Source organism: Streptomyces sp. NPDC053432 (assembly GCF_055585365.1).
On record NZ_JBVJKF010000001.1, the window covers coordinates 275,639 to 389,781 of the forward strand.

General features: G+C 72.1%; 92 protein-coding genes, 1 pseudogene and 1 riboswitch (2 of these 94 running past the window's edge). Of the genes and pseudogenes, 51 read left to right on the plus strand and 42 right to left on the minus strand.

Going from position 1 to position 114,143, the window contains the following annotated elements:
- Together ACZ6Y1_RS01285 and ACZ6Y1_RS01290 are read left to right on the plus strand one after the other, a co-directional pair.
- Positions 1-162, plus strand: the end of a protein-coding gene (locus tag ACZ6Y1_RS01285) for a hypothetical protein (RefSeq protein ID WP_469620652.1). Its footprint begins 237 nt before the window's first position; only the last 162 of its 399 coding nucleotides appear in the window; its start codon lies off the left edge, out of view; it ends in the stop codon at positions 160-162.
- A gap of 194 nt (positions 163-356) precedes the next feature.
- Positions 357-1,445, plus strand: coding sequence for a LacI family DNA-binding transcriptional regulator (locus ACZ6Y1_RS01290; RefSeq protein ID WP_469620656.1), 1,089 nt, complete (start codon positions 357-359; stop codon positions 1,443-1,445).
- Here ACZ6Y1_RS01290 and ACZ6Y1_RS01295 read toward each other — a convergent pair.
- The 4 genes from ACZ6Y1_RS01295 to ACZ6Y1_RS01310 all read right to left on the minus strand — a co-directional run bounded on the left by ACZ6Y1_RS01295 (position 1,429) and on the right by ACZ6Y1_RS01310 (position 6,407).
- Complete coding sequence (locus tag ACZ6Y1_RS01295; protein ID WP_469620659.1) at positions 1,429-2,139, minus strand: sulfite exporter TauE/SafE family protein; 711 nt, start codon at positions 2,137-2,139, stop codon at positions 1,429-1,431. The genes ACZ6Y1_RS01290 and ACZ6Y1_RS01295 overlap by 17 nt on opposite strands.
- Positions 2,136-3,482 (minus strand): amidohydrolase family protein, encoded by a 1,347-nt coding sequence (locus tag ACZ6Y1_RS01300; RefSeq protein ID WP_469621697.1) that lies wholly within the window; start codon positions 3,480-3,482, stop codon positions 2,136-2,138. Before ACZ6Y1_RS01300 ends, ACZ6Y1_RS01295 begins: the two co-directional genes overlap by 4 nt.
- Positions 3,483-3,613: 131 nt before the next feature.
- Complete coding sequence (locus ACZ6Y1_RS01305; protein WP_469620662.1) at positions 3,614-4,996, minus strand: uracil-xanthine permease family protein; 1,383 nt, start codon at positions 4,994-4,996, stop codon at positions 3,614-3,616.
- Positions 4,997-5,189: 193 nt separating this feature from the next.
- Positions 5,190-6,407 (minus strand): PP2C family protein-serine/threonine phosphatase, encoded by a 1,218-nt coding sequence (locus tag ACZ6Y1_RS01310; protein ID WP_469620665.1) that lies wholly within the window; start codon positions 6,405-6,407, stop codon positions 5,190-5,192.
- A 290-nt stretch (positions 6,408-6,697) separates the two neighbouring features.
- Here ACZ6Y1_RS01310 and ACZ6Y1_RS01315 point away from each other — a divergent pair, with 290 nt between their 5' ends.
- From ACZ6Y1_RS01315 to ACZ6Y1_RS01365, 11 genes are all read left to right on the plus strand, one after another.
- Positions 6,698-7,639, plus strand: coding sequence for an SGNH/GDSL hydrolase family protein (locus ACZ6Y1_RS01315; RefSeq protein WP_469620670.1), 942 nt, complete (start codon positions 6,698-6,700; stop codon positions 7,637-7,639).
- Between the two features lie 726 nt (positions 7,640-8,365).
- On the plus strand, positions 8,366-9,847 hold the full coding sequence (locus ACZ6Y1_RS01320) for a xanthine dehydrogenase small subunit (RefSeq protein WP_469620673.1): 1,482 nt from the start codon (positions 8,366-8,368) through the stop codon (positions 9,845-9,847).
- Positions 9,844-12,234 (plus strand): xanthine dehydrogenase molybdopterin binding subunit, encoded by a 2,391-nt coding sequence (gene xdhB / locus ACZ6Y1_RS01325; protein ID WP_469620678.1) that lies wholly within the window; start codon positions 9,844-9,846, stop codon positions 12,232-12,234. Before ACZ6Y1_RS01320 ends, xdhB begins: the two co-directional genes overlap by 4 nt.
- Position 12,235: 1 nt before the next feature.
- The gene (xdhC, locus tag ACZ6Y1_RS01330; protein ID WP_469621699.1) at positions 12,236-13,105 is read left to right on the plus strand and encodes a xanthine dehydrogenase accessory protein XdhC; all 870 of its coding nucleotides are present in this window, start codon (positions 12,236-12,238) and stop codon (positions 13,103-13,105) included.
- 224 nt (positions 13,106-13,329) lie between these two features.
- Positions 13,330-14,727 (plus strand): chloride channel protein, encoded by a 1,398-nt coding sequence (locus ACZ6Y1_RS01335; protein WP_469620681.1) that lies wholly within the window; start codon positions 13,330-13,332, stop codon positions 14,725-14,727.
- Positions 14,728-14,767: 40 nt separating this feature from the next.
- Positions 14,768-15,694 (plus strand): aldose 1-epimerase family protein, encoded by a 927-nt coding sequence (locus ACZ6Y1_RS01340; protein WP_469620685.1) that lies wholly within the window; start codon positions 14,768-14,770, stop codon positions 15,692-15,694.
- Between the two features lie 32 nt (positions 15,695-15,726).
- Positions 15,727-16,650, plus strand: coding sequence for a cyclase family protein (locus ACZ6Y1_RS01345; protein ID WP_469621702.1), 924 nt, complete (start codon positions 15,727-15,729; stop codon positions 16,648-16,650).
- A 174-nt stretch (positions 16,651-16,824) separates the two neighbouring features.
- A complete protein-coding gene (locus tag ACZ6Y1_RS01350) occupies positions 16,825-18,405 on the plus strand; it encodes a GMC oxidoreductase (RefSeq protein WP_469620688.1) in 1,581 nt (526 codons plus the stop codon).
- 195 nt (positions 18,406-18,600) lie between these two features.
- Positions 18,601-19,407, plus strand: coding sequence for an SDR family oxidoreductase (locus tag ACZ6Y1_RS01355; RefSeq protein WP_469621705.1), 807 nt, complete (start codon positions 18,601-18,603; stop codon positions 19,405-19,407).
- Positions 19,408-19,459: 52 nt separating this feature from the next.
- Positions 19,460-20,908, plus strand: a complete 1,449-nt coding sequence (locus ACZ6Y1_RS01360) for a cytochrome ubiquinol oxidase subunit I (protein ID WP_469620692.1) — start codon at positions 19,460-19,462, stop codon at positions 20,906-20,908.
- Positions 20,908-21,948, plus strand: coding sequence for a cytochrome d ubiquinol oxidase subunit II (locus tag ACZ6Y1_RS01365; RefSeq protein ID WP_469620694.1), 1,041 nt, complete (start codon positions 20,908-20,910; stop codon positions 21,946-21,948). Before ACZ6Y1_RS01360 ends, ACZ6Y1_RS01365 begins: the two co-directional genes overlap by 1 nt.
- 47 nt (positions 21,949-21,995) lie before the next feature.
- Here ACZ6Y1_RS01365 and ACZ6Y1_RS01370 read toward each other — a convergent pair whose 3' ends face one another.
- A complete protein-coding gene (locus tag ACZ6Y1_RS01370) occupies positions 21,996-24,089 on the minus strand; it encodes a discoidin domain-containing protein (RefSeq protein WP_469620697.1) in 2,094 nt (697 codons plus the stop codon).
- Positions 24,090-24,293: 204 nt separating this feature from the next.
- On the opposite strand from ACZ6Y1_RS01370, the gene ACZ6Y1_RS01375 reads away from it, so the two are divergent.
- From ACZ6Y1_RS01375 to ACZ6Y1_RS01385, 3 genes are all read left to right on the plus strand, one after another.
- A complete protein-coding gene (locus ACZ6Y1_RS01375) occupies positions 24,294-25,214 on the plus strand; it encodes an AraC family transcriptional regulator (RefSeq protein ID WP_469620701.1) in 921 nt (306 codons plus the stop codon).
- A gap of 53 nt (positions 25,215-25,267) precedes the next feature.
- Positions 25,268-25,329: riboswitch (guanidine-III (ykkC-III) riboswitch) on the plus strand.
- 76 nt (positions 25,330-25,405) lie between these two features.
- Positions 25,406-25,849, plus strand: coding sequence for an Ohr family peroxiredoxin (locus tag ACZ6Y1_RS01380; RefSeq protein WP_469620704.1), 444 nt, complete (start codon positions 25,406-25,408; stop codon positions 25,847-25,849).
- 94 nt (positions 25,850-25,943) lie between these two features.
- Positions 25,944-28,304, plus strand: a complete 2,361-nt coding sequence (locus tag ACZ6Y1_RS01385; protein ID WP_469620709.1) for an ADP-ribosyltransferase domain-containing protein — start codon at positions 25,944-25,946, stop codon at positions 28,302-28,304.
- A 68-nt stretch (positions 28,305-28,372) separates the two neighbouring features.
- On the opposite strand, the gene ACZ6Y1_RS01390 is transcribed toward ACZ6Y1_RS01385, so the two are convergent.
- Positions 28,373-29,662: a lipase family protein gene (locus ACZ6Y1_RS01390; protein WP_469621708.1), complete on the minus strand. Its 1,290-nt coding sequence runs from the start codon at positions 29,660-29,662 to the stop codon at positions 28,373-28,375.
- A 238-nt stretch (positions 29,663-29,900) separates the two neighbouring features.
- Between ACZ6Y1_RS01390 and ACZ6Y1_RS01395 the strand changes: the two genes are divergently transcribed.
- From ACZ6Y1_RS01395 to ACZ6Y1_RS01410, 4 genes are all read left to right on the plus strand, one after another.
- Positions 29,901-31,175 carry a PucR family transcriptional regulator gene (locus tag ACZ6Y1_RS01395; RefSeq protein ID WP_469620711.1) on the plus strand — a complete coding sequence of 425 codons (1,275 nt, stop codon included), beginning with the start codon at positions 29,901-29,903 and terminating at the stop codon, positions 31,173-31,175.
- Positions 31,176-31,300: 125 nt separating this feature from the next.
- On the plus strand, positions 31,301-32,716 hold the full coding sequence (locus ACZ6Y1_RS01400) for an amidase (RefSeq protein ID WP_469620714.1): 1,416 nt from the start codon (positions 31,301-31,303) through the stop codon (positions 32,714-32,716).
- Positions 32,717-32,882: 166 nt separating this feature from the next.
- A complete protein-coding gene (locus tag ACZ6Y1_RS01405) occupies positions 32,883-34,430 on the plus strand; it encodes an alpha/beta fold hydrolase (RefSeq protein WP_469620717.1) in 1,548 nt (515 codons plus the stop codon).
- 12 nt (positions 34,431-34,442) lie between these two features.
- On the plus strand, positions 34,443-36,035 hold the full coding sequence (locus ACZ6Y1_RS01410) for an alpha/beta fold hydrolase (protein ID WP_469620720.1): 1,593 nt from the start codon (positions 34,443-34,445) through the stop codon (positions 36,033-36,035).
- 13 nt (positions 36,036-36,048) lie between these two features.
- Here the strand turns inward: ACZ6Y1_RS01410 and ACZ6Y1_RS01415 are convergent, their stop codons facing one another.
- Positions 36,049-36,483, minus strand: coding sequence for a VOC family protein (locus ACZ6Y1_RS01415; protein ID WP_469620724.1), 435 nt, complete (start codon positions 36,481-36,483; stop codon positions 36,049-36,051).
- Positions 36,484-36,606: 123 nt separating this feature from the next.
- On the opposite strand from ACZ6Y1_RS01415, the gene ACZ6Y1_RS01420 reads away from it, so the two are divergent.
- Positions 36,607-37,443, plus strand: coding sequence for a hypothetical protein (locus ACZ6Y1_RS01420; protein ID WP_469620727.1), 837 nt, complete (start codon positions 36,607-36,609; stop codon positions 37,441-37,443).
- Positions 37,444-37,479: 36 nt separating this feature from the next.
- On the opposite strand, the gene ACZ6Y1_RS01425 is transcribed toward ACZ6Y1_RS01420, so the two are convergent.
- The 7 genes from ACZ6Y1_RS01425 to ACZ6Y1_RS01455 form a co-directional block, all read right to left on the minus strand.
- Positions 37,480-37,821 carry a HopJ type III effector protein gene (locus tag ACZ6Y1_RS01425; RefSeq protein ID WP_469620730.1) on the minus strand — a complete coding sequence of 114 codons (342 nt, stop codon included), beginning with the start codon at positions 37,819-37,821 and terminating at the stop codon, positions 37,480-37,482.
- A gap of 109 nt (positions 37,822-37,930) precedes the next feature.
- The gene (locus ACZ6Y1_RS01430) at positions 37,931-38,470 is read right to left on the minus strand and encodes a hypothetical protein (RefSeq protein WP_469620733.1); all 540 of its coding nucleotides are present in this window, start codon (positions 38,468-38,470) and stop codon (positions 37,931-37,933) included.
- Positions 38,467-39,783, minus strand: coding sequence for a molybdopterin-dependent oxidoreductase (locus ACZ6Y1_RS01435; RefSeq protein ID WP_469620738.1), 1,317 nt, complete (start codon positions 39,781-39,783; stop codon positions 38,467-38,469). The genes ACZ6Y1_RS01430 and ACZ6Y1_RS01435 overlap by 4 nt, the downstream gene beginning before the upstream one ends.
- A 32-nt stretch (positions 39,784-39,815) precedes the next feature.
- Complete coding sequence (locus tag ACZ6Y1_RS01440) at positions 39,816-41,231, minus strand: glycosyltransferase 87 family protein (RefSeq protein ID WP_469620741.1); 1,416 nt, start codon at positions 41,229-41,231, stop codon at positions 39,816-39,818.
- Positions 41,228-41,989 carry a class I SAM-dependent methyltransferase gene (locus ACZ6Y1_RS01445; protein WP_469620745.1) on the minus strand — a complete coding sequence of 254 codons (762 nt, stop codon included), beginning with the start codon at positions 41,987-41,989 and terminating at the stop codon, positions 41,228-41,230. Before ACZ6Y1_RS01445 ends, ACZ6Y1_RS01440 begins: the two co-directional genes overlap by 4 nt.
- Positions 41,986-42,615: a TIGR04282 family arsenosugar biosynthesis glycosyltransferase gene (locus ACZ6Y1_RS01450; protein ID WP_469620747.1), complete on the minus strand. Its 630-nt coding sequence runs from the start codon at positions 42,613-42,615 to the stop codon at positions 41,986-41,988. The genes ACZ6Y1_RS01445 and ACZ6Y1_RS01450 overlap by 4 nt, the downstream gene beginning before the upstream one ends.
- Complete coding sequence (locus ACZ6Y1_RS01455; protein ID WP_469620751.1) at positions 42,612-43,334, minus strand: glycosyltransferase family 2 protein; 723 nt, start codon at positions 43,332-43,334, stop codon at positions 42,612-42,614. The genes ACZ6Y1_RS01450 and ACZ6Y1_RS01455 overlap by 4 nt, the downstream gene beginning before the upstream one ends.
- A 116-nt stretch (positions 43,335-43,450) precedes the next feature.
- Between ACZ6Y1_RS01455 and ACZ6Y1_RS01460 the strand changes: the two genes are divergently transcribed.
- Together ACZ6Y1_RS01460 and ACZ6Y1_RS01465 are read left to right on the plus strand one after the other, a co-directional pair.
- A complete protein-coding gene (locus ACZ6Y1_RS01460) occupies positions 43,451-44,203 on the plus strand; it encodes a response regulator transcription factor (protein WP_469620754.1) in 753 nt (250 codons plus the stop codon).
- The gene (locus tag ACZ6Y1_RS01465) at positions 44,200-45,318 is read left to right on the plus strand and encodes a sensor histidine kinase (protein WP_469620758.1); all 1,119 of its coding nucleotides are present in this window, start codon (positions 44,200-44,202) and stop codon (positions 45,316-45,318) included. The genes ACZ6Y1_RS01460 and ACZ6Y1_RS01465 overlap by 4 nt, the downstream gene beginning before the upstream one ends.
- 254 nt (positions 45,319-45,572) lie before the next feature.
- Here the strand turns inward: ACZ6Y1_RS01465 and ACZ6Y1_RS01470 are convergent, their stop codons facing one another.
- On the minus strand, positions 45,573-46,643 hold the full coding sequence (locus ACZ6Y1_RS01470) for an NAD-dependent epimerase/dehydratase family protein (protein ID WP_469620761.1): 1,071 nt from the start codon (positions 46,641-46,643) through the stop codon (positions 45,573-45,575).
- A 291-nt stretch (positions 46,644-46,934) separates the two neighbouring features.
- Here ACZ6Y1_RS01470 and ACZ6Y1_RS01475 point away from each other — a divergent pair, with 291 nt between their 5' ends.
- A complete protein-coding gene (locus tag ACZ6Y1_RS01475; protein ID WP_469620764.1) occupies positions 46,935-47,303 on the plus strand; it encodes an SAV_915 family protein in 369 nt (122 codons plus the stop codon).
- A 17-nt stretch (positions 47,304-47,320) separates the two neighbouring features.
- The gene (gene lysA / locus ACZ6Y1_RS01480; RefSeq protein WP_469620767.1) at positions 47,321-48,655 is read left to right on the plus strand and encodes a diaminopimelate decarboxylase; all 1,335 of its coding nucleotides are present in this window, start codon (positions 47,321-47,323) and stop codon (positions 48,653-48,655) included.
- A gap of 66 nt (positions 48,656-48,721) precedes the next feature.
- Here lysA and ACZ6Y1_RS01485 read toward each other — a convergent pair whose 3' ends face one another.
- Positions 48,722-50,659, minus strand: a complete 1,938-nt coding sequence (locus ACZ6Y1_RS01485; protein WP_469620770.1) for an APC family permease — start codon at positions 50,657-50,659, stop codon at positions 48,722-48,724.
- A 292-nt stretch (positions 50,660-50,951) separates the two neighbouring features.
- Positions 50,952-53,576: an RICIN domain-containing protein gene (locus ACZ6Y1_RS01490; RefSeq protein WP_469620774.1), complete on the minus strand. Its 2,625-nt coding sequence runs from the start codon at positions 53,574-53,576 to the stop codon at positions 50,952-50,954.
- Between the two features lie 301 nt (positions 53,577-53,877).
- Here ACZ6Y1_RS01490 and ACZ6Y1_RS01495 point away from each other — a divergent pair, with 301 nt between their 5' ends.
- On the plus strand, positions 53,878-55,419 hold the full coding sequence (locus tag ACZ6Y1_RS01495; protein ID WP_469620776.1) for a sigma-70 family RNA polymerase sigma factor: 1,542 nt from the start codon (positions 53,878-53,880) through the stop codon (positions 55,417-55,419).
- Between the two features lie 222 nt (positions 55,420-55,641).
- Positions 55,642-58,089: a non-reducing end alpha-L-arabinofuranosidase family hydrolase gene (locus ACZ6Y1_RS01500; RefSeq protein ID WP_469620781.1), complete on the plus strand. Its 2,448-nt coding sequence runs from the start codon at positions 55,642-55,644 to the stop codon at positions 58,087-58,089.
- A 63-nt stretch (positions 58,090-58,152) separates the two neighbouring features.
- Here the strand turns inward: ACZ6Y1_RS01500 and ACZ6Y1_RS01505 are convergent, their stop codons facing one another.
- The 4 genes from ACZ6Y1_RS01505 to ACZ6Y1_RS01520 all read right to left on the minus strand — a co-directional run bounded on the left by ACZ6Y1_RS01505 (position 58,153) and on the right by ACZ6Y1_RS01520 (position 62,959).
- Positions 58,153-59,628: a non-reducing end alpha-L-arabinofuranosidase family hydrolase gene (locus tag ACZ6Y1_RS01505; protein ID WP_469620784.1), complete on the minus strand. Its 1,476-nt coding sequence runs from the start codon at positions 59,626-59,628 to the stop codon at positions 58,153-58,155.
- A 226-nt stretch (positions 59,629-59,854) separates the two neighbouring features.
- Positions 59,855-60,685 carry a carbohydrate ABC transporter permease gene (locus ACZ6Y1_RS01510; protein ID WP_469620787.1) on the minus strand — a complete coding sequence of 277 codons (831 nt, stop codon included), beginning with the start codon at positions 60,683-60,685 and terminating at the stop codon, positions 59,855-59,857.
- Entirely contained in the window at positions 60,682-61,662 is a 981-nt protein-coding gene (locus ACZ6Y1_RS01515) for a carbohydrate ABC transporter permease (protein WP_469620790.1), read from the minus strand. Before ACZ6Y1_RS01515 ends, ACZ6Y1_RS01510 begins: the two co-directional genes overlap by 4 nt.
- 4 nt (positions 61,663-61,666) lie before the next feature.
- Positions 61,667-62,959, minus strand: coding sequence for an extracellular solute-binding protein (locus tag ACZ6Y1_RS01520; protein WP_469620793.1), 1,293 nt, complete (start codon positions 62,957-62,959; stop codon positions 61,667-61,669).
- Positions 62,960-63,190: 231 nt separating this feature from the next.
- Between ACZ6Y1_RS01520 and ACZ6Y1_RS01525 the strand changes: the two genes are divergently transcribed.
- The 3 genes from ACZ6Y1_RS01525 to ACZ6Y1_RS01535 are packed head-to-tail and all read left to right on the plus strand — an operon-like array spanning position 63,191 to position 67,928.
- Entirely contained in the window at positions 63,191-64,219 is a 1,029-nt protein-coding gene (locus ACZ6Y1_RS01525; protein WP_469620796.1) for a LacI family DNA-binding transcriptional regulator, read from the plus strand.
- A complete protein-coding gene (locus ACZ6Y1_RS01530) occupies positions 64,216-66,435 on the plus strand; it encodes a glycoside hydrolase family 3 N-terminal domain-containing protein (protein ID WP_469620799.1) in 2,220 nt (739 codons plus the stop codon). The genes ACZ6Y1_RS01525 and ACZ6Y1_RS01530 overlap by 4 nt, the downstream gene beginning before the upstream one ends.
- Positions 66,432-67,928 carry a glycoside hydrolase family 43 protein gene (locus ACZ6Y1_RS01535; protein ID WP_469620801.1) on the plus strand — a complete coding sequence of 499 codons (1,497 nt, stop codon included), beginning with the start codon at positions 66,432-66,434 and terminating at the stop codon, positions 67,926-67,928. Before ACZ6Y1_RS01530 ends, ACZ6Y1_RS01535 begins: the two co-directional genes overlap by 4 nt.
- 33 nt (positions 67,929-67,961) lie before the next feature.
- On the opposite strand, the gene ACZ6Y1_RS01540 is transcribed toward ACZ6Y1_RS01535, so the two are convergent.
- Positions 67,962-68,993 (minus strand): LacI family DNA-binding transcriptional regulator, encoded by a 1,032-nt coding sequence (locus ACZ6Y1_RS01540; protein WP_469620803.1) that lies wholly within the window; start codon positions 68,991-68,993, stop codon positions 67,962-67,964.
- A 272-nt stretch (positions 68,994-69,265) separates the two neighbouring features.
- On the opposite strand from ACZ6Y1_RS01540, the gene ACZ6Y1_RS01545 reads away from it, so the two are divergent.
- The 3 genes from ACZ6Y1_RS01545 (at position 69,266) to ACZ6Y1_RS01555 (ending at position 73,327) form a co-directional block, all read left to right on the plus strand.
- The gene (locus ACZ6Y1_RS01545; RefSeq protein WP_469620806.1) at positions 69,266-70,240 is read left to right on the plus strand and encodes a glycoside hydrolase family 6 protein; all 975 of its coding nucleotides are present in this window, start codon (positions 69,266-69,268) and stop codon (positions 70,238-70,240) included.
- 46 nt (positions 70,241-70,286) lie between these two features.
- The gene (locus ACZ6Y1_RS01550) at positions 70,287-71,585 is read left to right on the plus strand and encodes a glycoside hydrolase family 6 protein (RefSeq protein WP_469620809.1); all 1,299 of its coding nucleotides are present in this window, start codon (positions 70,287-70,289) and stop codon (positions 71,583-71,585) included.
- Between the two features lie 299 nt (positions 71,586-71,884).
- Positions 71,885-73,327 carry an endo-1,4-beta-xylanase gene (locus ACZ6Y1_RS01555; RefSeq protein WP_469620812.1) on the plus strand — a complete coding sequence of 481 codons (1,443 nt, stop codon included), beginning with the start codon at positions 71,885-71,887 and terminating at the stop codon, positions 73,325-73,327.
- Between the two features lie 172 nt (positions 73,328-73,499).
- Here the strand turns inward: ACZ6Y1_RS01555 and araD are convergent, their stop codons facing one another.
- A complete protein-coding gene (gene araD, locus ACZ6Y1_RS01560) occupies positions 73,500-74,237 on the minus strand; it encodes an L-ribulose-5-phosphate 4-epimerase AraD (protein WP_469620816.1) in 738 nt (245 codons plus the stop codon).
- A 376-nt stretch (positions 74,238-74,613) separates the two neighbouring features.
- Between araD and ACZ6Y1_RS01565 the strand changes: the two genes are divergently transcribed.
- A complete protein-coding gene (locus ACZ6Y1_RS01565) occupies positions 74,614-75,636 on the plus strand; it encodes a LacI family DNA-binding transcriptional regulator (RefSeq protein WP_469621711.1) in 1,023 nt (340 codons plus the stop codon).
- Between the two features lie 51 nt (positions 75,637-75,687).
- Here ACZ6Y1_RS01565 and yjfF read toward each other — a convergent pair whose 3' ends face one another.
- From yjfF to ACZ6Y1_RS01585, 4 genes are all read right to left on the minus strand, one after another.
- Positions 75,688-76,710, minus strand: a complete 1,023-nt coding sequence (yjfF, locus tag ACZ6Y1_RS01570) for a galactofuranose ABC transporter, permease protein YjfF (RefSeq protein ID WP_469620820.1) — start codon at positions 76,708-76,710, stop codon at positions 75,688-75,690.
- Positions 76,707-77,807, minus strand: a complete 1,101-nt coding sequence (locus ACZ6Y1_RS01575; protein ID WP_469620823.1) for an ABC transporter permease — start codon at positions 77,805-77,807, stop codon at positions 76,707-76,709. The genes yjfF and ACZ6Y1_RS01575 overlap by 4 nt, the downstream gene beginning before the upstream one ends.
- Positions 77,804-79,363: a sugar ABC transporter ATP-binding protein gene (locus tag ACZ6Y1_RS01580; RefSeq protein ID WP_469620827.1), complete on the minus strand. Its 1,560-nt coding sequence runs from the start codon at positions 79,361-79,363 to the stop codon at positions 77,804-77,806. Before ACZ6Y1_RS01580 ends, ACZ6Y1_RS01575 begins: the two co-directional genes overlap by 4 nt.
- A gap of 117 nt (positions 79,364-79,480) precedes the next feature.
- Positions 79,481-80,479, minus strand: a complete 999-nt coding sequence (locus tag ACZ6Y1_RS01585; protein WP_469620831.1) for an ABC transporter substrate-binding protein — start codon at positions 80,477-80,479, stop codon at positions 79,481-79,483.
- A 590-nt stretch (positions 80,480-81,069) separates the two neighbouring features.
- On the opposite strand from ACZ6Y1_RS01585, the gene araB reads away from it, so the two are divergent.
- Both araB and araA read left to right on the plus strand, forming a co-directional pair.
- Complete coding sequence (gene araB / locus ACZ6Y1_RS01590) at positions 81,070-82,764, plus strand: ribulokinase (RefSeq protein ID WP_469620833.1); 1,695 nt, start codon at positions 81,070-81,072, stop codon at positions 82,762-82,764.
- A 65-nt stretch (positions 82,765-82,829) separates the two neighbouring features.
- Positions 82,830-84,341 carry an L-arabinose isomerase gene (gene araA, locus ACZ6Y1_RS01595; protein WP_469620836.1) on the plus strand — a complete coding sequence of 504 codons (1,512 nt, stop codon included), beginning with the start codon at positions 82,830-82,832 and terminating at the stop codon, positions 84,339-84,341.
- On the opposite strand, the gene ACZ6Y1_RS01600 is transcribed toward araA, so the two are convergent.
- Together ACZ6Y1_RS01600 and xylB are read right to left on the minus strand one after the other, a co-directional pair.
- On the minus strand, positions 84,317-85,579 hold the full coding sequence (locus ACZ6Y1_RS01600) for an ROK family protein (protein WP_469620840.1): 1,263 nt from the start codon (positions 85,577-85,579) through the stop codon (positions 84,317-84,319). The two genes, araA and ACZ6Y1_RS01600, sit on opposite strands and share 25 nt — an antisense overlap.
- 14 nt (positions 85,580-85,593) lie before the next feature.
- Positions 85,594-87,024, minus strand: a complete 1,431-nt coding sequence (gene xylB / locus ACZ6Y1_RS01605) for a xylulokinase (RefSeq protein WP_469620843.1) — start codon at positions 87,022-87,024, stop codon at positions 85,594-85,596.
- 93 nt (positions 87,025-87,117) lie between these two features.
- Between xylB and xylA the strand changes: the two genes are divergently transcribed.
- Entirely contained in the window at positions 87,118-88,290 is a 1,173-nt protein-coding gene (xylA, locus tag ACZ6Y1_RS01610) for a xylose isomerase (RefSeq protein ID WP_469620847.1), read from the plus strand.
- A 223-nt stretch (positions 88,291-88,513) separates the two neighbouring features.
- Here the strand turns inward: xylA and ACZ6Y1_RS01615 are convergent, their stop codons facing one another.
- Positions 88,514-89,563, minus strand: a complete 1,050-nt coding sequence (locus ACZ6Y1_RS01615) for an aldose epimerase family protein (protein WP_469620849.1) — start codon at positions 89,561-89,563, stop codon at positions 88,514-88,516.
- A gap of 12 nt (positions 89,564-89,575) precedes the next feature.
- Here ACZ6Y1_RS01615 and ACZ6Y1_RS01620 point away from each other — a divergent pair, with 12 nt between their 5' ends.
- Positions 89,576-89,782, plus strand: a complete 207-nt coding sequence (locus ACZ6Y1_RS01620; protein ID WP_469620852.1) for a hypothetical protein — start codon at positions 89,576-89,578, stop codon at positions 89,780-89,782.
- A 118-nt stretch (positions 89,783-89,900) separates the two neighbouring features.
- Here the strand turns inward: ACZ6Y1_RS01620 and ACZ6Y1_RS01625 are convergent, their stop codons facing one another.
- Positions 89,901-90,890 (minus strand): LacI family DNA-binding transcriptional regulator, encoded by a 990-nt coding sequence (locus ACZ6Y1_RS01625; RefSeq protein WP_469621713.1) that lies wholly within the window; start codon positions 90,888-90,890, stop codon positions 89,901-89,903.
- A 515-nt stretch (positions 90,891-91,405) separates the two neighbouring features.
- On the opposite strand from ACZ6Y1_RS01625, the gene chvE reads away from it, so the two are divergent.
- The 8 genes from chvE (at position 91,406) to ACZ6Y1_RS01665 (ending at position 100,024) form a co-directional block, all read left to right on the plus strand.
- Positions 91,406-92,500, plus strand: a complete 1,095-nt coding sequence (gene chvE / locus ACZ6Y1_RS01630) for a multiple monosaccharide ABC transporter substrate-binding protein (protein WP_469620857.1) — start codon at positions 91,406-91,408, stop codon at positions 92,498-92,500.
- A gap of 101 nt (positions 92,501-92,601) precedes the next feature.
- Entirely contained in the window at positions 92,602-94,149 is a 1,548-nt protein-coding gene (gene mmsA / locus ACZ6Y1_RS01635; RefSeq protein WP_469620860.1) for a multiple monosaccharide ABC transporter ATP-binding protein, read from the plus strand.
- Between the two features lie 3 nt (positions 94,150-94,152).
- The gene (mmsB, locus tag ACZ6Y1_RS01640) at positions 94,153-95,388 is read left to right on the plus strand and encodes a multiple monosaccharide ABC transporter permease (protein ID WP_469620863.1); all 1,236 of its coding nucleotides are present in this window, start codon (positions 94,153-94,155) and stop codon (positions 95,386-95,388) included.
- Positions 95,389-95,634: 246 nt separating this feature from the next.
- The gene (locus ACZ6Y1_RS01645) at positions 95,635-96,534 is read left to right on the plus strand and encodes an expansin EXLX1 family cellulose-binding protein (RefSeq protein ID WP_469620866.1); all 900 of its coding nucleotides are present in this window, start codon (positions 95,635-95,637) and stop codon (positions 96,532-96,534) included.
- A 126-nt stretch (positions 96,535-96,660) separates the two neighbouring features.
- The gene (locus ACZ6Y1_RS01650) at positions 96,661-97,194 is read left to right on the plus strand and encodes a SigE family RNA polymerase sigma factor (protein ID WP_469620869.1); all 534 of its coding nucleotides are present in this window, start codon (positions 96,661-96,663) and stop codon (positions 97,192-97,194) included.
- Complete coding sequence (locus tag ACZ6Y1_RS01655) at positions 97,191-98,015, plus strand: hypothetical protein (protein ID WP_469620872.1); 825 nt, start codon at positions 97,191-97,193, stop codon at positions 98,013-98,015. Before ACZ6Y1_RS01650 ends, ACZ6Y1_RS01655 begins: the two co-directional genes overlap by 4 nt.
- 246 nt (positions 98,016-98,261) lie before the next feature.
- On the plus strand, positions 98,262-99,518 hold the full coding sequence (locus tag ACZ6Y1_RS01660) for an SLC13 family permease (protein WP_469621717.1): 1,257 nt from the start codon (positions 98,262-98,264) through the stop codon (positions 99,516-99,518).
- Positions 99,519-99,523: 5 nt separating this feature from the next.
- Entirely contained in the window at positions 99,524-100,024 is a 501-nt protein-coding gene (locus ACZ6Y1_RS01665; protein WP_469620875.1) for a universal stress protein, read from the plus strand.
- A gap of 37 nt (positions 100,025-100,061) precedes the next feature.
- Here the strand turns inward: ACZ6Y1_RS01665 and aspA are convergent, their stop codons facing one another.
- The 4 genes from aspA to ACZ6Y1_RS01685 form a co-directional block, all read right to left on the minus strand.
- The gene (gene aspA, locus ACZ6Y1_RS01670; RefSeq protein WP_469620880.1) at positions 100,062-101,471 is read right to left on the minus strand and encodes an aspartate ammonia-lyase; all 1,410 of its coding nucleotides are present in this window, start codon (positions 101,469-101,471) and stop codon (positions 100,062-100,064) included.
- Positions 101,472-101,525: 54 nt separating this feature from the next.
- The gene (locus ACZ6Y1_RS01675) at positions 101,526-102,542 is read right to left on the minus strand and encodes an asparaginase (protein ID WP_469620883.1); all 1,017 of its coding nucleotides are present in this window, start codon (positions 102,540-102,542) and stop codon (positions 101,526-101,528) included.
- A gap of 84 nt (positions 102,543-102,626) precedes the next feature.
- On the minus strand, positions 102,627-104,066 hold the full coding sequence (locus ACZ6Y1_RS01680) for an amino acid permease (RefSeq protein WP_469620886.1): 1,440 nt from the start codon (positions 104,064-104,066) through the stop codon (positions 102,627-102,629).
- On the minus strand, positions 104,063-104,740 hold the full coding sequence (locus ACZ6Y1_RS01685) for a FadR/GntR family transcriptional regulator (RefSeq protein ID WP_469621720.1): 678 nt from the start codon (positions 104,738-104,740) through the stop codon (positions 104,063-104,065). Before ACZ6Y1_RS01685 ends, ACZ6Y1_RS01680 begins: the two co-directional genes overlap by 4 nt.
- A 469-nt stretch (positions 104,741-105,209) precedes the next feature.
- On the opposite strand from ACZ6Y1_RS01685, the gene ACZ6Y1_RS01690 reads away from it, so the two are divergent.
- Positions 105,210-106,475 carry a hypothetical protein gene (locus tag ACZ6Y1_RS01690; RefSeq protein ID WP_469620889.1) on the plus strand — a complete coding sequence of 422 codons (1,266 nt, stop codon included), beginning with the start codon at positions 105,210-105,212 and terminating at the stop codon, positions 106,473-106,475.
- 30 nt (positions 106,476-106,505) lie between these two features.
- Here ACZ6Y1_RS01690 and ACZ6Y1_RS01695 read toward each other — a convergent pair.
- Positions 106,506-106,689, minus strand: a pseudogene (locus tag ACZ6Y1_RS01695) (ATP-binding protein); the annotation flags it as partial.
- Positions 106,690-106,874: 185 nt separating this feature from the next.
- Positions 106,875-107,294, minus strand: a complete 420-nt coding sequence (locus ACZ6Y1_RS01700) for a CBS domain-containing protein (RefSeq protein WP_469620892.1) — start codon at positions 107,292-107,294, stop codon at positions 106,875-106,877.
- A 387-nt stretch (positions 107,295-107,681) separates the two neighbouring features.
- Here ACZ6Y1_RS01700 and ACZ6Y1_RS01705 point away from each other — a divergent pair, with 387 nt between their 5' ends.
- The 3 genes from ACZ6Y1_RS01705 (at position 107,682) to ACZ6Y1_RS01715 (ending at position 110,025) form a co-directional block, all read left to right on the plus strand.
- Positions 107,682-108,326: a CBS domain-containing protein gene (locus ACZ6Y1_RS01705; protein WP_469620894.1), complete on the plus strand. Its 645-nt coding sequence runs from the start codon at positions 107,682-107,684 to the stop codon at positions 108,324-108,326.
- 129 nt (positions 108,327-108,455) lie between these two features.
- Positions 108,456-109,166: a response regulator gene (locus tag ACZ6Y1_RS01710; RefSeq protein ID WP_469620897.1), complete on the plus strand. Its 711-nt coding sequence runs from the start codon at positions 108,456-108,458 to the stop codon at positions 109,164-109,166.
- A 199-nt stretch (positions 109,167-109,365) separates the two neighbouring features.
- Positions 109,366-110,025: a CBS domain-containing protein gene (locus tag ACZ6Y1_RS01715; RefSeq protein ID WP_469620900.1), complete on the plus strand. Its 660-nt coding sequence runs from the start codon at positions 109,366-109,368 to the stop codon at positions 110,023-110,025.
- A 41-nt stretch (positions 110,026-110,066) separates the two neighbouring features.
- On the opposite strand, the gene ACZ6Y1_RS01720 is transcribed toward ACZ6Y1_RS01715, so the two are convergent.
- Positions 110,067-110,399, minus strand: a complete 333-nt coding sequence (locus ACZ6Y1_RS01720) for a hypothetical protein (RefSeq protein ID WP_469620902.1) — start codon at positions 110,397-110,399, stop codon at positions 110,067-110,069.
- A 176-nt stretch (positions 110,400-110,575) separates the two neighbouring features.
- Between ACZ6Y1_RS01720 and ACZ6Y1_RS01725 the strand changes: the two genes are divergently transcribed.
- On the plus strand, positions 110,576-111,067 hold the full coding sequence (locus ACZ6Y1_RS01725; RefSeq protein WP_469620904.1) for a CBS domain-containing protein: 492 nt from the start codon (positions 110,576-110,578) through the stop codon (positions 111,065-111,067).
- Positions 111,068-111,226: 159 nt separating this feature from the next.
- Here ACZ6Y1_RS01725 and ACZ6Y1_RS01730 read toward each other — a convergent pair whose 3' ends face one another.
- From ACZ6Y1_RS01730 to ACZ6Y1_RS01745, 4 genes are all read right to left on the minus strand, one after another.
- Entirely contained in the window at positions 111,227-111,730 is a 504-nt protein-coding gene (locus ACZ6Y1_RS01730) for a flavodoxin domain-containing protein (protein ID WP_469620907.1), read from the minus strand.
- Complete coding sequence (locus ACZ6Y1_RS01735) at positions 111,727-112,185, minus strand: Hsp20/alpha crystallin family protein (RefSeq protein WP_469620910.1); 459 nt, start codon at positions 112,183-112,185, stop codon at positions 111,727-111,729. The genes ACZ6Y1_RS01730 and ACZ6Y1_RS01735 overlap by 4 nt, the downstream gene beginning before the upstream one ends.
- A gap of 237 nt (positions 112,186-112,422) precedes the next feature.
- The gene (locus ACZ6Y1_RS01740) at positions 112,423-113,067 is read right to left on the minus strand and encodes a helix-turn-helix domain-containing protein (RefSeq protein WP_469620913.1); all 645 of its coding nucleotides are present in this window, start codon (positions 113,065-113,067) and stop codon (positions 112,423-112,425) included.
- Between the two features lie 183 nt (positions 113,068-113,250).
- Positions 113,251-114,143: the 3' portion of a sensor histidine kinase gene (locus tag ACZ6Y1_RS01745; protein WP_469620916.1), read on the minus strand. The gene runs 835 nt beyond the window's last position; the window shows 893 of its 1,728 coding nt (coding positions 836-1,728); its start codon lies off the right edge, out of view — the gene reads right to left on this strand; it ends in the stop codon at positions 113,251-113,253.

Here is a 114,143-nt window from a genome sequence, read left to right on the forward strand (position 1 = left end):
ATGCCGCCGGCGAGCAGGGCGCAACTAGAGGAGAACGTGGCCTCGTTGGAGGCCGAGTGGATCGCCCACCGGGCACAGGGGCTCGGTGTGACGGTGCGGGTCCGGCTCGACAACGGTTTCGTCCTGGACGGGGCCCGGCAGGACCTCTTCGCCGGCGCGTGACGGGCCTCCCCTGCCGCCCGGCACCGGCCCCGGGGGCGGGTGAGACGGGCGGGGCTGGAGGACGGCGGGCTTGTCGGCGAAGATGGCAGCGTCACCCGGACCCGTCACACATCACCCCGCCCGGACCGACACCCGTCAACCGTCACCCGTCGAACGGCGCGCGAGCCGTCGACCGATCGAGGAGCGTCCTGCCGATGTCCAGCCCCGGATCCGGATCCGGTTCCCGCAGGCGGCCGCCGACGATCGCCGATGTCGCCCTGGCCGCCTCGGTGTCGCGGACGACCGTGTCCCATGCCCTCAACGGGCTGGGCAAGGTCGACCCCCGGACCCGCGAACGCATCAAGCAGGTGGCCGCCGAGCTCGGTTACCGGCCCAACCTCCGTGCGCAGCGCCTGCGCCAGGGGCAGGCGAAGGCCATCGCGCTGGCCTCCTCGATGCCCTTCGCGGTGGCCGGCGGCCCCTCCCGGCTGGGGTTCTACATGGAGGTCGCCGCAGCCGCGGCCGAGCGCGCCCTGCTCCACGGGTACGCGCTCGTCCTGGTGCCTCCCGTCCAGTCCGGGTCGGCGCTGCACTCCCTCGACATCGACGGCGCGATCGTCGTCGAGCCCGGCGAGGACGACGCGGCCGTGGCGCAGTTGCGCGAGCGGGGCCTGCCGTACGTGGCGCTCGGCCGCGAGATGCCGTCGGGCACGGACGCGCCGTACGTGGACCTGCGCGGTGGCCTGGTCGCCGAACTGCTCCTGGAACACCTGCGGGCCCAGGGCGCCCGCCATCCGGCGCTCATCATCGGCGCCGGCACCCGCCATTCGGCCGTCGACGCCCGCGCCGCGTACGAACACGCGGCCGCCGAGCAGGGCTGGACGCCGGTCGTCGCCACCGCTCCGGAGGAGGGCGGGGAGGAGGCCGGGTACGAGCGCTGCGCGGCCCTGCTGGCCGAGCACCCGCAGACCGACGCCGTCTGCGCACTGGTGGACGCCTTCGCGGTGGGCGCCGTCCGGGCGATCCAGGACAGCGGCCGCCGGGTCCCGGAGGACGTCATGGTGGTCACCCGGTACGACGGTCCGCGGGCCCGCACCTGTGAGCCCCCGCTGACGGCGGTCGACCTCCAGCTGGACCGGGCGGCCTCCGAGGCGGTGGAGCTGCTCCTGGCCCGGCTGCGCGAGGACGCCGCAGCCGGTACGGAGGCCACCGCCGCCGGGGCGGCCCCCGCGGCGGCGGTTCCGGCGCCCGAGCCCCGCGTGATCGTGCGGGCCTCGTCCCTGCGGGTCACGGCGCGAGGATGAGCACGGCCCCGGAGACGAGGGCGAAGCCGAGGACGAGGGGCCGCATCCTCGCCGCGTCGACGCGGTGGTGCGCCAGCCGGCTCAGCCACGCCCCGACGGCCAGGGCGGGCAGCAGCAGCGCGGCCCAGCCCAGTTGCTCCGGGCTGCCCTGGCCGGTGGCGAGCAGCAGGGCGAGGGAGACGACCTCGCCCACGAGGAAGCACACCGCGACCGTGGACCGCAGCTCCGCCGGCGGGCGGTGCTGGTAGACGAGCGCCAGCGGCGGCCCGCCCACCCCGGTCGCGGTCTCGGTGAGCCCCGTGACCAGCCCCGCGCCGAGGTAGGCGGCGCGGCCCGGCACGAAGGCCGGTGCGGCCAGGCTCACCACCGCGGCCAGCACGGTCGCCACGCCGACGACCAGCCCGAGCCGCTGCTCCGGCACCGCCCAGAGCAGTACGAGTCCCCCCGGGGTCGCCGCCAGCCGGGCCGCCGTGATCCAGCCGGCGCCCCGCAGGTCCAGGGAATGCCGCTCGCGCCAGGCCACGTACACGTTCAACGGGATCATCGACGCGAGGACGAACACCGGGAGCAGGGCGGGCGCGAGCAGTCCGGCGACCGGCGCGACGACGAGCGCGAAGCCGAGCCCGCTGGTCCCCTGGACGAACGCGGCGGCGGCCACCACCAGGGCGAGGACCGCCAGGGTCGAGGCGCTCACGGCGCGGTGCTCCTCTCCCGTGCGTCCGTGGACGTGCGGTGCACGCGTTCGACCCCGGCCCGCCCGACCACCTGCTTCGCCAGCCCGGCCGCCCGGCGTACGAGGGCGGGGCCGTCCCAGCCGACGGGCCGGCCCTGGAACATGCGGAGCCGTCCGGCGACGAACACGGCGGTGATCTGGTCGCGGTTGCCGCGCCGCACCAGTTCCCACGGCAGGTCCCAGGAGGCGCGCATCTCCGGGCCGCTCGCGTCGACGAGCAGGAAGTCGGCCGCGGCGCCCGCTTCGATCCGGCCGGTGAGCGCTCCGAGGCCGACCGCGTCCGCTCCGCCCGGGCCGGCGTGTTCGAGCCAGGTCCAGCCGGCACCGCAGGAGGAGTCCCCGGTGGCCAGGCCGTAGGTGAGGCGCTGGGCGAATTCCGCGGCCTCCACCAGGCGGAAGCCGTCGCCGCGGGTGCCGTCGGTGCCCAGTCCGAAGCGGATCCCGCGTTCGGCCATGGTGGTCGCGGGCGCCACGGCGTTGCCCTTCCAGGCGCTGGCGACGGGGTTGTAGCTGACGGCGGCGCCGGTGTCGGCGAGCAGGGTCAGCTCGGTGGGTGTGACGAGGGTGGCGTGGGCGGCCAGCAACTGCGGTCCCAGGGCGCCGACTTCCCTCAGGTACTCCAGGGGGCGCAGGCCGTGCCGGACCAGGGAGCGCTCCACGCCCGCGAGGTGCTCGTTGACGTGCATCTGGACGACGGTGCCCGCTTCCGCGGCGAGCCGGGCGGTGGCCCGCAGGGTGTGCGCCGTGGCGGCCTCCGGGACGGCGACCGCCAGCGACGGGTGGATGAGTTCCTCCCCCTCGTAGCGGGCGAGGTGCTTCTCGGCGCGGGCCAGGACGTCGGCCGTAGGGGTGGGGCCGCCGGGGTCGCCGGCGTCCTCGGTGTCGTGGCAGACGAGTCCCAGCACGCAGCGGATCCCGGCGTCTCGCGCGGCCGAGGCCACGACGTCGACGTCCACGGAGGCCCGGGTTCCGGCATCCGCGACGGTGGTGAATCCTCCGCGCAGCGATTCGAGCGCCGCCAGTTTCGCCGCCACGTAGGCGGACTCCTCGTCCAGGGCCCCCTCCAGCGGGACCCAGACCCGGCGGAAGATCTCGGAGGGCTCTCCGAAGGCGAGGGCGGAGCCGAAGCTCTGCGTCAGGTGGTGGTGCGCGTCGACGAAGCCGGGCATCAGCACGTGTCCGGGGAGTGCGAGGGGGGCGAGGTGAGGGTGTTCGCGTTCCAGCAGGGCGGCCGGTCCGACCGCGAGGAAGGAGCCGTCGGCCACGACGACCGCGTGGCGCTCCTTCGGGCCGCCGGGGGTCATGACGACGGCGGGTTCCAGGAGCCGGACCTCGCCGGTGAGCTGGTCGGGGCGCAGGGCCTCCGGGCCCGGGCCGCCGCCGGCGTGCGCGTCGTACTGCGTCAGGTCGGTCATCTCATTCTTTCCGTACGGGGTCATGCGTGGGGTACGGCGCGGGACTCGCCCGCGTCGACGAGGGAGGTGAGGGGCTCGCCGGCGCGCGTCCGGGCGAGCCGGGGCCGTACGTGGTGGAAGAGGACGTTGAGGATGGCGGCGGTGAACGCGCCGACGGCGACGCCGCTTTCGAGCAGGATCCGGGCGCCGGACGGCAGGCCCGCGTACACGCCGGGGACCAGGATCGGGAGCAGGCCCAGGGCGATGGCGACGGCGCAGACGAACCCGTTGGAGTGCCGTTCCAGGCCGGCCTTCCCTAGCATCTGGACGCCGAGGACGGTGATCACCGCGAAGACCACCATCGCGGTGCCGCCGACGACGGCGGACGGGATGACGCTGATGGCCCGGATGACGGGGGCGAGGAAGCCGGTGACGATGAGCACGACGCCGGCGGCGGCGGTGACGAAGCGGCTGCGTACGCCCGTGACGCGGACGATCCCGATGTTCTCGCCGCTGGTCACCATCAGCGGAAGTCCCAGGAATCCGCCGAGGAGGGAGACGAGGGCGTCGCCCCGGATCGTGCGGGGGACGGCCGTCCGCTTGTCGATCTCCTTGCCGACCGTCTCCGCGTTGATGACGGTCTGCCCGGTGGCCTCCGCCATGGAGGCCAGTCCGTACAGCATCAGCGGCAGCGCGGCGACCAGGTTGAACTCGGGCGAGCCGAAGGGCATCAGCTGCGGCGCGCTCAGGATCCCGCCGTCGGCGACGCCGGCGAAGTCGAAGCGGCCGAGCGCGAAGGCCAGCGCGGCGCCGGCGATCAGGCCGAGCATGACGGCGAGTTGCCGGACGACGCCGGTGAACAGCCAGTAGAGGGCGACGGTGAAGCCGATGGTGGCCATGCCGAGGCCGAGGTCCACGGGATTCGCGAAGCCCGGGGTGCCCGGGCGGCCGGTGACGAGGAGCGCGCCGACCTTCACCAGGTTGACCCCGACGATGACGATCATCGTGCCGATGACCAGGGTCGGGAAGAACTTCAGCAGGCGGGAGAAGACGGGCAGGACGACGAAGTAGAAGGCGGCGCTGATGATCACCGCCCCGGTGGCGGTGCGTACGCCGTGCTGTTCGGCGATGGCGAGGAAGAGGATCAGCGGCGCCCCGCCGGGCAGCATGACGAACGGCAGCCTGGGCCCGAATTTCCAGGGGCCCAGGGACTGGATGAGGGAACCGACCCCGGAGAGCACGAAGGCCGCCGAGAGCAGGTTCACGGTGAGGCGGGGGTCGAGGTGGAGGGTGGCGCTCATCAGGAAGATCGCCGAGACGGGGGTCGCCGCCATGACGAGGACGTGCTGGATGCCGAACAGCAGGATCCTGCTCAGCGGTCGGGACTGGTCCACGGGGTGGGGGAGAGTGCTGGGACTGGACACGTTCGAGCTCCGTTCGGCTCGCTCCGGCTTCGGCCGCGATCCGGCCCCGGGCAGGGGCCAAATCGATTTGGCCAAATCGATTTGGCCGCCAGTATGTGAGGGCTCCGGAGGCCCGTCAAGGGTTGCGGACGCACTGGTTCCAGGGAGTTTCCGGCGAACGCGCGACGGGCAGGCCGCCGGCGAAGTCACCCCGTCAGGCCGATTCGGGACCGGGCGGAGACCCGGACGACCTCCGGGACGGGGCGGCCGGGCCGTCCCGGAGGTCGTCCGGGTCGATCCGGTCGACGACCACGACCGCCACGTCGTCCGCGAGGGCCCCCTGCGTGTGCCTGATCAGCGCCTGGCGCAGGCCCTCCAGGAACGCGGACCTGCTGTGGTCGCGCATCGACGCCAGGGCCACGGGCAGGTCGAAGAAGGAGTTGGAGTGGTCGCGGGCCTCGATGACGCCGTCGGTGTGCAGCAGCAGCCTGTCCCCCCGCACGAACGGATAGCCGTCCGTCCGCCCCGGCGGGCCGACGATGAACTCCTCCAGACCGAGCGGCGGCAGCGGGGCCGTGGGCACCAGGGGCCGGACCTTGCCGTCGCTCAGCAGCAGCGGCGCCGGATGGCCCCGGTTGACCAGCTCGATGACGGGGGCATCCGGGATCTGGGCCACGACCGCGGTGACGAAGCCCTCCAGCAGGGCTTCCCCGTCGTCCGCCACGGCCGCGCCGACGCCCGCGCCCGCCAGGGCGGCGTCCCGCCGCAGGGCCGCTCCGCAGTGGTTGACCACCTCGACCAGGTCGTCCTCGTAGTGCACGGACTCGCGGAACGCGCCGAGCACGACGGCGGCGGCCCGGACGGCGGGCAGCCCCTTGCCCCGCACGTCGCCGACGATCATCCTGACCCCGTACCGGGTCTGGACCGCGTCGTAGAGGTCGCCGCCGATCTGCGCGCCCGTCTCGGCCGCCAGGTACATGCTGGCCGCCCGCACGGGGCCCAGCCGGTCCGGCACGGGTCTGAGCAGGACCTCCTGGGCGGCCTCCGCGATCCGGCGGACCTGGTTGAGCTCGTTCTCCCGGCGCGTGCGGACGGCGCTGCTCGTGATGAAGCTCGCGACCGTCACCAGGGACAGGGCGACCAGGTTCGTGTAGACCTGCTGACCGCCCCATGCCTGGTTGTGGGTCACGGTGATCACGCTGACCACCAGCGCCACCCCGGCCGCCGTGAGGGTCCCCATGGGGCCCATCGTCACGGCGGCCAGCGCGGGCGTCGCGACCAGCAGCGGACCCGTGTAGACGAAGTGCAGGGGCGTGAGCTCGATGACGAGCACCAGCAGCGCGATCACGAAGGGCACGCACTCCGCGAACGCGAAGAGGACCTGATGACCGCCGGCTCCCGGTTCCGGGGGCGAGCGCAGGGGCGCTCTCATGCCTCCAGCCTGCCCCGCCGGGCCGCACGGCCGCCACTCTCGGGCCCGGCGGGCGGCGGCCGGCGGGCTGTGGGGCTGGCAGGCGGCGGGCTGTGGGGCTGGCGGGCGGCGGGCCGGCGGGCGGCCCCATAGGCGACCCCCACGTGCGGGTCCGGATCGCGACCGGAACGGGGACGGCGCGGTCCCATCATTCGAACCGATCATCGACGGTTCCGCCGTGATGTGTCTAAGCTTCGAACCCGCCCGCCAACCGGCCTGCGGCAGACCGCCGTTCAGAGAGGGAGCACCCCGTGAGGTTAATACGAAACCGGCTGCTCCCCTACCGGAACCGCGTCGTTCCCCACATGGAGAACTACTACTTCCCGGTGCCCGAACAGCCCTATCTGCTGTGGTTCCAGAAGCCCGGTGAGACCAACGAGGCCTTCAGCAACGACCACCTCGGCTTCCGCTTCACCGTCTCGGGCGACCGGCGGACCTCCCCCGGTACGTACCGGGGCGACGGGCCGGTCCGGCTGATCGCGGGCAGCTCCTGCACCTACGGGGTCGGGGCCAGCACGGACGCCGCCACGATCACCTCGCGCCTGTGGAGCTCGTACGCACCGGCCGAACCGTGGTTCAACTTCGGCGGCCAGGCGTTCAACTCCGCCCAGGAGCTGCTCCTCCTCACCCTCTTCCACCACATGCTGCCGCCCGTCTCGGAGATCGTGCTGCTCTCGGGCGTGAACAACCTGGTGGTGAGCCGCCTGCCCGAGGAGTCGCAGGGCGTGCACGGCGCGCACTACATGGGTGAGCCGCCGGCGGAGGACGCCCCGGTGCCCGGGCCCGCCGAGCGGGTACGACGCGCCGCGGACCGCACCGCGGACCACCTGCGGACCTGGCGTGCGCTGGCCGGGGCGATGGGCGCCCGGCTGGTCTTCGCCAACCAGCCCCTGGCGCCGTGGGTGCGCGAGGAGCCGGCCAAGCAGGAGAAGAAGCTCTTCGCGGAGCTGGACAAGGCGTCGAACTTCTCCGGGGTGCACGCCGACATCGTCTCCCCCGAGGTGGGCCGGGAGTACGCCGCCGCGCTGGAGAAGCGGTGCGAGGCGATCGGCGTGCCGTTCCTGGACCTCAACCAGGAGCTCGGCAGGCGGGCGACCCCGCAGGACTGGCTGTTCGTCGACCGGGCGCACATGACCGACGCGGGGTACGACCTGGTGGCCCGGATCCTGGCCGAGGAGCTGGGGCTGCGCTGACGGGGGGTCCCGCGCCGCACACGCGGGACCGCCGCCACCCGTAGCAGTCCTTCACAAGTTTGAGGCGTACCGGTGTGGACGTCCCGGTGAACGGATCCGATCCGGCCATCTGCGCAGCCCCGCGGCGGCGCCACGTCGGCCGCAGCCGCCCCGACCGCCTCCGCGAACGCCGAAAGCCCAGGTCAAGGGGGGTGAGCGGGGCCGGCGGCACCTGGAGGGAGAGCCCTGGGGCGGCGGCCCGGAACCGAGGAATCCGGTCCCCCGTTCGAGGCGCAAGACAGTGAATCCACGGAACGCGGCCAACCGGATTGGGCGGTCATACAAATACCCACGGCACAGGGCTGTTTGCCTTCAGGGAATCAACCGGCACACGCTTGACCGATGGACCCGCGTGCACGTACTTTCGACCGTACCTACTCGTGACGTACCTACTCGTGAGCTGCTGGAAGGAGGCGAAGCCGGATGTCGACCATCTCCGGACTTCTTCGTCTCGCTCACCAGATCGCCTGGGCTCCGGGCCGAGTAGCACACGGCGCTTAGCAGCCGCTTGTCCGGCGTGCCCGTTCCAGGGCCCCGGGACGTTTCCATCTCTGTCACCACCTGCGGCGCGTCCTGCGTGCCGATTCGGCGCTCTCCTGGTTCTGGGGCTGCGCCAACGAAAAAGAAAGCTCCTAAAATGGCGACTAGGGTAGTCCGATCGATCGCGCCCCGAAATGAGGACGTGCCATGGTAGAGGCGCGCATCACGGTTAATGGGAAAGAAACCCCGATTTCCCCTTCCGCACCCCACACCACGGTGCTCGATTTCCTGCGCGAGCGCGGCCTGACCGGTACCAAGGAGGGATGCGCCGAGGGTGAATGCGGTGCGTGTTCCATCCTGGTCGCCCGTCCCGGCGTGGACAAGCCCACCGACTGGGTCGCGGTCAACGCCTGCCTGGTCCCGGCCGCGGCTCTCGACGGCCAGGAGGTCATCACCTCCGAGGGTCTCGCCACCCCCGGCGAGGCCGGCGAGGCCCCCACGCTGCACCCGGTGCAGCAGGAGATGGCCGTCCGCGGTGGCTCGCAGTGCGGTTACTGCACCCCGGGCTTCATCTGCAGCATGGCCTCCGAGTACTACCGTCCGGGCCGCTGCGCCCAGACGTGCGGAGAGCCGGGCGACGACGCGCACGCCGAGGGCGACGCCGAGCACGGTCCGAACGGCTTCGACCTGCACTCGCTGAGCGGAAACCTGTGCCGTTGCACGGGCTACCGCCCGATCCGCGACGCCGCGTACGCCGTCGGTGAGCCGGCCGAGGACGACCCGCTGGCCCGGCGCCGCGAGCAGCCGGCCCCCGCGCCCGCCGTCACCGAGTACACCCAGGACGGCCGCACCTTCGTGCGCCCGGGCACCCTGGCCGAGGTGACCCGGCTGCTGCGTGAGCAGCCGAAGGCGGTCCTCGTCGCCGGCAGCACCGACTACGGCGTCGAGATCAACATCCGCTCCCGCCGGGACGACCTCGTGGTCGCCATCGACCGCCTGCCCGAGCTGCGCGAGCTGAAGTTCGAGTCCGACTACCTCGAGATCGGCGCGGCGGTCACGCTCACCGAGATCGAGCGGCGCCTCGACGGCAGCGTCCCGCTGCTGGCCGAGCTCTTCCCGCAGTTCGCTTCCCGCCTCATCCGCAACAGCGGCACCCTCGGCGGCAACCTCGGTACCGGCTCCCCGATCGGTGACAGCCCGCCGGTGCTCCTCGCGCTGGAGGCGTCGCTGGTCCTCGCCGACGCCGACGGCGAGCGCGTGGTCCCGCTGGCCGAGTACTTCACCGGTTACCGGCAGACCGTGCGCCGTCCCGACGAGCTGATCCGCGCGGTGCGCATCCCGCTCCCGCTGTCGCCCGTCACCGCGTTCCACAAGATCGCCAAGCGCCGCTTCGACGACATCTCCAGCGTCGCCGTGGGCTTCGCGCTCGAGATCCAGGACGGCATCGTCACCAAGGCCCGCATCGGCCTCGGCGGCGTCGCCGCCACGCCGATCCGCGCTCTCACCACCGAGGCCGCCCTGGAGGGCAAGCCGTGGACGGCGGAGACCGTGGAGGCCGCGGCCCAGCTGCTGCAGGCCGAGGGCACCCCGATGAACGACCACCGCGCCAGCGCCGAATACCGCTCCGCGATGCTCGGTCAGAGCCTGTTGAAGCTGTTCGCAGAGACCCCTGAGGCGGTGTCGTCATGAGCCATCTGTCCGAGATCCCCGAGAAGCCCGTCGTCGGCGTATCCATGCCGCACGAGAGCGCCAACCTGCACGTCACCGGTGCCGCGCTCTACACGGACGACCTCGTGTACCGCACCAAGGACGTCCTGCACGCCTACCCGGTCCAGGTCATGAAGGCCCGCGCCAAGGTGACGGCGCTGCGCACCGAGGCCGCGCTCGCGGTGCCCGGTGTGGTCCGTGTGCTGACCGTCGCCGACGTGCCCGGTGTCAACGACGCCGGCATGAAGCACGACGAGCCGCTCTTCCCGGACGAGGTCCAGTACTACGGCCACTCCGTGGCCTGGGTGCTCGGCGAGACCCTGGAGGCCGCCCGTCTCGGTGCCGCCGCCGTCGAGGTCGAGCTCGAGGAGCTGCCCTCGATCATGACGCTCAAGGAAGCCATCGCGGCGGAGGCCTTCCACGGCGCCCGCCCCCTGATGGTGACCGGCGACATCGACGCCGGCTTCGAGGAGTCCGCCCACGTCTTCGAGGGCGAGTTCCAGTTCCAGGACCAGGAGCACTTCTACCTCGAGACGCACGCGGCGCTCGCGCAGATCGACGAGAACGGTCAGCTGTTCATCCAGAGCAGCACCCAGCACCCCTCGGAGACGCAGGAGATCGTCGCGCACGTGCTCGGCATCCACAGCCACGAAGTGACGGTGCAGTGCCTGCGCATGGGTGGCGGCTTCGGCGGCAAGGAGATGCAGCCGCACGGGTTCGCGGCCATCGCCGCGCTCGGCGCCAAGCTCACCGGCCGTCCGGTCCGCCTGCGGCTCAACCGCACCCAGGACCTGACCATGTCGGGCAAGCGCCACGGCTTCCACGCCAAGTGGAAGATCGGCTTCGACGCCCAGGGCCGCATCCAGGCCCTGGACGCCACGCTGACCTCCGACGGCGGCTGGAGCCTGGACCTGTCCGAGCCCGTCACGGCCCGCGCGCTGTGCCACATCGACAACACGTACTGGATCCCCAACGCGCGTGTCGCCGGTCGCATCGCCAAGACCAACAAGGTCTCCAACACCGCCTTCCGCGGCTTCGGCGGCCCCCAGGGCATGCTGGTGATGGAGGACATCCTCGGCCGCGTCGCGCCCCAGCTCGGCCTGGACCCGATGGAGCTGCGCGAGCGCAACTTCTACCAGCCGGGCCAGGGCCAGACGACGCCGTACGGTCAGCCGGTCACGCAGGCCGAGCGGATCTCCCTCATCTGGGACCAGATCCAGCAGAACGCCGGCATCGCCGACCGCAAGCGCGAGATCGCGGCCTTCAACGCGGCGCACCCGCACACCAAGCGGGCGCTGGCGATCACCAACATCAAGTTCGGCATCTCGTTCAACCTCACCGCCTTCAACCAGGGCGGCGCTCTCGTGCTGATCTACAAGGACGGCTCCGTCCTGATCAACCACGGTGGCACCGAGATGGGCCAGGGCCTGCACACCAAGATGATGCAGGTGGCCGCGACCACGCTGGGCATCCCGCTGCACAAGGTGCGCCTCGCCCCGACGCGGACCGACAAGGTGCCCAACACCTCCGCCACCGCGGCCAGCTCCGGCGCGGACCTCAACGGTGGTGCGATCAAGAACGCCTGCGAGCAGCTGCGTGAGCGGCTGGTGCAGGTGGCCGCCGGCCAGCTGGGCGGCAACGCCTCGGACGTGCGCATCGTCGAGGGCGTCGCCCGCGTCCTCGGCAGCGACAAGGAACTGGCCTGGGACGACCTGGTCCACACCGCCTACTTCCAGCGCGTCCAGCTCTCGGCGGCGGGTTACTACCGCACCGAGGGTCTGCACTGGAACGCCCAGACGTTCCGCGGCTCCCCGTTCAAGTACTTCTCCTACGGCGCCGCGGCGGCCGAGGTCGAGGTGGACGGCTTCACCGGCAAGTACAAGCTCCGTCGCGTGGACATCATCCACGACGTCGGCGACAGCCTCTCCCCGCTGATCGACATCGGTCAGGTCGAGGGCGGCTTCGTGCAGGGTGCGGGCTGGCTGACGCTGGAGGACATGCGCTGGGACACCAGCGAGGGTCCGAACCGCGGTCGTCTGCTGACGCAGGCGGCGAGCACCTACAAGCTGCCGAGCTTCTCGGAGATGCCCGAGGAGTTCAACGTCTCGCTGCTGCAGAACGCCTCCGAAGAGGGTGCGGTCTACGGCTCCAAGGCGGTCGGTGAGCCCCCGCTGATGCTGGCGTTCTCGGTCCGCGAGGCGCTGCGGCAGGCCGCCGCGGCGTTCGGGCCGAGCGGTCTCAGCCTGGAGCTCGGTGCCCCCGCGACGCCCGAGGCGGTGTTCTGGGCGATCCAGAACGCCCGTGCGGCCGAAGCGAAGCTGGACGTCAGCGAGATCTCCGCTGACACGGCCGCTTTGAGCAATGTCTGACATGACGTGGGTGGCCGCGGTCGCGCGGTTGCGGGCGAACCGGGAACCCGGTGCGCTCGTGACCGTCGCGACCGTGCGCGGCCACGCGCCCCGCAGGGCCGGTGCCAAGCTCGTCGTGGGTCGCACCGAGACCTGGGGTTCGATCGGGGGCGGCAACATCGAGGCCGTCGCCATCGACCGCGCCCGGGAGCTGATCGGTACGCCCGGTGCGGAACCGGAACTCATGGAGTTCGCCCTCAACGACAAGGTGACCAGCCGGCACGGCGTCCAGTGCTGCGGTGGTGCCGTGAGCGTGCTCGTCGAGCCGCTCCCGGTGGTCGAGGCGGTCGCGATCTTCGGCGTGGGGCATGTGGGGTTGGAGCTGGCCCGTATCCTGGCCCGCCACAACCTCGACCTGCACTTGATCGACACCCGCCCCGAGATGCTCGCCGACGAACGGCTCGGCGTGCTTTCGGACGCGGTGGCGGAAGTCAGCGTGCACCACACCCTGCTGCTTCCCGAGGAGGTGCTGTCCGAGCTGCCGCCCGGCACGCACGTCCTGATCATGACGCACGACCACGCCGAGGACGCCGCGCTGTGCGACGCCGCTCTGCGCACCAGTGGCCTCGGTTCGGTCGGCCTGATCGGGTCCTCGGCCAAATGGGCGCGGTTCCGGCAGCGTCTGGCGAACGAGGGCGGCCACGACGCGGCCACCATCGACCGGATCAAGACGCCCATCGGGCTCACCGAGATCACCGGCAAGGAACCCGCCGTGATCGCGGTCAGTGTCGCGGCGGACCTGCTGCGGACCTTCGAGCAGGACCGGCAGTGGGCGGTCTCGAACGCGGCTCCCTCCGCGGTGCCGCAGGATCCGGTCGCCAACAGCGTGTGAGGCGGCGCGTGCCGGGCCCGGTCGTCCGGCCCGGCACGCCTCCTGGCGGCCCCTGGGTGACGACGGCCCGCCCGCGCGAGACCGCGCGGGCGGGCCGTCGTGTTCTCCCGGGCAGGACGGCGGCGGAGCGCGCCCGCGGACATGCGAACTCCTCGGCCCGGTGTTGCAATGGCCTGGCGGGCTGACCCGCGCCGTGTGTCGTGGCTCGTGAGGAGTGGTTGCGGTTGTCCGGAACCGAGACGGGGCCGTCCGGAGCGAAACAGCCCGAAGAGGCGAACCTGCTGGGTGAACTGCTGCGCAGTCCCGGCTATTTGAAGACCCTCGTGTTCTGCGCCCTCATCGGCGTCCCGGTGTCGCTGGTGGCGTTCTGGTTCCTGGTCGGGCTCCACGAGCTGGAGAAGCTCATGTGGGACGTCCTGCCGGAGTCCCTCGGCTGGGACGTCCCCCCGTGGTGGTGGCCGTTGCCGCTGCTGCTCGTGGCCGGCGTGACCGTCGGGCTCGTGGTCACCCATATGCCGGGCGGGGGCGGCCACGTCCCCGCAGGGGGGCTGCACACGGGCGGTGCCTCGCCCGTCGCCCTGCCAGGTGTGGTGCTCGCCGCCGTGCTCAGCCTTCCCCTCGGTGCCACCCTCGGTCCCGAGGCCCCTCTGATCGCCCTGGGCGGCGGCCTGGCCCTCCTCTTCAGGGACCTGTCGCGGATCCCTGCGAACCCCCAGAGCACGGCACTGCTGGGCGCGGCGGGAGCGGCGGCTGCGATCGCGGTGATCTTCGGGAGCCCGCTGGTCGCCGCGGTGCTGCTCATCGAGGTGGCCGGGGTCGGCGGGCCACAGCTCTTCGCGGTCATGCTGCCCGCACTGCTGTCGAGCGGCGTGGGCGCACTCGTGTTCACCGGCTTCGGCCGCTGGACGGGCCTCGACGCGCCCAGCCTCACCATGAAGGTGGGCGCGCCCGCCCCGCACCTCGACGCCGGGGACGTGGTCTGGGCGGTCCTGATGGCCGTGGCGATCGGCGCCGCCATCCATCTGATCATGCAAGGGGGGCAGCTGACGGCGCGGTTCGTCACGCAGCGCACCGTCCTGCGCACCACCCTGTGCGCCCTGGGGGCCGGTGTCTGCGGCGCCGTGTACGCGCTCACCACCGGCCGGAACCCCGCCGACGTGGCGTCCTCCGGGCAGGCGACGCTGGGCCGGCTGGCCGCCGATCCGCACAGCTGGGGCGTCGGAGCCCTGATCGCCGTACTGCTGTGCGGCGGCGCCGCCTACGCACTGTGCCTGGGCAGCCTGCGCGGCGGTCCCGTGTTCCCGTCGCTGTTCCTGGGCGGTGCGGTGGGCGTGCTGCTCGCTCCCCTGCCCGGCCTGGGGGTCGTACCGGGCATGGCCGCGGGGATGGCGGCCGCGTCCGTCAGCGCCCTGCGGCTGCCCGTCAGCAGCATCGTGCTCGTCGTCCTGGTGTTGGACAGCGCCGACATGACCCCGGTGATCGTCCTGGCCGCCGTGGTGGCCTTCGTGACCACCCAGCTGCTGATGCGCCGCTCCGCGCACCGGGCCGCGGGCGCACCCGCCCGGCCGGCGGCCGCCCCTCCCCCGGCCCCCGGCGCCAAGGGGGCTCCCGGTCCCGCCTGAGCACCCCGCCGTACCTCCGTCGCACACCGAGGAGCCGCCCATGCCCCCGACGGCATCGGGAGAACAGTGGCCGCTGCGCCGGGGCGCGCAGTCCGCGGTGGTGGTGGAGCTGGGCGGCGCCCTGCGCGCGTACGCGGTGGCGGGGCGCCCGCTGCTCGACGGTTTCGCCGCCGACGAGCCGGTCACCGGTGGCCGCGGACAGCTCCTCGCGCCGTGGCCGAACCGGGTGGCCGGCGGGCGCTACCGGTTCGGCGGCACGGAGCTGCAACTGCCGCTGGCCGAGCCGGAGAACGGCAATGCCATCCACGGCCTGCTGAGGTGGGTCCCCTGGCGGCTGCTGGCCCGCGAACAGGACGCCGTCACGGTGGGCACCACCCTCTTCCCGCAGCCCGGTTACCCGTTCCGGCTGGAGGTCCGCGCCGAGTACCGGCTGGGCCCGGACGGGCTGGAGACCACGGTCACCGCCACCAACCCGGGGAACACGGCCGCGCCGTACGGGGTGGGCCAGCACCCCTATCTGACCGTGGGCACCGAACGGGTGGACGCGGCGCTGCTGACCGTGCCGGCCCGCCTGCGCCTGCGCACCGACGAGCACGGCGTGCCGGCCGGTGAGGAGCCGGTCGCGGGCACGGCGTACGACTTCCGCACGGCCCGGCGCATCGGCGAGCAGCGCCTGGACACCGCGTTCACGGGGCTGGAGCGGGATGCCGCCGGCCACTGCGCGGTGCGCCTGGCGCACCCCTCGGGGGACCGGGGTGTGGACGTACGGCTCCTCCGGGGCGTGGAGTACGTGCAGGTGTACACCGGGGACACCCTCCCGGACCCCGGGCGGCGGCGCCGCGGTGTCGCGGTCGAGCCGATGTCCTGCCCCGCGGACGCCTTCCGCAGCGGCACGGCGCTCACGGTCCTGCGGCCGGGCGACAGCCATGTCCTGCGGTGGGGCCTGTCCCCGTGGGGATCCTGGTGACCGCGGACGACGGGCCGCCGGCGCCGGGGCCGATGACGGCCGAGGCGTTCCGCGCGCTGTACGAGGAGTTGCGCGGGCGCAGTCCGCGCGCGCCGGGCGACCGGCGCGGTGCGCTGCGCCACCTGACGCCCGGCCGCGTCGTGGCCGCCGCCGCGGAGGTCCGCTCCGGACGTACGGTGTCCCTCGCCGCGCCCATCGAGACCCGGGCCGGTCCGGACGATCCCGAGCCCGCACGGCATCGGATGATCGAGCCCGCCGAGGGCGAGACCGGTGCGGCGGGCGGCGACGGGCTGCACTTCGCGCTCGACCGGTTCGCGATGAACGTGCACGGGGACGCGGACAGCCATCTCGACGCGCTGTGCCACGTGCTGTTCGACGGGACGCTCTACAACGGCGTGCCGGCGAGCAGCGTCACCTCCGAGGGAGCCGGCGCGCTCTCCGTGGAGGTCGTCCGGGACGGCATCGTCGGCCGTGGCGTGCTCCTGGACGTGCCGCGGCTGCGGGGCGTGCGGTGGCTGGAGCCCGGGGAGCACGTGAGCGCCGCCGACCTGACCGCGGCGGAGGCGGCCCAGGGGGTGCGGGTCGGGCCGGGGGACGTGCTGTTCGTACGGGTGGGGCATCGCCCGCGGCGCCGGGAGCTCGGCGCGTGGGACGCGGCGCGGGCCCGGGCGGGCCTGCATCCCACGGCCGTACGGTTCCTGGCCGAACGGGAGGTCGCCGCACTGGGCTCGGACGGCAACAACGACACCGCCCCCAGTGCGGTGGCCGGCGTGGATTTTCCCGTGCACGTGCTGGCGGTGCACGCCATGGGGGTGCACCTGATGGACTACCTGCAGTTCGAGGAACTGGCGGTGGCCTGCGCCGGCGCGGGGCGGTGGTCCTTCCTGTGCGTGGTGGCGCCGCTCAGGCTCGCGTCGGGCACCGGCTCGCCCGTGAACCCGATCGCGGTCCTCTGACAGCACGGTCCGCTGGCGGCGCGGCCGCCGCCCGGTCGCCGTGCCCGGGGAGGAGGGATACGTTCGAATGAGGGGTGGCTGCCGTGTCCCGGCAGCGGGCAGCGGGCAGCGGGCAGCGGGCAGCGAGAGGGCCGGTGACAGGGCGGGCCCACGAGCGCAAGGACGGTGGTCGCCGTGGGCGACTCCCCGCACTACGACGTCGTCATCATCGGTTCGGGCGCCGGCGGCGGTACGCTCGCCCACCGGCTGGCCCCGTCCGGCAAACGGGTGCTGATCCTGGAGCGCGGTGACTACCTGCCCCGCGAGCGGGACAACTGGGACTCCACCGCCGTGTTCGTGAAGGGCAAGTACCGTGCGCCGGAGTTCTGGCTGGACAAGCACGGCAACGAGTTCCCGCCCGAGGTCAACTACTACGTCGGGGGGAACACGAAGTTCTACGGCGCCGCCCTCTTCCGGCTGCGGCCCGAGGACTTCGGGGAGCTGCGCCACCACGACGGCGTCTCCCCGGCCTGGCCGATCCGGTACGAGGACCTCGAGCCGTACTACACGCAGGCCGAGCACCTCTACCTGGTCCACGGGCGCCACGGCGAGGATCCGTGGGAGGGGCCGTGCAGTGCCCAGTACGCCCATCCCCCGGTCGAACACGAGCCGCGGATACAGCAGTTGAGCGACGACCTGGAGAAGCGGGGCCTGCACCCCTTCCACCTGCCCATCGGCGTGAACCTGGTACAGGACGAGAACGGGCGCGCGGCCCGGTCCAGCGTGTGCATCCGCTGCGACCGCGTGGACGGCTTCCCCTGCCTGGTGCGCGGCAAGTCGGACGCCCAGGTGATCTGCGTGGAGCCGGCCCTGCGGCACCCGAACGTCGAACTGGTGACCAACGCACGGGTGGTGCGGCTTCGGACCGACCCCACCGGACGTACCGTCAGCAGTGTGGTGACCCGGGGCGAGGACGGGGCGGAGACCTCCTACACGGCGGACATCGTGGTCGTGGCCTGCGGAGCGGTCAACTCGGCGGTGCTGCTGCTGGCTTCGGCCTGCGACCGTCACCCGGACGGGCTGGCGAACAGCTCGGGAGTGGTCGGCCGGCACTACATGCGGCACAACAACCTGGCGCTGATGGCCATTTCGAGGGAGCCCAACGACACGAAGTTCCAGAAGACCCTGGCCCTGCACGACTGGTACCTGGGCGCCGACGACTGGGACTACCCGCTGGGCGGGATCCAGATGCTCGGCAAGTCGGACGCCGACCAGATCCACGGCGAGGCTCCGCGCTGGGCGGGCGCCGTGACCCCCGACATGCCCTTCGAGGTCATGGCCCACCACGCGGTGGACTTCTGGCTGTGCGGCGAGGACCTCCCCCGCCCCGGCAACCGGGTCACGGTCGACGGTGACGGCACCATCCGTCTCGTGCTGGACGAGAAGAACAACATCGCCGGTCTGACGCGGCTGCGGCACAAGCTCCAGGGCATGCTCGGTCAGCTGGGGATGCACGAGCACCGGCTGCTGTCGCGCAGCATCTACCTCCACAAGGGCATGCCGATCGGCGCCACGGCGCACCAGGCCGGCACCGTGCGGTTCGGCGACGACCCGGCCGCGTCCGCCCTGGACGTGAACTGCAAGGCGCACGACCTCGACAACCTGTACGTGGTCGACACGAGCTTCTTCCCGAGCATCGGCGCGGTCAATCCGTCGCTGACGGCGATCGCGAACGCCCTGCGGGTGGGCGACCACCTGCTGGAGCGGCTGGGCTGACAACCGGCGCCGTCCTCCGACCGGGCGGCGGTGCTCCGCCGCGTGGCCCAAGAACGCCTCGCCCGGGGCGCGGGTGGGCGGAGGCGGTGCTTGGGTGGCGGTCGGACGCTGCCGTGCCGCGGTCCGGCGGCCCGGGCCGGGCATTCGAGGAGGCGGTCCACGTTGAGTTCGCACCGGAGCGGTCCCCGGGGAGTGATCCCCGCTCACCTGCTCAAGGGCCAGAAGGCGCTGGTCACCGGCGCCAACAGCGGGATCGGCAAGGCCACTGCCATCGGCCTGGGCCGGGCCGGGGCCGATGTGGTGGTGAACTACGTGTCCGGCGCGGAGGAGGCCGAGAAGGTGGTCGAGGAGATCACCTCGTTCGGCGTGCGCGCGGCCGCGTACGAGGCGGACGTGTCCCAGGAGGACCAGGTCGTCGCCATGATGGACCGCATGGTCGAGGAGTTCGGCACGATCGACATCCTGGTCGCCAACGCCGGACTGCAGCGCGACGCCCCCTTCACGGAGATGACGCTCGCCCAGTGGCAGAAGGTGATCGACGTCAACCTCACGGGCCAGTTCCTCTGCGCGCGGGAGGCGACGAAGGAGTTCCTGCGGCGCGGCGTGGTCCCGGAGGTGTCCCAGGCGGCGGGGAAGATCATCTGCATGAGCTCCGTGCACCAGGTCATCCCGTGGGCGGGGCACGTGAACTACGCCTCCTCCAAGGGCGGCGTGCAGATGCTGATGGAGACGCTGGCCCAGGAGCTCGCGCCCCAGAGGATCCGCGTCAACGCGATCGCCCCGGGTGCCATCAGGACGCCGATCAACCGGAGCGCGTGGGAGACCGAGGAGGCCCGGGAGGACCTGCTCCGGCTGATCCCGTACGGCCGGATCGGCGACCCCGAGGACATCGCCCACGCCGCCGTGGGCCTCGCCTCCGACCTCATGGACTACGTCGTCGGCGCCACGCTCTACGTGGACGGCGGGATGACCCTCTTCCCCGGCTTCGCCACCGGCGGCTGAGCCCGGGGGCCTTCCCCCGTCCGGTCCGTGATCCCGAGCGGCAAAGGAACGCATGCACACCACGGTCCACCTGCTGGCGTCGGACAGCCCCGCCCAGCTGCTCCCGGCCAGGGAACTCATGGCGTTCACCCTCGCCTCCCACATCGTCCTGGTGCCGATGGGAGTGGCGCTGCCGCTCATCACCCTGGTCATGCACTACCGCGGCCTGCGCCGCAACGACCCCGCGGCCCTGCTGCTGGCCCGGCGCTGGTCGGCCGTGATGGCGGTGCAGTTCGCGATCGGCGTCGTCACGGGCACCGTGCTGTCGTTCGAGTTCGGCCTGCTCTGGCCCGGGCTGATGGGCCGGTGGGGTGATGTCTTCGGCATCGGTTTCGGCGTCGAGGCCTGGGCGTTCTTCCTCGAAGCGGTGCTCATCGCCATCTACCTGTACGGCTGGCGCAGGCTGAAGCCGCGCACCCACTTCCTGCTCGGGCTGCCCCTGCCGGCCACGGCGCTGCTGGGGGCCTTCGGCATCCTGGCCGCCAACTCGTGGATGAACACCCCGCGGGGGTTCACCCTCGACTCCGCCGGCAACCCGGTCGACGTGGACGTCCGGAAGGCGGTCTTCACCCCCATGTTCGGGCCCGAGTACTGGCATTTCGTGGTGGCGATGCTGGTCACCGCGGGCTACGTGGTGGCGGGCGTGTACGCCGTGGGGTGGCTGCGCGGGCGCCGGGACCACTACCACCGGCTCGGATTCGCGGTCCCCTTCACCCTCGCCGCGGCGGCCACCCCCGTGCAGTTCGTCCTGGGTGACTCGCTCGCCCGGCAGGTGTTCCACAAGCAGCCCGTGAAGTTCGCGGCGACGGAGCTGGTCTGGCGGACCGGCACCCACGTACCGGAGTACCTCTACGGCCGGCTCCAGCCGGACGGGACCGTCTCCGGCGGCATCAGGATCCCCCAGCTGGACTCCATCCTGGCCGGGTTCACACCGGACACGGAGGTGACCGGGCTGAGCTCCGTCCCGGCGGGCGACCGGCCGAACGCCACCCAGGCCACGATCGCCCACTGGGCCTTCGACACCATGGTCGGGATCGGCAGCGCGCTCCTGCTCCTCGCCCTCGTCTACGGCTTCGTCCGGCTGCGCCACCGGCGGCTGCCCCGGTCGCCGTGGTTCTACCGCGGCGCCGCCTGCGCCGGCGTGGCCTCCGTCATCGCCGTCGAGTGTGGCTGGATCACCACCGAGGTGGGGCGCCAGCCCTGGATCGTCTACCAGAACATGCGCGTCGCGGAGGCCGTGACCCCGACCCGGTCCACCACCCTGTGGGTCATGTTCGGTCTGGTGATCGTGGTGTACGTGTGCGTCTTCGGGGTGTTCCTCGCGATCCTGCTGAAGATGCGCGACGGCTGGCGCCTGGCCGACGAACAGGCGGCCGGGCGGACGGCGGGCGGACCGGCCGTGGAGGAGCCCGAGGCGGTCAGCCCCTACGGTCCGCGGCCTCCGGCGGGAGGCGGCGGCTGATGGCCGGGCTCGTCGCCTTCGTGCTGCTGCTCGCGGTCGCCGCGTACGCCTGCGGCGGCGGCACCGACTACGGGGCGGGCTTCTGGGACCTGACGGCCGGGGGGACCGGGCGCGGCAGGCGCCCGCGGTGGCTGATCGATCACGCGATGGCGCCCGTGTGGGAGGTCAACAACGTCTGGCTGGTCTTCGTCCTGGTCCTGATGTGGACCGGGTTCCCCGTCATGTTCCAAACGGTGTTCACGGCCCTGTGGGCGCCCCTGGCGCTCGCCGCCCTGGGCATGGTGCTGCGCGGCGCCGGGTTCGCCCTGCGCAAGCCCGCCCGGCGGCTGGCCCGGCGCCGCCTCTACGGTGCCGTCTTCGCCGTCTCCTCCCTGCTCACCCCGTTCTTCCTCGGGGCGGCGGTCGGTTCCATCGCGACCGGCCGGATCGCGCCGGGCGTCGTGGCCTCGGCCGACGCGTGGGCCAACCACGCCTCCCTCGCGTTCGGGGTGCTCACCGTCGCCGCGACCGCCCTGCTGGGCGCCGTGTTCCTGACCGCCGACGCCGCGCGCTTCGACGCTCCCGACCTGGTCGGCTACTTCCGGCTGCGCGCCCTCGCCGCCCTCGCCGCGGTCGCCCCTGCGGCGGTGTGGGTGCTCCTGGTGACCCGGGGCGACTCCCCCCACGTCTGGCACGGGCTGACCCACGGCGTGGGGCTCGCCCTCGCGATCGTGTCCCTGGTGTGCTGCGCCGCGACGGGACTGTCCGTGGTGCGGCGGCGGACGCACCTGGCCCGCTTCGGCGCCGTCGGCACCGTCGTCGCGGCCGTCCTCGCCTGGGGGTTCGCCCAGCGCCCCTACCTCATCCCCACCTCCCTGTCCGTGGCGCAGGCCGCGGGGGATTCCGAGACGCTGGTCTGGCTGACGGTGGTCAGTCTCGTCTCCCTGCTGCTCGTCGCCCCGGCCGTCTTCTTCCTGTACTGGCTGGACACCCACGGGGAGCTGGAGCCGCTCACCGATGCCGATCTGCGCCGGTCCGGCCCCGTGCGGGGGGACGAGTAGCCGGGTGGGCGGCATCCGCGCCTGCGCGCCCGCCCGGCCCGTCGCCGCTACGACGCCGTGACCGGCATGGCGTAGCCGAGCAGACCCTCGCGGGTGTAAGGCCCCTCGCAGTCGGCCCTGCTCGTGACGAAGTGGTCGAACACCGAGGGGATGTAGCACCGGTAGAGGGGCACGGAGCCCGGCACCGGCCCGGTGTACACGTATCCGACCGCGCCGAGGGGCTGCTGGCCCTCGCACCCCGGGTCGCGGGTCAGCAGCGAGTGCCCGGCCGCCTTGCACTCGTAGAGCCGGACGGTGCCCGCCGCCGGGTCCCGGAGCACCTTCCAGATCCCCTCGTGGGTGAACCCGGCGGGCAGGGGGCGTGTGGAAGCCAGGTGCCCTGCATGCGGGCGGTAGCCGCGGACCAGGGGCGTGTAGGGGGTGGTGTGGCCGCGGCTGCGCTCCCAGGTGCGCAGGTAGCCCTCGGCGCCCCGCATGAGTTCGTCCACCACGTCCTGGCCTCCGGTGACGCGGATGTCCTCGATCCAGTCCGGTACGAGGCCGTAGTGGGTGCCGCCGCCGTCGGTGTTGACGTCCCAGACGCGGGAGCCGGTGACCTGCCGGTCGAGGACGGAGCCGCCGTCGGGGCTGCGGAAGGGGTAGCGGACGGGGTTCCCGGCCGCGGGCCGGGGGCCGGGGAGCCAGGCGAAGCCGTTCATGTCGGTGCCGATCCCGTACCCGGCTCCGTACCGGGCCCGCAGGTCCGCGTGCCGGCGCGCCTCGGCGGTGAAGGCGGTGGCCTCGTACATGTGGCCGGTGATGAAGCCGCCCAGGCGGTAGACGCGTTCGGTCCAGTTGTCGTCCATCCAGCCGTGCGTGGACAGGGCGCCGGAGTACTGCTCGGCTTCGAGCACGCGCAGCGCCTGGTTCGCCGCCTTGACGCTCATGTGGTCGAGTTCCAGCATCATGTTGCGTTTCGTCATGCCCAGCACCGCGTACTCGCCGAGCGCGGTCAGGCCCCGGCGGTTGCACTGCGCCGCCTGCAGGGAGGCGCCGCCGTACCGGGGCAGTTCGACCCCTTCGGGCAGCGCGGCGCGGATCCTGGCCTCGGCCTCGGCGGGCGAGGTGCCGGGCTCCTCGGCCGACAGGCCTGCGGCGAGTCCGAAGCCGATCGGGTTGTCGTGCTCGGGGCCGGTGCAGGGCTCCGTGCTCCAGAAGGTGCCGGTCGACAGGAACTGGCCGGCGTTGACGGCCATGCCCGTGGTCCCCGTGTCGAACCGGACGCCGCACAGGGCGTTGTCGAACTTGTGGCACAGGAACATGCTGCGCACGCCGAGGCCGTGCAGTTCGTCGAGGCCCCGGTCGATGTCGGCCATGGTGCAACGGGCGCCGTCCAGCACCTGCTTGCAGCCGAACGGTTCGGAGGTCTCCACGCCGAGGACGACGGCGAGCTTGCCCTCCTGGATGACCTCACGGGCCTGGTCGGGTTCGGTGACGACCCGGAACCAGCCCTTGCCGGGGCCGCCGTACATGGCGTCGACGTAGTCCTGGAGTTCGTACGTCCTGCGGATCTGGAGGCGGATCGAGGTCATCTCGTCGCAGCCGCGGTCCTTGAAGAAGTACAGCGAGCAGATGACCCCGTTGGTGACCATGTCGTTGACCAGGACGCGCTGGCCGCCGCGCCAGGCACGCTCGACCCAGGCGTAGTAGGTCTGCTGGTGGGTGGCGGAGTCGTGGGCCGGCCAGTCGCGGAACGTCGGCCAGCCGGTGGGGTCGTGCCGGCCGTCACCGCCCTTGGTGATCATGTCGAAGAGGGCGAGGACGCCGTTCGGGTAGTGCTCGGGGCAGTCCTTGAGGGCGTCCGCCACGCCGGCCGGGGAGAAGACCTTGCCGCAGACCAGCCGCCCGCCGAAGCCCTCGTCGGACATCAGGTGGACGTGCGCGTCCACCCAGCCCCGGACCCGGCCCCGGGCGTCGGTCCCGGTGAACGGCTCCCCCGTGACGCCGACCTGGGAGTCCGGCACCGGGCGCGCCACGGGCTCCCACCACGGCGGGCCCGCCGAGGCGCCGGCGGCCGCCGGGCCGAGCACCAGGGTGACCATCGCGAGGACCAGGCCCGGCAGCAGGTACCGGCGTCGTCCGAAGAGTCTTGGTCGATTCATCCCGAGCCCTTTCACGATGCGTTGCATGACGACGGCGCGGAGGTGTCCAGGGCGACCATAGGAGCGCCCCCGCGGCGTCGTCATTCACCGCGGCGGCCAACCCGTTGACTCCCGGGGCCGCCGGCCGGGCCGGCCGTGGCGCCCGTGCCGCCCGTGCCGCAGGCGGTGTTGACGCGGGTGGTGCTCCGTCATTGACTGGCGGCCGTGTCCGCCACCGAGCCGCCCGCCGTCCCCTCGTGCCACGCCCTCACGGTGCTGAGCGCCGCGGTGGAGGGCGCGGGCCCGCACGCCGGACTCCTCCTGGGTGACCGCATCCGGCCCACGGGGCTGCACATCCTGGGCCACCTCGTGCTCACGAGCGCCAGCCTCGCGGACGCCGCGCTGGCGGTGGAGCGCTACCACCCCCTGATGAGCCGGGCGGGCAGGGTGAGCGTGGACCGCCGCGGGGACGCCGGCCGGGTCCGCTACCGGCCGGCCGCCGATCCGGCGGCCGCGCATCCCCAGCAGGTCGAGGCGGTCGTCAGCGGCCTGGTGCGGGCGGGCCGCTGGATCGCCGGCGACGGCTGGGCGCCGCTGTCCGTGTCGTTCGCGCACCCGCGTGCGGGCTCGGCCGAGCCGTACGCCCGCGTCCTCGGCTGCCCGGTGGTCTTCGACGCCCCGGAGAACGTGATCACGGTCGCCGACGAGGACCTCGACCGGCGCCGGCCGTTCCACGATCCCGCGCTGAGCTCCCTGCACCGGGCCTACGCCGACCGGCTCCTGCACCAGGTCAGCGCTCCCCCGGCCGTGTCCGAGCGCGTACGGCAGTGGCTGGAGCACGCCGCGCTCGGGGACGCGGGCCCGGAGGGTCCCGCCCGCGAGCTCAGCCTGAGCGTGCGGACGCTGCGCAGGGCCCTGCAGGCGGAGGGCACCTCGTGGCGGGCGCTCCTCGACACGGCCCGCCACGGGCGGGCCAGGCGGCTGCTGGAGACCACGGCCCTGCCCCTCGACCGGATCGCGCCGCTCGTGGGTCTGAGCGGGGCGACGGCCCTGGTCCGCGCCTTCACCCGCTGGGAGGGCATGCCTCCGGGGGCGTACCGCGCCCGCGGGCACCGGCCCGGGCCGGCGGCGGCCGGGCACGGGTGAGGAAGGTCACCGCCCAGCGGGTCCCCGGACGGCCCGCTCCGTTGCTAACTTGTCCGGCGGCCTCACGGGGCCCCGGACGAGATGCGCCGTACCCGGTTACGCACGACGACGCGCGAGGTGCCGCGGGAGCGGCGCCGACCGCTGTCCGCGCCCGCGGCAGCGTCCTCGTCGAGCAAGATGGGCCGTACGCCATGACCGTGCCACTCACCCGCAGCCTGTACCGGACGACCGCGCACGCCGCCGGGGGCCGCACCGGATCCGTCCGCACGGACGACGGGCGCCTGGACGTCCGCCTCGCCCCGCCGCGCAAGAAGGTGCCCGGCACCACCAATCCCGAGCAGCTGTTCGCGGCCGGTTTCGCGGCCTGCTTCACCTCCGCGCTCGCGGAGGTCGCCGCCGACTTCGGGGCGGACGCCTCGGCCGCGCGCGTGGCCTGCGAGGTGCAGCTCGGCACCACGGACACCCCGGCGGGCTACGGCCTCGCGGTGGCCCTGACGGTCAGCCTGCCGGGGTGGCGCGCGGCGGACCTCCAGCCCCTGCTGCACCGTGCGGACGCGGTCTGCCCGTACTCGCAGGCGGTACGCGGCAACGTCCCGCTGACCCTGCTGGCCGTGGACGGTGCCGCCGTGTCGTGACGGCAGGTCATCGTCCCCTTCCCGGAGGGGCGTTGTCAGTGGTGGCGGCTAGGTTCGAGGTGTTGCAAGGGCCGTTTCCCGACAGGAGTGGACGATGACCGAGAGCAGTGTTCAGCCCGCGCTCAGGGTTGTACTGACAGACGTCAACGAGCGTGTGGTGGAGGCGTGGCGGGCGGCTTTCGCGGACACTTTGGGCATCGAGATCCGCCGGGGTTCGATCCTCGACGAGGACGTCGACGCCTGGGTCACCCCGACGAACTCCCGGGGCCGGATGGACGGCGGGGTCGACGCCGTCATCAAGCGCCACCTCGGACCGGGCATCCAGCTGCGGGTGCAGCGCGCGATCCGCGACCGGTTCGGCGGGACGCTGCCGGTGGGCAGCGCGGTGTGCGTCCCGTCGGGGGCGGCCGTCCCGCGGTTCCTGATATCGACACCGACGATGGTGCGGTCCTCGCAGAACGTGAGTGCCACGCTGAACGTGGCCCTGGCCTGCGCCGCCGCGTTCCAGGCCGTCCACCGGCAGAACAGGAAGGAGCCCGGCAGCATCCGCTCCGTGGCGCTGGTCGGGATGGGCGCGCAGACCGGCCGGGTCCCGGCCCGGCTGTGCGCGAACCTGATGTGGACCGGCTACACGCTCTTCCACGACCACTGGTTCGAGGACGACGACGAGCTGCGCGCCACGATCGTCTCGCAGCTGGACGGCATCGAGAAGGCCCCAGTGGAGCAGCGGGTGCGCATCGTGCCGCCGCAGGCCGTCGCCCCTGGACCGGTCCCTGAACCGGCCCCCGGACCGGAGCCGGCCCCCGCGACGGCCGCGGCGCCGGCGCCGGTCCTCGCGACGGCCGCCGTGCCGGAGCCGGCGCAGACCGCCGCGGACGACCCGCTGGCCCTCGCCGAGCTCTTCGACGGGGGCGGTGAGCCCTGGCTCCCGCTCCTCAAGCCCGTGATCGAGGCGCAGCCGGACGCCGCCCGGTTCATCGGGAAGGGCCGCAGCCACGAGGTCGTCCCGGTCCGCGAGCTGACCTTCCAGGCGCTCAAGCCGAACCCGCCGCACAAGTGGAAGGTCGTCGTATTCGGCCAGAACCCGTACCCGCGCCCGGAGAGCGCGACCGGCATCGCCATGTTCGACAACACCTTCAACGACTGGAAGGACAGCCAGTTCGGCCGGGTCGTCAGCATTCGCTGCATCATCAAGGCGGCGGCGATGTGGAAGTACGGCATAGCCAAGAAGACGCCGATCGCCGACGTCCGCGCGCTGCTGAAGGAGCGGGAGACGGTCCAGCCTCCCGAGTGGTTCCAGGCGATGCTGACCCAGGGCGTGCTGCTGCTGAACGCCTCGCTCACGGCCAGTGGCGACGGAGCGATGGGCGCCGACCAGCACACGGGCTTCTGGCGGCCCGTCGCCGAGAGGATCGTCGAGGAGATCCTCAAGGCCAAGCAGGAGGCCGGCGAGGAGGACCGCGGGGTCGTCTTCGCCTGGTGGGGAGCGCACGCCCGCAGCCTCAAGAAGGTCGTCCTGCGGCTCCAGCAGAAGTACCCGGACGTCGAGGTCCGGCACATCGACCACGCGAACCCGGCGGCGCAGGGCGACATCTTCTGCGAGGGCGACCACTTCGCCCTGGTCAACGAGGCACTCGCCTCGCTGGGCGCCGAGGGCGTCGACTGGCTGCCGAGCAGGGGGTGGAACGAGGGGGCGGCCGGTCCGGGCGGCGGGGAGGGGGGTGTCGCGGCACGCATGGGCGCCTTCATCGAGTCGACCATGAACCTGCACCAGCTGTACCTGGAGCGGCTCACCAGCGTCAAGGACGAGGGCCTCGTCCTCCCCGCCATCACCGGTGTGTTCGACACCCCGCTGATGGACTTCCAGGACGCCGTCGCACCGGTCGCCGCGACGCTGTCCGGGATCGCCGGACACGTCGACCGGTCTCGGGAGTTCGGCAAGCGGAGGGCGGACGAGACGGCCACCGGCCTGTCCGCCGACGCGATCGCCGCGCTCTACCTCTACACCTGCGAGTCGGCCTTCTACCGCGAGATCAACGCCGTCCTGCGCTCCCCCGACCGCAGCCGGGTCACCCCCTACCTGCCGTACCTGCGGCTGCTGTTCTCGGCGGTTTCGGGGCTGCCCGCCCACACGCAGCCGCTGTGGCGCGGTGTGTCGCTGGACCTGCGGTCGCAGTACCCGGTGGGCCGCACGGTGACCTGGTGGGGCGTCTCCTCCTGCACCTCGGAGCTGAAGGTGGCCCGGTCCTTCCTGGGCAGCAGGGGCAAGCGGACCCTCTTCGAGGTGACGCCCGCCCAGGCGGTCGGGATCAGGAACTTCTCCGCCTTCACCGGGGAGGAGGAGTACATCCTCGCACCGGGCACGCAGCTCAAGGTGACGGACGTGAGGAGCGAGCGCGGCGGGCTGTGCACGGTCAGGCTGACGGAGGTGGCCGACGCCTCCATGGTGTCCTGACGGTCTGCGCCGTTCGGGCCCCCGCCGTGCGCGATCGCGCGGCGGGGGCCACGGGGTGCGCGGGGGCGTCAGGACGCCGGCACGGGCATCTCCGGCGCCAGGGAGTTCCCGGCGGGGATGCGGCCGCAGTCGGACGGCGCGCTCCTGCCCGCGAAGCGGTCGTTCATCCACCCCATCGCGACGGGCGCCCAGACGACGGGCACGCCGACGTGGCTGAGCAGGTCGAACTGCTGGTACTCGATGGATCCGTTGCCGGTGGAGCAGTACTGCCGGGCCAGTGTCCGGACGTCTCCGGCGACCATGACGCCGTCACCCGTGCCGATCCCCGGGCGGTTGCCGAAGGTCCCCTCCAGTACTCCCCCGTTGCCCTGGGCGATGAATCCCGGGACGGACGGGGTCGGCGCGGAGCCGAGGTTGATCCGGTTCACCGCGTCGACGAACGCGGGCACCGAATTCGGGTCGGCGTACTGCGGCTTGGCCATCTTCTTCCAGGTCAGCCCGGGGTAGCGGCCCAGCGCGTCGACGATCGACCCGCGCTCCAGCTTTCCGTACACCTCTCGCCCGTAGTCGTTCAGGTAGGGCCCCAGGTCGATGCCGTACGAGCGGGAGACGCCGATGAGCGCCATCGGGATGACGCCCGTCCACACGAGGGAGCCGTCGACGTACTTGAGGTTGTGCGCGGGGTCCACGAGCAGGCCGCCCTCGGCGAATCCCACGAGCCGGGCGTTGACCTCGGGCGCGTAGGACGGTGCGAGCGCGGCCGCCCAGTTGGTCGCGATGGCGCCGCCCGAGTACCCCATCAGTCCGAACCTGGTGTCGCCGTTCATGCCGGTCTCCGGGGACCGGGTCGCGGCGCGGATCGAGTCCAGCGTGTTGGTCGCGTACTCGGGGCCGGCCGCGAAGTTCGCCGTCTGTCCCTCGGTGTCGGGGATGACGAGGTTGTAGCCCTGCAGGAGCAGCGGCGCGAGGAAGAGGGACTCGGCGTTCGCGATGGCCCCGCCCAGGGTGAGACCCCCGGCGATGGCCCGGGACGGGCCGTCCTCCGGGTCGAGCGAGTCGTAGAACGATTGGTAGGAGACCGCCTTGCCGCTGTCGCCCGTCAGGCTGCGCACCACGGTGGTCACGTTGGCGGACGGCCGGCCCTGGGCGTCGGTCGTGCGGTAGAGCAGCTGGATCGCCTTGACCGGCGTGGGCAGGCCCACCAGGTGGTACTGGAGCGTCCGCGTCTTCAGCACGGTGCCGGGTGCGAGCGAGGCGAGGGGTTCGCTGCCGGTGTACGTGTAGAAGGGGTCGGCGGCGGTGGCGCTCGGCGTTCTGACCTCGGCGGCCGTGGCCGCCGGTGCCGCGGTCAGGGCCATCGCGGTGACGACGGCGGTAGCCAGGAGACGGACAGCGTTTCTGGGCGCGAGCACGGCGGTCCTCCGCTGCGGGTGGGGGCGTGGGGATCCGGTGGAGGTTGCGGTCGGGGGCCGAACGCGTCTGGCGATCCACCGGGCGGGCGTGTTACCAACTAGTAAGTAACGTCCCGGAAACAAGGATGGGTGCGGTGCGGGGCCGTGTCTCCAGGTCGCACAACAGAGATTCGCGAGGTGGATTGTGACCGCGCCCAAACCCCAGGGAGGCGACGAGGGGCCGCAGTTCGGCGGCGTGCCGGTCCACAAGCGGCTCCTGGCCGCCGCGCCGACCCTCGCCCCGGCCGTCATGGCCCGGCTCGTCGAGCAGCTGCCCGCCTACGGAGCACTGCCCTCGGAACAGCTCCGCGGTGAGATCACCAAGGAAGTGGACCGCGGCATACGGGCCTTCGTCCAGGTGCTGCGCGCCGGCGAGCTTCCGGAGGAGGCCGAGCTGGCGAGGATCAGCGAGTCGTCGGCCCGGCGCGCCGACGAGGGCGTACCGCTGGAAGCCGTCGTCGGCGCCTACCACTACGGGGCGGAGGAGTGCGCGGCCCAGGTCCTCGCGACGGCCGGGCCGGAGGACCTGGCGGACGTGCTGCTGGTCCAGCGCCGGCTGCTCGGCTACCTCCGGCTGGTGAGCTGCGCGGTCGCGGAGGGGTACGTACAGGAGCGGCAGGCGGCCCTCGGCGACGAGCAGGTCGCCCGTCAGTCCCTGCTGTCCCGGCTGCTGGAGGGCGGGAACCCGCGGGCGGCGGCCGACCGGGCGGGCATCCGGCTGCCCCCTTCCTACCTCGTCCTGGGCATCGCCATGGGACCGCACCCGGACGAGCTGCGGCCCGGCGTGAACCATTCCGTCGCCGCGCGCCGCAAACTCCGCCGGCTGCGCAACGAGTTGCAGCGCCAGACCACGGGCGTCCCGCTGTCCGTGCTCTCCGGCGACGGCGGGCTGGTGCTGATCCCGTACGAGAGGCCGGCCCCGGACTTCGCCGCCCCGGACCGGGAGCGGCTCGCCCGCCTGGTCGAGCAGCTCGGTCTGATGTGCGGCGCCGAGCTGCTGGTGGCGGCTGCCGCGGCCGCCCCGGAGGGGGTCGCGGACGCCGCCCGGATGGTCGGCGAGGTGCGCAGGGTCGCGGAGGCGTCCGGCCGGGGGCCCGGCCTGTACCTGCTCGACGACGTGCTGCTGGAGTACCAGCTGAGCCGCCCGAGCCCGGCCCGGGACGGGCTGGCCGCGCTGCTCGGCCCGCTGGCCGGGCGCCCGGAGCTGCTCGACACCCTGCGCACCTTCCTCGCCTGCGGCCTCGACCGGCGCCGGGCCGCCGCCCGGCTCCAGGTGCACCCCAACACGGTGGACTACCGCCTGCGCAGGGCGACGGAGCTGACCGGACTGGACGCGGCCCGGGGTGCCGACCTGCTGACCCTGCACGCCGCGCTGGCCGCCCACGACGCCGTGCGGCGGGCCGAGGCCGACTCCGGCTGACCCGGCGGGCCGCCCTCGCGGCATTCCGAAAAGACGTTCGGCATCCTTCGGAACCGCTCGCGGGTTACCCGGCGGTAAGCAATGATGGCAGCGCGACCATCCACACGGCCGGGGGCTGATCAGCGGTGACGACTTTCGACGAACGGACCACGGTGCACGCCTTCCGGGACGACGCCCTGGGAGAGCACGACGCCGTCGGTCTCGCCGCGGCGATCCGGCGCGGCGAGGTCTCCGCCGCAGAGGTGGCCCGGGACGCGCGGGAACGGGTGCGGGCGGTCGAGGGGCGGCTGGGCGCGGTCCAGACGTACGTCGACACCCCGGTGCCCGCCGGCGCGGCCGGGGGCGCCTTCGCGGGCGTGCCCACCTTCGTCAAGGACAACACGGACTACCAGGGGCTGCCCACGGGCCACGGCAGCGCGGCCTTCCACCCCGGCGCGGCCCGGCGCCACGCACCGTTCGCCCGGCAGTTCCTCAGCACCGGGGTCACGGTGCTCGGCAAGACCCGGCTGCCCGAGTTCGGGTTCAGTCCGACCACCGAGTACGAGGGTGCCGAACCGGTGCGCAACCCGTGGCACACGGGCTTCTCCGCCGGTGGTTCGTCGGGTGGCAGCGCGGCGCTCGTCGCGGCCGGGGCGGTGCCGATCGCGCACGCCAACGACGGCGGCGGGTCGATCCGGATTCCGGCGGCCTGCTGCGGGCTCGTCGGCCTGAAGCCGACCCGCGGCCGGGTCGTGGCGAACGCCCAGAGCCGTCAGCTGCCGCTCGACCTGGTCTCCGACGGGATCGTGAGCCGCTCGGTCCGGGACGCCGCCGCCTTCCTCACCGCTGCCGAGACGTACTGGAGGAACCCCGCGCTGCCGCCGCTGGGCCCGGTCGAAGGACCTTCGGGACAACGGCTGCGCATCGGGTTCCTGCTGGACTCGCCGAACGGCGTCCGCTCCGACGACGATACCCGGGCGGCGGTCACGGAGACGGCGGCGACGCTCGAGCGGCTCGGCCACTCCGTGCGGCCGGTGGAGCTGGGTATCGACCCGAGTTTCACCGACGACTTCCTCACGTACTGGGGCATGCTGTCGTTCCTCCTCGGCGTCACGGGCCGCACCCTCGGAGCGGACTTCGACCGGCGCCGGATGGACGGACTGAGCCGGGGGCTGCGCGAGGAGTACCTGAGGAAGTGGCGCCGGACTCCGGGCGTGCTGCGCCGGCTGAAGCGCACGAGGGAGGCGTACGCGGCGTCCTTCCGCGGCCTCGACCTCGTGCTGTCTCCCGTGCTCGCCCACACCACGCCGCCGCTCGGCCACCTCAGCCCGGCGGTTCCGTACCCGACGCTCATCGAACGGATCCTGGCGTACGTGGCGTTCACCCCGGTCAACAACGTGGTCGGCACGCCCTCGGTCTCGGTGCCGGCGGCGCGTGCGACGGCGGACGGGCTGCCCATCGGCGTCATGTTCTCCGGCCGCCCCGGCGGTGAGCGCAAGCTGCTGGACGTCGCGTTCGAGCTGGAGGCCGACCGCCCGTTCCGGCGCGTCCAGGACCTGTGACCTCCGGCCCACCCGCGGACCTACACACCCCGGAGCCGGTCCCCGGCCCCCGGAGTGCGTACGTCCGCCCGTCCCGGTACCGTCGAAATGCGCGCGTTCCGCCCTCATCGCCGCGGCGTGGCCCGACAGGGCCGCCGCACGACGCCGGCACAGGAACGGAAATCCCATGGCACTGCACCGAGTCAGCGCGGCGGCCACGGCCGCCGCGGCTTGTCTGACGGCGTTCGGCCCGGCACCCGCCGGTGCCGCGCCGTCCCCCACGCCTCCCGCCGCCCCCAGCCCGGCGGCCCCGCCGCGGTTCGTGCCGGGAGCCTGTCCGAAGACACCCGAGCCGATCGAGGCGCTGAGCACGGCACGGTGCGGGTTCCTGGAGGTTCCCGAAAACCGCTCCCGGCCCGGAGGGCGGACCATCAAGCTGGCCGTCGCGGTCATCAAACCCGTCTCGGCCGAGCCCGCTCCGGACCCGGTGGTGTTCATGGCGGGCGGCCCCGGCGCCGACACCTTCGACGACATCCCCTTCCTGGTCTCCTCCGGCCTCAACAAGGACCGCGAGCTGATCGTGATGGCCCAGCGCGGCAACCTCTACGACCGGCCGAACCTCGCCTGTCCGGAGGTCGACCGCTTCAACGAGAAGTCCGTCGGCTTCGGTTGGGACTCGCCGGCGGCGAAGCGGCTGATGCTGAAGGCGTTCCAGGAGTGCCGGACCCGTCTGACGGCCGACGGGACCGACCTGAGCGCCTACAACAGCACGGAGAACGCGGCCGACTTCGCCGACCTGCGCACGGCGCTCGGCATCCCCCGGTGGAACGTCTACGGCTACTCGTACGGCACCAACCTGGGCCTCGCCTACCTGCGCCTCCACCCCGAGGGCATCCGCTCACTGGCGATCGACTCGGTCAGCCCGCCGCAGGTCACGAAGCTGCCGTGGGGCTGGAGCAGCGCCAGGGAGGGCATCGACAACACCTTCGACGCGTGTGCGGCCCAACCCGCCTGCAAGAGCCGCTACCCGGACCTCCGCAAGACCCTGGACGAGCAGGTACGCAGGCTGGAGGCACGGCCCCTGACGCTGAACGCCACGCCGCCGGGCGGCGGGAAACCGGTGAAGGTCGTCCTCGACGGCGGCACCCTGCTGAACCTGATGGTCGGCTTCAACGTGAAGCCGAAGGACCTCCCCGCGGCACTCGACGAGCTCGGCCGCGGCAATCCGGAGCGCTTCGCCCAGGGCCGCGCGAAGGACTCGGTCCAGCCCGTCGGCATGACGGCGCACGGCCTGACGCAGTCGGTGGCCTGCGGCGAGTGGGTACCGGGGACCTCCGAGGCCGGCGTCCTGGCAGCGGGCCGCGACGCCTTCCCCACCTGGCCCGCATCGGTCCTGGCGCAGACACCGCAACTCCCCTTCGAGTACGACGTGTGCGGGAGCTGGAACGTCGCGAGCAACGCGGCCCGGCACCGCGTGGCCACGGTCAGCTCCGTCCCCGCGCTGGTCATCTCCGGTTCCTTCGACATGAAGACCGGGTCGAGCTACGCGAGGGACGCGGCCCGCACCCTGTCCCGGTCCACCTCCGTGCTGATTCCCGGGATCGGGCACTGGGTCGTACCGCAGTCGCCGTGCGCGCAGCGCGTACTGGCGTCGTTCCTGGCCGATCCGACCGCTCCGGACACGAGGTGCGTGGCCGGACTCCGGCCCGCACCGTTCACGATCACCCCGAAGTGACCGGGAGGACAGATGGCTTCCCACCCCACGCCCCGCGGCCGGCGCAGCGCACGGCGCATCCGCGCCACCGCGGCCGGAGCGGCGACCGGACTCCTCATCACCGGCCTGCTCGCCGCGCCCGCAGAGGCGAAGGACGACGGCGGGACGCCGATCGGTACGGCCGCCGGGAAGGCGGGCGACTCGGCCTACGAGCCGGGCCCGTGCCCCAAGACGGCCGACCCGGTCCCCGAGCTCAAGGGGGCCCGCTGCGGGACGCTGACCGTGCCCGAGAACCGCGCCAGGCCGAACGGCCGGACCATCAGGCTCGGCGTCGCGATCGTGCCGGCACGGGCCGCCCAGCCCGAGCCCGACCCGATCGTCTGGCTGGCCGGCGGCCCCGGCGACGACGCCGTGGGCGAGGCTAAGATGGCCGTCGACGGCGGTCTCAACCGCGACCGCGACCTCATCCTGATGTCCCAGCGGGGCACCTACTCGGCCGAGCCGAACGTCCTCTGCCCCAACATCGACGAGTTCAACGCCCGTGCGGTCGGCCTCGCTTCCAACGCGCCGTCCACCGAGCGGCTGCACGTCGCCGCCACGAAGGCCTGCCGCGACGAGCTGGCGGCCCGCGGGATCGACCTCAGCGCCTACAACGACACCGAGAGCGCCGCCGACTACGCGGACCTCCGGACCGCGCTGGGCGTGAAGAACTGGAACGTGTACGGCATCTCCTACGGCACCCACCTGGCGCTCGTCTACATGCGCCGGCACCCGGAAGGACTCCGGTCGGTCGGCATCGACGGCATCCTGCCGCCCTCCAGAGCGGGTTCGGCCGCGACCTGGAGCAGCGCCAGGCAGGGTTTCGACGGCCTGTTCAAGGCTTGCGCCGAGCAGCCCGCGTGCAACCGCCGCTACCCGAACCTGTCGGCCACCTTCGACCGCCTCGTACGCGAGCTGGAGGCCAGGCCGATCACGACCACCGTCACCGTCCCCGGGCAGCCGAAGCCGGTGAAGGTCGTACTCGACGGCAGCGCGCTGGTCACCTGGATGACCTCCGCCACGCACATCGCACCCCAGGTGCCCGCGGAGATCGACGAACTGGCCCACGGCAAGCCGCAGCGGATCGCCGAGCAGTACGCGGGCGGCAAGCTCAGCCCCCAGGCCATGGGACGCGTGGCCCACGGGCTGGTCTACGGCGTCTTCTGCAGCGAGTGGACGCCGTACGAGGACCGGGGTGCGGCGCTCCGGGGCGGTCAGAAGGCCTTCCCGTCCTACCCCCGCCCGGTACAGGCCCAGGCCCCGCAGCTCGCCTTCCTCCGCGAGGACTGTGCCGCCTGGAACGTGCCGGCGGCGGCGCGCTCGATCCGGGACGTCACCCGGAGCGACATCCCCACGCTCGCCATCTCGGGCGGGTTCGACTCCCAGACCGGCGCGGACAACGGCCCCTACGTCGCCCGCACGCTGGGCAACGCCACCGTCGTCACGGTCCCCTACGAACCCCACGTGGTCTTCGCGACGTCGAAGTGCGCCCAGGAGATCACCGTCTCCTTCTTCGACGACCCGTCCGCACCGGACACCGCGTGCCTGAAGGGGCTGAAGCCCCCCGCCTTCGAGATCGCCCCCTGAACCCCGCGGTCCCTCAGTCGAGACAGAACTCGTTGCCCTCGACGTCCTGCATCGCGAGGCACGACTCGTCGAAACCGTCGGCGCGCAGCAACTGGACGCGCACCGCACCGAGCGCGACCAGCCGCGCGCACTCGGCCTCCAGGGCCGCGACGCGCTCCTCACCCACGAGCCCGGTGCCGACCCGTACGTCGATGTGCACCCGGTTCTTGACGACCTTGCCCTCGGGAACGCGCTGGAAGTACATGCGCGGGCGCACACCCGTCGGATCCGTGCATACGAAGCCCGCTCCCTGACGCTCGGGCGGCAGGGACCGGTCGTAGTCGTCCCACGTTGCGAACCCCTCCGGCGGCGGCGGTACGACGTACCCGAGCACCTCGCACCAGAAGCGGGCGACGCGCTCGGGATCCGCGCAGTCGAAGGTGATCTGGAAGTTCCTGATCGTCGGCATCGGGTCATCGTAGAGCGGGGTGCGGCTCATGGGCGGGGCATTTTCCCGGCTGCCGACGTGCCGGGGTGACCGTCGGGCCGACGGCTCGTTGGACGTCGTAAACGATCACGCCGGGAGGCCTGAATGAGTGCACGAGCCGAGGTCGCCGGGCCGTTGTTCCTGGGCAACGCCGAGGATGTGACGCGCACTTCGCAGGACCTGGCCCGGGGCCGGGCGGTGGCCCACGGGTTCGGCAACCTCTACGCCCTCACGGCGCGGCCCGACCGCGGCACCGTCGAGCGCGTGAACCTGCTGAAGGGCCGCCCCGCGGACCAGGTCGGCAGCGTCACCACCGTCGCCGCGCACGTGCCGTCCCTGTTCGACTGGTGCAGGCTGCCGGCGGAGTTCCGGCGGCGGCAGATCCAGGACCTGGTGGAGGAACTCTTCGCCCTCGGCCCGTTCGGATTCCGCGGGCCCGCCGCCCCGCACGTCCCGGCGCACCTGACGGCGGTCCAGGACGGGATCACGACCGTGCAGCTCATCGGCCCCGGCTACCGCTGCCCCTCCAACGCCTTCCTGGCCGCGGCGCTGGAGGCGACGGCCACGGACTTCCTGTCCATCACCTCGCTGAACCGCTCCCGTCACCGGACCGGGGCGGACCACGAACCCGCCCACTGGCGGGCCGCCGGTGTGCTCGCCGACTTCGGCCACGAGCCCGGTGTCAACGCGCTGATCCACGACGACGAGGTCGCGGCGCGCCGCCGGCACCCCCACCACGAGCCCATGTCGACCACGGTGCTGTCCTTCCACCGCGCCGCGGGCCACGACCGCTCGGCCCTGCCCGCCCTGACCCTCGAACGGCACGGTTCCCTCTCCGCCGACCACACCCGGGCCATCGCCGCCAACCACGGCTTCGCCCTGGTGGTCGCGCCCAGGGCCGAGCGCAGGCTGACCGCGCGCACGTACGCAGACGCCGGCTGACGGGCGGCGGCGCGGTGCCCGCCCCGGATCCGCCGGTCAGCCCTTGCGGGTCAGCGGCTGCGCGGTGAAGCTCACCCCTGCCAGGCCATGGGCGATGAGGTTGCGGATGTTGCCGTGGTCCGTGCCGTCCGGCGTCGCGAGCACACTGCGGTAGTGCTCACCGAAGGCCAGCAGGGCCTCCTGGTCGCTCAGTCCTTCCAGCAGGGCCAGTCCCAGCGTCTTGCAGGAACCCTCGTTCTCCCCGGCGGCGTTGTCCGCCTCCCCGTTGCGGAACGCCTGCGGCTGGTAGTCGTAGTGCGCGGCGACGAAGGCCAAGGTGTCGGCGAACTCGTGCTCGCCCGACGCCAGGCTCGCCCGCAGCGGGTTCAGATCAGTCATGTCGCTTCCCCTGGGGTTGAACGGACGGCCGTCTGCCGTCCGCGACCGGACGACAATAGCCCCCTCCCGACCGGCCGTCTTCGCAGGTCACGATGTGGGACGGCACGCGTCACCGGGCGCGCGCCCGGGCCCTGCGCGCCTCCCTGCCCCCGTTCCACAGCTTCGCGGCCAGGACGGCCGCCGAGGCGGCGAACAGACAGGCGGTGATCAGGAGCCACCGCCCCAGGAACACGTCGGCGGGCAGGCCGGTGGTGACCGTGTAGTGACCGACCCGGCCGAGTACCAGCGGCCAGTACACGAGCAGCAGGACGCCGGAGACGAAGGCGGGCACCCGGACGTGGTTGACGCCGATCGGCGGCCCGCCCGTGCCCTCCCGGGCACCGCGTCCGAGGAGCCTCTGGACGGCCAGGTCGGTGACCGCGTACAGCGGCAGCAGGACGAGGTCGTGCAGGAGCGCGGCCCCGACGAACCACACGGCCACGCCGACGGCGTCCCCGTGGAGCAGGCGCAGGCCCGCGTAGCAGGCCAGGGCGAAGGAGGCGAGGACGAGGAGCAGGTGGAGCGGGGAGGCTCCGTAGCGGCGCCGGAAGGCGGCCGTGACGGAGCCGGTGGCCGGCGGCTTCAAGCGCGGCTTCAGGCGCGGCTTCATGAGGGCTCCCCGAAGGTGAGGCGGGTGACCCATTTGGTGTTGTGGACGCCGGGGGCACCGGGGACGATCACCCGGGCCGGGTAGCCGTGGTCGAGGGAGAGGACGGCACCGTTGACCCGGACGGCCAGCAGCGAGCGCGCGTCCCGGACCTGGCCCTCGCTCAGGACGACCGAACTGAACGAACCGCCCCGCTGCAGGGACTCGACCAGGACCTGCGGGGTGCCCGTGCCCAGGCCGACGAGCGCCGCCAGGTCGGTGAGGCGGACGCCTCTCCAGCGCTGGTCGGCGGTGGACCAGCCCTCCACGCAGGCGATGGGCAGCAGTGCCTCGCTCTGCGGCAGAGCGAGGAGCCGGTCGTAGGTGAGGTCGGTCTGGCGGCCCCCGCCGCGCACGGTCAGCCGCCAGGCCGGGCCGGTGTCGCTGGGGCGGATGCCGACCGAGGCGGCCGTCTTGTTGATCTGGAAGCCGTTCGGTCCGGGGCCGGGGTCCTGTCCGTGCGGTGCCAGGAGTGCCGTCCGGCGGAACCAGCCGCCCACGCTCTGCCCAGCGGTCACGGCGAACAGCGCGAGGGAGCCCAGCCCGACCATGCCCAGCGCGCCCCGCCGGGAGATGGTCGCGGCGGCAGGGCTCGGCGAGACGAGACCGGCCGCCTCCTCGCTGTCCGGGGCCGGCTGCCGCGGCCCGGCGCGCAGGGCCCGTACGGCCCGCTTCAGCCGGAGGACAACATGGAGCACGAAGGCGCCGATGAACACCCAGGCACCGTAGAAGTGCAGGGTGTAGAAGGAGCCCGGGAAGACGTAGTGGAGCTGCACGTTGAGGATGCCGGTCACGAACTCGAAGCCGGCCCCTCCCACCAGCAGGAGCAGCGAGAGCCGCTCGGCGGCCTGGGCGGCCGAGCGCACCGGGGGCCAGGCGAAGAGCTTGGGGATCACGGACCACAGTTTGGCCAGGAGCACGGGCACGAGGACGACGCCGAGCGTGACGTGGACCCCCTGGGTGACGCGGTAGAGCCAGTACGGGGAGGTCGGCCAGGAGAAGAGGTAGAAACCGAGCCACCCCTTGCCCGGGGTCTGGTCGTTGACCGCCGCGAGGTCCGGTTCGTACGCGGCGTACGACAGCAGGCCCGTGACGAACAGGATCGTGATGCCGAGGAGCAGCACGATCCCGAACACCGCGGTCAGCCACGGGCCGCGCAGCGGGCTGCGCCAGAACTCCGGGCGGGACGGGCCGCGCGGCGGGCCTGCCGCCCGGGCGGGCGCCAGGGCCGACCGCAGCCGGGAGAAGGGTGTCGGGGGGCCGTCGTTCGCGTCCATGGGGTGCCTCCGTCGTCGGTGCGTGCGTGGGTTCACCGGGTCTCCCCGGCCGAGGAGCGGATGTCCGGTCCGGGCGTACGGTCCCGGGTGCGGTGGGGTCCGCGGGCCCGCCCGCGCGCCGCCCAGCCGCAGAGGACGGCCAGCGCCGCGACGGCGTACACGGCCGTGCCGGCGTAGGGCAGGACACGACCCGTCAGGTAGGCGGCCACGCCCGCGACCGCGACGCCGAGCCATTCCCAGCGGCCGTCGAGCGCCACCAGGGCGACCAGCAGAAGGGCGTACCAGGAGTAGCCGGGAGTGGTCAGGAGGAACGCGGTACCGGTGACCAGGAGGGCGCCGGTCCAGGGGCGCTCGGGGTCGCCCCGCCGGATCACGTACAGGCTCACGGCGAGCATGCCCGCGACGACGGCCGGCACGGCCCAGGAGTCGGGGAGCGGCAGGCGCAGCAGGGCGTAGCGGTCGCCGGCGGAGGCGTCCTGGTAGCCCTCTTCGTCGGCGTAGCCGCCGAGGTAGCCCAGGACGGAGGAGTGGGAGAGCAGTACGTACGGCAGGTACAGGGCGGCGAGGACCGCGGCCGCCGGGAGCAGGGTGGCGGCGGCGTCCCTGGGGCGCCGTACGCCGGACAGGGCGCCCGGGAGCAGGACGGCGGGCAGGAGTTTCGCGGCGACGGCCAGGCCCAGCACCGCGCCGCCCCAGGCGCGGTGGCGGACCGTCAGGCCCAGGGCGACGACGGACAGCAGGACGGCGAGGACGTCGGCGTGGGCGTTGTTGACGGCTTCGACGGCCACCGCCGGGCACCAGGCCCAGTAGGCGGCGGTGCGGGGGTCGCCGCGGCGGCGCAGGATGCGCAGCAGCACCAGGGTGGTGGTGACGGCGAGGACGGCGCCGCCCGTCTGGAGGGCCTTGTGACGGACTCCGTCGGGTGAGAGGGCGTGGACGAGCAGGAAGTACAGTTCGCCGGCCGGAGGGTAGACCGTGTGGACGCGGGGACGGTTGATGCGGGTGCAGACGCCTTCGGACACCGGGGCGAGGTCCGGGCCGCCGCACGCCTGCCCGGTGGGGAACAGCCAGTCGTCGCGGTACCGCCGCAGGGCGGTGTCGGCCGGGGCGTGGTCGTACGGGGAGATGCCGGCCGCCTGGACGCGGCCGTCCCAGGCGTAGCGGTACGAGTCGGTGCTGGTGCGGGGTGCGGCGGTCAGTCCCGTCAGGGCGACGGCGAGGCCACCGGCGAGGACGAGGGCGCCGACGTGCCGGGCGGGTACCCGGCGCAGGGACCACGCCGCCGCCGTGAACAGCGCCCAGCAGGCGGCGTACAGCCACGACAGGCCGGCCGGGTCCGCGAAGTAGCCGTCCTCGCGGACGGTGAGGACGAGCACCGCGACCAGGGCGGCCACCAGGACCGCGGTGGCGGCGGTGGCCCGGGAGCCGGTGGCGGACGGCCGGATCACGACGCGGCTCCCAGCGCGGGGAGGGCCCCGGCGGCGGAGCGGCGCGGTGCCCCCGGGACGAGTTCGGCGAAGTGCCGGCCGGCCAGCGTCCAGTTGGCGACGGTGCGCCAGCCGGCTGCCTCCGCATGGCGCAGCAGGGCCCGGCGGCCGACCCGGGCCCAGGGGAAGGGGGTGCCGAGCGTGCCGCGGCCGTCGTCGAGGCGCACCTCGCACCGCTCGTCCACCTCGACCGGCGCGGCCTCGGCGAGCAGCCGGCCGCCGGGGGCGAGCAGGTCCGCGGTGCGCCGCAGGAGGACGGCGGGGTCTCCGCCGATGCCGATGTTGCCGTCGATCAGCAGGGCGGTGTCCCAGCGGTGTTCGCCGGGCAGGGGGTCGAAGACGGAGCGGCAGAGGGCCGTTCCGCCGCGGCGCACGGTCCGTGTCACGGCGGCGGGGGTCACGTCGATGCCGAGGGCGCGGTGGCCGCGTCCGGCGAGCGCCGCGACGAGCCTGCCGGGGCCGCAGCCGATGTCCAGGACGGTTCCGCGGCAACGGGAGAGCACGCTCTCGTCGGCCGCGTCCGTTTCCGCGCACCATCGTTCGACGTCCAGGGGCAGCAGCCAGCCGTCCGTGCGCCGCAGGAAGAGGGGGCCCTGTCCCGTGCGGAGGGCCAGGGCGTACGGGTCGGCCCGCCACGCCGGGCCGGTCCTGGCGGCCGCCTGGGAGGCGGCGGGGGCGGCAGGGGCGGCGGGGGCGGCGGGGGCGGCGGGGGCGCTCATCGGGCCACCGCTGTACGGGCGCCGAGCCGCCGGTGGCACGTGGCGAACCGGCCGGAGGGGGCCAGGGCGGCCACCTCGGCGGCGTCGGCGGCGGTGTCCACGTCCCGAAGCCGGGGCAGCGGCCCGGTGCGCAGCCCGGCCCCGCGCAGCCGCTCGTACTGCACCGCCCCGGTCTCGGGTACGGACATGGGTACGCCGAGCAGCAGCGCCGGGTCCGGCGCCGCCAGGCCCAGGGCCCAGAACCCGCCGTCGGCGGCCGGCCCGAACCAGGCGTCGTACGCGTCGAAGGCCAGCGCGGGGGCCAGGAGCTCCGGGGTGACCTGCGGGGTGTCCATGCCGATCAGCAGCGCCGGGCCGGCGCAGGCGGCGAACGCGGCCGCGAGCCGCTCGTCGAGGCCCCCGCCGCTCTGCGGCACGACCTCGAAGCCGGGCGGCAGCCACGGCCCCGGGGCGCCGTCCAGGACCAGTACGTGCCGCTCGGCCGGGGTGGCCGCCACGGCCGCAAGGGTGTCGGCGAGCGCGGCCTCGGCCAGCGCCGCCGCCTGCCGCGGGGTGAACGGCGGGGTGAGCCGGGTCTTGACCCGGCCGGGCACCGGCTCCTTGGCGATCACGAGCAGGGAGGTCACCGTGCACCCCCGGCCCGCCCGGCACGGCCGGGGGCGGCGGGGACGTACAGCGGCTCGGCGAGCACCGCGCGCATGTCGCGGACCGCGTGCCAGGTGCCCCGCCAGGTGCCGGTGACCTTGGACTTTCCGCTGCGCGGCAGGTAGGGCACGTCCTCCTCGCGCACCCGCCAGCCCGCGTCGGCGGCGCGTACGACCATCTGCAGCGGGTAGCCGGAGCGCCGGTCGGTCAGCTCCAGGCGAAGGAGCTCCTCCCGGCGCATGGCGCGCAGCGGGCCGAGGTCGTGCAGGCGCAGGCCGGTGCGGCGGCGCAGCATCCGGGAGAGGGCGAGGTTGCCCGCCCGGGCGTGTGCCGGCCAGGCGCCGCGGCCCCGGGGGCGGCGGCGGCCGAGCACGAGATCGGCCTCGCCCGCGGCCACCGCGCCGACGAAGCCGCTCAGCAGGCCGGGGTCGAGGGAGGCGTCGCAGTCGCAGAAGCAGACGTACTCGGCCTCGGCGGCCAGGAGTCCGGCGTGGCAGGCGGCCCCGAAGCCGCGCCGGGGCTCGGGTACGACGGTGGCGCCCAGGGCGCGGGCGATGTCGGCGGATCCGTCGGTGGACCCGTTGTCCACGACCAGGGCCCGCCAGCCGGCGGGGATGCGGGCGAGGACCCAGGGCAGGGCCTCGGCCTCGTTCAGACAGGGCAGGACGACGTCCACGGAGTTTTCGGTCACGGCTGCCACCGTAGGAATTCCCCGGGGACATAGCGGACATCGACTCCTTACGAAACGCGGACGTCCGCCGTCCGGGGGCGGGACCCCGCAGACGGCGCGGCCCCGGCGGTGCGAGGCTTGGCGTCATGAGCACGGCCACGAGCACCTCCCCGCCCGCACCGCCCTCCCCACCCGCCCGGGTCCTCGTCGTCGACGACGACCCCACCGTCGCCGAGGTCGTCACCGGCTACCTGAGCCGGGCCGGCCACACCGTCGAGCACGCCGCCGACGGACCCGCCGCCCTCGAATCCGCCGCCCGGCACGACCCGGACCTGGTCGTCCTCGACCTGATGCTGCCCGGCATCGACGGGCTGGAGGTGTGCCGCCGGCTGCGCGCCGAACGCCCGGTTCCGGTGATCATGCTGACGGCGCGCGGCGACGAGGACGACCGGATCGCCGGCCTGGAACTCGGCGCGGACGACTACGTCACCAAACCCTTCAGCCCCCGTGAGCTGGTCCTGCGCGTCGAGTCCGTCCTGCGCCGCAGCCGGGCCGCGGCGCCGCGGGACCCCGGCCGGGGGCTGCTGACCGGCGCGGGGATCCAGCTCGATCCGCAGACCCGCCGGGCCGTCCGGAACGGGCGGGAACTCACGCTCACCCTGCGGGAGTTCGACCTCCTCGCACACTTCCTCACCCGTCCCGGCCAGGCCCACGGACGTCAGGAGCTGATGCGGGACGTGTGGGGCTGGGACTTCGGCGACCTGTCCACCGTCACCGTCCACGTGCGCCGCCTGCGCGCCAAGATCGAGGACGACCCGGCCGCTCCCCGGCTCATCCAGACGGTCTGGGGTGTGGGGTACCGCTTCGAGGCGGGCGGAGAGGAGGGCGACGCACGGTGAAGGACCTCCTGCTGATCGCGGCGTTCGCGTTCGGGGGCGCGGCCTGCGCCGGCCTGCTCGGCGCCGTCGCGCTGCGCGTGCTGCGGCACCGGTCCGTCGCCGTCTCCCTGACCGTCGTCGCCGCGGTCGCCGTCACCGCCATGCTCTCCGGCACCCTCGCCGTCGCCTGGGCCATGTTCCTCTCCCCGCACGACCTGAGCGTGGTCACCCTCGTGGTCGCCATGGCCGCGGTCGTCTCCCTGGCCACGGCGGTGCTCCTCGGACGATGGGTCGTGGCGCGCGGCCGCGACCTCGCCCGCGCGGCCCGGGACTTCGGCGAGGACGGCAGCTTCGCCGCGCCGCGGGCCCCGGCCACCGCGGAACTGGCGGCCGTCACCCGCGAACTGGCCGCGACCAGTGCCCGGCTCGCCGCCTCCCGGGAACGCGAGCGCGCCCTGGAGTCCTCCCGCCGCGAGCTCGTCGCCTGGATCTCCCACGACCTGCGCACCCCGCTCGCCGGACTGCGGGCCATGGCCGAGGCCCTGGAGGACGGGGTGGCCGCCGACCCCGCCCGCTACCACCGGCAGATCCGCACCGAGGTCGAACGCCTGGACAGCATGGTCGGCGACCTCTTCGAGCTCTCCCGCATCCACGCGGGGGCCCTCGAACTGACCCCCAGCCGCGTCTCCCTCCAGGACCTGGCGGCCGATGCCCTCCTCGGCGCCGACCCGCTCGCCCGCGAGCGCGGCGTGCGGCTGCGCGGGGACGACATCGCCCATGTCCCGGTCGAGGTGGACGGCAAGGAGATGACCCGGGTCCTGGCCAACCTCCTCGTCAACGCCATCCGCCACACCCCCGCCGACGGCACCGTGGCCGTACGCGTCGACCGGCACCGGGACACCGCCGTACTGTCCGTCACCGACGGCTGCGGCGGCATCCCCGAGGAGGACCTGCCCAAGGTCTTCGACACCGGCTGGCGCGGCAGCCCCGCCCGCACGCCCCCGGCCGGCGCCGGCCTGGGGCTGGCGATCGTGCGCGGCATCGTCGAGGCGCACGCCGGGCGGGCACGGGTGGACAACGTGCCCGGCGGCTGCCGCTTCGAGGTCACCCTGCCACTCGCCGGCGCGAACCCCTGACACAGACGCCCGCGCGCCGCGGCGCCCGCGCACCCACGGCGTCCACGGCGACCCGCAGAGGCGGCCGGGGTCGGGGTCGGCCACCCGACCCAGGCCTCCACGCTGCTGCCCCACCCGGACTCGGCCCGGTCACCCGACCCCGGGCCGGGCCCGGCTGCCCGACTCCCGCCCGGGCCCGACTGCCCGACTCCCGCCCGGGCCCGACTGCCCGACTCCCGCCCGGGCCCGACTGCCCGACTCCCGCCCGGGCCCGGCTACCCGACCCCGGCCGAGGCCCGCTGCCCGGCCCGGGCGAACTCGGCCATCCCCTCGGCGAACCCCACCTCGGGACGCCAGCCCAGCTCTCGCCGCGTCCGGGACGAATCCGCCGTGATGTGCCGGACGTCGCCCAGCCGGAATTCCCCCGTCACCACGGGAGCCGGGCCTCCGTGTTCCGCGGCCAGCGCGGCGGCCATCTCCCCCACCGTGTGCGGGTCACCGCTGCCCACGTTGTACGCGGTGTGGCGGCCGTCCGGCAGATCCCCGAGACCGGCCAGGGCGGCCAGAGCGGCCAGGTTCGCCCGCGCGACATCCCGTACGTGGACGAAGTCCCGGCGCTGCGCACCGTCCTCGAACACCCTTGGGGCCTCGCCCCGGGCCAGCGCCGAGCGGAAGAAGGAGGCGACACCGGCGTACGGGGTGTCGCGCGGCATGCCCGGCCCGTACACGTTGTGGTAGCGCAGCGACACGGCCGTACCGCCGACGGACCGCGCCCAGGCGGCGGCCAGGTGCTCCTGCGCGAGCTTCGTCGTCGCGTACACGTTCCGCGGGTCCACCGGCGCGTCCTCGTCCACCAGGCCGGGGACGAGCTCGGCACCGCAGTTCGGGCAGCGCGGCTCGAACCGGCCCGCCTCCAGGTCGCCGACCGCCCGTGGACCCGGCCGCACGACCCCGTGGTCGCGGCACTCGTACCGCCCCTCGCCGTACACCACCATGGACCCCGCCTGCACGAACCGCCGTACCCCGCTCTCCGCCATGCCGGCCAGCAGCACCGCCGTCCCCAGGTCGTTGCAGGCCACGTACTGCGGCGCGTCCGCGAAGTCCTTCCCCAGACCCACCATCGCGGCCTGGTGGCACACGGCGTCCGCGCCGCGCAGCACCCTCCTGACCGTCTCCGCGTCCCGGACGTCGCCCCGGACGAACTCGGCGTCCGGCACCTCGGGGGCCCGCGGATGAGCGGCCGGCAGCAACGCGTCCAGCACCACCGGCGCGTGTCCCGCGGCGGCCAGCACGGACACCACGTGCGAGCCGATGAACCCGGCTCCTCCTGTTACGAGTACTCGCATACCCGGCACGCTACGGATCCCGGCCCCCCGGCGGCGGGTCCCGCACCGGGCCGTAAGACTTCCGTCACCTCCGTGTCGGCCGCCGGCCCATGCTCCCCCGGAAGGCGTTGCCGACGCCGCCCGGATCCCCGTCGTCAGCGAGGCGTATGGACTGCGCCGGTCGCCGTCAGGGTCCCGTCAAGGGCCTGCCACGGCGGCGCCGGTCCGGGGTTGACTTTCCAGGACCGCCCCGGACCGCCTCCCCGCGCCCGGGGCACCGTCTGACATTCACGGCTCCTCCAGGAGGACCCCATGTGCTTGTTCCAGTACGAAGGCGACCCCGAGCCCGGAAAACGCGTCCCGGCCGGACTCCTCTACGTGCCCGTCCGGCCGGGAACGGCGCAGGTGGTGGTGCGCATGTTCCGCACCCCTCTGGGCGCGCGCACCGCTGTCGGTTTCACCACCCCGGGCGGCCTGGCCGCGGTTCTCGGCGCGCGGCAGCCGTGGATCCGGCTCTCCGAAACGGCCCTGCGGGCCATGTCCGAGCCGCTGGGGGCGCAGCTACTGACCGTCGACCCGGCCCTTTCGGCTCCTGCGGTCTCCGGGTCCGTGCCGGCCGGCGCCCCAGGCTCCCGTAGTGCCCCGGCCGTGCGACCGGCTTCCGCGGCCCCGGCCGCCTGAGTGAGGGGACGTACACCATGACCACTGCGGTCGTACCCGCTCCGGAGTCGGGCACGGAGGACCTCTCCGTCTGGCCGGCCTCCACGAAGGGGCTCGCGCACGGCGGCCTGGCCGTCGGCGGCGTCGGCCTCGCGGACGTGGCACGGCGGTTCGGCACCCCCGTCTACGTCCTGGACGAGGGCGAGGTGCGCGGGCGCTGCCGGGCGTACCGGAACGCGTTTCCCGGGGCCGAGGTCCTGTACGCGGCCAAGGCGTTCCTCTCCCGCGCGATGGTGCGCTGGGTCCACGAGGAGGGACTGGGCCTGGACGTCTGCTCGGCGGGAGAGCTGGAACTGGCGGTGTCGGCGGGGTTCCCGCCCGAGCGGATCGTGCTGCACGGCAATGCCAAGTCGCCGTACGACCTCCGGAGCGCGCTGCGGCTGGGGGTCGGGCGGATCGTCATCGACAGCCCGTCGGAGATCGCCCGGATCGCCGCCGCCGTCGGGCCCGAGGGGCGTCAGAAGGTGATGGTGCGCGTGGTGCCGGGCGTCTGCGCCGGAGGCCACGACAAGATCCGTACGGGTACGCAGGGGCAGAAGTTCGGGCTGTCCGTCCGCGACGGTTCCGCACAGCACGCCGTGGCCCGGATCCTGGCCCAGCCCCGGCTGGAGCTGACCGGGCTGCACTGCCACATCGGCTCCCAGATCACCGAGGTGAAGCCCTACCTCACCGCGCTGCGCCGCATGGTCGGCCTGATGGCCCGCATCCGTGACGCGCACGGCCGCGTCCTGCCCGAGCTCGACCTGGGCGGCGGCCACGGCATCGCCTACCGGCCGGGTGAAGCGTCCCTCGACGTCACCGCGTTCGCCAGGAGGCTGTGCGGCGAGCTCACCGTGAGCTGCGCCGCCGCCGGGATTCCTGTCCCCCGGCTGGCCGTGGAGCCGGGCCGGGCCGTCGTGGGGCCGGCCGGCGTCGCCCTGTACCGGGTCCTGGCCGTCAAGCACTCCGGGGACACGGTGTTCGTCGCCGTCGACGGCGGCATGAGCGACAACCCCCGGCCCGCCCTGTACGGGGCCCGCTACGCGCCCCGGCTGATCGGCCGCGCCCCGGCGGCGGCCCCGCGGGCGGCGACGGTCGTCGGCCGGCACTGCGAGGCCGGGGACGTCCTCGCGGCCGGGGTGGAACTGCCCGGCGACGTCCGGCCCGGGGACCTGATCGCCGTACCGGTGGCCGGGGCCTACCAGCTGTCGATGGCCTCCGGCTACAACCTGGTGGGCCGGCCACCGGTGGTCGCGGTCCACGAGGGCACCGCCCGGCTCCTCGTCCGGCGCGAATCGACGGAAGACCTCCGCAGCAGGGACATCGGCGGCTGAGACCGGCTCGCGGGTACAGCCCGGCGGGGATTCCCGGCGAATCCCCGCCGGGAACCCCGCGCCGCGTCAGCCGGCGTGGACGTGCGGGCGGCGGCTGCGGTCCGGTTCGGCTTCGCGGATGACCTCGCGGGTGACGGGGGCGACCTCGCCCTGGCCGAAGAGGAAGAAGCGGAAGAAGTTGGCCATCGGGTTGCCCTCGGTCCACTCGAAGTAGATGTGGGGGCGCTGGCCGGTCTCGTCGCGGACGTGGAGCAGGAGGGCGGCCAGCGCGTTGGGGATGCTGGAGCTCTCCAGGGTCAGGACGCGGTAGCGGTCGTGCAGCACCTCGCCGCGCACCCTCATGCCGGACTCGAACTCGGACGCGTCCAGGACGGTGACCTCGACGAACATGACGTCGTCCTCGGCCGGGATGTCGTTGTCCGCGCGGATCTGCGCCTTCTTCTGCCGGTACTCCTCGACGTCCCGGTTGTCGGGCTCGTTGGCGATGAAGCGGATCGTCCGGTTGGCGGTGTCCCGGATGAACCGCTCCGCCATGTCGTCGAACTCGATGTGCGTGACGCGCAGCTCGAAGACGCGGGCCAGGCGCGAGAGGAGGGAGAGCGCCATGATGCCGCCGATGAAGCAGGCACCGATCTTCACGCCGTCCGGCCGCTCCACGACGTTGACGGCCGTGGTGTAGATGAAGACGGCCGAGATGATCCCGAAGCCGATGGTCCAGCCGCGCTCCCCGGCCCGGCGGGCCGCGATGGTCACGGCGACGGCCGCCGAGGTGATCAGGACCAGGACGCCGGTGGCGTAGGCGCCGCCCTGGGCGTCGACGTCGGCGTTGAAGAGCCACGTCACGAGGAACGCGATGAGGGTGAACACGATGACCATCGGGCGCAGGGCGCGGGCCCAGTGCGGGGCCATGCCGTAGCGGGGCAGGTAGCGCGGCATCAGGTTGAGCAGGCCGGCCATCGCCGAGGCTCCGGCGAACCACAGGATGAGGATCGTGGAGATGTCGTAGACGGTGCCGAAGGCGGAGCCCAGGTACTCGTGGGCCAGGTACGCGAGGGCGCGGCCGTTGGCCTCGCCGCCGGGCTCGAACTGGGCGGCCGGGATCAGCAGGGTCGTGATCAGGCTGGAGCAGATCAGGAAGACGCTCATGATCACGGCCGCCGTGGTCAGCAGCTTTTTCGCGCCCCGGATCCGGCCGACGGGCTTCTCCTCGCTGTCCGCGGGGTCGCCCTGGACGTGCGGCATGACCGCCACACCGGTCTCGAAGCCGGACAGGCCGAGTGCGAGCTTGGGGAACACGACCAGCGCGATGGCGATCATCATGAAGACGTTGCCGTGCTCGGCGGTCAGGGCGGTCGTCCAGTCGGTGACGACCTGCGGTGCGGTGAACACGTGCCACAGCCCGACCGCCACGACGACGACGTTCAGGCCGAGATAGGTGGCCACCAGGACCACCGCCACACCGATGGCCTCGCTGAAGCCCTTCAGGAACACGCCGCCGAGCAGCGCGATCAGGATCAGGGTGATCAGCACCTCGTGGCCGTGCAGGGTGCTGGTGAGGTGCGGGTTCTCCACCATGTGCGCGGTCGCGTCGGCGGCGGAGAGGGTGATGGTGATCAGGAAGTCGGTCGCCGCGAACCCGAGCAGGGTCAGGACGAACAGCTTCCCCTTCCAGAACGACAGCAGCTTCTCCAGCATGGCGATGGAGCCCTCGCCGTGCGGACTCTCCTCGGCCACGCGCCGGTAGACGGGCAGTGCGCCGAAGAGGGTCAGCAGCACGAGCACGATGGTCGCCAGCGGCGACAGCAGACCGGCCGCCAGGAAGGCGATGCCGGGCTGGTAACCGAGGGTCGAGAAGTAGTCCAGACCCGTCAGGCACATCACCCGCCACCACGGCCGACCGTGCGGCTGGGCCGCCGCCTCCTTGGCTGCGGGCGAACTGGTCTGGGCGGTCAGGCCTTCCAGCATCCACGCGCGCAGGCGCGAGGAGCGGGCAGGGGTGGCCATCGTGGGGGCTCCTGTCGTACGGCAAAGAATCAGCCATCGGCATCGACGGCTGAGCAAGCGTACGTGGACTGATCACTCATGCACGCCAGTGAGCAAATCCTGACGTGTCCTTAACGCGAACAGTGCCATCTGTGGCGTATCGACCGCACAGGACGAAGGAGACGGTCCGGCGCCCTTGGCTGATGTCAGCAGGGCGAGCGGGATGAGGACCCCGAGGATCTGTTTCGGCCACGTCCTTCGGCCGTGGCGGGGCCGCACGCCGTTCGGCATGCGGCCCCGTCCGGGCGTCGGGTCAGGACGGGTCGCCGTACTGGAGGCCGCGTCCGTTGGTGCCGACGTACACGCGCCCGAAGACGTCGGGGTCGCCGGTGATGACGCCGACGCCGCCGATGGCGCCCCACTGGTGGGCGTCGTCGTTGACGCGGAGCCAGGTGGCGCCCTTGTCGGTGGAGCGGAAGACCCCGGTGACGTCCTTGACGGTGCCGATCAGGTACAGGGCCTGGTAGGAGGCGCCCGGTGCGGCCTTGCCGAAGCCTAGGGCGGAGGCCGACTTCACCGTGGTGAGCGGGGTGAAGGTGCGGCCCCCGTCGGTGGAGTGCAGCAGCCCCCGACCACCGTCGGCGATCCACAGGTCTCCGGCGGTGCCGGGGACGGCCGTGAGCCGGCCGGAGGGCAGGCCGGTCGCCCGGGGGCTGAAGGTCGCCCCACCGTCGGTGCTGGCGTACAGCGTGCCGCCGGCCAGGGAGTAGAACGTCCCGGCCGAGGAGCGGTCGGCGACGACCACGGCGTCGGTGCCCAGGCCACTGACCTTCGACCAGCTCGTCCCCTTGTCGGTCGAGCGGTACGGGACCTGGCCGGCCTGGGTCCAGACGATGGTCGAGCCGTCGGCCGCGAGGGCGACGCGGCCGTCCTGGGCACCGGCCACCGGCTCGGCCTTGAAGCCGTTCCAGCTGATGCCGCCGTCGGTGGAGTAGGCGCCGTCCTGCGCGCCGCCGTGGCCGACGCGGACCATCATCGAGGGCATGGACTGGGCGAAGTCGATGTCCGTGCTGTTGGACATCACCGGATTGCCCAGCCGCCCGGCCGGGACCTTGGTCAGGTCGTCGTGGCGGAAACCGCCCTGGTCGCCCATGGCGGTGACGACAGCGGCACCACCGGGCGGGGCGATCGCGTCCATCAGGGCGGTCTCCTCGAGGCCCCGCGCCCCCGCGGTCCAGTGGCTGGTGCCGCCGCTGTCGCTGGCGTTGGCGTCCTTGCTGCGCCAGATGCCGTTGCCGGTGCCGTACAGCACGTGCCCGGAGTCGAAGGGGTCGATGACCAGGGCGGTCATCCAGTGCCCGGTGTGGGTGCCGACGTAGGGAGCGCCGGAGGCGTTCCGCACCGACTTCTCCGCCAGTGCCTTCCAGGTCGCGCCGCCGTCGGTGGTGCGGTAGATCTCGTCCTCGGGCCACCAGCGGTCCAGGGTGGTGACCATCACCGTGGACGGCTGGCGCGGGTCGACGGCCAGGCCGGAGAACCCGTAGCCGCCCTGGGACGGCGAGACGTTCTTCCACGCCCCGCCGGCCGGCGTGTGCTTCCACACCGAACCCGCCGTCACGCCGTTGGGGCCGAGGGCGTTGGTGTACGTCAGGTACAGCGAGCCGTCGCCCGAGACCACGCCGTGCTCCGGCAGCTGGCCGGTGGGCTGCCCGGGGACGGCCTGCCAGGTGCTGCCGCCGTCGGTGGAGCGGTACAGGGAAGTGGACTTGTCGGCGACGCCGACGTAGACCGTCTTGCTGCCGGCCGGGCCGTACGTCACGAAGGAGATGCCCGCGCCGCTGCTCGCCCCGTCCTTGACCGGGAACGAGGAGACCTGGCTCCATGTCGCGCCGTGGTCGGTGCTGCGCCACAGGCCGTTCTTGCGTGTGCCCAGCAGCAGGGTTCCGTTGTCCGCGGGGTTGACCGCCAGCCGTTCCCCCGCCCCGCGGCCGTCCTCGTTGCCGCCCAGCTTGAAGGGCAGGTCAGTGCGCTGGAACGTGCGGCCCCGGTCCTTGGAGCGCAGGATCGCGCCGTTGCCGGCCCAGTTGTTGGTGTAGGTGCCCGTGGCGAGGTATAGCCGGTCCGGGTCGACGGGGTCGGTGGCCAGCGCGTCGATGCCCAGCAGGTTCCAGTCCTTCTCGCCGAGCCAGTCGGTCAGCGGGATCCACTGCTCGGCCGCGGTGTCCCAGCGGTAGGCGCCGCCCATGTCGGTACGCGCGTACAGCAGGCCCTTCTCCCGCGGGTTGAACACCATCCCGGTGACGTAACCACCGCCCACCACCTGGGCGTTGCGCCACGTGTACGGTCCGGATCCGGGCGCCTGGCTCCCGGCCGTCCTCACCAGCTTCCACTGCTGGTTGGCGCCGCCATGGCCGCCGTACTGGATGACTGCCGCGCCGTCGGCCGTGGAGCCTGCGGAGACGTCCAGGACCTGGCCGCTCCTGCGGGAGGTGAGGACGACGGCGTCGGAACCGCTCACGTCGTCGATCCGCCATTCCTGGGAGGTGGAGGAGCTGTCGGTCTGCTGCTCGGCGGCGGCCGCCTGAGCGGTCGAATCGCCGGCTATGCCCAGCACTTTGCCGCTGTTGCGGTTCACCAGCTCGTAGTAGCCGTCCCCGGTGGGCCGCAGCCTCCACTGCTGGTTGGCGGTGTTCTGGTCGGTCCACTGCTGGATGCGGGTGCCGTCGGCGGTGGAGAAGGCGTTGACGTCCAGCACCTTGCCGCTGCGTACGGAAACCAGCCGGTAGTAGGCATCGCCGTCGACCGTGGCGGCCTGCGAGTCCTCCTGCACGAACAGGAGGTACGGCACGAGGACGGCGGGCGCACCGAGCAGCAGACCGGTCGCGGTCCAGCGACGGCGGTGACGCCCGCGGCGCCCGCCGTTCGTGGGGTTCTTCATGGGGGGTGTTCTCCTTGCGTGCCACCAGAGGAAAGGCGGATCCGACTACGGGACGGCCGGATCCGACTCCTTGTGGTCACAGGTCCCGCAAAGGGTTGCCCTGAACCGGGAACTTTTCCGGATCACCTCGGAGTGCGGGTGGGCGCGGATCAGGGGCCGGGTCCGACGGCGGCGCCGCGGCGGGAACGCGGACTCCAACCCCGACCCAGGGCACGGGTTTTGCGCGCATACCCTTGCCGACGTCAAAATGTCGCGCCGTACTCGGCGGATCGCTCCCCTGAGGGAGGCGGGAATGGGTCTCATGGATACGGATCACACGGGGCTGGTCGTCGCGGCGCAGGCCGGTGACGACCGGGCGCGCGAGGAACTGATCGCCGGGTACCTGCCGTTGCTCTACAACATCGTCCGGCGAGCGCTGAACGGCCAGGCCGACGTCGACGACGTCGTCCAGGAAACCCTGCTGCGCGTGGTGCGCGACCTGCCTGCCGTGCGTGCGCCGGAGAGCTTCCGGTCCTGGCTGGTGTCGATCACGCTCCGCCAGATCAACACCCACTGGCGACGCCAGCGCGCCCTCGCCGGCCGGACGGCGGTCATCGACGAGGCACTGCGGATACCGGACGCCGGCGCCGGACTGGAGGACATGACGATCCTGCGCCTGCACGCGTCGGACGAGCGCCGTCAGGTCGTCGAAGCGGGCCGGTGGCTCGACGCGGACCATCAGGTGCTGCTGTCGCTGTGGTGGCAGGAATGCGCCGGACTCCTGAGCCGTGAGGACATCGCCGCCGCTACGGGGCTCACCGTCGCCCACGCCGGAGTACGCCTGCAACGGATGCGCGAGCAGCTGGACCTGAGCCGGACGATCGTCGCCGCGCTGGAGGCCGACCCGCGCTGTCCGCAGTTGGGTGAGACCGTCGCCGGCTGGGACGATCTTCGTACATCGGTGTGGCGGAAGCGGATCGCACGGCACACCCGCGACTGCCAGGTCTGCCTGGCGACGACGAAACGACGGGTCCCCGCTGACCTCCTGCTCCTCAGCCTCGCGCCGCTGACCGTCCCGGCCGGACTCGTCGCCGCCCTGGCCGCCAAGGGCCTGCTGTCGGGTGCGGCCGCGAGCGCCGCCGGGCCGGCCATGGCACCTGTCGCCCTCGGCACGGCAATGGGTGGAGGCAGTCTGCACGGTTCGCTGATCGCCAAGCTCCCGGCGATGACCGCTCATCAGCTCGTGGGTCTCGCCACCGGCGCGGTGCTCATCGCCGGGGCCGCCACCTACGCGGCCTGGCCCGAACCGGCACATCGGGCGCCGGGCATCACGGCCGCTCCCGCGGTCGGCAACCCCGCGCCGGTCCCGTCGAGCACCACCGCGTCGGCCGAACCGTCCCCGGTGAGTCCGTCCGCCGGCGCCGGCACCGTTCCGCTGGGCGCACAGGCACTGGAGTCCGTGGACGAACCCGCCCTGTACCTGGCGTACGCGGGCGACTTCGCGACGCTCGGCCGGGTCTCGGCGTCCAGCAGCGGGCAGACACGGCAGCGGGCGACGTTCACCGTCCTCCGGGGGCTGGCCGACGCGCGGTGCGTCACCTTCCGCGCCGCCGACGGCCGCTTTCTGCGCCATCGTGAACTGCGGCTTCGGCTGAGCACCGACGACGGCAGCCAACTGTTCCGTGAGGACGCCACGTTCTGTCCGCGCGCCGGTTCGGCCGCCGGGTCGGTGACCCTGCACGCGCACAACTATCCCGGATCGGTCATCCGCCACCGCGACGGTGGCATCTGGCTCGATGGCTCCGACGGCACACGGGCCTTCGCCGACCAGGCGTCCTTCATCGTGCGCGGGGGCCTCGGCTGAGAACCGCTCCTCGAACATTCCGGACCGGGTCGCGCATAACACTTTTCGCCTGCGAGATCCGTCACCGGGAAATCCGTCGGGGCGGCGCGACTTTTTCGTTACGCGACCAGGAGTTCGGGGGCCTCCACTTCGTGGGGTGTTCTTCCCGCCGTTCACCACGTGTGCCGGCGTGGGGAGGTTCCCCCCTTTCCCGTTGATGTACCGCTGAAGAAAGCGCCTCCCATGACCCGACACAGATCAGGCCGCACCGGCCGACGCGCCCACGATCACGGCGCCCAGGGCGACCCGCGGTCCCCGAGGAGAATCACGAAAGGCCTGCACCGGCTCAGCCGGCGCGGCCGGACCCTGACGGTAGGGCTGTCGGCCGCGACGCTGCTGGCCGGAGTCCTGACACTTCTCCCCGACTCTGCCGGCGCGGCGAGCCTGGGTACGCAGGCGACCCCCTCGGGCAGGTACTTCGGCACGGCCGTGGCTGCCGGAAGGCTGGGCGACTCGGCGTACACCGAGATCTCGGACCGGGAGTTCAACATGATCACCCCGGAGAACGAGATGAAGTGGGACGCCGTCGAACCGTCCCGCGGCAACTTCACCTTCGGCTCCGCCGACCGGATCGTCGACCGTGCCGCGGCCCACGGCCAGCGCCTGCGCGGCCACACCGCGGTCTGGCACTCGCAGCTCCCGTCCTGGGTCGGCTCCATCGGCGACGCGAACACGCTGCGCAGCGTGATGAACCACCACATCACCACCTTGATGAACCACTACAAAGGCAAGGTCTACGCCTGGGACGTGGTCAACGAGGCGTTCGCCGACGGCTCCACCCAGCACCGCAGCTCGGTGTTCCAGGACGTGCTGGGCAACGGCTTCATCGAGGAGGCATTCCGCACCGCGCGGGCGGCCGATCCCTCGGCCAAGCTCTGCTACAACGACTACAACATCGAGAACTGGTCGGACGCCAAGACCCAGGGCGTCTACAGCATGGTCAAGGACTTCAAGTCCCGCGGCGTGCCGATCGACTGCGTCGGGTTCCAGAGCCACTTCGGCACCGGCGGGCCGCCGTCCGACTTCCGGACCACCCTGTCCAACTTCGCCGCCCTGGGTGTCGACGTCCAGATCACCGAGCTGGACATCGCCCAGGCGTCGCCCACCCACTACGCCGACACGGTCAAGGCCTGTCTGTCCGTCGCCCGGTGCACCGGCATCACGGTATGGGGCGTCCGTGACAGCGACTCCTGGCGCAGAGGCGAAAGCCCCCTGCTGTTCGACAACAACGGCAAGCCCAAGGCCGCCCACACCGCCGTCGTGAACGCCTTCAAGGCCGCCGCCCCCGGCGGGACCGGTACGGGAGTGATCAAGGGCGTCGCCTCCGGTCGCTGCATCGACATCAACGGTTCCACCACCGACAACGGCACCCAGGCGCAGCTGTGGGACTGCCACGGACGGACCAACCAGCGCTGGACCTACACCTCCGGCAAGCAGCTGATGATCTACGGCAACAAGTGCCTGGACGCCAGGGGTACCGGCAACGGCACCGCGGTGGTCATCGAGGACTGCGACGGCGGCGCCGGCCAGCAGTGGAACATCAACACCAACGGCACGATCGCCGGCGTCCAGTCGGGGCTGTGCCTCGACGCCGTCGGCGCGGGCACCGCCAACCGCACCAGGATCCAGCTTTATGCCTGCTGGTCCGGCGGCGGCAACCAGAAGTGGACCGGCCTGTCCGCGATGCCGGCCCCGACGACGCCCGCGCCGACGGGCGGCACGTGTGCTCTTCCGTCGACGTACCGGTGGACGTCGACGGGTGCTCTGGCGCAGCCGGCGAACGGCTGGGCTTCGCTGAAGGACTTCACCACCGTGACGTACAACGGCAAGCACCTGGTCTACGGGTCCGACTTCTCGGGATCGTCGTACGGCTCGATGATGTTCGGTCCCTTCACGAACTGGTCGGACATGGCGTCGGCAGGTCAGACCGGCATGAGCCAGGCCGCGGTGGCGCCGACCCTGTTCTACTTCGCGCCCAAGAAGATCTGGGTGCTGGCGTACCAGTGGGGCCCGTGGCCCTTCATCTACCGGACGTCGAGCGACCCCGCCAACCCCAACGGCTGGTCGGCGCCGCAGCCGCTGTTCACCGGAAGCATCCCCCGCACCGAGTCCCCCACCGGCCCGATCGACCAGACCCTGATCGCCGACGACCAGAACATGTACCTGTTCTTCGCCGGGGACAACGGGAAGATCTACCGGGCGAGCATGCCGATCGGGAACTTCCCGGGCAGCTTCGGCTCCTCGTACACGACGGTCATGAGCGACACGCCGGACAACCTGTTCGAGGCGCCACAGGTCTACAAGGTCAAGGGCCAAAACCAGTACCTCATGATCGTCGAGGCGCGGGGCGCGAACGGGCGCTACTTCCGCTCGTTCACGGCCTCCAGCCTCAGCGGTACGTGGACCCCTCAGGCCGCCGGCGAGAGCAACCCCTTCGCGGGCAGGGCGAACAGCGGTGCCACCTGGACCAACGACATCAGCCACGGTGACCTGGTCCGCGAGAACCCCGACCAGACCATGACCGTCGACCCCTGCAACCTGCAGTTCCTCTACCAGGGCAAGTCCCCCACCGCCGGCGGCCCCTACGACCAGTTGCCGTACCGGCCGGCTGTCCTCACCCTGCAGCGGTGACCTGACCGGTTCACCGTCGCCGAGGAACCCCAGCCGTGCGCCGGCTGGGGTTCCTGTCGGTCCTCAGCGCTGCAGTGTCAGCAGGCCCGGCCGGTAGGGCAGGAGGCCGTAGTCGACGCCGTCGGAGCTGGGGCTGCGTCCCTGGTAGAGCAGCTGAAGATTGCAGGGATCGACGGTCATCGTCTGATCGGCGCTGGTGCGGATCAGTTCGCCATGGCTGATGTCGTTGGTCCAAGCGGCGCCGCTGTTGGCCTTGCCGGCGAAGGGGTTGCTCTCGGTGGCGGCCTGCGGGGTCCACGAACCGTTCAGGCTGGAGGCCGTGAACGAGCGGAAGTAGCGCTGCTCGTTCGCACCCCGCGCCTCGACGATCATGAGGTACTGGTTCTGACCCTTGACCTTGTAGACCTGCGGCGCCTCGAACAGGTTCTTCACCGTGTCAGTCATGACCGTCGTGTACGAGGAGCCGAAGCTGCCCGGGAAGTTCCCGAGCGGCATGCTCGCCCGGTAGATCTTGCCGTTGTCACCGGCGAAGAACAGGTACATGTTCTGGTCGTCACCGATGAGCGTCTGGTCTATGGGTGCTGCTCCGGCGCCGATGCTTCCGGAGAAGAGCTCCTGCGGTGATGACCAGCCGTTGGGGTTGGTGGGGTCGTTCGACGTCCGGTAGGAGAACGCGGTCGCACCCCACTGGTAGGTGAGCACCCAGATGTTCTTCGGCGCGAAGTAGAACAGCGTCGGCGCGACGGTGCCGGTCGACATCGTGTTCTGGCCGGCCGAGGCCATCTCCGACCAGTTGGTGAACGGGCTGAAGTTCATCGAGCCCCAGTTGTTCCCCGTATCGTGGGTCGTGGCGTAGACGAGTTGCCTGCCGTTGTAGGGAACGACGGTGAAGTCCTTGAGCGAGACCCACCCCGGCTTCGGCTGCGCCAGCGCGCCCGTCGAGGTCCAGCGGTATGACGACGGAAGACCGCACGGGCCGGGGTCGGCGGCACCGACCTTGACGAGCCGCCACTGCTGGTTGCTGCCGCCCCAGTCGTCGTACTGGACGATGTTCGCGTTGTCGGCGGTGGAGGCGCCTTGCACTTCGAGGGCCTTGTTGCTGTGGCGCGCGATGAACCGTACGTAGCCGTCCGAGCTGTCGGCCGACCGCCACTGCTGGTTGGTCCCGTTCACGTCGGCCCACTGGACGATCGGGGCGCCGTTGGCGGCGGACCCGTTCTGGACGTCCAGCACCTTGCCGGAGTGGCGGGACTTGATGCGGTAGTAACCGCCGCCGGAGTCCACGAACTGCCACTGCTGCTGGTTCTGGTCGTTCCTGGTCCACTGGGTGATGCGGGCGCCGTCACCGGTCGCCAGGTTGTAGACGTCCAGGGCCTTGCCGCTGTTGCGGTTGACCAGCACGTACGAGGCGTTGGTGTCGATGACCGGCGCCGCGCCGGCCGGCCGGACGTCAAGGAAGGCGGCCAGCAGCAGCAAGGGCGCGAGGACGGCGAGCAGGCGTCGTCTCAGGAGGACCGGGGACGGATGGTGAGACCACATCGGAAGAGCTCCTTCGGGGGGTGGGGGTGAGGTGACCCCGACGGACCGCGGAGCGGCCGCGTCGGGCGGTCGGGGTGCCGTTCTGATCAGCCGCCCGGCGCCTTCCTGATCGAGTGGTAGGCGGGCTTCGGCAGAACGCGGGTTGTTAGCGCTAACAAAATGGGGAATGCCAGTGCGGTCAGGAGTTTCACAATGTCTCCTCGGGGGTGGAGGTCTCGCGGGACGGTCAGCCCTTGGTGGCGCCCGCCGTGAGGCCGCCGATCAGCTGCCGCTCGGCGACGGCGTAGAACGCGAGGGCGGGGACCATGGCGAGCACGATGTAGGCGAGGACGAGCGCGTAGTCGGTCGAGTACTGGCCCTGGAACTGCTGGACCCCGACCGGGATCGTCTGCCATGTCGCGTCGTTGAACACGAGCAGCGGCAGGAAGAAGTTGTTCCAGCTCGCGACGATCGCCAGCACCGACACCGTGCCGAGCGCCGGGCGCGCCATCGGCAGCAAGATCGTCCAGAAGAAGCGGAACTTGCCGCAGCCGTCCATGACGGCCGCCTCCTCGACCTCCGCCGGGATGGTCCGGAAGAATCCCCGCAGAATGATGATCGTCATGGGGAGCCCGAAGGCCGCCTGCGGGAGGATCACTCCGAGCGGGTTGTCGAGCAGGTCGAAATTGCGCAGCAGCAGGAACAACGGCAGGACGGCCACCGCGAACGGGAACATGAGCCCGATCGTGAACAGCGCGTAGAACAGCTCCCTGCCCCGAAAGGCGTAGCGGGCCAGCGCGAACGCCGCCATCGCGGCCGCCGCCACCGTGCAGCACGTCGTGCCGATCGCGATGCCCGCGCTGTTGGCGATCTGCCGCCAGAACACCGTGTCGCCGAGAATGCCGGTGTAGTTGCCGATCTTCCAGTGCTCGGGCAGCCCGAACGGATTGGTCGTCAGCTCGCCGGTGCTCTTGAACCCGGAGATCACCGCGTAGACGAGCGGCACGACGACGAACGCGCCGATCAGCCAGACCACGGCGTGCAGCGACAGGCCTCGCGCCGTCCTGCGGGCGTTCATCGGCCACCTCCCGAGGTGACGGCCCCGACCAGGTCACGGCGGAGCACGTAACGCTGGTAGAGGAGGGAGAAGACCAGGCTGATCATGAACAGCACCACGCTGATCGCACTGGCATAACCGACCTGGTAGCGCTTGAACCCGAACTGGAACATCGAGATCGCCATCGTCTCCGAGGAGTGGTTGGGGCCGCCCGCGGTCATGACCCAGACGAGGTCGAAGAGCTGGATGGCCCCGATGACCGAAAGGAATGCGCTGATCCGGATGGTCGGGCTGAGCAGCGGCAGCGTCACGTGCCGGAAGCGCTGCCAGACGCCGGCGCCGTCGATGGAGGCGGCCTCCAGAATCTCGGCGGGGATGCCCTGCAGTCCGGCGAGGAAGAGCATCATGTGGAAGCCGAAGTACTTCCAGGTCATGACCACGAACAGGGTGGGCATGACCGTCGTGGGATCGGCGAGCCACTTCCCCCGCAGACCCTCCAGGCCGAGGGCGCCGGCGAGATGGTCGGCCATGCCGGCACCAGGAAGGAAGATCATCGTGAAGAGGACCGCCGTGACCACCTCGGACAGGATGTACGGCGCGAAGAACAGCATCCGGTAGACGGCCCGGCCACGCAGCCTCTGGTTCAGCAGGACGGCGGTGAACAGCGCGAACGGCAACTGCACCGTGAGCGACAGGGCGATCAGGTAGAGCCCGTGCCCCAGGTCACCGAGGAAGACCTGATCGTCCAACAGCCTGACGTAGTTCTCGATGCCCACGAAGTCGTCCATGGGGCCGGTCCCGCTCCACTTGAAGAAGCCGGTGTACACGGCGACGGCGATCGGGGCGAGGACGAAGACCAGGAAGAGGACCAGAGCCGGAACGAGGAACCAGGCGACCGACGCCCAGCTGTGCAACCCGCGCAGCACGGGCCGTGCCGGGGCGGGCGGGCCCACCGGCAGGGCGGCGGCCTGCCTCCGCTCCTCGGTCGGCGCGGACATGGAGCTAGGCACCCTTCGCAGCCGCGGTGATCGACTCGGTGACCTGCTCGGGCGTCTTCTTGCCGGCGATGAGGTCGGCGACGCTGTCGTTGATTTCCTGGCCGACCGCCGGCGGATAGGCCTGGTCGAGGTAGAGCTGGAAGCCCGTCGCCCTGACCAGGCTGTCGGCCACCACCCTGCGGTTGGCGTCCGCGAGCTGGCTCTCCGCGCCCTTGACCACCGGCAGGTAGCCGTTGGAGGCCAGCAGCTTGGACTCGTTCTCCAGGACGAAGAACTTCAGGAAGTCCAGCGCCTCCTTCGGCGCGCCCTTGCGCAGCGCGAAGCCACCGCCACCGCCGAACACGTCGGTGGCCCGGCCGACGCCGCCGTCGACCGTCGGGAAGGGGAAGAAACCCAGGTCCGCTCCGAGGTCGGCGCCGGCGTCCTTCTGGACCGAGGGTCCCCACTGCCCCATCAGCTCCATGGCGGCCTTGCCGTTGCCCATGGTCGCGGCCTGGCCGCCGGGGGTGGCGTAGCCGGCGCCGAGGAAGCCCGGCTGGAACGGCTGGAGGTCGACCAGCTCCTTGAGGTGGGTGCCCGCCTGGACGAAGCCGGGGCCCGTGAAGTCCTTGGTGGTCGCGGCCTGCTGCAGCGCGGCGAGACCTGCGACGCGCATCGCGAGGTAGGCCCAGTAGTAGTGGCCCGGCCATTTCTCCTTGCCCGCGAGGGCGATCGGAGTGACGCCCGCCGCCTTGAGCTTCCTGACGTCTTCGAGGAGCTCGGCCCAGGTGGCCGGCGGAGCGGTGATCCCGGCCCGGGCGAAGAGCTTCTTGTTGTACCAGAAGCCGACCATGCCGACGTCGTAGGGCACCCCGTAGGTCCGGCCCTCGAACTGATAGGCCTGCAGCGAGACCGGAGTGAGGTCGGACGCCCAGCCGAACACGTCGGTGAGGTCCTCGACCAGCTCCGCGTCGACCTGCTGCCGCAGAACGCCGCCGCCCCAGGTCTGGAAGACGTCGGGGAGTCTGCCCGACGAAGTGGTGGCCGTGAGCTTGGACTTGAACGCCTCGTTCTCCAACGAGGTCGTCTTGATCGTGATGTTCGGGTGAGCGGCCGTGAACGCAGAGGAGATCTGCGGGAAGAGGGACTTGCCCGGTTCCGTCGTGGCGATGTTCCACCACGCGAAGGTCACCTCGCCGCCGGCCGACGGCCCCGAGCCGGAGTTCCCGCCTCCGCAGGCCGCGGTCAGCGAGACGGACAGAGCGGTCAGGCCCGAGAGCGCCAGGAAGCTTCGTCGACTCGGTGGTGTGCTGGCCATGGGACCTCCGGGGTGAGGAATGCCGGTGCGACGTCGAAAATGTTTCGTAACATCCTCGAATTCGTGCTGCCACAAACTAGGAACGTGGAGCCGACCGGTCAAGCCCTCTCACCGAATTTCCGTGCACAGCAGCCGACTTGCAGGCTTGACAACCACGTCACGCCGACCGGAAACTCTTCGAAAGTTTGCGATATGTGACGCCGGCCCAGGCGTCCGCGCGGAGGAGCGAAGTTGAGCGAGCAGCGTCCGACCCTGGCCGTCATCGCCGCGGAGGCAGGGGTGTCCCAGGCCACCGTGTCCAAGGTGATCAACGGCCGCTCCGATGTGGCACCCGCGACCCGCGAACGGATCGAGAGCCTGCTGCGGTCCCACAACTACCTGCACCCCGGCCGGCAGGGCAGGGCCCGCAGGTCGGGCCTGGTCGACTTGATCATCGGCGGCCTGGACAGCGCGTGGGCGGTGGAGATACTGCGCGGCGTCGAGGCCGAGTGCGCACAGCGGAGCGTCGGCACCGTCGTGTCGCTGGTCCCGCCGGGCGAGGCGACGCCGTCGAGCTGGGCCGCACTGCCGGTCCTTCACCACAGCGACGGCGTCATCCTCGTCACCGCCTCGGTCACCCAGGCCCAGTTCGCCCAGATCGAACAGGCCGGGGTGGCGCTGGTCGTCATCGACCCGATCGACCTCCCGGGCAATGGTGTGCCGAGCATCGGCGCGACCAACTGGGCGGGCGGCCTCGCCGCCACCGAGCACCTGCTGGAGCTGGGGCACCGCCGGATCGCCACGATCGGCGGCCGCAAGGAGATGCTCTGCAGCCAGGCCCGCATCGACGGGTACCGGGCCGCGCTGGAGCGGGCCGGGGTCGAGGTGGACCGCGACCTGATCCGGTTCGGCGACTTCCAGCACGAGGGCGGCTTCCAGCGCGCCCGGGAACTGCTCGCCCTCCCCGAGCCGCCGACCGCCATCTTCGCCGGCAGCGACCAGCAGGCGATGGGCGTTTACGAAGCCGCGAGGCAGGGCGGGCTGAGCATCCCGCACGACCTCAGCGTGGTCGGTTTCGACGACCTGCCGATGTGCGAATGGCTGTCACCGCCGCTGACGACCGTGCGCCAGCCGCTGGAGGAGATGGGCCGGCTCGCCGCCCGCACGCTGTTCCAGCTCCTGGACGGCCAGCCCCTGGTCAGCCCCCGGATGGAGCTCTCGACCGAGCTCAAGGTCCGGCTCTCCACCGCCCCGCCCCGCGATCTAGGGAGAACTCCTTGACCGAGCCCTGGCGTGACCCCCTCCTGCCCGTGTCCGCGCGAGTCGCCGATCTGCTGAAACGTATGACGCTGGAAGAGAAGGCGGGTCAGCTCGCCGGCTTCTGGGCGCTGCCCTCGGATCCGGGGACACCGGTCGCGCCGATGGAGGACGGTTCCGGCGAGTGCGCGCCCGGCCTCGACGACATCGCCGCCCACGGGCTCGGCCAGCTCACCCGGGTGTTCGGCACCGCTCCGATCACCGCAGAGGCGGGGATGGAACGGCTCGCCTCGCTCCAGCGGCAGGTGACGGGATCCGGCCGGTTCGGGATCCCGGCGATCGCGCACGAGGAGTGCCTGACCGGGTTCATGACGTCGGGGGCGACGGTCTTCCCAGGGCCGCCGGCCTGGGGCGCGTCCTTCGATCCCGGGCTCGTGCGCGAGATGGCCGCCGCCATCGGCGCGGGGATGCGGCGCGTCGGCGTCCACCAAGGGCTGGCTCCGGTGCTCGACGTCGTCCGCGACTACCGGTGGGGCAGGACCGAGGAATGCATCGGCGAGGACCCCTACCTCGTCGGGGCGATCGGCACGGCTTACGTGCAGGGCTTGGAGGGCGCCGGGATCGTGGCGACCCTCAAGCACTTCGCCGGGTACTCGGCCTCGCGCGGCGGCCGGAACATGGCCCCCGTCTCCTCGGGGCCGCGCGAATTCAGGGACGTACTGGTCGAGCCTTTCGTACGGGCACTGCGCGAGGGAGGTGCCCGGTCGGTGATGAACAGCTACACCGACGTGGACGGCGTCCCGGTGGCAGCCGACGAACGGCTGCTGACCGAGCTGCTCAGGGGTGAACTCGGTTTCACCGGGGTGGTGGTCGCCGACTACTACGCCGTCTCCTTCCTGGAGACCCGGCACGGGGTCACCGGATCGCCCGGCGCGGCCGGCGCCCTGGCGCTGACCGCCGGAATCGACGTCGAGCTGCCCACGGCCCGCTGCTACGGCGAGCCGCTCACCGAACTCGTGCGGTCGGGAAGCCTGTCCGAGGAGTTCATCGACCGGGCCGCGGAACGGGTCCTGCTGCAGAAGGCCGAGCTCGGCCTGCTCGACCCCGGCTGGGAACCCGTCGAGCCCGAGCCGGTCGACCTCGACCCGCCGGAGAACCGGGCGCTGGCCAGGCTCCTGGCCGAACGGTCCACCGTGCTGCTCGCCAACGACGGCATCCTGCCGCTGCGGCCGTGCCGGGTCGCGATCAGCGGGCCGTACGCCGACGACCCCCGGTCCTTCCTCGGCTGCTACTCCTTCCCCAATCACGTCGCGCTGCCCGGCGACCCCGGGCTGGAGATCCCGACGCTCGGCGAGGCGCTGACCGCTGCCGGGTTCACGGTCACCGAAGAGGATCCGGACGTGAACGTGCTGGTGCTCGGGGACCGGGCCGGCATGTTCGGCCGGGGCACCTCCGGGGAGGGCTGCGACGCCGAGACCCTCGAACTGCCCGGCGACCAGGCCGCACTCGCCTGCGCCGTCCTGGACTCGGGGGTGCCGACCGTCCTGGTCCTCGTCTCCGGACGGCCCTACGCGCTCGGCACCCTGGCGGAGCGCGCCTCGGCCGTGGTGCAGGTCTTCTTCCCCGGCGAGGAGGGCGGGACGGCGCTGGCCCGGGTCATCAGCGGGGCCGCCGAGCCGTCCGGTCGGCTGCCCGTCTCCATCCCCCGCCGGGTCGGCGGGCAGCCGGGCACCTACCTGCACGCCAGGCTCGGCGGGCACACCGACTGGAGCTCGGTGGACCCGACCCCGCTGTTCCCCTTCGGACACGGGCTGAGCTGGACCAGCTTCACCTGCTCGGAACTCTCGGTGGATCCCGTCGCCGCGACGGACGGGGCCGTCGCCGTTTCGGTCACCGTACGCAACGTCGGCGAGGTGGCCGGGACCGAGGTGGTCCAGCTCTACCTCTCCGACCCCGTGGCGTCCGTCGTCCGGCCGCAACGGTGGCTCGCGGGATTCGCCAGGGTCGAGCTGCGGCCGGGAGCGGCCGCCCGGATCACCTTCTCCGTCCACGCCGACCGGACCTCCTTCACCGGGCTCGACCTGCGCAGGAGAGTGGAGCCCGGGGAGATGGGCGTGGCCGTCGGACGGTCCAGCGGCGATCTTCCGCTGCAGGGCTCCTTCACCCTGGAGGGCCCGGTACGTCACCCGGCGGCCGACCGGGTGCTGTCCGTGCCGGTCGAGATCGTGCCGGTTCCATGACCACGTTGTTCGATGATCCCGTCTCCGGTGATCCCGTGCTGCCCGGGTTCCGGCCCGACCCGTCCATCTGCCGCGTGGGGGCGGACTACTACCTGGTGACGTCCAGCTTCGAATGGTTCCCGGGCCTTCCCGTGTTCCACAGCCGCGATCTCGTGAACTGGCGGCGCATCGGCTCCGCCCTCGACCGGGAGTCCCAGCTCGACCTCGACGGGTGCGAGCCGTCACGGGGTCTGTTCGCACCGACGATCCGGTACCACGACGGGGTCTTCCATCTCGTCTGCACGCTGATGGACGGCCCCGGCCATTTCGTCGTCACGGCGACCGATCCGGCGGGGCCGTGGTCGGAGCCGCAGTGGCTGGACGGCGAGGGTTTCGACCCGTCGCTGTTCTTCGACGACCAGCCGGACGGCAACGGCGGCGACGGCGACGGCCGGGCCTGGTTCACCGCCGCCCGCGTGGTGGACGAGGGCGCAGGCCGCACCGAGATCTGGATGCGCGAATACCTTCCCAGCGAACGACGGCTCACGGGACCGGAGCACGTCCTGTGGTCGGGAAGCCACCCCGGCGCGCGGTGGTCGGAAGCCCCGCACCTCTACAGGATCGACGGCACCTGTCTCCTGCTCACCGCCGAGGGCGGCACCGATGTGGACCACAGTGTGGTGGCCGCCCGCGCCGGCCACGTGACCGGCCCGTACGAGGGCGCCCCCGGCAACCCGGTGCTAGCGCCCGCCCAGGGCCCCGTCACCTGTACCGGTCACGCCGACCTCGTCCAGACCCCGGACGGCGAATGGCGGGCCGTCCTCCTGGGCGTCCGCCCGGGCTCCGCCCTCGGCCGCGAGACCTTCCTCAGCCGGATCACCTGGGAGGAGGGCTGGCCGGTCTTCGCCCCCGTCGTCCACACCGGCCTCCGCCGCCCGCTCCACGACGGCTTCGCCACCCTCTCCGCCGAGTGGAGCACCCTGCGCACCCCGCGCGCGCGGTTCTGGACCACCGGCGACGGACTGCGCCTCCGGCTCCGCCCCGAACGCCTCGGCGAACGCACCACCCCGTCCCTCCTGGCCCGCCCCCAGGAACAGCCCGACTGCGACGTCTCCACCGAACTGCACTTCACCCCCGCCGCACCGAACGAAGAGGCGGGCCTCGCCGTGGTCCTCGACGACGACACCCATCTCCTCTTCCTCCGTACGACGGAAGGACTCAGCCTCCGCCGCGGGCCCGAGGTCCTGGCCCGAACTCCCGTCCCCCCGGGTCCCCTTCGCCTGGGGGTCCGCATCCGGGGCTTCAGCCACACCTTCGCCCACGCGGCACCCGGCGGCACCTGGCAGGACCTGACAACCGTCGAAGCCACTTTCCTCGTCCCGCTGTTCACCAGCGTCCAGCTCGGCCTCTACGCCAGCTCCAACGGCCGCCCCTCCGCCGGCCAGGCGCACTTCACGTGGTTCGAAATCACTTACCCGAGCCGCCGGGAACCGCCGGGACGCCGGTGTCGGTGATCGGGCGGCCAGGCCGCCGGTCCCGCCCGCCGGTCAGGTCGGCACGGGCGGATCAGGGGCGGACCCGCGGACGGTCAGGCGGGTCGGGAGGATCAGCGGGCTGGGGCGGTGTCCTTCGATGGCGCGGATAAGCATCCTGGCCATCTCCTGTCCCAGAGCCCGCACCGGCTGGTGGACCGTGGTCAGCGGCGGGCTGGTGTGCCGGGCGCTCGCGAGGTCGTCGAAGCCGATCACCGCGACGTCCTCGGGCACCCGCAGCCCCCGTTCCCGCAGGGTGCGCAGGGCGCCGATGGCCATCGCGTCGGAGGCCGCGAACACCGCGTCGGGTTCGGGGTGCGCCCGGAGCAGTCGCTCCATCGCCCCGGCGCCGCCGTCCTCGGTGAACTGTCCGGGCTCGACCCCGAGCAGCGGCAGGCCCGAGAGGGTCAGACCGTCGGTGAACCCTTGCTCCCGCGCGACGGAGGCCCTGGCGTCCACCTGCCCGGTGATCATGACGGGCCGTCGGCGGCCCGTGCGCGCGAAGTGCTCGGCGGCCAGCCGGGCACCACCCCGGTTGTCGGCGTCGACGTACCACGTGGGCTCCCCGGTGAGCGGGAGTCCGCCGAAGACGACGGGGAGGCCGGCCTCCTCGCACAGCCGTCCCAGGGGATCGTCGCCGCGCAGCGCCATCAGCATGACGCCGTCGGCCCGACGGGAGCGCAGCAACCGCTCGAACCTCTCCCGTCCGCGAGGGGTGTTGGCCAGTACCAGGACCAGTTCGAGGTCGGTCTGCTCCAGCGCCGCGCTGACGCCGACGACGACCTCCGCGAAGAACGGGTCGGCGAACAGGCCCGGCTCGTCGCTGGAGACTGCCAGCACCACCGCTCCGACCTTGCGGGTCGCCAGCGCCTGCGCGGTCGGATTGGGCACGAAGCCCAGCTCGCGCACGGCCCGTTGGACCGCCTCCCGCTTGGCGCGGCTCACGTGCGGGGCGTTGTTGATCACACGGGAGGCCGCCGTGCGCGAAACACCGGCTCGCGCGGCCACCTCGTCGAGGGTCGGCATGCGCTTGGGTGACGGTTCCATGGGAGAACTGCTCCTCGTGCTCACGCGGACGGCGAACAGCGGCCATGATTCCACGCACGGCTCCGGCTCAGGGCCTGCGTACGGGTCCCGCACTCGGTCTCGATTCGGTAGCGCTTCCAACCAATCACGCCATGACGGCGACGGCAGCAGTTTCGCGTTCAACCTCTTGACACGCCTTGACGACGAACCCAATCATCCCAACAGGCGCGGTCCTTGCCGGTCCCAAAACTGGAAGCGCTTCCACACCTTCCCCACCTCTCGGAGGAAGCATCATGCGCAAGTCCGTCCGAGCCGCATCGGCCCTGCTGGCCGGTGTCCTCACCGCCGGTTTCGCCCTGATCGAGGCCGGCCCGGCGTACGCCGCCGACCCGACCACCATGACCAGCGGCTTCTACGCCGACCCCGACAACTCCGCCCTGCGGTGGGCCAACGCGAACCCCGGCGACGGGCGGGCGCCGGCGATCCGGACGTCCATCGCCGGCACCCCGGCGGCCCGCTGGTTCGGCAACTGGAGCGGTGACATCGGCACGGCCGCCGGCGCCTACGTCGGCCGCGCGGATTCCTACGACAAGCTGCCGATCCTGGTCGCGTACAACATCCCCAACCGGGACATCTGCGCCGGCCACTCCGGCGGCGGCGCCGGGAGCCGCGCCGCGTACGACGCCTGGATCGCCGCCTTCGCCAGTGGCATCGGCAACCGCCCGGCCGTCGTCGTCCTCGAACCCGACGCGCTCGGCCACGAGAGCTGCATGACGCCCGATCAGATCGCCGAGCGCAACGCGATGCTGAAGAACGCCATCGCCCAGTTCCAGGCCAAGGCACCCAGCACCTGGGTCTACCTCGACGCCGGGAACCCCGGCTGGATCGATGCCTCGACCATGGCGCGCCAGCTCGCCGCCGCCGGTGTCAGCGGGGCACGCGGGTTCGTGCTGAACGTCTCCAACTACTTCACCACCGAGCAGAACACCTCCTACGGCAACGCGGTCAACTCCGCCCTGGGCTCCTACGGCTACACCAAGCCCTTCGTCGTCGACACCAGCCGCAACGGCAACGGCTCCGACGGCCAGTGGTGCAACCCGCCGGGCCGCCGGATCGGTACTCCGAGCCGGCGCGGCGGAGGCGGCGCCGAGATGCTGTTGTGGATCAAGCTCCCCGGCGAGTCCGACGGCAACTGCGGCGTCGGGGCCGGCTCCTCGGCCGGGCAGTTCCTGCCGGAGGTCGCCTACAAGATGATCTACGGCTACTGACCTCCCTCCCCGCTCGCCGCAGGCCGAACCCCTCCGGAGGAATCCCGTGCGCACACCCCTGCACCGATTGGTCCTGGCAGCCGGCGCACTCACGCTGCTCCTCGGCGCCGTCGCCCCGGCCCCCGCCGAGGCGAGCTCCCCGCCGGCCTCCCACACACTCCCCACGAACACCCGCTTCTACGTCGATCCCGACGGTGACGCGGCCCGCCAGGCCGTCACCGATCTGCTCCAGGGGGACTTCGAGGGCGCCGCTTCCATGGCGAAGCTGGCCAGTTGGCCGCAGGCCGCCTGGTTCACCGACGGCACCCCGCAGCAGGTCGAGTCCCGCGTACGCGACCTGGTACGCCGCGCCGAGCGAACCCTGACGGTGCCCGTCCTGGTGGCCTACAACATCCCGCTGCGCGACTGCTCCCAGTACTCCTCCGGCGGTGCGCGGTCGGACGCCGAGTACCAGGCCTGGATCAGTGCCTTCGCCCGGGGGCTCGGCCGCAGCAAGGCCGTCGTCGTCCTCGAACCGGACGGGCTGGCCAACCTCCCCTCCGACTGCGGTCCCGGCAGCGACCCCACCGGCGCGATCACCACCGGACGCCTCGCCGACCTCAACCACGCGATCGACGTCCTGGAGCGGCAGCCGAACAGCGTCGTCTACCTGGACGCCGGCAACAGCCACTGGCGCAGCGTCGGCGACATCGCACAACGCCTCCTCCAGGCCGGTGTCGCCCGCACCCAGGGCTTCTCGCTGAACGTCTCCAACTATCTCGCCACGGACCTGTCCACCCATTACGGCACCTGGGTCTCCCAGTGCCTCTGGTTCGCCACCAAGGGCCCGGACCGGGCCAAGGGGCACCCCGAGTGGTGCGCGAGCCAGTACTACTCCCCTTCAGCACCGAACGACGGGCAGCCGGGGAACTCCGTGAACGTGGACGACCCGTCCACGTGGCACTGGACCGACCGGTGGTTCCAGCAGCACGTCGGCGCGCCGCCCGCGCAGGAGCTCACCCACCTCGTCGTCGACACCAGCCGCAACGGCCGGGGCGCCTGGACCCCGCCCGCAGGCAAGTACAGCGGCGACCCGCAGACCTGGTGCAACGCTCCCGGTCGCGGCATCGGCGCGCGGCCGACCGCGAACACCCGTGTCGCGCTCGTCGACGCCTACCTCTGGACCAAGACCGTCGGCCAGTCCGACGGCCAGTGCAACCGCAGCATCCCGGGCGGCACCATCGACCCGGAGTACGGCGTCGTCGATCCCCCGGCCGGGGTGTGGTGGCCGGAACAGGCCACGTCACTCGTCCGGAACGCCGATCCCGCGCTGGAGTTCAACGGGCTGCTACGAAACCACGGATGATCAATGAGTCATCGCCATCGAAATACTTTCGATGGCGATGACTCATTCGGAAAGCGGAAATCAGGCTGCCGAGAGGCGCGATTCTCGAAACCCTTTCGAAACTCTTGACTTGTTTCGGCAGGGTTTCCAGACTGAGGCCCGAGGTGGTCCGCCTTTCCGTGTCCGGGCACCAGGGTGCCGGCCCTCGACTTTTCCGTCCCGGTGGTGAGCGTCCTTTTTCGCCGGACGCGGGCGTCATTCACGCGGATTCACTCTGCCGCGCTCCAATCCTTTCGTCTTTCTGTCCTGGAGGCTCTTTCATGGGCTCACATGCCGTTCCCCCGCCCACCGGCCGCCGGAAAATCGGCGGTCTTCGTACGGCCCTGGTCGTCGGCGTCCTCGGTTCGGCCGTCGCGCTGGTGGCGCCGCTGACCTCACAGGCCGCCGAGAGCACGCTCGGTGGCGCGGCGGCACAGAGCGGCCGCTACTTCGGCACGGCCATCGCCTCGGGCAGGCTCGGCGACTCGGCGTACACGACGATCGCGGGCCGCGAGTTCAATTCGGTGACGCCCGAGAACGAAATGAAGATCGACGCCACCGAGCCCCAGCAGGGCCAGTTCAACTTCGCCGCCGGTGACCGCGTCCACAACTGGGCGGTGCAGAACGGCAAGCAGGTACGCGGCCACACCCTGGCCTGGCACTCCCAGCAGCCCGGCTGGATGCAGAACCTCGGCGGCGGCGCCCTGCGCCAGGCGATGACCAATCACATCAACGGCGTCATGGCCCACTACAAGGGCAGGATCGCCCAGTGGGACGTGGTGAACGAGGCCTTCGCCGACGGCAGTTCGGGAGCCCGGCGCGACTCCAACCTGCAGCGGACCGGCAATGACTGGATCGAGGTCGCGTTCCGCACCGCGCGCGCCGCCGACCCGGCCGCCAAGCTCTGCTACAACGACTACAACATCGAGAACTGGACCTGGGCCAAGACCCAGGCCGTGTACGCCATGGTCCGCGACTTCAAGCAGCGCGGCGTGCCGATCGACTGCGTGGGCTTCCAGTCGCACTTCAACAACGACAGCCCCTACAACAGCAACTTCCGCACCACCCTGCAGAGCTTCGCCGCCCTCGGCGTCGACGTGGCCGTCACCGAACTCGACATCCAGGGCGCATCGGCCACGACCTACGCCGGCGTGACCAACGACTGCCTGGCCGTCCCGCGCTGTCTCGGCATCACCGTCTGGGGTGTACGCGACACCGACTCCTGGCGATCGGAGCAGTCGCCGCTGCTGTTCGACGGCAACGGCAGCAAGAAGCCCGCCTACACCTCCGTGCTGGGCGCACTCAACGCCGGCTCCTCCACCCCCACTCCGACCCCTTCGCCCGGTTCCGGACAGATCAAGGGCGTCGGGTCGGGACGCTGCCTGGACGTGCCCGGTGCCGGCACCGCCGACGGCACCCAGGTCAACCTGTGGGACTGCAACAACCGCGTCAACCAGCAGTGGTCGTACACCGCCGGAGGCGAGCTCAGGGTCTACGGCAACAAGTGCCTGGACGCCGCCGGCGCCGGCAACGGCGTCAAAGTCCAGATCTACAGCTGCTGGGGCGGTGACAACCAGAAATGGCGCCTGAACTCCGACGGATCCATCGTCGGGGTCCAGTCCGGCCTCTGCCTCGACGCCGCCGGCAACGGCACCGCCAACGGCACCCCGGTCCAGCTCTACTCCTGCTCGAACGGCAGCAACCAGCGCTGGAACCGCACCTGAACCACTGAAGTCCCACCTATCCGTGCGGCCCGGGCCGTCGCCGCTGGTCCCGGGCCGCCGCCGTGGTGCGGCGAGCCCCGGCCGACCCGCCTTCACCGTCCGGCCCCCACCGTGTAGATCCCCTGGGCGCCGCCCCGGCACGACGCGTGTGTCGTCCCGGGGCTGCGCGGCCTCAGTTGCCCGGGGCGTGAGGGACGTTTCCGTAGTAGGCGTCCGGTCCGTGCTTGCGGGTGAAGTGCCGCTCCAGCAGATGCCTCGGCGGCTCGGAGGTGCTCCCGAGGCGGGACCCCAGCGCCAGCGTGTGCAGCGCCATCTCCGCCACGGCCTCGCAGACGATGGCGTTCTCCAGCGCAGCCTTCGCGGTGGCGCCCCAGGTGAAGGGGCCGTGTCGTGAGACGAGCGCTCCGGGGACCTCGTCGGCCCGACGGGGGTCGCCGTCCAGCCGGGCGACGATCACCTGTCCGGTGTTGTACTCGTAGTCCTTGGCGCACTGCTCGGCGGTGAGGTCCGCCGTCACGGGGACGGGCCCGTTGAAGGTGTCGGCGTGTGTCGTGCCGAGGACCGGGATCGGGCGGCGCGCCTGGGCGAAGGCGACCGCATGCGCCGAGTGCGTGTGGGTGACGCCGCCGATGGAGGGGAAGGCCCGGTAGAGGCACCGGTGGGTTTCGGTGTCGGTGGACGGCCTGAGGTGCCCGTCGACGACCCGCCCGTCCTCCAGCGCCACCACCACCAGGTCCTCCTCGGTGAGGTCGGCGTAGGAGACCCCGGACGGCTTGATGACGAAGACGCCGGCGTCCCGATCCACTCCGCTGACGTTTCCCCAGGTGAGGGTGGCCAGCCCGGCCTCCGGGATACGCAGGTTGGCCGCGAGCACCTCGCGACGGAGGTCCTTGAGGCTCGTCTCGCTCACTACACTCTCACCGTCTCTCCGACATGGGCGGCGGTTTCCCTGGACCGGCGTCCGGCAGGCCCCGCAGCCGCCCACGAGTGGGCTGGACCGACAGGGGGCCGCACAGCAGGCATCGCGGTCGCCCTGCCAGGGCGGCAACCCCCCAGAATTGTGAGCGCTAACACCTGCCAAACTCAAGAGATGCGAGAGGATTGCCCCCCGGATCCCACTGGGAACGCTGCATAATGTGAACGCCAACAACGATCGCTGGTCGACAATCTCCGGCCGGTCCGGGACGTGGCGGGCCGCGCCGGGTTCGATACCTTGAGGGGAAGGCCGCTCGATGAGGAAGGGAAGAGAGTTGACCCAGCTCCCAGACGTCTCGCGCGCGCCCACGATGACGGACGTCGCGCGCGTCGCCGGCGTGTCCCATCAGACCGTTTCACGAGTGCTCAGCGACCACCCGAACGTCAGCGCCAAGACCCGGGCCGCGGTGACGCAGGTCATCGAGCAGCTGGGTTACCGCCGCAACTCGGCGGCCCGCGCTCTGGCCACTCGCCGGACCCACACGCTGGGCGTCATCGCGGTGAACACCACTCTGCACGGTCCCGCCAGCACCGTGGCGGGAGTGCAGGAGGCGGCTCGGGACCGGGGCTACCTGACGTCCGCCGTCACGCTTCGTACGGCCACGCAGACGGCCCTCGCCGAAGCCATGCAGCACCTCGCCGGGTGGGGCGTGGAGGGGATCGTCGCCGTCACTCCCCAGCGCGCCGCGGTCAGAGCCCTGGCGGCATTGGAGGCACCGTGCCCGGTGGTCACCGTGGAAGGCGGCCACACGCTGGACCTGCCGGGGGTGTCGCTGGACCAGAACCTCGGCGCCCGCCTGATCACGGAACATCTCCTCGCCTCGGGCCACTCCACCGTGTGGCATGTCGCAGGCCCTCCCGACTGGCTCGAGAGCGAGGCCCGCACGCAGGGGTGGGAGGAGGCGCTGCGCGACGCCGGCGCCGAGGTGCCGCCCCTGCTGCGCGGCGACTGGAGTCCACTGTCGGGATACCACGCCGGCCAGCAGCTCGCGGGCCGGGTACGGGCGACACGAGGGCAGGAAGCGGGTCTCACCGCGGTGTTCGTCGCCAACGACCAGATGGCCCTCGGTGTCCTGAGGGCCTTGCGGGAAGCGGGCCTGCGCACGCCGGAGGACGTGGCGGTGGCCGGCTTCGACGACATCCCCGAGGCGGAGTTCTTCCCGCCTCCGCTGACGACGATCCGTCAGGACTTCGCCTCGCTCGGCCGCGACAGCATCGGCTTGCTCCTGGACCACATCGAAGGCCGGACCGACGAGCCGACGCACCTGGTGGTGGCGCCCGAGCTCATCGTGCGCGCCAGTACGGCCCGCAGGATCGCTCCCCCCGGCGACTGACCCCCACCCGGGAGCGGCGGCGGAACGGGCTGACGGACTGCGGAGCCGGAGTCAGTCGGCGGCGGGCCGGCGGCCGCTCATCAGACGTTGCAGCACGATGAACACGAGCAGCAGGGTCCCGATGACGATCCGGGTCCACCAGGAGCTGAGCGTGCCCTGGAAGTTGACGACCGTCTGGATCATGCCGAGGACGAGCACGCCGAGGGCGGTTCCCAGGACGAAGCCGGAGCCTCCGGTCAGCAGGGTGCCGCCGATCACGGTGGCGGCGATCGCGTCGAGTTCCATGCCCATGGCGTGGAGGGCGTAGCCGGAGAGCATGTAGAAGGTCAGCAGCAGGCCGCCGAGTGCGGAGCACAGGCCGCTGACGGCGTACACGGCGATCTTGGTGGAACCCACGGGAAGACCCATCAGGCGTGCGGATGCCTCATTGCCGCCCAGCGCGTACACGTTGCGGCCGAAGCCCGTGTGGTGCAGTACGACGAAGGCGACCAGCAGCACGGCCAGGGCGATGACCACCGGGATCGAGACGAACAGTCCTCCCGGGCCGTACAGCCGGGTCTGCGCGATTCCCGACGTCGTGGGGTCGTTGATCGTGATGGATTCGGTGCTGATGGTGTAGCAGAGACCGCGGGCGAGGAACATGCCGGCCAGGGTGACGATGAACGGCTGGATCTCGAAGGTGTGGATGATCCAGCCCATGAACGTCCCGCTCACGGCGCCGACCAGCAGGACCAGTGGGATGACGGCGGCCAGGGGCCAGCCGTGCGACTCGACCAGCCAGGCGGTGAGCGTGGTCGACAGGGCCACCATGGAGCCGACGGACAGATCGATGCCGCCGGTGAGGATGACGAAAGTCGCCCCGACCGCGACGACCAGGAGGAATCCGTTGTCGATCAGCAGGTTCAGCACGACCTGCGTGGAGAGGAAGCCGTCGTAGCGCACCGACCCGACGGTGAACATGACGACCAGCAGGACGGCCGTGACGATCAGTGGGATACGGGTGCGGGTGCGCGGGGAAACGGTCGCGAGGGGGCGGGTGAGCCCAGCGGCGGCGTTCGCGATACCGGTACTCATGCGCGTACCTCCTGCTGCTGCGGGGCGGCGCCCGGCGTGGTGTGGGATCGGGGGGTGGTTGCCCTGCGGCGACGCAGGACCTTGGCCCGGAAGACCGGGGACTGGACGAGGCAGACGACGATGACGACGAATGCCTTGAAGACGAGGGTGGTCTCGGGTGGGACGCCGAGGGTGTACACGGTGGTGGACAGGGTCTGGATGATCAGGGCGCCCAGGACGGTGCCGCCGAGGGAGAAGCGTCCTCCGGTCAGGGCGGTGCCGCCGACGACCACGGCGAGGATCGCGTCGAGTTCGATCCACAGGCCGGCGTTGTTGCCGTCGGCGCTGGAGACGTTCGAGCTGATCATCAGCCCCGCGACCGCGGCGCACAGCGCGCTGAAGACGTAGACGAGGGCGAGCAGCCCGCCGGCGCGGATGCCGACCAGGCGGCTGGCGGCGGGGTTGCCGCCCACGGACTCGATCAGCATGCCGAGTGCGCTGCGACGGGTGACGAAACCGGTGAGCGCGACGAGGGCGGTGGCCAGGAGGACGGCGAACGGGAGGGTCAGCCAGTAGCCGCCCCCGATCATCTTGTAGGGGGCGCTGGTCACCGTGATGATCTGGCCGCCGGTGATCAGCTGGGCGACGCCGCGGCCGGCCACCATGAGGATCAAGGTGGCCACGATGGGCTGCACCCCCAGCCCTGACACCAGGAATCCGTTGGCGAGGCCCAGTACCAGGGCGACGCCGAGCGCGAGGGCGACCGCTGCGAGCACGGTGGCGACGCTGCCGGGACGTGCGGCGGTGGAGATGTGCCCGCAGGCGAGGGCGCCGGCGATGGCGACGGTCGAACCCACGGAGAGGTCGATGCCCCGGGTGGCGATGACGAGGGTCATGCCGAGCGCCACGAGGGTGAGGGGCGCGCCGAACTGGAGGATGTCGATGAGGCTGCCGTAGAGGTGGCCGTCGCGTACGCGGACGGAGAAGAAGTCGTGGTGGAACGCGAGGTTGCCGAGGAGCAGCGCGAGCAGGATGAGCGTGGGCCACAGCAGGCGGTGGCCCGCCAGGCGTCTGCCGGTTCCGCCGACCGCCTTGGGCTCGGCAGGCTGGGTGGTCATGAGTCCGCTCCGGTGGCGATGGTCGTGAGGATGCGTTCGGGCGTGACGGTGCCGTCGTTCGTGAGGGTGGCCACCATCCGGTGGTCGCGGAGCACGGCGATGCGGTGGCTCAGGCGCAGGACCTCGTCGAGTTCCGCCGAGATGAACAGCACGGCGGTGCCTTCGCCCGCCTGGCGGGCCACGAGTTTCTGGATCTCCGCCTTGGCCCCGATGTCGATGCCGCGGGTGGGTTCGTCGAGGATCAGGAGCCGGGGTGCGGTCAGCAGCCACCGCGCGAGGAGCACCTTCTGCTGGTTGCCTCCGCTGAGGTGGCGCACCTGCGCTTCGGGGTCGGCGGGGCGGATGTCCAGGGCTCCGATCCAGCGCCGTGCCAGTTCGTCCTGTTTCGCCCGGGTCAGCGGCCTGGTCCAGCCGCGGGCGGCCTGCAGGGCGAGGACGATGTTCTCGCGGACCGTGAGCTCGCCCACCAGTCCTTCGGACTTGCGGTTCTCGGAGCAGAAGGCGATGCCCCGGGCGATGGCGTGGCGCGGGGTGCGCAGGAGTACCGTCCTGCCCTCGATGCTCACCTCACCCGCGTCCGCGCTGTCCGCTCCGAACAGCAGACGCGCCACCTCGGTGCGGCCCGAGCCCAGGAGCCCGGCCAGTCCGATGACCTCACCGGCATGGATGTCGAGGTCGTACGGCTCGATCGAGCCCGCTCGGGTCAGTCGTCGCGCCTGGAGGAACGGCTCACGGGCCGCCCGTTCGGCCGCTTCCTCGCGCGCACGGTCGGACAGCTGGTCGAGGGTGGCCAGCTCTCCGCCGATCATGCGCTGCACCAGCGTCACCGGAGTGAGTTCCCCGATGGGGTACTCGCCTTCCAGCCGGCCGTTGCGCAGGATGGTGACGCGGTCACAGATGTCGAACACCTGGTCGAGGAAGTGCGTGACGAACAGGATGGCCACACCACGGTCACGCAGGCGCCGCACCAGCGCGAAGAGCTGGGCGACCTCCTCGCGGTCCAGGCTGGAGGTGGGTTCGTCCAGCACCAGCACCCTCGCCGAGACGTCCACCGCCCGGACGATGGCGACCAGTTGCTGAACGGCCAGGGAGTGCGAACCGAGCAGACCGGTGACGTCCAGGTCGAGGTCCAGCTCCGTCAGCAGCGCCGCCGCCCGCCGCCGCAGCGCGGACCAGTGGATGAGGCCGAACCGGCGCGGTTCGCGCCCGATGAGGATGTTCTCGGCTACCGAGATGTTCGGGCAGAGGTTGACCTCCTGGTAGACGGTGCTGATCCCGGCCCGCTGGGCCTGGAGGGGGTCCGCGAACGCGTGGGGCCGGCCGTCGACGAGGATGGTGCCGCCGTCGGCGGGGTGGACACCGGTGAGCACCTTGATCAAGGTGGACTTCCCGGCGCCGTTCTCGCCCATCAGGGCGTGCACCTCACCGGGGAAGAGCCGCAGGGCGACTCCGTCGAGGGCGAGCACGCCCGGGAACTGCTTGCGGATGCCCTGGGCTTCCAGGACCGGCCGCGGGTCGCCGGCGTCCGTGGGGCGCGGGGTGGACGGGGATGCCATCCGCCCTCCTCTCGTGGATGGGGTGGTGGAGCGGGCTGGCGGTGCCGGGGATCGCGGGCCCCCGCCGGATCCTGAGGAGGACCCGGGGCGGGCCTCCCGCGGCACCCGCCGGCCGCGTCAGTAGTTTCGGGAAGGCAGTGCGGCCGCGGCCTTGTCCTGCGGGAAGACACCCTCCTGGGTCTCGACCCGGGTCGGCACGCTCTCCCCTGCGACGACCTTCTTGGCCAGCTCCATCAGCTGGTCGCCGAGCAGAGGGTTGCACTCCACCACGACGTTGATCTTGCCCTCGGTCATCGCGACGAAGGCGTCCTTGATTCCGTCCACCGAGATCACCTTGATGTCCGTACCGGGCTTCTTGCCGGACTCCTCGATGGCCTGGATGGCTCCGAGCGCCATGTCGTCGTTGTGGGCGTAGAGGACGTCGATGTCCTTCTGCGACTTCAGGAACGCCTGCATGACCTCCTTGCCCTTGGCCCGGGTGAAGTCGCCCGACTGCGAGGCCACGATCTTGAACTTGCCGTCGCTGCGGATGGCCTCCGCGAAGCCGGCCTTGCGGTCGTTGGCGGGGGCGGAGCCCGTGGTGCCCTGGAGCTCGACGATGTTGACCGGACCCTGCTCGTTGGCGTACGCGCCGGTCAGCCACTCGCCCGCGGACTTGCCCTCCTTGACGAAGTCCGAGCCGAGGAAGGTCTTGTAGAGGGAGGTGTCCTTGGTGTCCACGGCGCGGTCGGTGAGGATGACCGGGATCCCCGCGTCCTTGGCCTCCTTCAGCACCGTGTCCCAGCCGGACTCCACGACCGGCGAGAAGGCGATCACATCCACCCGCTGCTGGATGAAGGTGCGGATCGCCTTGATCTGGTTCTCCTGCTTCTGCTGCGCGTCGGAGAACTTGAGCTCGATCCCGGCCTTCTTCGCCGCCTCCTGGACGGACTTGGTGTTGGCGGTGCGCCAACCGCTCTCGGCGCCGACCTGGGCGAAGCCCATGGTGATCGTGCCGCCGGAGTGCGCCTTGGCCCCGGAAGCCGGGCCGGAGGCGGGGCCCTCGGTCGAGCAGGCGGTCAGCGCCGAGGAGGCGAGGAGGGCGGCGGTGAGGACGAGAGCTGCTCTGCGAGCCATGACGGGTGTCCTTTCGGAGGTACGGAAGAGCTCCGCGCGGCCGGCGCCCGGCTGTGCCGGGGGCAGGGGCGGGGGCGGGGGCGGGGCGGGGTCGGAGCCGAGCTCGGAGCCGGGGTCGACAGGAGGCGGATGCCCTTGGGCGGATGCCCTTGGGCGGATGCCCTCGGGAGGGGGCGCCGTCGCATTGTGAGCGTTAACAAGCCTGGTTCTCAACCCCCTTGTCCGTGTTACCTGTCCGTTACCGCGCCACGTGTGCGGCAACGAGGCCGACTCCACCCGTTCGCGAGAGCGCCGTCTCCGCCTCCCGACGGACGCGTCAACCACCGCCGGTTCGACGCCAGATCGAGTCGGGCCTCCGTATCCCCCGTATACGGAGGCCGCGACGCCGGGGGCGCTCCCCACGTGATCGACGCAGAGCTCTTGCGTATCGACATTGTTAGCGCTCACACTGCGAGGGCAGCGGCCAGTTCCGAGCGCCGGTACTGCCGGGGCGGTATCTCCGGCCGAGCCGGCCGGGCCGCGCCGCCTCCCGCCGCCCCGCCCCGCCCCGCCCGCCCATCAACCCCACGGCTCCTTCGAAAGGCACTCCGTTGACGTCACCCCATCCCCCCGCGCCCACCCCGCCTTCCGGGGAATCGGAGCAGTACACGGTCGGCGTGGACTTCGGCACCCTGTCGGGCCGCGCCGTAGTGGTGCGGGTCCGCGACGGTCAGGAGCTGGCCGCGGCGGTCCACGCCTACCGGCACGGCGTCATCGACCGGCACCTGCCGCACGGCGGTGCGCAACTGCCGCCGGACTGGGCCCTGCAACACCCGCAGGACTGGCGGGACGTACTGCGTCACGCCGTCCCCGAGGCCGTGGCGGCGGCCGGAGTCGATCCTGCCGCCGTGATCGGCATCGCCACCGACTTCACCGCCTGCACCGTCCTGCCCACGCTGGCCGACGGGACTCCCCTCGCCGAGACGGAGCTCGCCGGACGGCCGCACGCGTGGCCCAAACTGTGGAAGCACCACGCGGCCCAGCCCCATGCCGACCGCATCAACGAACTCGCCCACGCCCGCGGGGAACGATGGATCACCCGCTACGGCGGCCGGATCTCCGCGGAATGGCAGTTCGCGAAGGCCCTCCAGGTCCTGGAGGAGGATCCGCTCGTCTACGAAAGCTGCGCGCGGTGGATCGAGGCCGCCGACTGGATCGTGTGGCAGCTCACCGGAGCCGAGTCCCGCAACGCCTGCACCGCCGGATACAAGGGCATCCACCAGGACGGCGCCTACCCGAGCGAGGAGTACCTGGCCGCGCTGAACCCCCGGTTCGCCGACTTCGCACGCACCCGCCTCGAATTCCCCCTCTCCGCGCTGGGCTCACGCGTGGGCTCGCTCAGCACGGAGGCGGCGGCCTGGACGGGGCTGCGCCCCGGCATCGCCGTTGCCGCGGGCAACGTCGACGCCCACGTCACCGCGGCGGCGGCCCAGGCCGTCGAGGACGGTCAACTGCTCGCCATCATGGGCACTTCCACCTGCCACGTCGTGAACGCCTCCGTCCTCGCCGACGTCCCCGGCATCTGCGGTGTCGTCGACGGCGGGATCGTCGAGGGAGCCTACGGATACGAGGCCGGTCAGAGCGCGGTCGGCGACATCTTCGCCTGGGTACTGGACCAGGGCGTCCCGCCGGACTACCTCGCCGAGGCCGCCGACCGCGGCGAGGACCTGCACACCCTGCTGACCCGGAAAGCCGCCCTGCAGCCGGTCGGCGGCCACGGACTGGTCGCCCTCGACTGGCTGAACGGCAACCGCTCCGTCCTCGTCGACCACCACCTCTCCGGAGTCGTCGTCGGGCTCACCCTCGCGACCCGTCCCGAGGACGTCTACCGTGCGCTGCTGGAGGCGACCGCGTTCGGCACCCGCGTCATCGTGGAGGCCCTCGAGAAGGGCGGCGTCCCGGTGCACGAGTTCATCGTCGCCGGCGGACTGGCCAAGAACGAACTGCTGATGCAGATCTACTCCGACGTGCTGCGCCGCCCCGTCTCCCTGGCCGCGTCCGACCAGGGACCCGCCCTCGGGTCGGCCATCCACGCCGCCGTGGCCGCCGGCGCGCACACCGACGTGCGCACGGCCACCGCCGCCATGGGCCGCCGACGGCCTGCCGTCCACACGCCGGACGCCTCCCGGGCCGACGCCTACGACGCCCTCTTCGCCGAGTACCGGCTCCTGCACGACCACTTCGCCGCCGGCGGCCCGCTGCACCGCCTGAGGCGGATCCGCGACACGGCCCGCACGGCGGGCTGACCCCGTCCTTCCTTCCCGCTCACCCGCCCGCCCGCCGCCGCGGGACGTCACCTTCAGGAGTCCATGTGTCCAGCCGAACGTCCCCCGCCCAGGAGATCTGGTTCCTCACCGGCAGCCAGGGCCTGTACGGGGAGGAGACGCTGAAGCAGGTCGCCGAACAGTCGCGGCAGCTCGCCGACGCACTGGCCGACGCCTCCGGCATCCCCGCGCGCGTGGCGTGGAAGCCGGTACTGACCGACGCCGACGCCATCCGCCGGGTGTGCCTCGACGCCAACGCCGACGACCGGTGCATCGGGCTCATCGCCTGGATGCACACGTTCTCGCCGGCCAAGATGTGGATCGCCGGACTGGACGCGCTGCGCAAGCCCTTGCTGCACCTCCACACCCAGTCGAACGTGGCCCTGCCGTGGGACACCATCGACATGGACTTCATGAACCTCAACCAGGCCGCTCACGGGGACCGCGAGTTCGCCCACATCCAGGCCCGTGTCGGCGTCCCCCGCAAGACCGTGGCCGGACACGTCACCGATCCGGGAACGACCGCACGCGTCGAGGTCTGGGCGCGGGCGGCCGCCGCACGCTCCGAACTGGCCACCCTCAAGGTGGCCCGCTTCGGCGACAACATGCGCGACGTCGCCGTCACCGAGGGCGACAAGGTCGAGGCCCAGCTGCGCTTCGGCGTCTCCGTGAACACGTACGGCGTCAACGACCTGGTGCAGGTCGTCGACAGCGCGGACGAGACCGAGGTGGCTTCCGTCATCGAGGCCTACCAGGACCTCTACCACCTGACACCGGAACTGCGACCGGGAGGCGACCGGCACGACGCGCTCCGTTACGCGGCCCGCATCGAAGTGGGCCTGCGGACCTTCCTCGAAGCGGGCGGCTTCGGGGCCTTCACCACCAACTTCGAGGACCTGGGGGGACTGCGCCAGCTGCCCGGCATCGCGGTCCAGCGGCTCATGGCCCAGGGGTACGGCTTCGGAGGAGAGGGCGACTGGAAGACCGCCGTCCTGCTGCGCGCCCTCAAGGTCGCCGCCGCCGGCCTCCCTGGCGGCACCTCCTTCATGGAGGACTACACCTACGACCTGACACCCGGCAACGAGCTCATCCTCGGCGCGCACATGCTCGAAGTCTGTCCCACCATCGCGTCCTCCAGGCCGAGGTGCGAGATCCACCCCCTCGGCATCGGCGGGCGGGAGGACCCGGTGCGCCTGGTGTTCGACGCGGCCCCCGGTCCGGCCGTGGTGGTCGGCCTCGCGGACCTCGGCGACCGCTTCCGCCTGATCGCCAACGACATCGACGTGGTGGCACCCCCCCACCCCCTGCCTGCCCTGCCCGTGGCCCGCGCGGTCTGGCGGCCCCGCCCCGACCTGCGGACCTCCACCGAATCCTGGCTGACGGCCGGAGGACCGCACCACACCGTCCTCAGTACCGCCCTCACCTCCGACCACCTCGACGACCTGGCGGAGATGCTCCGCATGGAACTCGCCCTCATCGACGGGACCACCACCCCGAAGCAGTTCCGGCGCGATCTCCGCTGGAACCAGGCGTACTACCGGCTGGCACTGGGACTTTGAATGCTCCCCTCCCCGAAGGGAGGGGAGGCCAGGGGGTGCAGGCGGCTGGGATCGGCGATGATCTGCCGGACGGTCGACCATGCCGCGCCCAGCACCGGTCCGCGCCGCCCCAGGGCGGAGGGCCGTACCGCCTCCGGGGCCCAGGGCCGGACGGTGACCCGGGCGGCGAGTTCGGCGCGTACCGGCGGGAGGAGCCAGTCGGCGAGCTCGGCGTAGGCGCCACCCAGAACGAGGCCGTCCGGGTCGATGAGGTTCACCGCCGAGGCGAGGGCGAGGCCCAGGGCCCGGCCGGCGCGGTCCAGGGCGTGCAGGGTCGCCGCGTCCCCCGCGGCCGCACGCTCGGCCAGCAGGGCCACCGGGTCGCCGGCGCCCTCCAGCCCGGCCTCGCGCAGTACGGCCGCTTCGCCCGCGTACTGCTCCAGGCAGCCGCGTGCCCCGCAGGGACACGGTGCGCCCTCCGGGTGGACGGGGAGGTGACCCAGTTCGCCCGCGAAACCGCGGGCGCCCCGGAACAGCTGCCCGCCGATGACCAGTGCGGCGCCGATTCCCGCCTCGGCGGAGACGTGGACGAAGGTCTCGGCGGGGTGTCCCTGGTGCCACTGCTCGGCCAGCGCCCCGAGGTTGGCCTCGTTCTCCGGCTCGGGCACGGTGGCGGGGTCGGGCCAGTGGTCTGCGGGTCGGACGGCCCGCCAGCCGAGGTTGGGGGCGTTCTCGACCAGTCCGCCCGGGGCGTTCGGCACCACCCCCGGCACGGCCAGGACGCGGCCTTCGACACGCAGGCCGAGTGCGGCGGCCTCGGACTCCGCGTCGGCGCCCAGCGCGGCGGCCTCCGCCAGTACCTGCCCGGCCGGCCGGCCCGCGTTGGGCCGCTCCACCCGGCGCCACACCCGGGGTTCACCGCTCAGGTCCACGACGCACGCGGCGAGATGGGTGACGCCTATCTCCAGGCCGAGGCCGGCGGGACCCCGGTCGTTCAGGGCCAGGGCCCGCCCGGGGCGGCCCACTCGTCCGCTGGGCGCGGTCTCCGTCTCGGTCAGCGCGCCGCGGCCGATCAGCTCGTCGACCATGGAGGAGACGGCCGGCCTGGTCAGACCCGTGCGCCCGGCCACGTCCGCCCGGGAGAGCGGGCCGTGCGCGGCGACCGCGCCGATCACCACCGCGAGGTTCCGCCGACGCATCCCCTGCTGCGAGGCGGGCGCGTCCTGCCCGCCCCCGCCCGCCCTGTCGATCCCCGCCATCGAAGCCGGCCCTCCTATCGTTCTTCCGGCGACACCTCCTGCAGCGCCCGCGCCCGCCGCAGCGTACTGGTGATCCGTCCGAGCGCGTCGTCGTCCCGGGGTACGGGCTCCAGTACCCGGCCCTCGGCGGTCCGCCAGCGCCGGGCGACGGCGTCGGCCGGCTCACCGGTGAGCAGGGCGGCGGCCTGGGCGGCAGCCCCGAGTGCGACCAGTTCCCGGGCCGCGGGCACCTGGACCGCTCGGCCGGACAGTCGCAGGACGGTCCGCTGCCAGGCCGCGCCGCGGGCCCCGCCGCCGATCAGCAGCAGGGGTTCGTCGGGGGCGGGGTCCTCGCCTCCGGCGAGCAGTACGCCGCCGAGCGCCGTGAGCAGGGCGTGGGCGGCGCCGTCGTAGGCGGCCTGGAGCAGCTGGCCCGGTGTGGTGTCGTGGCGCAGACCGTGGACCAGGCCGGAGGCGCCCGGAAGGTCCGGGGTGCGCTCGCCGTCGAGGTAGGGAAGCACCACCACCGTGCCGCCTTCTTCGACGGCCTCTCGGTCGCGGCCGGTGAGGGCGGCGAAGCGGTCGACGGCGAGGGCGCAATTGAGCGTGCAGGCGAGCGGGAGCCAGCCGCCGAGCGCATCGGCGAAGCCGGCCACGGTTCCGCTCGGGTCGGCGGGCCGCGTCCGGCCGACGGCGTAGACGGTGCCGGAGGTGCCGAGGCTCAGCACCGGACGTCCGGGGGTCAGGCCCAGCCCGAGGGCGGCGGCCATGTTGTCGCCGGTCCCGGTGGCCACCAGCGCGCCCTCGCGCAGGGGCGTCCCGGCGCGGACGAGGCCCGCCCGGGCGCCCGGCGGGAGGACCTCCGGCAGCAGCCCGGGGTCGAGTCCGATCCGGGCCAGGACCTCCTGGTCGTATCCGTCCGGGCCCCACCAGCCGGTTCCCGACGCGTCACCGCGGTCCGTCACCGCCTCGCCGGTCAGCCGCTCCGTCAGGAAGTCGTGGGGAAGCCGCACCGCCGTGACGCGGTCCGCGGCGGAAGGCTCGTTCGCACGCAGCCAGGCCCACTTGGCGGAGGTGAAGGCGGCCGTCGGGACGCTGCCGGTACGGCGGGCGAGCTCCGCCGCGCCGAAGGCGACTGCGAGTCCGGTGGCCTGCGGCGCGGAGCGGACGTCGTTCCACAGCAGCGCCGGGCGCACCGGCCGGCCGGCCGTGTCGAGGGTGACCAGGCCGTGCTGCTGGCCGGCGACCGAGCACGCGGCGACGCGGTCCGCCCAGCCGGTGCCCGCCACGGCCGCGCCCAGCGCCCGCCACCACTCCTCGGGGTCGCTCTCGCGTCCGGCGCCCGCGCTGACGGCGTGCGCGGCGCGGCCCTCGCCCAGCACGGCGCCGGTCTCCAGATCGACGGCGAGGGCCTTGGTGGACTGGGTCGAGCTGTCCACGCCGATCACGACACGCTGAGCAGCCATGCGTTCCTCCGGTGGGGTTCCTTCTGGCGTCTTCGCATACTAATTTGTTTTCCGTCATTACAAATAGCCCTCGGCCCGGATCCGGAGCGCCTCATGACCAGCGACCCGCTCGTCCCCACTCCCGCGCACAGGTTCACCTTCGGCCTGTGGACCGTCGGCTGGCAGGGCCGGGACCCCTTCGGCGACGCCACCCGGCCCGCCCTCGACCCGGTCGAGACCGTGGAGCGGCTGGCCGGGCTCGGCGCCTACGGCGTCACGTTCCACGACGACGACCTGATCCCCTTCGCGGCCGGCGACACCGCGCGCGAGCAGGCGGTCAAGCGCTTCCGGTCCGCACTCGACACGGCCGGGTTGAAGGTGCCGATGGCCACCACCAACCTCTTCACCCACCCGGTCTTCAAGGACGGCGCCTTCACCGCCAACGACCGGGACGTCCGCCGGTACGCGCTGCGCAAGACGATCCGCAACATCGACCTGGCCGCGGAACTCGGCGCCTCGGTCTACGTCGCCTGGGGCGGCCGCGAGGGCGCCGAGTCGGGCGCGGCCAAGGACGTGCGCACCGCCCTCGACCGGCTGAAGGAGGCCTTCGACCTGCTGGGTGAGTACGTCGACAGCCAGGGCTACGACCTGCGCTTCGCGATCGAGCCCAAGCCGAACGAGCCGCGCGGCGACATCCTCCTGCCCACCATCGGCCACGCCCTGGCGTTCATCAACGCGTTGGAGCGGCCCGAGCGGGTCGGCCTCAACCCGGAGGTCGGCCACGAGCAGATGGCCGGGCTGAACTTCCCGCACGGCATCGCCCAGGCCCTGTGGCACGGCAAGCTGTTCCACATCGACCTCAACGGCCAGTCCGGCATCAAGTACGACCAGGACCTGCGCTTCGGCGCGGGCGACCTGCGCCAGGCCTTCTGGCTGGTCGACCTGCTGGAGTCGGCCGGCTACGACGGCCCCCGCCACTTCGACTTCAAGCCGCCGCGCACCGAGGACTCCGCCGGGGTCTGGGCCTCGGCGGCCGCCTGCATGCGCAACTACCTGCTCCTGGCCGAGCGTTCCCGCGCCTTCCGGTCCGATCCGGAGGTCCGGGCCGCGCTCGCCGCCTCCCGGCTGCCCGAACTCGGTCTCCCCACCGCCGAGGACGGCCTGGCCGGTCTCCTCGCCGACCGGTCCGCCTTCGACGACTTCGATGTCGAGGCCGCCGCCCGCCGCGGCATGGCCTTCGAAGAACTCGACCAGCTCGCCCTCGAACACCTCCTCGGCGCCCGCTGAGCCGGGTCCGTTGCAACGCTCTCCGTGACCGTTCGGTGCGGGCCGCAGGTACGGGGACAGGTCCGGGGCGGGGGTGGCGGCCCGCCCCCCGGACGGGCCGCCGGTCTGACCAGCCGCAGGCACTCCAGCGATGCGATCGGGTGACGGTGGCGTCGCCGAAGGCGGGCTGCGCACGCTCCTCCCCGCCTCCCCGTCGCCGGTCGCCGGTCGAGGGCGGCCTTCCCTACTCGGCCGAGAAGCGGTACACCGTCATCGAGCGGTACTCCTCCCCCGGGCGCAGTTGGGCGGAGGGATACTCGGGCCGGTTGGGCGAGTCCGGAAAGCGCTGGGTTTCCAGCGCGATGCCCGCGTACGCGAAATACGGGCGACCGGAGCGGCCGGCCAGCGAGCCGTCGAAGTGGTTCCCGGTGTAGACCTGGAGCCCCGGCTCCGTGGTCATGCATTCGACGCGGCGGCCGCTGGCGGGGTGGCTCAGGACGGCGGCCCGCCTGAGGCCCGTGCCGTCGAGCACCCAGTTGTGGTCGAAGCCATCGCCGGCCCGGCGGATCTGCGGGTGTTCCTCGGTGATGCGGTCACCGATCGTCCGGGCCTCGCGGAGGTCGAACGGCGTGCCGGTGACGGACTCGGCCGGACCGAGCGGTATCAGTTCCGCGTCCACGGGGATGTAACGGGCGGCCTCTACACGCAGCAGGTGGCCGAGGACCGTCCCACAGCCCTCGCCGGCCAGGTTGACGTACATGTGGTTGGTCAGGTTGACGACCGTGGGGGCGTCCGTGGTCGCGCGGTAGGTGAGGGAGACTTCGCCGTCGGGGCCGAGCAGGTAGGTGACCTCGGCCGTGAGGGCGCCCGGGAATCCCTGGTCGCCGTCGGGGCTGTCCATACGGAACCGGACGCCGGCCCGCCTGCCCATGCGGACCGGCACGCCGTCCCAGAGGCGAGTGGCGAAGCCGTCCGGTCCGCCGTGCAGGGTGTGGCCGTCCCGCTGGGTCGCCAGCCGGTGCGTCGTGCCGTCGAGGGGCAGCGTTCCGCCGGCGATCCGATTGGCGTAGCGGCCGACCGTCGCACCGAAGTAGGCGGCCTCCCCCAACAGATCCACTGTGCTCTCGCAGCCCAGGACGACGTTGGCACGCCGCCCGTCCCGGTCCGGCGCGTGCAGGGCCTGCAAGCGGGCTCCCAGACTGAGCACCTCCGCCACCACGCCCTGCGGGGAGCCGAACGTCCAGCGGGTGATACGCCGCCCGTCCGGGAGCTCTGCGGCAGTCTCCTGGGCCACCGTCACTTCACCATGGGATACGAGTGCATCTCGCGACACGCGACTACTCCGTTCGACGCGGCGGGGAGGGGAGCGACGCCCGCCGTACGGGCGGTGGTGGCCGACCAGGGCGGAGCGGTTTCCGTCCATCCGGTCGAGCGCCACCAGGCCGCGCCCGTCGGCGGGCAGGGCGGCGGCCATGCCGCTGAAGGGCTCGGGCGGGTCCTCACCGACCAGTGATTGTTAGCGTTAACAATACGCCCCTGTCAAGAGGCCGAGGAGCTCTCCGGGGAGTGCGTCCGACGCGGCGGTGAGCACGGGCCGCCGGGGCGGCCGCCCTCGGGCAGACGGCGCCGGCTCAACGGCGGGTGGCGGGACCCGCGCTGCGACGCAGCACCATCTCGGGAGGAATCCGCACGTGGGCACCGGTGTGCGCGACGCCCTCCAGTTCCTCGACGAGCAGTTCCAGGGCCCGGCGGCCGAGCTCGCCGAAGTCCTGCCGCACGGTGGTCAGGGGCGGGGTGAAGTAGGCGGCCTCGGGAATGTCGTCGAAGCCGACCACGCTGATGTCGCCCGGGATCGAGCGGCCGGCCTCGTGCAGGGCGCGCAGCAGGCCGAGCGCCATGTGGTCGTTGGCGCAGAAGACGGCGGTGACGTCGCCCGGTTCGGCGATCCGCAAGCCCGCCTGATAGCCGGCGCGCGCGCTCCAGTCGCCGGGCTCGACACGCGGCACGGGGGCTCCGGCGGCCTCCAGCGCACCGCGCCAGCCCTCCTGCCGGTCCCGGCTCTCCAGCCAGCCGGCCGGACCGGCCAGGTGGTGCACGGTGCGGTGGCCCAGATCGAGCAGGTGCCTGGTGGCCGCTTCGGCACCGGACCGGTTGTCCACGGAGACCATCGGAACCCGCGACTGGCTGCCCGGTCCGACCGCGACGACCGGCACGGAGCTGGAGAGCCTGGCCACCGCGCTGACGGCGGAGATCTGGGGCGCGATCACCACGACGCCTTCCACACCCTGGTCGCGCAGGCGGTCGACGGCCTCCTGAACCGAGCGGCCGTCCAGGGAGTGCAGGCTGGTCACGCTGACGAAGTACCCCGCACTGCGCGCGGCCCGCTCGATGCCGTGCAGCATGGAGGCGGGACCGTAGAGGGTCGATTCGAAGCTGACCACGCCGAGAGTCTGCGAGCGGCGGGTGACCAGGGCGCGGGCAGCGGAGTTGGGCCGGTAGTCCAGTTCCCGGATGGCGGCGAGCACCCGCTCCCGGGTCCCGGGCCGCACATGCGGGGCGCCGTTGAGCACCCGGGACACGGTCTGGTGGGACACGCCGGCCAATTTGGCCACGTCCGCCATCACGGGGTGGCGCCGTTCGGTCCCGGCACTGTCGTTTCCCACTCGCACGTCCCTCCTCGACTGCGGCTACGGTACGCCACCGGCCGCTGACGAAGCCCGCGCGGGCAGCGGCGGGCGAGCGGACGCGGCGGTAGTACCGCGCCCCGCCGCCACGGCGGCGGCCGGGCGCCACGGCGTGCGGCTCACGACCGCGATCCGGCGCTCGTGGACCAACCGCCCGGCCCAGGGCGGCAGAAGCCGCTTGCGGTCGGCGCACCCGTTCCGTGCCCGATGCGCCGGCGCCCTGGCCGAGGAGGGCTGATCGCCTGCGCCGCCGTCAACCCGACGGTGATCCGAACAGACCCTTGACGGCGCACTTGTGAGCGTTAACACTCAGGTATCGCCAGGCCGGAGCCGCTGCGACGCCCGACTTCGCACAGCGCGAGAAGACGAATCCCGGGCCGGCCCCGCTCGACCGCTTCCGGTCACCCAACCGGGTCGCACCGTGCCGGTCGCGGAACATCACTGGAGGAACTGTGCGGAAGCTTTCAGCGGGCCTTGTCGCCTTCGGTCTCACGCTGTCGCTGGCAGCCTGCGGCCAGAGCGCCAACGGAGCGGGCGAGGGCGGGGCCGGCGGGGAGGCCAAAGGGGGCCTCATCGGCATCGCGATGCCGACCAAGTCGTCGGAGCGCTGGATCAACGACGGCAACAACATGGTCAAGGAGTTCCAGGCCAAGGGTTACAAGACCGACCTCCAGTACGGCGACAACGTCGTGGAGAACCAGGTCTCACAGGTGGAGAACATGATCACCAAGGGGGCCAGGCTGCTGGTGATCGCCGCCATCGACGGCTCCTCGCTCACCAATGTGCTGCAGAAGGCCGCCGACGCCCACGTGCCCGTCATCTCCTACGACCGGCTGATCCGCGGCACGAAGAACGTCGACTACTACGCGACCTTCGACAACTACAAGGTCGGTGTCCTGCAGGGCAGTTACATCGTCGACAAACTCGGCCTCAAGGACGGCAGGGGCCCCTTCAACATCGAGCTGTTCGCCGGCTCACCGGACGACAACAACGCGGCGTTCTTCTACAACGGCGCGATGAGCGTCCTGAAGCCGTACATCGACGACAAGAAGCTGGTCGTGCAGAGCGGCCAGACCTCCTTGAACCAGATCGCCACTCTGCGCTGGGACGGCGGTCTCGCCCAGTCCCGGATGGACAACCTGCTGAGCAAGTCGTACACCGCCGCCCGCGTCGACGCGGTGCTCTCGCCGTACGACGGCATCTCGATCGGCATCATCTCCTCGCTCAAGGGCGTCGGCTACGGCGCCGGCCAACCACTTCCCGTCGTCACGGGCCAGGACGGCGAGCTGGCCTCGGTGAAGTCGATCATCGCGGGCGAGCAGACCCAGACCGTGTACAAGGACACCCGCCAACTGGCCAAGGCTGCGGTCCAGATGGGTGACGCACTGCTGACCGGCGGCAAGCCCGAGGTCAACGACACCAGCCAGTACGACAACGGCGTCAAGACCGTGCCGGCGCAGCTGCTCCAGCCGGTCAGCGTCGACAAGGAGAACTACCGGAAGGTCCTGGTGGACAGCGGCCAGTACACCGCCGACCAGCTCAAGTAGCGCACGGACCCCGGCCGGCGGGCCGGTGACGCCCAACCGGCGGTGCGGCGCCCGGGAGACCGCCCGGCACCGCACCGCCCCGACGATACGGAAGCACAACCATGGCCCGACCCGTTCTCGAGATGCGGTCGATCAGCAAGACGTTTCCCGGTGTCAAGGCGCTCTCCGAGGTCAACCTGACGGTCGGCACGGGAGAGGTGCACGCCGTCTGCGGTGAGAACGGAGCCGGCAAGTCCACCCTGATGAAGGTACTCAGCGGAGTCCACCCGCACGGCAGCTACGAAGGCGAGATCCGCTTCGAGGGCGAACCCTGCCGGTTCCGGGACATCCGGGCCAGCGAGCAGCGCGGCATCGTCATCATCCACCAGGAACTCGCGCTGGTCCCCTATCTGTCCATCGCCGAGAACATCTTCCTCGGCAACGAGCACGCCACCCGGGGCGTCATCAGCTGGCACCGGACGCTGACGCACGCCGCCGCGCTGATCCGGCAGGTCGGACTCGACGAGAGCCCGCACACCAGGATCGCCGACCTCGGCGTGGGCAAACAGCAGTTGGTCGAGATCGCCAAGGCGCTCGCCAAGAAGGTCAAGCTGCTCATCCTGGACGAGCCGACGGCCGCCCTGAACGACGAGGACAGCCGCAAGCTGCTCGACCTGATCCTCGAACTCAAGGCCCAGGGCATCTCCTGCATCCTCATCTCGCACAAGCTGAACGAGATCGCCCGGGTCGCCGACGCCGTCACCATCCTGCGCGACGGGCGGACCATCGAGACCATCGCGATCGGCTCCGACGGCATCTCCGAGGAGCGGATCATCCGTGGCATGGTCGGCCGCGACCTGGAACACCGCTACCCCGAGCGCGCCCCGCAGATCGGCGAGGTCGCCTTCGAGATCGACGACTGGAGCGTCCAACACCCCATCGACCACCGGCGCAAGGTGGTCGACGGTGCCTCGCTGAACGTCCGTCGCGGCGAGATCGTCGGCGTCGCCGGCCTCATGGGCGCCGGCCGGACCGAGCTGGCCATGAGCGTCTTCGGCCGCTCGTACGGACGGTGGACCGGCGGCCGGGTGCGGCTGTACGGCCGGGAGATCCGCACCCGGACGGTGCCGGAGGCGATCGGGCACGGCATCGCGTACGTGACCGAGGACCGCAAGCAGCTCGGCCTCAACCTGGGCGACGACATCAGCCGGAACATCTCGCTGAGCGCCCTGGGCAAGGTGGCGCGGCGGGGCTGGGTCGACCGGCACGAGGAGGCGCGGATCGCCGAAACGTTCCGCCGGACGATGAACATCAAGGCCCCCTCGGTGTTCGCGGAGACCGGCAAGCTCAGCGGCGGCAACCAGCAGAAGGTCGTCCTCAGCAAGTGGATCTTCGCCGATCCGGAGGTGCTGATCCTCGACGAACCCACCCGGGGCATCGACATCGGCGCCAAGGCGGAGATCTACACCGTCATCGCCGAACTCGCGGCCCAGGGCAAGGCGGTACTCGTCATCTCCTCCGAGCTCCCCGAACTCCTGGGCCTGTGCGACCGGATCTACACCATGGCCGAAGGCCGGATCACCGGTGAGGTGCCGCGTGCCGAGGCCACCCAGGAATCCCTCATGCGGCTCATGACCATGAGCGCGGCATACCCCGACAAGCAGGTGTGAGGCATGGCCCAGATCGAGACCACCCCGAAGACCGCGCCCAATGCCCCCCAGACCGGCCGACGATCGTCGGCCGGTGCCGTGCTGGCCCGGGCGCTGCGCGGCAACCTGCGCCAGTACGGGATGCTGGTCGCGCTGGCGCTGATCGTGCTGCTGTTCCAGTTCTGGACGGACGGCATCCTGCTCCAGCCGCTCAACATCACCAATCTGATCCAGCAGAACGGCTACATCCTCATCCTGGCCATCGGCATGATGATCGTCATCATCGCCGGGCACATCGACCTGTCGGTCGGGTCGCTCGCCGCCTTCGTCGGGGCGGCCGCGGCGGTGATGATGGTCGAGCACGAGATGCCGTGGCCCCTGGCTCTGGTGGTCGCGCTGCTGATCGGGGCCCTCGCCGGTGCCTGGCAGGGGTTCTGGATCGCCTACCTCGGGATCCCCTCGTTCATCGTCACGCTGGCCGGCATGCTGCTGTTCCGTGGTGGGACCCAGATCCTCCTGCAGGGGCAGTCGGTGGCGCCGTTCCCCAAGGGCTTCCAGAACATCAGCAGCGGTTTCCTCCCCGCGGTCGGTCCGCACACCGATTACCACAACCTGACCCTGTTGCTGGGCCTGTCGGTGCTGGCCGTAGCGGTCCTGCAGGAGGTGCGCGGACGGCGGCGGGCCGCCTCGTACGGGCTGGAACCGCTCCCGGCCGGGCTGTTCCTGGTGAAGCTCGGGGCGATCACCGCGGCCGTGGTGACCTTCACGCTGCTGCTGGCCAGCTACCACGGGGCGCCGATCGTCCTGCTGATCCTCGGCGTCCTGCTGGTCGGCTTCGGATACGTGATGCGCAACTCGGTCCTCGGCCGGCACACCTACGCCATCGGCGGCAACGAGGCGGCGGCGAGGCTGTCCGGGGTGAAGAGCAAGCGGGTCGTCTTCCTCGCCTTCGTGAACATGGGCGTCCTGGCGGCCCTGGCCGGGCTGGTCTTCGCCGCGCGGCTCAACGCCGGTACGCCGCAGGCCGGCATCAACTTCGAGCTGGAGGCGATCGCCGCCGCGTTCATCGGCGGCGCCTCCGCGAGCGGCGGTGTGGGTACCGTCCTCGGTGCGCTCACCGGCGGTCTGGTGCTGGGCGTACTGAACAACGGCATGTCGCTGGTCGGTGTGGGTACCGACTACCAGCAGGTGATCAAGGGCCTGGTACTGCTGGCGGCCGTCGGCTTCGACGTCTACAACAAGCGCAAGGCCGGAGCCTGACCCCGCCCCCCTGCGGCTCCGCCCGCACGCCGACGAGACGCCGACCTGACGGTACACGGCACGACGGTACATGGCACGGGGTACGCGGGCCGCTGCCGAGCGGTGGGCCGCTCGGCGGCGGATCCGGCGGCAACCTTTTCGCGTCCTGCGGCGACCGGGCAGTGCACCTCGACTCGGATCTTCGGACGGACGGACATGCAGACTGCACGGCAGGCGGCGCGGCAGCGCAGGCGTAGACACAGGCTGATGAGGGGAACGGCGGTGATGCTGACCGCCGCGGGCGCCCTCTTCTGCCTGGTGACGGCCATGGTGCCCGGCCCCGAGGCCGGGGCCCGGGGCCGGGCCGGCGTGGCGGCCCCTGCCGCCACCCTGGCGGAAGGCACGCCCTCGGCCCCGGCGAGCCCCGCGCCCCCGGCGGGCGGCACGCCCGGCGCGGCGATCCCGACGGCGGCCGTCGGGGCCACCACCGCGGCGACGCCGCGGCCTTCGGCGAAGGAGACCCCACCGGCGGCGTCCACCCCGGCACCGCCGGCAGGACGCATCCAGCCGGGGACCACGTACAAGGGCGTCGCCACCGCATACGCTGCCGGCGACGGCAACGGCGCCTGTCTGTTCGGCCCGAGTGACGACCTCATGATCGCGGCGATGAACACCACCGACTACGAGTCGTCCCGGGCGTGCGGCGCGTACGTACGCGTACGTGCCGCGAGCGGCGCCTCCATCACGGTCCGGATCACCAACGAATGCCCACTCCCCTGCGCACCCGGTCAACTGGACCTCAGCGAACAGGCCTTCGCGAAGCTGGCCGATCCCGAGCTCGGCCGTGTCCCGATCACCTGGAGCCTGCTGAGCCCCCGCACGTCCGGCACGCTCTCCATCCGGTACAAGACCGGGTCCAGCTCCAACTGGTGCGGCGTCCAGGTGATCGGCCACCGGAATCCGGTCGCACGGCTGGAGGTACGCACCGCCCAGGGCTGGCGGAGACTGCCCCGTACCGACTACAACTACTTCCTCTCCGCCGACGGCAGCGGGTGCGGCAACGCGATGAGGATCACCGACATCTACGGGGAGCAGCTGACGGTCGACGGGACCAGGCTGCTGCCGGACGTCGCACAACCGACCCGGGTCCAGTTCGCCCCGCACTGAACCGCATCGCGGCCGGGGTGGGCGGACCCGGGGTGCGGCGCCCGGGGCGCCGTGGATCGACCGGGCGCTGGTACGCTGCCGACCGGATGTTAACGCACACATTTTCGAAGGGGGCGACCGACGGACATGGTCCTCGATGACGCGTCCGCGGAGTTCCACGACTTCTTCGAACGCCACTACGCCGAACTCGCCCGGTTCGCCCATCTCCTGACGGGCGAGACGGACGGTGCCGACGATCTGGCCGCGGACGCCCTGGTCGCGCTGTGGCAGCGCTGGGACCGGATGCGCCGGGCCGAGCACCCGCTCGCCTACGCGCGTGGCGTGGTCGCCAACCTGGCACGGTCACGGATCCGCAGCGCGGTCCGCGAGCGCCGCCGGATCGCCCTGTTCTGGTCCCGCGGTGCGGAGCCGTCGGGCGGCCCGGACGTGGCCGCCGTGGTGGACGTACGTACGGCTCTCGCCAGGCTGCCGTTCCGCAAGCGGACGTGCGTGGTCCTGCGGCACGCCTTCGACCTCTCGGAGAAGGACACCGCTCTGGCGCTCGGCATATCGGTCGGTACGGTGAAGAGCCAGACCTCGAAGGGGATGGCCGAACTGGAACGGATGCTGGGCACCACGGCAGCAGCCGGGGAACTGTTGGCGGGGAGGAGGAGCCGTTGAACGAGGAGCTCACCGGGCGGCTGCGCACAGCCGCCGAGGCCCACCGGCCGGACCGCGCGCGGATCCTGGCACGGGTGGAACGCGGCGTGTCCGGCGCCGCCGACCGCCACCACGAGCCGTCCGGCGCGAGGCCCTGGCCCAGGGTGGCGCTCGCCTCCCTCGCCGTGGCCGGAATTCTGGCGGGCGGTGGTTTCGCCGTCGCCGCGGTCTTCCAGTCCCCGCCGGCCCGGCCGGACGTCCCGGCCACCCCCGCTGCGCCATCCGCGCCATCGACGCCGTCCGCGTCCCCGACGCCCGACGCGACGCCGCCGGCGCCCACCACCACCGGCGGCGGCGGCCCGACCGTGCCGGACCGCTCGTCCTCGGCGAGCCCCGGCCCGCAGGCCTCAGGGGGCACGGGCCCGGCCCGGCCCGGCGGCGCGCACGCCCAGGACGGGCCTCTGTGGTCGGCCGGCTCCTTGGACCCTGGCAGCAACACGTACTGGGCGCAGAGCAACGTCACCCTCAGGACCACCCAGCCGCTCACCGCGCTCACCGTGGAACTGCGCATCGCGCAGACGGGGGCGGTGCAGAGCACCGGCAGCTGGCGGACGCTGCCCGCCGACGACTTCACCGTCACCGTGCAGCAGGAAGGCGGAGCCGTGGTCTACCGCTGGATCCTCAAGCCGGGCCGTACGGTCCCGGCCGGACAGCACGTCTTCGCCGGCCAGTACAACCACGCCGCCGGCGAGCGCGAGACCGGACACGACGGCTACCGCGTCGACACCACCGGTCCGCGCGGCGCCCTCTCGGTGTGGGGCGGCTTCACCCCGGCACGATGAGGCCGTGCCCGTAGGGCGACGCCGCCGAGGTCATCCTCGGCAGCGGCCCCGCCCGTGGAGGGACGGCGCGGGCCGCCGGACGCGCCGTGCCGCTCGGTGGCGAGGCCGGTCCGCAGCACGGACTGCGGCTCCGACGGGGCGGTGTCCGCGCCGGCCACGGTGGCGACGGTACGCGTGCGGGAGTGCGTGAAGCTGTACAACGAACTCGTCCCTCCGTGCCGGGACCGCTCCCGAAAGGCTCCGACCCTGAACTCCTCCCTCGCAGAAGCACTGTCCGTCGTCCTGCTCCTCACCGTCCTGGCCTGCGCGGTGATCCGGCCCTGGGGCTGGCCCGAGGCGGTCGTGGCGGTTCCCGCCGCCGGAGTGGTCATCGCCACGGGAGCGATCTCCCTCGACCACGCCGCGGCCGAGACCGCCAGGCTGGCCCCGGTGATCGGCTTCCTCGCGGCCGTCCTGGTCCTGGCCCAGTTGTGCGACGACGAGGGTCTCTTCCACGCCTGCGGCGCCTGGATGGCGCGCCGGGCGGAGGGCCGGCCCCGCCGCCTGCTGGTCCTCGTCTTCGTGATGGCCTCCCTCATCACCGCCGTCCTCAGCCTCGACGCCACGGTGGTGCTGCTGACTCCGGTGGTCTTCGCCACCGCTGCCCGGCTGGGCGCCCGTGCCAAGCCGCACGTGTACGCCTGCACCCACCTGTCGAACACGGCCTCGCTGCTGCTGCCGGTGTCCAACCTGACCAACCTGCTGGCCTTCGCCGCCAGTGGCCTGACCTTCACCCGGTTCGCCGCGTTGATGGCGCTGCCCTGGCTGGCCGCCATCGGGGCCGAGTACGTGGTGATCCGGCGCTTCTTCGCCACCGACCTGGACGCGGGCGCCGAGGCCCCGCCCGCCGCCGAGCCGCCCGAACTTCCGCTGTTCGCCCTGCTCACGGTGGCCGGCACCCTGGTGGGCTTCCTGCTGGCCTCCGTGCTGGGCATCGACCCGGCTTGGGCAGCGGCCGCGGGTGCGGCCGTACTGGCGGTCCGCGCCCTGGCCCGCCGGCGCACCACCCCCGTGGCGATCGTGCGGGCGGCGGCCCTGCCGTTCTGCGTCTTCGTGCTGGCACTGGGCGTCGTGGTCCGGGCGGTGGTGGACAACGGCCTCGCGGACGCACTGGGTCACGTGATCCCGGCCGGCTCCGGCCTGGCGTCCCTCCTCGCCGTCGCTGCACTGGCGGCCGTACTGGCGAACGTCATCAACAACCTGCCCGCGGTCCTGGTGCTGCTGCCGCTGACCGCCCCGACCGGCCCGGGCGCGGTCCTGGCCGTGCTCCTCGGCGTGAACATCGGCCCGAACCTCACCTACGCCGGGTCCCTGGCCACGCTGCTGTGGCGGCGTGTCGTGCGCGAACACGGCACCGACGTGGAACTGGGAGAGTTCACCCGGCTCGGCCTGCTGGCCACGCCGGCCGCCCTGCTGCTCTCGGTGGTGGCACTGTGGGTGTCACTCCACACGATCGGAGGCTGAACACGGTGACCGTCATCGTCTGGATCGTCGAGGGCACCTGGCCCGCTTGCGTCGACGCCGCGCGCACCCACGCGCCGCAGGGCGCCGACGTGGTGCTGCTGCACGTGGCCGGCCCCGAGGCGCCGGGCGCCGCGCACGGCGCCTACGCCGGGCTGCTGGGCCGTGCACGTCCCGACCGCGACCCCGGCACACGGGTGGAACACCTGGCCGCCGCGGCGGGCGAACGACTCCTGGCCGGTGCGGCCGAGAGGCTGGGACGCCCGTGCACCCGGCAGGAACGCTCGGGCCGGGTCGAACGCGAGGTCGTGGCCGCCGCCGAAGGCGCTGACCTGCTCGTCCTCGCCCGCGACGGCGACCGCACCCACCTCGGACCGCGCAGTCTCGGCCCCAGCAGCCGTTTCGTCGTCGACCACGCCCCGTGCCCGGTGCTGCTGGTCTGGCCGGAGACGGCGCCGGGCACGGCCACCATCCCGCCACCGCCGCCCCACCCTCCGCACCACCGTTAGCCACGGCGGGAACCGAGGGCCGGCGGCGGCCGCCGCGTCAGGCCCCGGCCGCGCCGGTTCCCGCGATCACCTCGGGCCGCAGCAGCGCGGCCAGCGTCTCGGCCGGGAGCAGGCCCTTCTCCAGGACGAGCTCGGCCACGCCCCGGCCACTGGCGAGGGCCTCCTTGGCGATGTCGGTGGCGGCCGTGTACCCGATGTGCGGGTTCAGGGCGGTCACCAGGCCGATGGAGTTCTCGACGGTCGCGCGCAGCATCTCGGTGTTGGCGGTGATGCCGGCCACGCAGCGCTCCGCGAGGGTGAGGCAGGCCGCGCGCAGGTGCGTGACGGACTCCGACAGCGAGTGCAGGATGACCGGCTCGAAGGCATTGAGCTGGAGCTGCCCCGCCTCGGCGGCCATGGTGATGGTGACGTCGTTGCCGATCACCTCGAAGGCGACCTGGTTGACGACCTCGGGGATCACCGGGTTGACCTTGCCGGGCATGATGCTCGAACCCGCCTGCACGGGCGGCAGGTTGATCTCGCCGAAGCCCGCGCGCGGTCCGGAGGACAGCAGGCGCAGGTCGTTGCAGGTCTTGGACAGCTTGACGGCGATGCGCTTGAGCACGCCGGACATCTGGACGAACGCACCGCAGTCCTGGGTGGCTTCGACCAGGTTGGCCGCGGTGACCAGCGGCAGTCCGGTGACGTCGGCGAGGTGGCGGCGGGCCGCTTCGGCGTACCCTGCGGGGGCGTTGAGGCCCGTGCCGATCGCGGTCGCGCCGAGGTTGATCTCGTGGATCAGCTCCAGGGCCTCCGCGAGCCGGCTGCGGTCCTCGTCGAGCATGACCGCGAAGGCGGAGAACTCCTGCCCGAGCGTCATCGGCACGGCGTCCTGCAGCTGGGTGCGGCCCATCTTCAGGACGTCGTGGAACTCGACGGCCTTGTGGGCGAAGGCCTCCTGGAGGACGGCCATGGCGTCGAGCAGGCCGTACACCGCAAAGACGGTCGCGATCCGGACGGCGGTGGGGTAGACGTCGTTGGTGGACTGACCGAGGTTGACGTCCTCGTTGGGGTGCAGGTGGCGGTACTCGCCCCTGGCGTGGCCCAGCAGCTCCAGCGCCCGGTTGGCGACGACCTCGTTGGCGTTCATGTTGGTCGAGGTGCCGGCGCCGCCCTGGATGACGTCGACGACGAACTGGTCGTGCAGCTTGCCGCCGCGGATCTCCTGGCAGGCGGTGACGATCGCGGCGGCCTTCGCGGGCTCCAGCAGGCCGAGTTCCTCGTTGGCGAGGGCGGCGGCCTCCTTGACGGCGGCGAGGGCGTCGATCAGGTGCGGGTAGGCGGAGATGGGTGTGCCCGTGATGGGGAAGTTCTCGGTGGCGCGCAGGGTGTGGACGCCCCAGTAGGCGTCGGCGGGTACCTCGCGGTCTCCGAGCAGGTCGTGTTCGCTGCGGGTGGCGGCGGTCATGGGCGTGCGGTCCTCTTTTGGAGTGGTGGGGTCAGGGGTCTGGAGCCGGTCGGGTCAGGTGGGGACGGGCACGGAGCCCGGGTCCGGCGCCGCCACCGGCCGGATGCGGCCGACTGGCCGGCCGCCGCCCGTCATCGGCTCGCCCGCGAACCCGGCGAGCAGCCGCGGGTCGACCCCGGCGCGGGCGAGGGCGGCGGCGGCCACCGGGATGCGCGCCCGGTCCGCCCCGTCGGCGATCTTCACTGCGATCGCGCGGCCGTCGGGCAGTGCGGCCACCTGGACGCCCTCGAAGCCGTCCTTGGCCAGCAGCCCGGGCACCGCGCGCATCAGTTCGGCGGTGTCCCGCCCGGTGCCCGAGGCCATCTCCGGGTGGCCGCGCAGCGCGTCCGCGACCCGGCGTTCGGCGGTGTCCGCGGCGGCCGTGGCGATCCTGGCGGCGGCGCGGGCGAGGCCCTGCAGGGACACCGCGAACAGCGGGGATCCGCAGCCGTCGACGGTGACGTTGGCGATGCGCTGTCCGGTGAGTTCCTCCACGGTCTCGGAGATCGCACGCTGGAGCGGGTGGGCCGGGTCGAGGTAGGTCTCCAGGGGCCAGCCGGACAGCTTGCACACGTAGAGCATCGCCGCGTGCTTGCCGGAGCAGTTCTGGGCGAGCCGGGAAGGCCCGCGGCCCTCCCGGACCCAGGTGTCCCGTACCCATGGGGCGTACGGCAGGTCGGGAGCGTTGCGCAGGTCGTCCTCGGTGACGCCGGCCAGTTCGAGGATCCGCCGGGTGCCGGTGAGGTGGCGCTCCTCTCCGGAGTGGCTGCCCATCGCGAGGGAGAGGAGGGCGCCGTCGAGGGGCAGCCCGGCCCGCACCATGGCGACGGCCTGGACGGGCTTGAGCGCTGAGCGCGGGTAGCAGGCGGCCTCGATGTCGCCGATGCCCCACCGGACACCGCCGTCGCCGTCGAGGACGACGACGGAGCCGTAGTGGATTCCCTCGACCATGCCGCCCCGGGTGACGTGGGCGACCGGGGCGTGCCGGGGTTCGCGGATAGCGGGGGCGTCCGCGAGGAGAGGACTGCGCATCACTGCCTCGTTCGGTGGTGGGTTGCTTCGGGCCGGTGGCAGGCGGCGGACCCGCCCTGCTCGGCGGGCGGGTCGGCCTCCGGCTCAGCCGTCGTTCGTGGCGGCGGCCTGCGCCACGCGGTCGCGGACCGCGTACCAGCCGGCGACCAGCACCGCGGCGATCAGCGGCACGCAGAGCACCGTGGTGCGCGCGGCCCCTCCGTCGGCGTACATGAGGACCAGGACGGAGGCGAGGAAGGCCAGCGTCACGAGTTCGGTCCAGGGAGAGCCGGGCAGGCGGTAGGCGGGGCGGGTCAGTTCGCCGTCACGGGTCTTGCGCCAGAAGAGCAGGTGGCAAACCATGATCATGCCCCAGGTGGCGAGGATGCCGATCGCGGCGAGGTTGAGGACGATCTCGAACGCGTCCGCGGGGACCACGAAGTTGAGCCCGACGCCCAGGACGCACATGCCGCTGGTGAGGAGGATGCCGCCGTAGGGGACCTGGGTGCTGCTGAGGCGTGCGGTGAAACGGGGGGCGGAGCCGTTGACGGCCATCGAGCGCAGGATGCGGCCGGTGGAGTAGAGGCCGGAGTTGAGCGAGGACATGGCGGCTGTGAGGACGACCAGGTTCATCACGTCGCCGGCCGCCGGGACGCCGATGTTGGAGAGCACGGTCACGAACGGGCTCTGGCCCGCGCTGTAGCTGTTCCAGGGCATCAGCATCGAGAGCAGGACGACCGAGCCGACGTAGAAGAGGCCCACGCGCCACATGATCGAGTTGATCGCCTTGGGCATGATCGCCTCGGGGTTCTCGGTCTCACCGGCCGTGACGCCGACCAGCTCGACGGAGGCGTAGGCGAAGACGACGCCCTGGATGATCAGCAGCATGGGGAGCAGGCCGTTGGGGAAGATCCCGCCGTGGCCGGTGATGAGGGCCGGCCCGGGGACGGCGCCGTCAACGGGGTGCCGGGTCGCGAGGAGGAAGATCGCGATCCCCATGAAGACGACCAGGGCACTGACCTTGACGATGGCGAACCAGAACTCCAGTTCGCCGAAGATCCGCACCGAGATGAGGTTCACGGTCAGGACCACGGCCAGGGCTATGAGGGCGATCACCCACTGCGGGATGTCGGAGAACAGGTGCCAGTAATGGGTGTAGGTGGCGACGGCGGTGATGTCGGCGATGCCGGTGGTCGCCCAGTTGAGGAAGTACATCCAGCCCGCGGTGTAGGCACCCTTCTCCCCGAGGAACTCCCGGGCGTAGGAGACGAAGGCGCCGGAGGACGGCCGGTACAGGACGAGTTCGCCGAGCGCCCGCACCACGAGGAACGCGAAGATCCCGCAGACGGCGTAGGCGACGAACAGCGAGGGCCCGGCCTCGGCGAGGCGTCCGCCCGCGCCGAGGAAGAGCCCGGTGCCTATCGCACCTCCGATGGCGATCATGTTGACGTGCCGCGGTTTCAAGGACTTGCTGTAGCCGGTGTCCCCGGCGTCTACGTGACGGGTCGTGGGGCGCTTCTCGTCTTTGAGGAACTGCTCGCTCACGCCTCGGGTCTGCCTTCCGTAGGTGGGGCCGTGCGCTGGGGGCGCACGATGTCGGTGAGGGTCGTCTCGACCCTCAGGAGGTGGTGGGACATGGCCTCCACCGCGTCGTGCTCGCTGCCGTCCGCCAGCGCCTCGAGGATCGCCCGGTGCTCGCAGTTGGACTGCTCGCGCCGGCCGCCCAGTTCGTTGAGGAAGGCCGACTGACGCGCCAGTGCGTCGCGGATCTCCTCGATGACGCGGCGGAAGACGGGGTTGCGAGAGGCCTCGGCAACAGCCAGGTGGAAGACGGTGTCCATCGCCACCCACGCGGTGGTGTCGGTCTCCTGCTCCATCCGCTCCAGCAGATGGCTCAGGTGGTCCAGGTCCTCCGGGGTACGGCGCAGCGCGGCGTACCCCGCGACCGGGATCTCGACGTGCCGGCGCACCTCCAGCAGGTCGCTGGCGGCGTAGTCGCCGAACGTGGGGTCCTCGACCGCGTTGGCCAGGACGAACGTGCCCTTGCCGCTCTTGGAGACGGTCAGGCCCATGGCCTGCAGGGCCCTGAGGGCTTCCCGCAGCACGGGCCGGCTGACCTCCAGGGTCCGGCACAGCTCCGCTTCGGAGGGAAGTTTGTCGCCCACTGCGTACTCACCGCGCTCGATGGCGCTGCGCAGGTGGCCGAAGACCGCTTCCATGGCGCTGACGCGCCGCGGCCCCGTACCACCTGTCTGGCTGTCTGACAGGTTCACGCTGTGATCCTGAGGCCTGCGCCAGAAGGTGTCAAGAGATCCGTGTCGGGAAAGCCCGGCCCGGCGGACTTCGCACCATGCGCACCTTCCGTCCGGCGACAAGGGCCCCCTGCGGCGTTCGCCGCGGAAGCGGCAGAAGCCGGCCGGAGCGTGCGCCACCTGGGCCATCGACACTCCGAGCGGCGCACGGCTCCGCCGCTCCCCTCGGCACGCCGCCCCGCGCGCTTCCCCGGATCGTGGGGGCCATGCGCAATACGGCCAACCTTGGTGCCGGTCGGACGCGCGTAGACCTCACCGCCGCGTCAGGATCCCCGGCAGGATCGGCCTCCGGTCACAATGGCTGAAAGTTGAACTATCTTGTGGCGTGCGCACTACGTTTGCGGCGATTGACCCTCCACGGAGAGGAAACCCCCTCATGACCGCCGCCGACAGCACGCCGAGAACGGCCCGCGTCCTCCCCGGCTACCGCCCCGACGACGCCTTCATGGCCGTGGAACTGGACCCGCCTCCGGCCGAGTACGTATGGCACGACGAGCACGCCGAGCAGCAGGAACAGCGCTACGGCCCGGGAGCGGGCTACCGCCAGTGGCTGGCAGTGGACGCGGGCGACGGCGCCGTCTGGTTCGGCGACACCGACTGGCGGGCCCCGGCCGAGGAACTCGCCGGCCGGCTCCCCGGCCCTCCCCGCCAGGTGCTCGGCGACGGCGCCGTCCCGGCCCCCGGAGTCGTGGTGCATCTGCTGGACCACCTGACCCATGACGAACTGCGCGGCTGCTCCTGGCGCTTCTTCACCGCCGAAGAGCTGCACGAACTCGCACTGCGGATACTGCCCGGTGTGCAGCGGCTCGTGGACTCGATCCACCGGGTCGGACCGGACGGCGAACTGGAGTGGTCGGCTGAGGCCGCCACCGCCTGGGACGACATCGCAGAGGCCGCGACCCGCACCTTCGACCCCTCCGGAAGGCTCGTCCCGCCCGTGCTGCGGACCACACCGACCCCGGCCTGGCGCGTAGAGGTCGGCGCGTTCCTCGCCATGAACCCCGACCTGTGCGACCCCTCGTGGGCGGTGGCCACGGACGCGGAACTCGACGCCTACGCCGACTACCGACCTGACACCGGCTACGGCGGTGTACCGGGGCGGATGTGCCGCGCCGGCGACCGCCGGATCGAAGACGGTTTCACCTTCTACGGCCACCGTGCCGCCCTGTACTCCTACCGGGCCCGGGCGTGCGGCGACCGTACGCCGACCGACGCGCGCGTCTGGCTGGAGATGACAGAGGCGGGCAGGGGCACCTGGGAGGCGGCCAAGCCGCTCGGTGCCACGCTCGCCGACGTGTCCGACTGCGTACTGGCGGCCCTGGCCGAGGGGTTCCAGAACGCCGCGCACGAGGAGGGGCTGGTCCTGACGGGCCTGGACGCCTACCTGCGGCGGCTGCGCGCCGAGGAACGCTCCGCCGTCGACCTGCAGCTCGTCCGCGAAGCCGACGAAGTCGAACGCCTCGAGAACATGCTCAAGGACTTCCGCGCCGCGCGGAACCGCACCGTGACACGGATCCTGGCCTGGTCCGACGGGCGGAGCGACGCGGAGATAGCCCGTCTGGCGTCCATGCCGGACGAGCACGTCAGCGGCTGGCGGGCCCGCCTGACCGACGAGGAGACCATCACCGGGCCCGGATCGTGAAGCCCTTGGTCAGGGGCGGGCGGGCCGTGTTCAGGCGGGCCGGGTGGGGGCTCGTAGTTCGATCCTGTATCCGCCCTGTGGGGTGGGCCCGGCGGTCAGGGTGCCGTGCAGCAGTTCGGCGCGTTCCCTCAGGCCGATGAGGCCGTGCCGGGCACTGGGCAGGGCGAAAGGACGGGCGGGTGGGGGCGGCGTTGGTGACGGTGACGCCGAAATGCTGCGTCGTGCATCTCGCGGGCCGGTCGGGCCCGTCAGCGGGCGAGAACGGTCTCGGCGTGCAGGGCGCGTTCGTGTTCGCCTGGACGCGGCCGGCGGCCCTGAGTTCGGTCCGTGCCCCGCATCCGGTCAGCGCGGACCCAGCCGTACTGGCGGACTGCCGTGCGGCCTCTCTCACGCCGGCGGTCAGGAGGCGGCGCAGATGGTCTCGACGAAGTGACCGACCTGTTCTTCCGTGAGGTGCCGGGCCAGGTCGGCTTCGCTGATCATGCCGACCAGCCGGTGGTCTTCGATGACGGGCAGTCGTCGGACGCGGTGTTCCTGCATGATCTGCAGGACCTGCCCGGTGTCCGCGTCTGCCGCGACCGTGAACGGCTTGCCCTGGGCGAGCATCCCCGCCGTCATGTGGTGGGGATCCTTGCCCTTCGCCAGACACTTCACGACGATGTCGCGATCGGTGATGATCCCGTGGAGCCGGTCGTCCGGTCCGCAGATCGGGAGGGATCCCACTCCCAGTTCACTCATCCGGCGCGCCGCGTCCATGAGCGTCTCGTCTTCCTGCACGCAGGACGCGCCTTTGTGCATGATCTCTCGTGCGGTCGTCACGGCCTCCTCCTCGCACTCGAGGGAACTGGACAGGTTTTCCGCGGGGGGAGCGGCCTGCGGCCCGCATCGCGAGCCCGTCCCGCTGCTGCCGCGAACGGCTTCGATCACGTTCGTGTCCCCACCGGTCCGTGTCTCCGATTGTCCGTCCCGTGGTCCGGCGACGCGAGCGCTGACCGGTCGCCCGTCGATCCCGCGACGGCGTCACGCATGGCGGCCGGACGGTACGCCCCCGGGGATCCGCGTCGCGAAGGGCCGATCGGACCTCCCCCCTGGCCCCACAGGCCCTGGGACGGCGCGAGCCGGAGTGCTCGAATGGAAGGGTTCGACCGGACCGCACGGTCAGGAGCGGCGGAGACACTGCCCGGACAACGGCTGAAGGAGTCGGTCATGCCCGCATCGCGCTACACCGTCAGTGACGTCATGACGCACACGGCCATCGCCATAGGCCGTGAGGCTTCGTACAAGGAGATCGTGGAACTGATGCACGAGTGGAAGGTGAGTGCGGTCCCCGTCCTGGAAGGCGAGGGCCGGGTCGTGGGGGTCGTCTCCGAGGCCGACCTCCTGCCGAAGGAAGAGTTCCGCCGCGAGCAGCCCCGCCTGCCGGACCAGCTGGAGGAAGCCTCCAAGGCCGGAGGCGTGCTCGCCGAGGAGCTGATGACGAGCCCGGCCATCACGGTCCACCCGGATGCCGGGATCGCCGAAGCGGCCCGCATCATGGCCCGGAAGCACGTCAAGCGCCTTCCTGTGGTCAACGGGGTCGGCATGCTGGAAGGCGTCGTGAGCCGCAGTGACCTGCTGAAGGTCTTCCTGCGCCCCGACGAGGAACTGGAGGAGGAGATCCGCCGGGCCGTACTGGCCGAGCTCGCACCGGGCTTCCCCCTGGACTTCGCGGTGCAGGACGGGGTCGTCACCCTCCGAGGACAGCTGCACGACCGGGCCCTCGTACCGCTGCTCGCGCGCGCCGTCAGCGCCGTCGAGGGGGTCGTGGACGTACGGATGGAACTCGACGGTGCGGTCTCGGCCACCGCGTAGGCGGCCGCGGCGCTTCCGTCGTGACGACGGCTGCTGCCCCCGAGGGGTGTCTCGCAAGCACGTATCGGTCCGGTGCTGCGACAATTCGGGTGGAAGCAGGCGCAGCGCGGTCCGGATGAGGCGGCGAACATGTCCGACGTACCAGATGGCTCCCCCGAGGTCCCGATCAAGGTGTTCCTGCTCGACGACCACGAGGTGGTCCGCAGGGGGCTGAGGGACCTCCTCGAAGCGGAGGCGGACATCACCGTCGTCGGCGAGGCGGGCACCGCGGACCAGGCCCTGGCACGCGGGCCCGCGCTGCGCCCGGACGTCGCGGTCCTCGACGTGCGCCTGCCCGACGGCGACGGCATCGCCGTCTGCCGGGAGCTGCGCTCCCGGATGCCGGACCTGGCGTGCCTGATGCTGACGTCGTTCGACGACGAGGACGCCCTGCTGGACGCGATCATGGCAGGGGCGGCCGGGTACGTGCTCAAGCAGATCAAGGGCTCCGACCTGGTGTCCGCGGTTCGTACCGTCGCCACCGGCCAGTCGATGCTCGACCCCGCGACCACCGCCCGTCTGATGCACTCGCTGCGCGATCCCGATTCGGCCCGGCTGCCCGAGGACACCCGGCTGACCACGCTCTCCGAACGGGAGCGAGCGATCCTGGAACTGATCGGGGGCGGTCTCACCAACCGCCAGATCGCCAAACAGCTCTACCTGTCCGAGAAGACCGTCAAGAACCACATCTCCCGGCTTCTGGGCAAGCTGGGAGTCGAACGCCGGGTGCAGGCGGCGGTGATCGCCGCGCAGGCCCACGAGCAGGGGCACGACGACAACACGTCATCTGCCAAGAGCTGACCGGTCACGCAGGGTGACGCTCCGCGCCGCTACTGGCCCACACACCGGGACCGTCAGGCCCCCGCACGGGCCCGTTCGTCCCTCCCCCGACACCCGATCCGGCGGATGGTGGTTTCGCGGACCCGTGGGCCTCGGTCGGCGGCCCCCCTGCTCGCTTCCGGATCGCCGGAACCAGGCAACGAAGGGAAGGAGAATCACGGTGAGGCACAGGGAAGTGGGCGAGCTGATGACCCACGAGGTCGTCACGGTCCCCGGGCACGCGGCGTTCAAGGACATCGTGCGCACGCTCGGCGAGCACAAGGTCTCCGCGGTGGCGGTGACCGACGCCGCCGGCCGTCCGATCGGCGTGATTTCCGAGGGCGACCTCCTGCCGAAGTCCGCCGACCAGGGAGGCTGGTTCCACTCGCTGCCGCGCCCCGAACCGTGGGAGAGCGACAAGGCCGCCGGTACGACGGCGGAGCAGCTGATGTCGGCGCCGGCCGTGTGCGCCCGGGCCGACTGGACGGTGGCGGAGGCCGCCCGGCTCATGGAGAGCCAGCGGGTGAAGCGACTGCTCGTCGTCGACGACGCCGACGTCCTCGTGGGCATCGTCACCCGCGGCGACCTGCTGCGGATCTTCCTCCGCGACGACGACACCATCCGCCACGAGATCACCGGCGACGTCCTCGACCGGACCCTCCGCCTGGACCCCTCGGCCGTCTCCGTCAGCGTCGAGAACGGCCAGGTGACGCTCCACGGTGTGGTGCGCTTCAAGAGCCTCATTCCCGTCGTGGAACGGCTGTGCCGTACGGTCGACGGCGTCGTCGGGGTCACGGAGCGGCTCTCCTGGGAGACGGACGACGTCGACGCACACCACTGAGCCGACCCGTCACTCCTGACCGGCCGGCTCACGGCGTCCGCTCATCCGGCGGCCCACGTCGGCGTACCGTCCGTCCTCCGCGGCGCCGAAGGGACGATCGGCCAGGGGGTGAAGGCGGCCGAACCGCCGGCGCGGACGGCGTCCACCGCGCTCTGGTGCACCGAGCGGCCGGCTTCGGGCGATGCGCAGGGTACGGGGCTGCCGGCGAGGGCGTGCCACTCGGCCTCGCCCACGTACTGGACGGCGACGTGCGCCTGCTCCGGCTCCCACGTGGTGCGCACCGTCAGTTCCCCGGTGAGGGTTCCGTCTGTACCGGTGAGCACCCCGCCGGGTCCCGTGAAGACCCCCGTGGTGGTCCAGGTCGTGATTGCCATCTCAGATCACCTCGGTGACAGGAGTGCGGGTCGGTATCTGCTCGCCATGGTGCCCGGCCCGGGCGGCGCCGCCCAGGGCCATGCGGTCCCGCCCTGCGGGTCCGCATGGCCCTGGCCCGGTCCGCTGCCCGGGCCTACGGTGAGCACCAGGGGACCCGGCCGGAAGGAGCTGGACGATGAACGTGTCGGCATGCATGTCCGCGCCCGCGGTGTCCGTCACCTCCACGACGGTCATCGGAGAGGCGGCCCGGCTGATGGGCGTCCACGGCGTCGGCTGCCTGGCCGTGACGGAGGGCGGAGTCCTGTGCGGCATCGTCACGGACCGCGACATCGCCGTGCGTGCGGTGGCCTCCGGGCTCGACCGCGACGATCCGGTGCGGGAGGTCATGACCACCCCCGCCGTCACCGTCGGCGTCCGCGACGACATCCACACCGCGTACCGGACGTTGCGCAACAGCGGGGTCAGGCGCCTTCCCGTCCTCGACGGACAGCGCGTGGTGGGCATGCTGACGGTGGACGACCTGCTGATGGACGTCTTCCGGCGGGTGGCGGACCTGCTCGGCCCGGTCGCCTGGAGCGTCCTGGAGGAACCTCCGGGCCCCGGGGACGAGATCGGCCCGCGCGCACAGGCGGGCGGAAAGAGTCCGACCGCTTCTCGCGGATCCTGATTGCGCGGTGAACGGCCGCCGGCCGCTTCTCCGCATCCTCACGGGACTCTTTCCGTCACCTTCATCACAGCACGGCCCCGTGTGGCACGACAGGGCCGAACGGTCCCTTTCGAGTCCCGGACGGCCCTCGCACTCCCCCCGGCTGCGTGACCCGGCCGCTCAGGCGGCCGTGGCGAGTTCGCTGCTGATGTGGTGGGCCCAGGTCTGGATCCGCTCGGGGTTGCGGAAGTCGCCGCCCTTGCCGTGCCGGACCAGTGCCTTGGCGATGATTCCCGGTGTGTACGCGGTGATGCTGCCTCCGAAGGTGACGTGTTCGCGGGCGCCGAGCCGTTCCATCTGCTTGGCCACGGCCGGCACCGGCGGGATCTCGCGCTGCTCCGCGGAGCTGTCGACCGGACCGCTGCTGAACAGCCACACCGGCCGGTCCTTGAGGTGACGCTCGTTGCGTTCGGCGCAGTGCAGGGCCTTGCCGCTCCAGCGGCCGGCGTAGAGGGACCCGCCGAGGACGACCGCGTCGAAGCCCCGGACGTCGTCCACGTCGGCCGCCGGGAGCACCACGGCGTCAAGGCCGTCCTCGCGGAGGGTCCTGCCGATCTCCGAGGCGATCCCGGCGGTCGCGCCGTGCCTGCTGCCGTATGCGACGAGCACCCTCTTGGGGGTCATGACTGCTCACCTGTCTGCTGGTCCTGGGGACGCCTGACGGGAATACTGCGCCGGCGTGCGGGAGGCTCGGGCTCCAGGGGGACGCGGACGGTGAGGATGCCGTCCGCGTACGAGGCCTCGACTCCTTCGGGGGGAACCTGGCCGGGCAGGCGGACGCTGCGGCGGAAGGATCCGTAACGGAACTCCGAGTGGTCCTTGGCCTCGGTGCTCTCGGTGTGCTCGGCGCTGACGGTGAGGGTGTCGCCGTCGACGGTGATCTCGACGTCCTTCTCGGGGTCCAGCCCGGGCATTTCGGCACGGAGCGTGTACGCGTCGTCGGTGCGGGTCACCTCGATCGGGATGGGGTGGATGTCGAGGGCCGGCCGCCACATCGGGAAGCGCGGGAAGTCGGCTCCGAACCATTCGGTGAGGTCGGGGAAGAGGCTGCGCCTCCGCTCCATCTGCTTGCCTGCCATGGGGTGCTCCTGAATCTCCGGCGCCGCGCCATGGGCGCCTTCGTGCGGTTCCTGTCACCACTGTCCGCCTGCCGGCCCACGGTCCGCTTGGGCCTGTCGGGGCAGCTACGGGACCGTTCGGCCCCGGCCGCGGGCCGCAGGACCGGTCCGCCCTGCTCGGTCACCGCCGCGGGCTCCGCTTCGAGGCCGCCTCGACGCCCTGCCGCAAGAGGCCTCGGCGACGCTGTACCGCCCGTGTCACGGCCGGAACTCCACCCGCCGGCCCGTGAGCCGGCGGGGAGCGAGCTTCATCCAGTGGGTGCGCTCTCCACCCGCCCAGGGCGTGGCGTGTGCGGCATCGGCCAGGCGCTCCAGCTCCTCGGGGCGAGGGGCCGCCCCGAGCACCCCCACGGCCAGTACGCTCCATCCCTTCGCCGCAACCTCGTCGATCCGCTCCACCTCGAAGGCGGCTTCGGTGCCGGCGGCCCGTGCCGGAAGGGAGTCGGCTCCGGTCCGGAAGACGATGTCGCCGTCGGCAATCAGGTAGTTCACGGGGTGGACGGCGGGGCCGTCCGCGGTGAAGACGGCGATACGTCCGATCCCGCGGTTACCGAGCAGCCGTCGGCACTCTTCCTCGTCCAGAACGACCGGCCGGGCGTCGGTCCGGGGTGTCCTGGCCGGTCGCCCGGGGTCGTGAGCGCCGGGGCCGGCGGCCAGGGCGTCGACGGTGGTGCCGAGCGCCTCCGCGAGGCGGACGAGCGTTCCGATGGCCGGGAGGGCTGCCCGGTCCTCCAGGGAGGCGATGTAGTGCGCGTCGGCTCCGCAGCGCTCCCCCAGCTCCTCGCGGCTGATTCCGGCCGCGATTCGACGGGCGGCGAGCCGCCGCCCCAGGTCGGTGGTCATGGTGCCAGGCCTCCTCAAGCGGCCGGCTCGCCGCGTCACGCCGCGTCCTGCGGGAAGGGGCGGTTCACTCTTCCCGCTATCGCCAGCCTGAGCCACGGCCGGGTCGCCGCGCATGGGCCGGTCGGTCCCCTCCGCGTGCCGGAGCCGTCCCCCGCGGTGCGCTGCTGGGTGCGGATCGTGTGGTCACAGCGTCGGCGGGACCAGGGGCACCTCCCACTCCAGGCGGGTGCCGCGCGCCCCGTCGCTCCGCGCCGCAACCTCCATGCGGCCGCCGAGCTTCTCCGCTCGTTCGGCGAGGTTGCGCAGTCCGCTGCGCCGGCCGCCCTCGCGCAAGCCGACGCCCGCGTCGGTCACCGTGAGGGTCAGCACCCCGTCGCCCGCGACGACGGAGACCTCCGCATGCGTCGCCCGGGCGTGTCGGGCGACGTTGCTGAGGGCTTCACCGAGGACGGCGAGCGCCTCGTCGGCGACGGCCGGTGGTACGTCGGTGTCGATCAGCCCTTCCATGCGCAGCGCGGGGGCGAAGCCGAGGCCGGGCGAAGCGTCGTCCAGGATCTGCACGACGCGGGAGCGCAGCTTCGAGCCCGTCCCGGCGTCGTGCTCGCGGAGCCCGAAGATCGTGGAGCGGATGATCTTGATGGTGGCGTCGAGGTCGTCGACGGCGCGGGCGAGCCGTTCGGAGGCCTCGGGATGGTCGACGAAGCGCTGGGCGCTCTGGAGGGTCATGCCGGTGGCGAAGAGGCGCTGGATGGCGAGGTCGTGGAGGTCGCGGGCGATGCGGTCGTGGTCCTCGAGCATGCTCATCTGCTCGGCGTCGCGGCGCCGGTCGGCGAGCTCCAGGGCGAGGGCCGCCTGTCCGGCGAATCCCGGCAGGGCGGCGATCTCCACCGGGGCGAACACCGGCCGGCCGTGCCGCCGGGCCAGCATCAGGACCCCGCTCAGCCGCTCCTTGGTGCCGACGGTGACGGCGACGGCCGGACCGAAGCCGGTCCATCGTTCCGGCTCCACGGTGACCCGTGGGTCGCGCTCGACGTCGGTGACGGTGACGAGGCCGTCCTGGGCCAGGGCGGCTTCGG

Bases quoted from the DNA above. Each gene is read 5' to 3' on its own strand.
- yjfF (WP_469620820.1), bottom strand. From the start codon at position 76,710: ATGAGTACCGGTATCGCGAACGCCGCCGCTGGGCTCACCCGCCCCCTC.
- ACZ6Y1_RS01290 (WP_469620656.1), top strand. From the start codon at position 357: ATGTCCAGCCCCGGATCCGGATCCGGTTCCCGCAGGCGGCCGCCGACG.
- ACZ6Y1_RS01365 (WP_469620694.1), top strand. From the start codon at position 20,908: ATGGCCGGGCTCGTCGCCTTCGTGCTGCTGCTCGCGGTCGCCGCGTAC.
- ACZ6Y1_RS01410 (WP_469620720.1), top strand. From the start codon at position 34,443: ATGGCTTCCCACCCCACGCCCCGCGGCCGGCGCAGCGCACGGCGCATC.
- ACZ6Y1_RS01380 (WP_469620704.1), top strand. From the start codon at position 25,406: ATGACCGTGCCACTCACCCGCAGCCTGTACCGGACGACCGCGCACGCC.
- ACZ6Y1_RS01720 (WP_469620902.1), bottom strand. From the start codon at position 110,399: ATGGCAATCACGACCTGGACCACCACGGGGGTCTTCACGGGACCCGGC.
- ACZ6Y1_RS01520 (WP_469620793.1), bottom strand. From the start codon at position 62,959: ATGGCCAGCACACCACCGAGTCGACGAAGCTTCCTGGCGCTCTCGGGC.
- ACZ6Y1_RS01435 (WP_469620738.1), bottom strand. From the start codon at position 39,783: ATGGACGCGAACGACGGCCCCCCGACACCCTTCTCCCGGCTGCGGTCG.
- ACZ6Y1_RS01535 (WP_469620801.1), top strand. From the start codon at position 66,432: ATGACCACGTTGTTCGATGATCCCGTCTCCGGTGATCCCGTGCTGCCC.
- ACZ6Y1_RS01540 (WP_469620803.1), bottom strand. From the start codon at position 68,993: ATGGAACCGTCACCCAAGCGCATGCCGACCCTCGACGAGGTGGCCGCG.
- ACZ6Y1_RS01650 (WP_469620869.1), top strand. From the start codon at position 96,661: ATGGTCCTCGATGACGCGTCCGCGGAGTTCCACGACTTCTTCGAACGC.
- ACZ6Y1_RS01725 (WP_469620904.1), top strand. From the start codon at position 110,576: ATGAACGTGTCGGCATGCATGTCCGCGCCCGCGGTGTCCGTCACCTCC.
- ACZ6Y1_RS01420 (WP_469620727.1), top strand. From the start codon at position 36,607: ATGAGTGCACGAGCCGAGGTCGCCGGGCCGTTGTTCCTGGGCAACGCC.
- xdhC (WP_469621699.1), top strand. From the start codon at position 12,236: ATGACGTGGGTGGCCGCGGTCGCGCGGTTGCGGGCGAACCGGGAACCC.
- ACZ6Y1_RS01565 (WP_469621711.1), top strand. From the start codon at position 74,614: ATGACGGACGTCGCGCGCGTCGCCGGCGTGTCCCATCAGACCGTTTCA.
- ACZ6Y1_RS01360 (WP_469620692.1), top strand. From the start codon at position 19,460: ATGCACACCACGGTCCACCTGCTGGCGTCGGACAGCCCCGCCCAGCTG.
- ACZ6Y1_RS01475 (WP_469620764.1), top strand. From the start codon at position 46,935: ATGTGCTTGTTCCAGTACGAAGGCGACCCCGAGCCCGGAAAACGCGTC.
- ACZ6Y1_RS01730 (WP_469620907.1), bottom strand. From the start codon at position 111,730: ATGACCCCCAAGAGGGTGCTCGTCGCATACGGCAGCAGGCACGGCGCG.
- xylA (WP_469620847.1), top strand. From the start codon at position 87,118: ATGACCAGCGACCCGCTCGTCCCCACTCCCGCGCACAGGTTCACCTTC.
- ACZ6Y1_RS01735 (WP_469620910.1), bottom strand. From the start codon at position 112,185: ATGGCAGGCAAGCAGATGGAGCGGAGGCGCAGCCTCTTCCCCGACCTC.
- lysA (WP_469620767.1), top strand. From the start codon at position 47,321: ATGACCACTGCGGTCGTACCCGCTCCGGAGTCGGGCACGGAGGACCTC.
- ACZ6Y1_RS01625 (WP_469621713.1), bottom strand. From the start codon at position 90,890: ATGGCGGACGTGGCCAAATTGGCCGGCGTGTCCCACCAGACCGTGTCC.
- ACZ6Y1_RS01340 (WP_469620685.1), top strand. From the start codon at position 14,768: ATGCCCCCGACGGCATCGGGAGAACAGTGGCCGCTGCGCCGGGGCGCG.
- ACZ6Y1_RS01405 (WP_469620717.1), top strand. From the start codon at position 32,883: ATGGCACTGCACCGAGTCAGCGCGGCGGCCACGGCCGCCGCGGCTTGT.
- ACZ6Y1_RS01585 (WP_469620831.1), bottom strand. From the start codon at position 80,479: ATGGCTCGCAGAGCAGCTCTCGTCCTCACCGCCGCCCTCCTCGCCTCC.
- ACZ6Y1_RS01545 (WP_469620806.1), top strand. From the start codon at position 69,266: ATGCGCAAGTCCGTCCGAGCCGCATCGGCCCTGCTGGCCGGTGTCCTC.
- ACZ6Y1_RS01460 (WP_469620754.1), top strand. From the start codon at position 43,451: ATGAGCACGGCCACGAGCACCTCCCCGCCCGCACCGCCCTCCCCACCC.
- ACZ6Y1_RS01740 (WP_469620913.1), bottom strand. From the start codon at position 113,067: ATGACCACCGACCTGGGGCGGCGGCTCGCCGCCCGTCGAATCGCGGCC.
- ACZ6Y1_RS01690 (WP_469620889.1), top strand. From the start codon at position 105,210: ATGACCGCCGCCGACAGCACGCCGAGAACGGCCCGCGTCCTCCCCGGC.
- ACZ6Y1_RS01470 (WP_469620761.1), bottom strand. From the start codon at position 46,643: ATGCGAGTACTCGTAACAGGAGGAGCCGGGTTCATCGGCTCGCACGTG.
- mmsA (WP_469620860.1), top strand. From the start codon at position 92,602: ATGGCCCGACCCGTTCTCGAGATGCGGTCGATCAGCAAGACGTTTCCC.
- ACZ6Y1_RS01390 (WP_469621708.1), bottom strand. From the start codon at position 29,662: ATGGCCCTGACCGCGGCACCGGCGGCCACGGCCGCCGAGGTCAGAACG.
- ACZ6Y1_RS01320 (WP_469620673.1), top strand. From the start codon at position 8,366: ATGGTAGAGGCGCGCATCACGGTTAATGGGAAAGAAACCCCGATTTCC.
- ACZ6Y1_RS01430 (WP_469620733.1), bottom strand. From the start codon at position 38,470: ATGAAGCCGCGCCTGAAGCCGCGCTTGAAGCCGCCGGCCACCGGCTCC.
- ACZ6Y1_RS01505 (WP_469620784.1), bottom strand. From the start codon at position 59,628: ATGTGGTCTCACCATCCGTCCCCGGTCCTCCTGAGACGACGCCTGCTC.
- ACZ6Y1_RS01495 (WP_469620776.1), top strand. From the start codon at position 53,878: ATGGATACGGATCACACGGGGCTGGTCGTCGCGGCGCAGGCCGGTGAC.
- ACZ6Y1_RS01620 (WP_469620852.1), top strand. From the start codon at position 89,576: ATGGGATACGAGTGCATCTCGCGACACGCGACTACTCCGTTCGACGCG.
- ACZ6Y1_RS01675 (WP_469620883.1), bottom strand. From the start codon at position 102,542: ATGCGCAGTCCTCTCCTCGCGGACGCCCCCGCTATCCGCGAACCCCGG.
- ACZ6Y1_RS01710 (WP_469620897.1), top strand. From the start codon at position 108,456: ATGTCCGACGTACCAGATGGCTCCCCCGAGGTCCCGATCAAGGTGTTC.
- aspA (WP_469620880.1), bottom strand. From the start codon at position 101,471: ATGACCGCCGCCACCCGCAGCGAACACGACCTGCTCGGAGACCGCGAG.
- ACZ6Y1_RS01600 (WP_469620840.1), bottom strand. From the start codon at position 85,579: ATGGCGGGGATCGACAGGGCGGGCGGGGGCGGGCAGGACGCGCCCGCC.
- ACZ6Y1_RS01370 (WP_469620697.1), bottom strand. From the start codon at position 24,089: ATGAATCGACCAAGACTCTTCGGACGACGCCGGTACCTGCTGCCGGGC.
- mmsB (WP_469620863.1), top strand. From the start codon at position 94,153: ATGGCCCAGATCGAGACCACCCCGAAGACCGCGCCCAATGCCCCCCAG.
- ACZ6Y1_RS01510 (WP_469620787.1), bottom strand. From the start codon at position 60,685: ATGAACGCCCGCAGGACGGCGCGAGGCCTGTCGCTGCACGCCGTGGTC.
- ACZ6Y1_RS01385 (WP_469620709.1), top strand. From the start codon at position 25,944: ATGACCGAGAGCAGTGTTCAGCCCGCGCTCAGGGTTGTACTGACAGAC.
- ACZ6Y1_RS01415 (WP_469620724.1), bottom strand. From the start codon at position 36,483: ATGCCGACGATCAGGAACTTCCAGATCACCTTCGACTGCGCGGATCCC.
- ACZ6Y1_RS01445 (WP_469620745.1), bottom strand. From the start codon at position 41,989: ATGAGCGCCCCCGCCGCCCCCGCCGCCCCCGCCGCCCCTGCCGCCCCC.
- ACZ6Y1_RS01500 (WP_469620781.1), top strand. From the start codon at position 55,642: ATGACCCGACACAGATCAGGCCGCACCGGCCGACGCGCCCACGATCAC.
- ACZ6Y1_RS01490 (WP_469620774.1), bottom strand. From the start codon at position 53,576: ATGAAGAACCCCACGAACGGCGGGCGCCGCGGGCGTCACCGCCGTCGC.
- ACZ6Y1_RS01515 (WP_469620790.1), bottom strand. From the start codon at position 61,662: ATGTCCGCGCCGACCGAGGAGCGGAGGCAGGCCGCCGCCCTGCCGGTG.
- ACZ6Y1_RS01705 (WP_469620894.1), top strand. From the start codon at position 107,682: ATGCCCGCATCGCGCTACACCGTCAGTGACGTCATGACGCACACGGCC.
- ACZ6Y1_RS01580 (WP_469620827.1), bottom strand. From the start codon at position 79,363: ATGGCATCCCCGTCCACCCCGCGCCCCACGGACGCCGGCGACCCGCGG.
- ACZ6Y1_RS01310 (WP_469620665.1), bottom strand. From the start codon at position 6,407: ATGAGAGCGCCCCTGCGCTCGCCCCCGGAACCGGGAGCCGGCGGTCAT.
- xdhB (WP_469620678.1), top strand. From the start codon at position 9,844: ATGAGCCATCTGTCCGAGATCCCCGAGAAGCCCGTCGTCGGCGTATCC.
- ACZ6Y1_RS01645 (WP_469620866.1), top strand. From the start codon at position 95,635: ATGAGGGGAACGGCGGTGATGCTGACCGCCGCGGGCGCCCTCTTCTGC.
- ACZ6Y1_RS01555 (WP_469620812.1), top strand. From the start codon at position 71,885: ATGGGCTCACATGCCGTTCCCCCGCCCACCGGCCGCCGGAAAATCGGC.
- ACZ6Y1_RS01345 (WP_469621702.1), top strand. From the start codon at position 15,727: ATGACGGCCGAGGCGTTCCGCGCGCTGTACGAGGAGTTGCGCGGGCGC.
- ACZ6Y1_RS01485 (WP_469620770.1), bottom strand. From the start codon at position 50,659: ATGGCCACCCCTGCCCGCTCCTCGCGCCTGCGCGCGTGGATGCTGGAA.
- ACZ6Y1_RS01425 (WP_469620730.1), bottom strand. From the start codon at position 37,821: ATGACTGATCTGAACCCGCTGCGGGCGAGCCTGGCGTCGGGCGAGCAC.
- ACZ6Y1_RS01575 (WP_469620823.1), bottom strand. From the start codon at position 77,807: ATGACCACCCAGCCTGCCGAGCCCAAGGCGGTCGGCGGAACCGGCAGA.
- xylB (WP_469620843.1), bottom strand. From the start codon at position 87,024: ATGGCTGCTCAGCGTGTCGTGATCGGCGTGGACAGCTCGACCCAGTCC.
- ACZ6Y1_RS01685 (WP_469621720.1), bottom strand. From the start codon at position 104,740: ATGGAAGCGGTCTTCGGCCACCTGCGCAGCGCCATCGAGCGCGGTGAG.
- ACZ6Y1_RS01300 (WP_469621697.1), bottom strand. From the start codon at position 3,482: ATGACCCCCGGCGGCCCGAAGGAGCGCCACGCGGTCGTCGTGGCCGAC.